The organism is Arthrobacter sp. NPDC055138 (assembly GCF_053607305.1).
Genome location: NZ_JBSGTH010000003.1, coordinates 419,708 through 534,559, shown reverse-complemented (window position 1 = coordinate 534,559; position 114,852 = coordinate 419,708). Strand labels below are relative to the sequence as shown.

The 114,852-nt window shown below is 66.7% G+C and carries 107 protein-coding genes and 1 tRNA gene (1 of these 108 running past the window's edge); 54 read left to right on the top strand and 54 right to left on the bottom strand.

The features are described 5' to 3' along the window. Window positions 1–18: the 5' end (the start) of a DUF3499 domain-containing protein gene (locus ACWF5H_RS10640; RefSeq protein WP_364647000.1), read on the bottom strand. Its footprint begins 372 nt before the window's first position; 18 of the gene's 390 nt are visible here — the first part of the coding sequence; it begins with the start codon at window positions 16–18; its stop codon lies beyond the left edge, outside the window. A gap of 167 nt (window positions 19–185) precedes the next feature. Between ACWF5H_RS10640 and ACWF5H_RS10635 the strand changes: the two genes are divergently transcribed. Next, window positions 186–671 (top strand): metallopeptidase family protein, encoded by a 486-nt coding sequence (locus tag ACWF5H_RS10635; protein WP_364646997.1) that lies wholly within the window; start codon window positions 186–188, stop codon window positions 669–671. A gap of 14 nt (window positions 672–685) precedes the next feature. On the opposite strand, the gene ACWF5H_RS10630 is transcribed toward ACWF5H_RS10635, so the two are convergent. The 3 genes from ACWF5H_RS10630 to ACWF5H_RS10620 are packed head-to-tail and all read right to left on the bottom strand — an operon-like array spanning window position 686 to window position 6,722. Then, complete coding sequence (locus tag ACWF5H_RS10630; protein WP_452036701.1) at window positions 686–2,767, bottom strand: DUF5719 family protein; 2,082 nt, start codon at window positions 2,765–2,767, stop codon at window positions 686–688. Then, on the bottom strand, window positions 2,764–6,273 hold the full coding sequence (locus ACWF5H_RS10625) for a glycosyltransferase family 2 protein (RefSeq protein WP_452036700.1): 3,510 nt from the start codon (window positions 6,271–6,273) through the stop codon (window positions 2,764–2,766). The genes ACWF5H_RS10630 and ACWF5H_RS10625 overlap by 4 nt, the downstream gene beginning before the upstream one ends. Next, window positions 6,177–6,722 carry a WhiB family transcriptional regulator gene (locus ACWF5H_RS10620; RefSeq protein ID WP_127511942.1) on the bottom strand — a complete coding sequence of 182 codons (546 nt, stop codon included), beginning with the start codon at window positions 6,720–6,722 and terminating at the stop codon, window positions 6,177–6,179. Before ACWF5H_RS10620 ends, ACWF5H_RS10625 begins: the two co-directional genes overlap by 97 nt. Before the next feature lie 287 nt (window positions 6,723–7,009). Here ACWF5H_RS10620 and ACWF5H_RS10615 point away from each other — a divergent pair, with 287 nt between their 5' ends. Then, on the top strand, window positions 7,010–7,702 hold the full coding sequence (locus tag ACWF5H_RS10615) for a TIGR03089 family protein (protein ID WP_452036699.1): 693 nt from the start codon (window positions 7,010–7,012) through the stop codon (window positions 7,700–7,702). Window positions 7,703–7,737: 35 nt separating this feature from the next. On the opposite strand, the gene ACWF5H_RS10610 is transcribed toward ACWF5H_RS10615, so the two are convergent. Then, window positions 7,738–8,310 (bottom strand): GtrA family protein, encoded by a 573-nt coding sequence (locus ACWF5H_RS10610; protein WP_452036698.1) that lies wholly within the window; start codon window positions 8,308–8,310, stop codon window positions 7,738–7,740. Window positions 8,311–8,506: 196 nt separating this feature from the next. Here ACWF5H_RS10610 and ACWF5H_RS10605 point away from each other — a divergent pair, with 196 nt between their 5' ends. The 5 genes from ACWF5H_RS10605 to ACWF5H_RS10585 all read left to right on the top strand — a co-directional run bounded on the left by ACWF5H_RS10605 (window position 8,507) and on the right by ACWF5H_RS10585 (window position 14,202). After that, a complete protein-coding gene (locus ACWF5H_RS10605) occupies window positions 8,507–9,631 on the top strand; it encodes a 5-(carboxyamino)imidazole ribonucleotide synthase (protein WP_452036741.1) in 1,125 nt (374 codons plus the stop codon). Further along, the gene (gene purE / locus ACWF5H_RS10600) at window positions 9,628–10,155 is read left to right on the top strand and encodes a 5-(carboxyamino)imidazole ribonucleotide mutase (RefSeq protein WP_364646985.1); all 528 of its coding nucleotides are present in this window, start codon (window positions 9,628–9,630) and stop codon (window positions 10,153–10,155) included. Before ACWF5H_RS10605 ends, purE begins: the two co-directional genes overlap by 4 nt. A gap of 3 nt (window positions 10,156–10,158) precedes the next feature. Next, window positions 10,159–11,772, top strand: coding sequence for an LCP family protein (locus ACWF5H_RS10595; RefSeq protein WP_452036697.1), 1,614 nt, complete (start codon window positions 10,159–10,161; stop codon window positions 11,770–11,772). Between the two features lie 118 nt (window positions 11,773–11,890). Then, complete coding sequence (gene manA, locus ACWF5H_RS10590) at window positions 11,891–13,168, top strand: mannose-6-phosphate isomerase, class I (RefSeq protein WP_452036696.1); 1,278 nt, start codon at window positions 11,891–11,893, stop codon at window positions 13,166–13,168. After that, window positions 13,165–14,202: a lipid II:glycine glycyltransferase FemX gene (locus ACWF5H_RS10585; protein ID WP_452036695.1), complete on the top strand. Its 1,038-nt coding sequence runs from the start codon at window positions 13,165–13,167 to the stop codon at window positions 14,200–14,202. Before manA ends, ACWF5H_RS10585 begins: the two co-directional genes overlap by 4 nt. A gap of 121 nt (window positions 14,203–14,323) precedes the next feature. Here the strand turns inward: ACWF5H_RS10585 and glpX are convergent, their stop codons facing one another. After that, window positions 14,324–15,313: a class II fructose-bisphosphatase gene (gene glpX / locus ACWF5H_RS10580; protein ID WP_136784558.1), complete on the bottom strand. Its 990-nt coding sequence runs from the start codon at window positions 15,311–15,313 to the stop codon at window positions 14,324–14,326. A gap of 245 nt (window positions 15,314–15,558) precedes the next feature. On the opposite strand from glpX, the gene ACWF5H_RS10575 reads away from it, so the two are divergent. The 7 genes from ACWF5H_RS10575 (at window position 15,559) to ACWF5H_RS10545 (ending at window position 22,850) form a co-directional block, all read left to right on the top strand. Then, entirely contained in the window at window positions 15,559–16,170 is a 612-nt protein-coding gene (locus tag ACWF5H_RS10575; RefSeq protein WP_452036694.1) for a DUF4245 domain-containing protein, read from the top strand. A gap of 62 nt (window positions 16,171–16,232) precedes the next feature. Then, window positions 16,233–16,847 carry a carbonic anhydrase gene (locus tag ACWF5H_RS10570; RefSeq protein WP_452036693.1) on the top strand — a complete coding sequence of 205 codons (615 nt, stop codon included), beginning with the start codon at window positions 16,233–16,235 and terminating at the stop codon, window positions 16,845–16,847. A gap of 117 nt (window positions 16,848–16,964) precedes the next feature. Continuing rightward, on the top strand, window positions 16,965–18,392 hold the full coding sequence (locus ACWF5H_RS10565) for a class II fumarate hydratase (protein WP_452036692.1): 1,428 nt from the start codon (window positions 16,965–16,967) through the stop codon (window positions 18,390–18,392). Window positions 18,393–18,551: 159 nt separating this feature from the next. Continuing rightward, complete coding sequence (locus ACWF5H_RS10560; RefSeq protein ID WP_452036690.1) at window positions 18,552–19,241, top strand: TetR/AcrR family transcriptional regulator; 690 nt, start codon at window positions 18,552–18,554, stop codon at window positions 19,239–19,241. A gap of 80 nt (window positions 19,242–19,321) precedes the next feature. Continuing rightward, window positions 19,322–21,034 (top strand): MDR family MFS transporter, encoded by a 1,713-nt coding sequence (locus tag ACWF5H_RS10555; protein WP_452036689.1) that lies wholly within the window; start codon window positions 19,322–19,324, stop codon window positions 21,032–21,034. Between the two features lie 232 nt (window positions 21,035–21,266). Further along, entirely contained in the window at window positions 21,267–22,577 is a 1,311-nt protein-coding gene (locus ACWF5H_RS10550; protein ID WP_452036687.1) for a S8 family serine peptidase, read from the top strand. A 42-nt stretch (window positions 22,578–22,619) separates the two neighbouring features. After that, window positions 22,620–22,850 carry a hypothetical protein gene (locus ACWF5H_RS10545; RefSeq protein WP_364646956.1) on the top strand — a complete coding sequence of 77 codons (231 nt, stop codon included), beginning with the start codon at window positions 22,620–22,622 and terminating at the stop codon, window positions 22,848–22,850. Between the two features lie 2 nt (window positions 22,851–22,852). On the opposite strand, the gene ACWF5H_RS10540 is transcribed toward ACWF5H_RS10545, so the two are convergent. Together ACWF5H_RS10540 and ACWF5H_RS10535 are read right to left on the bottom strand one after the other, a co-directional pair. Then, a complete protein-coding gene (locus ACWF5H_RS10540; protein WP_452036685.1) occupies window positions 22,853–23,323 on the bottom strand; it encodes an NUDIX hydrolase in 471 nt (156 codons plus the stop codon). A 17-nt stretch (window positions 23,324–23,340) separates the two neighbouring features. After that, window positions 23,341–23,847, bottom strand: a complete 507-nt coding sequence (locus tag ACWF5H_RS10535) for a prepilin peptidase (RefSeq protein ID WP_452036684.1) — start codon at window positions 23,845–23,847, stop codon at window positions 23,341–23,343. A 58-nt stretch (window positions 23,848–23,905) separates the two neighbouring features. Between ACWF5H_RS10535 and ACWF5H_RS10530 the strand changes: the two genes are divergently transcribed. The 4 genes from ACWF5H_RS10530 to ACWF5H_RS10515 all read left to right on the top strand — a co-directional run bounded on the left by ACWF5H_RS10530 (window position 23,906) and on the right by ACWF5H_RS10515 (window position 28,038). Further along, window positions 23,906–24,691, top strand: a complete 786-nt coding sequence (locus tag ACWF5H_RS10530) for a hypothetical protein (protein ID WP_452036683.1) — start codon at window positions 23,906–23,908, stop codon at window positions 24,689–24,691. A gap of 294 nt (window positions 24,692–24,985) precedes the next feature. Further along, window positions 24,986–25,933, top strand: a complete 948-nt coding sequence (locus tag ACWF5H_RS10525) for an AfsR/SARP family transcriptional regulator (protein WP_364646944.1) — start codon at window positions 24,986–24,988, stop codon at window positions 25,931–25,933. A 97-nt stretch (window positions 25,934–26,030) separates the two neighbouring features. After that, window positions 26,031–26,696, top strand: a complete 666-nt coding sequence (locus tag ACWF5H_RS10520) for a response regulator transcription factor (protein ID WP_364646941.1) — start codon at window positions 26,031–26,033, stop codon at window positions 26,694–26,696. Window positions 26,697–26,769: 73 nt separating this feature from the next. After that, a complete protein-coding gene (locus tag ACWF5H_RS10515) occupies window positions 26,770–28,038 on the top strand; it encodes a sensor histidine kinase (RefSeq protein ID WP_452036681.1) in 1,269 nt (422 codons plus the stop codon). Between the two features lie 90 nt (window positions 28,039–28,128). Here the strand turns inward: ACWF5H_RS10515 and ACWF5H_RS10510 are convergent, their stop codons facing one another. Then, window positions 28,129–29,526, bottom strand: coding sequence for a PhoH family protein (locus tag ACWF5H_RS10510; RefSeq protein WP_452036680.1), 1,398 nt, complete (start codon window positions 29,524–29,526; stop codon window positions 28,129–28,131). Window positions 29,527–29,795: 269 nt separating this feature from the next. Next, the gene (locus ACWF5H_RS10505; RefSeq protein WP_364646933.1) at window positions 29,796–30,557 is read right to left on the bottom strand and encodes an isoprenyl transferase; all 762 of its coding nucleotides are present in this window, start codon (window positions 30,555–30,557) and stop codon (window positions 29,796–29,798) included. A 123-nt stretch (window positions 30,558–30,680) separates the two neighbouring features. Between ACWF5H_RS10505 and trhA the strand changes: the two genes are divergently transcribed. After that, the gene (gene trhA / locus ACWF5H_RS10500; protein ID WP_452036679.1) at window positions 30,681–31,442 is read left to right on the top strand and encodes a PAQR family membrane homeostasis protein TrhA; all 762 of its coding nucleotides are present in this window, start codon (window positions 30,681–30,683) and stop codon (window positions 31,440–31,442) included. Between the two features lie 35 nt (window positions 31,443–31,477). On the opposite strand, the gene ACWF5H_RS10495 is transcribed toward trhA, so the two are convergent. The 3 genes from ACWF5H_RS10495 to mca form a co-directional block, all read right to left on the bottom strand. Next, window positions 31,478–33,646 carry a thioredoxin domain-containing protein gene (locus ACWF5H_RS10495; RefSeq protein WP_452036678.1) on the bottom strand — a complete coding sequence of 723 codons (2,169 nt, stop codon included), beginning with the start codon at window positions 33,644–33,646 and terminating at the stop codon, window positions 31,478–31,480. Between the two features lie 2 nt (window positions 33,647–33,648). After that, window positions 33,649–34,008 carry a hypothetical protein gene (locus tag ACWF5H_RS10490; RefSeq protein ID WP_452036676.1) on the bottom strand — a complete coding sequence of 120 codons (360 nt, stop codon included), beginning with the start codon at window positions 34,006–34,008 and terminating at the stop codon, window positions 33,649–33,651. Between the two features lie 61 nt (window positions 34,009–34,069). Then, complete coding sequence (gene mca / locus ACWF5H_RS10485; RefSeq protein WP_364646921.1) at window positions 34,070–34,984, bottom strand: mycothiol conjugate amidase Mca; 915 nt, start codon at window positions 34,982–34,984, stop codon at window positions 34,070–34,072. 50 nt (window positions 34,985–35,034) lie between these two features. On the opposite strand from mca, the gene ACWF5H_RS10480 reads away from it, so the two are divergent. Continuing rightward, window positions 35,035–35,481, top strand: coding sequence for a DUF4307 domain-containing protein (locus tag ACWF5H_RS10480; protein ID WP_452036674.1), 447 nt, complete (start codon window positions 35,035–35,037; stop codon window positions 35,479–35,481). A gap of 305 nt (window positions 35,482–35,786) precedes the next feature. After that, window positions 35,787–36,278 (top strand): transcription elongation factor GreA, encoded by a 492-nt coding sequence (gene greA, locus ACWF5H_RS10475; RefSeq protein WP_364646915.1) that lies wholly within the window; start codon window positions 35,787–35,789, stop codon window positions 36,276–36,278. A gap of 120 nt (window positions 36,279–36,398) precedes the next feature. Here greA and ACWF5H_RS10470 read toward each other — a convergent pair whose 3' ends face one another. From ACWF5H_RS10470 to ACWF5H_RS10450, 5 genes are all read right to left on the bottom strand, one after another. Continuing rightward, a complete protein-coding gene (locus tag ACWF5H_RS10470) occupies window positions 36,399–36,974 on the bottom strand; it encodes a rhomboid family intramembrane serine protease (protein WP_452036673.1) in 576 nt (191 codons plus the stop codon). Between the two features lie 3 nt (window positions 36,975–36,977). Further along, entirely contained in the window at window positions 36,978–38,216 is a 1,239-nt protein-coding gene (gene ilvA, locus ACWF5H_RS10465; protein WP_127511968.1) for a threonine ammonia-lyase, read from the bottom strand. Then, window positions 38,213–39,490, bottom strand: a complete 1,278-nt coding sequence (locus tag ACWF5H_RS10460) for an AI-2E family transporter (RefSeq protein WP_452036672.1) — start codon at window positions 39,488–39,490, stop codon at window positions 38,213–38,215. The genes ilvA and ACWF5H_RS10460 overlap by 4 nt, the downstream gene beginning before the upstream one ends. Window positions 39,491–39,527: 37 nt before the next feature. Continuing rightward, on the bottom strand, window positions 39,528–40,454 hold the full coding sequence (locus ACWF5H_RS10455) for an aldose 1-epimerase family protein (RefSeq protein WP_452036670.1): 927 nt from the start codon (window positions 40,452–40,454) through the stop codon (window positions 39,528–39,530). A gap of 87 nt (window positions 40,455–40,541) precedes the next feature. Continuing rightward, a complete protein-coding gene (locus ACWF5H_RS10450; RefSeq protein WP_452036669.1) occupies window positions 40,542–41,372 on the bottom strand; it encodes a Bax inhibitor-1/YccA family protein in 831 nt (276 codons plus the stop codon). A gap of 264 nt (window positions 41,373–41,636) precedes the next feature. On the opposite strand from ACWF5H_RS10450, the gene ACWF5H_RS10445 reads away from it, so the two are divergent. The 5 genes from ACWF5H_RS10445 (at window position 41,637) to ACWF5H_RS10425 (ending at window position 46,338) form a co-directional block, all read left to right on the top strand. Then, complete coding sequence (locus ACWF5H_RS10445) at window positions 41,637–41,933, top strand: GroES family chaperonin (protein ID WP_127512147.1); 297 nt, start codon at window positions 41,637–41,639, stop codon at window positions 41,931–41,933. Window positions 41,934–42,192: 259 nt separating this feature from the next. Then, complete coding sequence (locus tag ACWF5H_RS10440) at window positions 42,193–43,512, top strand: branched-chain amino acid ABC transporter permease (RefSeq protein ID WP_364646900.1); 1,320 nt, start codon at window positions 42,193–42,195, stop codon at window positions 43,510–43,512. Window positions 43,513–43,523: 11 nt separating this feature from the next. Beyond that, window positions 43,524–44,504 carry a branched-chain amino acid ABC transporter permease gene (locus ACWF5H_RS10435; protein ID WP_364646897.1) on the top strand — a complete coding sequence of 327 codons (981 nt, stop codon included), beginning with the start codon at window positions 43,524–43,526 and terminating at the stop codon, window positions 44,502–44,504. After that, window positions 44,501–45,571, top strand: a complete 1,071-nt coding sequence (locus tag ACWF5H_RS10430; RefSeq protein WP_452036668.1) for an ABC transporter ATP-binding protein — start codon at window positions 44,501–44,503, stop codon at window positions 45,569–45,571. Before ACWF5H_RS10435 ends, ACWF5H_RS10430 begins: the two co-directional genes overlap by 4 nt. After that, window positions 45,568–46,338 (top strand): ABC transporter ATP-binding protein, encoded by a 771-nt coding sequence (locus ACWF5H_RS10425; RefSeq protein ID WP_364646894.1) that lies wholly within the window; start codon window positions 45,568–45,570, stop codon window positions 46,336–46,338. Before ACWF5H_RS10430 ends, ACWF5H_RS10425 begins: the two co-directional genes overlap by 4 nt. A gap of 310 nt (window positions 46,339–46,648) precedes the next feature. Here ACWF5H_RS10425 and ACWF5H_RS10420 read toward each other — a convergent pair whose 3' ends face one another. The 20 genes from ACWF5H_RS10420 to ACWF5H_RS10325 form a co-directional block, all read right to left on the bottom strand. Then, entirely contained in the window at window positions 46,649–48,040 is a 1,392-nt protein-coding gene (locus tag ACWF5H_RS10420; protein WP_364646891.1) for an ABC transporter substrate-binding protein, read from the bottom strand. 143 nt (window positions 48,041–48,183) lie between these two features. Next, window positions 48,184–48,256: transfer RNA gene (locus ACWF5H_RS10415), tRNA-Leu, on the bottom strand. A 47-nt stretch (window positions 48,257–48,303) separates the two neighbouring features. Next, window positions 48,304–48,810: a GNAT family N-acetyltransferase gene (locus ACWF5H_RS10410; protein WP_452036667.1), complete on the bottom strand. Its 507-nt coding sequence runs from the start codon at window positions 48,808–48,810 to the stop codon at window positions 48,304–48,306. Window positions 48,811–48,898: 88 nt separating this feature from the next. Next, entirely contained in the window at window positions 48,899–50,347 is a 1,449-nt protein-coding gene (locus tag ACWF5H_RS10405; RefSeq protein ID WP_452036665.1) for an NAD(P)/FAD-dependent oxidoreductase, read from the bottom strand. Window positions 50,348–50,400: 53 nt separating this feature from the next. After that, window positions 50,401–51,825 carry a S8 family serine peptidase gene (locus tag ACWF5H_RS10400; protein ID WP_452036664.1) on the bottom strand — a complete coding sequence of 475 codons (1,425 nt, stop codon included), beginning with the start codon at window positions 51,823–51,825 and terminating at the stop codon, window positions 50,401–50,403. Window positions 51,826–51,847: 22 nt separating this feature from the next. After that, window positions 51,848–52,816, bottom strand: a complete 969-nt coding sequence (locus ACWF5H_RS10395) for a Ppx/GppA phosphatase family protein (RefSeq protein WP_452036662.1) — start codon at window positions 52,814–52,816, stop codon at window positions 51,848–51,850. After that, entirely contained in the window at window positions 52,816–53,520 is a 705-nt protein-coding gene (locus ACWF5H_RS10390; RefSeq protein WP_452036660.1) for a DUF501 domain-containing protein, read from the bottom strand. Before ACWF5H_RS10390 ends, ACWF5H_RS10395 begins: the two co-directional genes overlap by 1 nt. 65 nt (window positions 53,521–53,585) lie before the next feature. Then, on the bottom strand, window positions 53,586–54,344 hold the full coding sequence (locus tag ACWF5H_RS10385; RefSeq protein WP_452036659.1) for an FtsB family cell division protein: 759 nt from the start codon (window positions 54,342–54,344) through the stop codon (window positions 53,586–53,588). 87 nt (window positions 54,345–54,431) lie between these two features. After that, window positions 54,432–55,712, bottom strand: coding sequence for a phosphopyruvate hydratase (gene eno, locus ACWF5H_RS10380; protein WP_364646871.1), 1,281 nt, complete (start codon window positions 55,710–55,712; stop codon window positions 54,432–54,434). Window positions 55,713–55,802: 90 nt separating this feature from the next. Then, entirely contained in the window at window positions 55,803–56,579 is a 777-nt protein-coding gene (locus ACWF5H_RS10375; protein WP_452036658.1) for a MazG nucleotide pyrophosphohydrolase domain-containing protein, read from the bottom strand. 7 nt (window positions 56,580–56,586) lie between these two features. Beyond that, window positions 56,587–57,693: an adenosine deaminase gene (locus ACWF5H_RS10370; RefSeq protein WP_364647053.1), complete on the bottom strand. Its 1,107-nt coding sequence runs from the start codon at window positions 57,691–57,693 to the stop codon at window positions 56,587–56,589. Between the two features lie 131 nt (window positions 57,694–57,824). After that, entirely contained in the window at window positions 57,825–58,664 is an 840-nt protein-coding gene (locus ACWF5H_RS10365; RefSeq protein WP_452036657.1) for a DedA family protein, read from the bottom strand. Window positions 58,665–58,986: 322 nt separating this feature from the next. Then, window positions 58,987–60,273: a thymidine phosphorylase gene (locus tag ACWF5H_RS10360; RefSeq protein WP_452036656.1), complete on the bottom strand. Its 1,287-nt coding sequence runs from the start codon at window positions 60,271–60,273 to the stop codon at window positions 58,987–58,989. 32 nt (window positions 60,274–60,305) lie between these two features. Beyond that, window positions 60,306–60,710: a cytidine deaminase gene (locus tag ACWF5H_RS10355; RefSeq protein ID WP_452036654.1), complete on the bottom strand. Its 405-nt coding sequence runs from the start codon at window positions 60,708–60,710 to the stop codon at window positions 60,306–60,308. Between the two features lie 3 nt (window positions 60,711–60,713). Beyond that, on the bottom strand, window positions 60,714–62,003 hold the full coding sequence (locus tag ACWF5H_RS10350; protein ID WP_452036652.1) for an ABC transporter permease: 1,290 nt from the start codon (window positions 62,001–62,003) through the stop codon (window positions 60,714–60,716). After that, window positions 62,000–63,364 (bottom strand): ABC transporter permease, encoded by a 1,365-nt coding sequence (locus ACWF5H_RS10345; protein ID WP_452036650.1) that lies wholly within the window; start codon window positions 63,362–63,364, stop codon window positions 62,000–62,002. Before ACWF5H_RS10345 ends, ACWF5H_RS10350 begins: the two co-directional genes overlap by 4 nt. Then, window positions 63,361–64,926, bottom strand: coding sequence for an ABC transporter ATP-binding protein (locus ACWF5H_RS10340; protein ID WP_452036737.1), 1,566 nt, complete (start codon window positions 64,924–64,926; stop codon window positions 63,361–63,363). The genes ACWF5H_RS10345 and ACWF5H_RS10340 overlap by 4 nt, the downstream gene beginning before the upstream one ends. A 172-nt stretch (window positions 64,927–65,098) precedes the next feature. After that, on the bottom strand, window positions 65,099–66,214 hold the full coding sequence (locus ACWF5H_RS10335) for a BMP family lipoprotein (protein WP_452036648.1): 1,116 nt from the start codon (window positions 66,212–66,214) through the stop codon (window positions 65,099–65,101). A 193-nt stretch (window positions 66,215–66,407) separates the two neighbouring features. Continuing rightward, window positions 66,408–67,637, bottom strand: a complete 1,230-nt coding sequence (locus ACWF5H_RS10330) for an amidohydrolase (protein WP_452036646.1) — start codon at window positions 67,635–67,637, stop codon at window positions 66,408–66,410. Window positions 67,638–67,735: 98 nt separating this feature from the next. Further along, the gene (locus ACWF5H_RS10325) at window positions 67,736–68,836 is read right to left on the bottom strand and encodes a mannose-1-phosphate guanylyltransferase (RefSeq protein WP_452036645.1); all 1,101 of its coding nucleotides are present in this window, start codon (window positions 68,834–68,836) and stop codon (window positions 67,736–67,738) included. 371 nt (window positions 68,837–69,207) lie between these two features. Here ACWF5H_RS10325 and sdhC point away from each other — a divergent pair, with 371 nt between their 5' ends. The 4 genes from sdhC to ACWF5H_RS10305 all read left to right on the top strand — a co-directional run bounded on the left by sdhC (window position 69,208) and on the right by ACWF5H_RS10305 (window position 72,739). After that, complete coding sequence (gene sdhC / locus ACWF5H_RS10320; RefSeq protein ID WP_136784374.1) at window positions 69,208–69,603, top strand: succinate dehydrogenase, cytochrome b556 subunit; 396 nt, start codon at window positions 69,208–69,210, stop codon at window positions 69,601–69,603. Window positions 69,604–69,606: 3 nt separating this feature from the next. Continuing rightward, window positions 69,607–70,077 (top strand): succinate dehydrogenase hydrophobic membrane anchor subunit, encoded by a 471-nt coding sequence (locus tag ACWF5H_RS10315; protein WP_364646844.1) that lies wholly within the window; start codon window positions 69,607–69,609, stop codon window positions 70,075–70,077. 86 nt (window positions 70,078–70,163) lie between these two features. Next, window positions 70,164–71,951, top strand: coding sequence for a succinate dehydrogenase flavoprotein subunit (gene sdhA / locus ACWF5H_RS10310; RefSeq protein WP_452036644.1), 1,788 nt, complete (start codon window positions 70,164–70,166; stop codon window positions 71,949–71,951). Next, a complete protein-coding gene (locus ACWF5H_RS10305) occupies window positions 71,951–72,739 on the top strand; it encodes a succinate dehydrogenase iron-sulfur subunit (protein WP_364646838.1) in 789 nt (262 codons plus the stop codon). The genes sdhA and ACWF5H_RS10305 overlap by 1 nt, the downstream gene beginning before the upstream one ends. Window positions 72,740–72,886: 147 nt before the next feature. On the opposite strand, the gene ACWF5H_RS10300 is transcribed toward ACWF5H_RS10305, so the two are convergent. The 9 genes from ACWF5H_RS10300 to ACWF5H_RS10260 form a co-directional block, all read right to left on the bottom strand. After that, window positions 72,887–74,014: a YihY/virulence factor BrkB family protein gene (locus ACWF5H_RS10300; RefSeq protein ID WP_452036642.1), complete on the bottom strand. Its 1,128-nt coding sequence runs from the start codon at window positions 74,012–74,014 to the stop codon at window positions 72,887–72,889. Continuing rightward, window positions 73,986–74,585: a 2'-5' RNA ligase family protein gene (locus ACWF5H_RS10295; RefSeq protein ID WP_364646832.1), complete on the bottom strand. Its 600-nt coding sequence runs from the start codon at window positions 74,583–74,585 to the stop codon at window positions 73,986–73,988. Before ACWF5H_RS10295 ends, ACWF5H_RS10300 begins: the two co-directional genes overlap by 29 nt. Window positions 74,586–74,587: 2 nt before the next feature. Next, entirely contained in the window at window positions 74,588–75,634 is a 1,047-nt protein-coding gene (gene trpS / locus ACWF5H_RS10290; protein ID WP_452036736.1) for a tryptophan--tRNA ligase, read from the bottom strand. A gap of 47 nt (window positions 75,635–75,681) precedes the next feature. Further along, a complete protein-coding gene (locus tag ACWF5H_RS10285) occupies window positions 75,682–76,506 on the bottom strand; it encodes an exodeoxyribonuclease III (RefSeq protein ID WP_452036735.1) in 825 nt (274 codons plus the stop codon). Window positions 76,507–76,589: 83 nt separating this feature from the next. Next, window positions 76,590–77,120: a hypothetical protein gene (locus ACWF5H_RS10280; protein ID WP_364646829.1), complete on the bottom strand. Its 531-nt coding sequence runs from the start codon at window positions 77,118–77,120 to the stop codon at window positions 76,590–76,592. Between the two features lie 101 nt (window positions 77,121–77,221). Further along, a complete protein-coding gene (locus ACWF5H_RS10275) occupies window positions 77,222–78,055 on the bottom strand; it encodes an ABC transporter permease (protein WP_452036640.1) in 834 nt (277 codons plus the stop codon). Continuing rightward, window positions 78,052–78,933, bottom strand: a complete 882-nt coding sequence (locus tag ACWF5H_RS10270) for an ABC transporter permease (RefSeq protein ID WP_452036733.1) — start codon at window positions 78,931–78,933, stop codon at window positions 78,052–78,054. Before ACWF5H_RS10270 ends, ACWF5H_RS10275 begins: the two co-directional genes overlap by 4 nt. A gap of 148 nt (window positions 78,934–79,081) precedes the next feature. Then, on the bottom strand, window positions 79,082–80,047 hold the full coding sequence (locus ACWF5H_RS10265) for an ABC transporter ATP-binding protein (protein ID WP_241913355.1): 966 nt from the start codon (window positions 80,045–80,047) through the stop codon (window positions 79,082–79,084). 51 nt (window positions 80,048–80,098) lie between these two features. Continuing rightward, on the bottom strand, window positions 80,099–81,067 hold the full coding sequence (locus tag ACWF5H_RS10260; RefSeq protein WP_452036638.1) for a LysR family transcriptional regulator: 969 nt from the start codon (window positions 81,065–81,067) through the stop codon (window positions 80,099–80,101). A gap of 115 nt (window positions 81,068–81,182) precedes the next feature. On the opposite strand from ACWF5H_RS10260, the gene ACWF5H_RS10255 reads away from it, so the two are divergent. From ACWF5H_RS10255 to ACWF5H_RS10215, 9 genes are read left to right on the top strand one after another with little or no spacing between them, the layout of a single operon-like run. Continuing rightward, complete coding sequence (locus ACWF5H_RS10255; RefSeq protein WP_452036636.1) at window positions 81,183–82,061, top strand: FAD binding domain-containing protein; 879 nt, start codon at window positions 81,183–81,185, stop codon at window positions 82,059–82,061. Window positions 82,062–82,064: 3 nt separating this feature from the next. Continuing rightward, the gene (locus ACWF5H_RS10250; RefSeq protein ID WP_452036634.1) at window positions 82,065–82,583 is read left to right on the top strand and encodes a (2Fe-2S)-binding protein; all 519 of its coding nucleotides are present in this window, start codon (window positions 82,065–82,067) and stop codon (window positions 82,581–82,583) included. Next, on the top strand, window positions 82,580–85,006 hold the full coding sequence (locus ACWF5H_RS10245; protein WP_452036632.1) for an aerobic carbon-monoxide dehydrogenase large subunit: 2,427 nt from the start codon (window positions 82,580–82,582) through the stop codon (window positions 85,004–85,006). Before ACWF5H_RS10250 ends, ACWF5H_RS10245 begins: the two co-directional genes overlap by 4 nt. Before the next feature lies 1 nt (window position 85,007). Beyond that, window positions 85,008–86,042 (top strand): XdhC family protein, encoded by a 1,035-nt coding sequence (locus ACWF5H_RS10240; protein WP_452036630.1) that lies wholly within the window; start codon window positions 85,008–85,010, stop codon window positions 86,040–86,042. Beyond that, window positions 86,026–86,634: a nucleotidyltransferase family protein gene (locus ACWF5H_RS10235; protein ID WP_452036629.1), complete on the top strand. Its 609-nt coding sequence runs from the start codon at window positions 86,026–86,028 to the stop codon at window positions 86,632–86,634. The genes ACWF5H_RS10240 and ACWF5H_RS10235 overlap by 17 nt, the downstream gene beginning before the upstream one ends. Next, the gene (locus ACWF5H_RS10230) at window positions 86,631–87,563 is read left to right on the top strand and encodes an AAA family ATPase (RefSeq protein ID WP_452036627.1); all 933 of its coding nucleotides are present in this window, start codon (window positions 86,631–86,633) and stop codon (window positions 87,561–87,563) included. The genes ACWF5H_RS10235 and ACWF5H_RS10230 overlap by 4 nt, the downstream gene beginning before the upstream one ends. After that, on the top strand, window positions 87,556–88,839 hold the full coding sequence (locus ACWF5H_RS10225; protein ID WP_452036625.1) for a vWA domain-containing protein: 1,284 nt from the start codon (window positions 87,556–87,558) through the stop codon (window positions 88,837–88,839). The genes ACWF5H_RS10230 and ACWF5H_RS10225 overlap by 8 nt, the downstream gene beginning before the upstream one ends. Then, the gene (locus tag ACWF5H_RS10220; RefSeq protein WP_452036623.1) at window positions 88,839–89,708 is read left to right on the top strand and encodes an SRPBCC family protein; all 870 of its coding nucleotides are present in this window, start codon (window positions 88,839–88,841) and stop codon (window positions 89,706–89,708) included. The genes ACWF5H_RS10225 and ACWF5H_RS10220 overlap by 1 nt, the downstream gene beginning before the upstream one ends. 2 nt (window positions 89,709–89,710) lie before the next feature. Then, window positions 89,711–90,886, top strand: a complete 1,176-nt coding sequence (locus ACWF5H_RS10215) for an XdhC family protein (protein WP_452036621.1) — start codon at window positions 89,711–89,713, stop codon at window positions 90,884–90,886. Here the strand turns inward: ACWF5H_RS10215 and ACWF5H_RS10210 are convergent. After that, complete coding sequence (locus ACWF5H_RS10210; protein ID WP_452036620.1) at window positions 90,804–91,724, bottom strand: LysR substrate-binding domain-containing protein; 921 nt, start codon at window positions 91,722–91,724, stop codon at window positions 90,804–90,806. The genes ACWF5H_RS10215 and ACWF5H_RS10210 overlap by 83 nt on opposite strands. Window positions 91,725–91,907: 183 nt before the next feature. On the opposite strand from ACWF5H_RS10210, the gene ACWF5H_RS10205 reads away from it, so the two are divergent. From ACWF5H_RS10205 to ACWF5H_RS10190, 4 genes are all read left to right on the top strand, one after another. Then, window positions 91,908–93,101, top strand: coding sequence for a cytochrome P450 (locus ACWF5H_RS10205; RefSeq protein ID WP_452036618.1), 1,194 nt, complete (start codon window positions 91,908–91,910; stop codon window positions 93,099–93,101). Between the two features lie 61 nt (window positions 93,102–93,162). Continuing rightward, window positions 93,163–93,489 carry a 2Fe-2S iron-sulfur cluster-binding protein gene (locus tag ACWF5H_RS10200; protein ID WP_452036616.1) on the top strand — a complete coding sequence of 109 codons (327 nt, stop codon included), beginning with the start codon at window positions 93,163–93,165 and terminating at the stop codon, window positions 93,487–93,489. 137 nt (window positions 93,490–93,626) lie between these two features. After that, window positions 93,627–93,953 (top strand): 2Fe-2S iron-sulfur cluster-binding protein, encoded by a 327-nt coding sequence (locus tag ACWF5H_RS10195; RefSeq protein WP_452036614.1) that lies wholly within the window; start codon window positions 93,627–93,629, stop codon window positions 93,951–93,953. A 56-nt stretch (window positions 93,954–94,009) separates the two neighbouring features. Further along, a complete protein-coding gene (locus ACWF5H_RS10190) occupies window positions 94,010–95,299 on the top strand; it encodes an NAD(P)/FAD-dependent oxidoreductase (RefSeq protein ID WP_452036612.1) in 1,290 nt (429 codons plus the stop codon). 160 nt (window positions 95,300–95,459) lie between these two features. On the opposite strand, the gene ACWF5H_RS10185 is transcribed toward ACWF5H_RS10190, so the two are convergent. Next, entirely contained in the window at window positions 95,460–96,374 is a 915-nt protein-coding gene (locus ACWF5H_RS10185; RefSeq protein WP_452036610.1) for a LysR family transcriptional regulator, read from the bottom strand. 260 nt (window positions 96,375–96,634) lie between these two features. Here ACWF5H_RS10185 and ACWF5H_RS10180 point away from each other — a divergent pair, with 260 nt between their 5' ends. Beyond that, entirely contained in the window at window positions 96,635–98,035 is a 1,401-nt protein-coding gene (locus tag ACWF5H_RS10180; RefSeq protein WP_364646775.1) for an MFS transporter, read from the top strand. 291 nt (window positions 98,036–98,326) lie between these two features. Here the strand turns inward: ACWF5H_RS10180 and ACWF5H_RS10175 are convergent, their stop codons facing one another. The 4 genes from ACWF5H_RS10175 to ACWF5H_RS10160 form a co-directional block, all read right to left on the bottom strand. Beyond that, on the bottom strand, window positions 98,327–98,965 hold the full coding sequence (locus tag ACWF5H_RS10175) for an endonuclease domain-containing protein (protein ID WP_452036608.1): 639 nt from the start codon (window positions 98,963–98,965) through the stop codon (window positions 98,327–98,329). Window positions 98,966–99,666: 701 nt separating this feature from the next. Next, window positions 99,667–100,566, bottom strand: a complete 900-nt coding sequence (locus ACWF5H_RS10170; RefSeq protein ID WP_452036606.1) for a bifunctional methylenetetrahydrofolate dehydrogenase/methenyltetrahydrofolate cyclohydrolase — start codon at window positions 100,564–100,566, stop codon at window positions 99,667–99,669. Between the two features lies 1 nt (window position 100,567). After that, on the bottom strand, window positions 100,568–101,848 hold the full coding sequence (gene glyA, locus ACWF5H_RS10165; protein ID WP_452036605.1) for a serine hydroxymethyltransferase: 1,281 nt from the start codon (window positions 101,846–101,848) through the stop codon (window positions 100,568–100,570). A 246-nt stretch (window positions 101,849–102,094) separates the two neighbouring features. After that, on the bottom strand, window positions 102,095–103,189 hold the full coding sequence (locus ACWF5H_RS10160; protein WP_452036604.1) for a S1C family serine protease: 1,095 nt from the start codon (window positions 103,187–103,189) through the stop codon (window positions 102,095–102,097). Window positions 103,190–103,462: 273 nt separating this feature from the next. Here ACWF5H_RS10160 and ACWF5H_RS10155 point away from each other — a divergent pair, with 273 nt between their 5' ends. The 9 genes from ACWF5H_RS10155 to ACWF5H_RS10115 all read left to right on the top strand — a co-directional run bounded on the left by ACWF5H_RS10155 (window position 103,463) and on the right by ACWF5H_RS10115 (window position 112,660). Next, window positions 103,463–104,569, top strand: a complete 1,107-nt coding sequence (locus ACWF5H_RS10155) for an FAD-dependent oxidoreductase (protein ID WP_452036602.1) — start codon at window positions 103,463–103,465, stop codon at window positions 104,567–104,569. Window positions 104,570–104,574: 5 nt separating this feature from the next. Beyond that, window positions 104,575–105,435 (top strand): formyltetrahydrofolate deformylase, encoded by an 861-nt coding sequence (purU, locus tag ACWF5H_RS10150; RefSeq protein ID WP_452036601.1) that lies wholly within the window; start codon window positions 104,575–104,577, stop codon window positions 105,433–105,435. Window positions 105,436–105,539: 104 nt separating this feature from the next. Beyond that, on the top strand, window positions 105,540–106,151 hold the full coding sequence (locus ACWF5H_RS10145; RefSeq protein WP_452036600.1) for a class I SAM-dependent methyltransferase: 612 nt from the start codon (window positions 105,540–105,542) through the stop codon (window positions 106,149–106,151). A gap of 71 nt (window positions 106,152–106,222) precedes the next feature. Beyond that, a complete protein-coding gene (locus tag ACWF5H_RS10140; RefSeq protein WP_452036598.1) occupies window positions 106,223–106,756 on the top strand; it encodes a gamma carbonic anhydrase family protein in 534 nt (177 codons plus the stop codon). 105 nt (window positions 106,757–106,861) lie between these two features. Then, window positions 106,862–108,082 (top strand): ROK family transcriptional regulator, encoded by a 1,221-nt coding sequence (locus tag ACWF5H_RS10135; RefSeq protein WP_452036597.1) that lies wholly within the window; start codon window positions 106,862–106,864, stop codon window positions 108,080–108,082. Window positions 108,083–108,229: 147 nt separating this feature from the next. Then, a complete protein-coding gene (locus tag ACWF5H_RS10130) occupies window positions 108,230–109,510 on the top strand; it encodes an ABC transporter substrate-binding protein (protein ID WP_452036596.1) in 1,281 nt (426 codons plus the stop codon). Window positions 109,511–109,602: 92 nt separating this feature from the next. Continuing rightward, the gene (locus tag ACWF5H_RS10125; RefSeq protein ID WP_452036595.1) at window positions 109,603–110,508 is read left to right on the top strand and encodes a carbohydrate ABC transporter permease; all 906 of its coding nucleotides are present in this window, start codon (window positions 109,603–109,605) and stop codon (window positions 110,506–110,508) included. Then, window positions 110,508–111,392: a carbohydrate ABC transporter permease gene (locus tag ACWF5H_RS10120; RefSeq protein ID WP_452036594.1), complete on the top strand. Its 885-nt coding sequence runs from the start codon at window positions 110,508–110,510 to the stop codon at window positions 111,390–111,392. The genes ACWF5H_RS10125 and ACWF5H_RS10120 overlap by 1 nt, the downstream gene beginning before the upstream one ends. Window positions 111,393–111,469: 77 nt before the next feature. Beyond that, entirely contained in the window at window positions 111,470–112,660 is a 1,191-nt protein-coding gene (locus ACWF5H_RS10115) for a glycoside hydrolase family 26 protein (protein WP_452036593.1), read from the top strand. A 175-nt stretch (window positions 112,661–112,835) separates the two neighbouring features. Here the strand turns inward: ACWF5H_RS10115 and ACWF5H_RS10110 are convergent, their stop codons facing one another. Beyond that, window positions 112,836–113,492: a hypothetical protein gene (locus ACWF5H_RS10110; protein ID WP_452036592.1), complete on the bottom strand. Its 657-nt coding sequence runs from the start codon at window positions 113,490–113,492 to the stop codon at window positions 112,836–112,838. Window positions 113,493–113,650: 158 nt separating this feature from the next. On the opposite strand from ACWF5H_RS10110, the gene ACWF5H_RS10105 reads away from it, so the two are divergent. Further along, window positions 113,651–114,742, top strand: a complete 1,092-nt coding sequence (locus ACWF5H_RS10105; protein WP_452036591.1) for a Gfo/Idh/MocA family protein — start codon at window positions 113,651–113,653, stop codon at window positions 114,740–114,742. Window positions 114,743–114,852: the final 110 nt, after the last annotated feature.

The following is a 114,852-nucleotide window of genomic DNA, read 5'->3' as shown; positions in this document are numbered from 1 at the left end:
TTGACGAATGGATCCCACGAGAAAGAATCCTACTCTGGGCCGCTCGGCTTCCGGGCCACCGGCACGGGCAGGTGCGGAAAGATTAGGTCACAATCAGGCCTCTCGGGGCGCCGCCGCTCCGGGCGCTTCCGGCGCACCGCTGCCCGCCAGTGCCGAATTCTCGCCGTCGGGCTTAAAGTCGGTATATGGAACACGGACCATCACTGACTGTTTCGCTGGGTGGCGACGGCGGTGGCTGGCGCCGTCCGTTCAGCGCACGACGCCGAAACCGCCGGGGCCGCGGACTGCGCGGCGATCTGCTGCCCGCCCACCTGCCGGGTCACCTGACCAGGCCGGAGCAATTCGAGCAGTGGGTTTCCGAGTCCGCCGAGCGGCTGGAGTACTTCTGGGGCGAGCGGATTGAAGCAGCCCAATTCGTGGTCGAGGACATCCCACCGCATCTCGAGGAACTCTTGGCCCGAGGCCAAGCGTCGCCGCTGGGCAGCTTCACGCCGGCCGCTCCGGGCCGTCCGGCAGTGGTGACCGTCTTCCGGCATCCGGTGCAGATGGCAGCCCGGCTGCGGGCCGAACTGCCGGAGCTCATCCACGATGTGGTGGTGGAGCAGACCGCCCAGCTGCTGAACATGGCGCCCGAAGCCGTCGACCCGGGCTACGGCCGCACCCGCCCCTGACGGAGACGCTGGGGTCAGTACCCGATGTTGACCGGTACGGCGTTCTGCGCCTGCGTCCCGGCGGGCACCGGAAGGACCGCAACGTCGGCCGAGCCGCCGTTGGTCAGCGTCTGGGCACCGTAGACGGCTTCGCCCGACGCGCTGATTAACCACGCCGCAGGATCGGCGCCGTCGGCCTTGGGGTTCAGCGTCACGGTGGTTCCGGCGGGAACTTTGACCGTCCGTTTCTTCCCCAGTCCACCGTCCACGGCCACCGGGGTAATTTCCAGCTGGGCGTCACCGGACGGCGCACTGAAGGCCATCCGGGAGCTGACGCCGCCGGGGACGACTGCCAGGTGGTTGCCGCCGAGCCGGCCGGTGGCGGGCGCCCAGCCGAAGTCCACCGGCGCCCCTTCCTCGGTTGCCCTGCTGACTCGTGCGGCGGCCGCGATGGAGACATCCGAGCTGACTTCAACGGAATACGTGCCGCCCGGCAATGAATCGAGCGGAACTCTGGTGATGCTGCCGGCGGCCGCAGTGATGACGCCGCCGCCGGGGAGGCTGACCGGTCCGTCCGGGCCAATGACCCGCACTTCAAGGACAGCGTCGGTCACACCCGGTACCGCTACCTCCAGCGCCGGCGCGGCGTTCTGATAGCCGTCCTGTTCGCGGATCTTCCGCGCGAGCTTCTCATCCTGCACGGCGATCCCGGCAACCAGCTGGCGCGTCCCGGCGGGAGCGGATGCCTGCAGCAGTTCGACGCCACCGGGCGTCAGCTGGCGCAGAACGCTCTGTTGGATGAAGCCTGTCACCGGTCCGCCGGAGGACTGGACGCGCACGGCCAGTGATTCCTGGTTGGCGGCCAAACCAGCCAGCACGATGGAGCGGGATTCTCCCGGTGCCACCAGCAGCCCGCGGGTGCCGGCAGCCTGGATCTGTCCCTCGCCGGAGATCAATTCGAGGTTGACCGAGGACGGTGTCTGCGAACTGTTGTGCAGCTTCAGCACGGAGGTGGCACCCACGGTGGTGGAGGCGCCGAGCAGCCAGAAATCGTTGGATGGCGCCATGCAGTTGGCCGCGGCCAGGCCGCGCAGGTCGCCGTCGGAAGCCCGATAGGACATCGCTGCCCCGGCCAGCGCGGTGGTCTCCCCCACCGGGTCGGCCCGCAGCACGGTGGGAGCGGACAACTCCTGCCCGGACACCACGGATGCGACCACCTTGGTCTCGCCGGAGGACTCTTCCGTCGGTTCGGCGATGCGCTTGAGCGGAGTGTCCTCGCCGAGTTCAGCCAGCTCGCTGCCCGGGACATTGCCGCTCAGGTCGCTGAGCACCAGGGCCCGCGCCCTGGTCTGCGCCGTGGTGGAGACGGGGCTGAATTGCGGGTCGGTGGCCTCGGCAGCCGAGTCCAACAGCCGGAGCGGCTCCGGACAGGCTGCGGTGTAGTCGCCAGCCGGGACGGCGGCGGAAACAGGTGGAAGCTCGGTGGCGGCACTCGGCATGTCCGCCAAGCTGCCAGCGGCAACCGCCGCGCCGGTCAGCAGCACTATGCCTGCTCCGGCGATGGCGCCCAGGGTCCGCCGCCCTCCGTCCTGCCGCGCACCGGGGCCGGCGGCACCCTTGGACCTCACCTTCGGTTTGCCCGCAGCGGCGTCGCGGGTGCGGTCCCGCCGTTCGGCCCTCCGGGCGGCCTTGCGGTCGACCGGCTGCTCCGACTCGGCCGGGCGTATGGCCTCGGTCGGCTTGGTTGGCTCGGCCGGCTCGGCCGGCTTGCCTGGCTCGGCCGGCCCGGCAGCGGCCGTTTCAGCAGTCGCTAAGTCAGCCGACTGCGGAGGCGCTGCGTCCGCCGGCGGGGCAGCCTTGGTGGCAGCCAGATTGGCGGCCTCCGCTGCGGCTGGCTTGGACGACTCGGCAGCAGCCGTTTCGGCAGGCGCGGCGTCCGCCGGCTCGGCAGGCACAATTGCTTCCGGCCGGGCCGACTCAGCTGCGGCCGGTTGGGCCTCGGCAGCCGTTTCCTGGTGCGGTGTCATACCGCCTTCGGCTGCTCCGTCCGAGGCTGCCGCCCCGGTCTCTGCTCCTGTCGGATCCGGCTGGTTACCGCGGCCGCCTGTTTCGGTCATCGTTGCTGTCCTTTTCCGGCCAAGGCTGCCGTGGCGCCGTCGTCCGGGTCTTCGAAAGCTGCACGTTGTAGTTCGGCGGTGCTGGCATCGGCCCCGGTGGTTTTGATGTGGTCGATCCGGCGCGGCGTGAACCGCCGACGGGCCGGTATCGGGATGGCCAGCAAGACGGTCAGTCCAATAGCGAGCACCTGCAGGATACCGATCCACGGCGACCACGGGCTGGCGTAACCGATCTTCACGGTCCCTGCGGCGGCGGGGACCTCGAAGGCCTGCGCCCAGCCGTCCTCCGATGCCTCCAGCCGCTGGCCGTTCAGCGTGGCTGTCCAGCCCGGATCCTTCCTTTCGGCCAGGATCAGCTGTCGTCCGGACTCGCCGGCGGGAATCTCGCCTCCCGCCGCGGTCCAGTCGGACGGAACGGATTGAAGCAGCGTGCCGTTGGCATCAACCAAACGCACCCGCGCCGTCTGCGCCCCGGCCTCCGTGCCGTCGTCGGCAGTCGTCCCCACTACACGCCAGAGCCATCCGGCATCGGTGCGTCCCACGGAGGTCAGCCCGGGAACGGCGTCAATGCGCCCGGCCAGCAGTTCGGCCGCCGTGTCGGATTCCTGCAACACCACGAAGTCAACGCCCAGGCGCACCAGCGACTGCCGCGGATCCACCCCGGTGCCCGCCACGATGACGGCCACAGTATTGCGCAGTTCGGCGTCGGCATCATCGTCGGCACCCACTTCGGCCTCGAGCAGCGGACCGTCCAGCGTCCGTGCCGCATAAATGCTCGAGAGCTGATCGAGGGTAGTTCCGGCACCGTGCATCACTGCCGCGGTCACGGTACCGCCGGTCCCCGCGGTCAGTACGAGCGCGCGCGCCTGCTCCGGCCCGGTTCCTCGATCAGCGGCCGTGGCCGGGAGCGTGCGGTCGGCACCGGGCGCCACGGACATCTGCGTGCCGAAATCGGTCAGTGAACGGGCCTCGGTGGAGGCAGTGTAGCCGGTGAACTGGGGTACCAGCCAATGCGCCAGGCCCACCACCGGGCCCAGGCCCAGGAGTACGACGGCGGCCACCGCCACCGTGCGCCGCAGGCCGCTGCGCGACCGTCCCCACGAGTCCATTCCCAGCTGCATCCGGTTTCCGGCGATCAGTGCCGCGCCCAGCAGCAGGAACATTGCCACCGAGACGAAGGGACCGGTAAACGGTGTGACCACGGCACCGGGTGCCACCGCGGTGGCCAGCATGGACGAGCCGTAGGAAGCGGCCAGCGCCAGGAAGGCGCCGAGCCAGAGCAGTCGTGCGCGGGCGGCTCCGTCGCCCCCGATTGCGCCGGCCACTGCAAGCACGAGCATCGGCACGGCCGCGACCAGTGCGTAAACCAGCGCCCACGGCCCGTGGGCCAGGTCCTCCAACAGTCCGGCTCCGGCGAGCCCATCGGTGGGGCCGAAGGCCAGCGGGAAGCCCATCAGCTGCTGCCAGAGCGGGGCCGCGTCGAAGGCCATCGGCAGGCCTGGGTCGCTCAACAGCGCCCGCGGCTGGTTCAGTGCGGCAATGACCATGGGCAGGGCAAGCGCCAACGGCGGGACCAGCGACCACCACACGGTCTTGGCCCGGCGGCCCAAGGAGAGCACCAGGATGAGAACGAAGACAACGGCCACCGGCAGCAGCGCCGGCGCGGACGCAGTGATAGCAGCAAGGCAGAGCCCGGCCGCTGCCGCAGCGGTCCATGAAGGATTCCCATTGATTCCGGGCTTGTGCACGGTCTCGTGCGGCAGCAACGGGCGGTTGGCATCGACTCGCTGGACGGCCGAACCGGTGGCCCGCAACAGCCCCAGCACCGCCCACGGGATCAGCAAATGGGCAATCAGCGCGCCCAGGCGTCCAGTACCCAAGGCAACTTGGAACACTGGAACGCTGGCCCAGAAAATAGCGGCCCAGAAGCGCAGGCCGCGCCGCTGCGTGAGAGCCCCGGCAGCAAACCAGGCACCGGCAGCGGCCAGCGGCATGGACAGCATGACCAGCGTCAGGACGGCGGCAGATCCGTTCCCGAGCCCCAGCAATGCCAGGACTGCCAGCACGTAGCCGAAAGGGTCACCGTGCCCGGACATCCCCGAGCCGAGCGAGACCCACCAGCTGGAGGCGTTGTGCCAGATCTCGGCGACGGTCGCGGATACCGGCAGCAAGCCGCCGCCGACGAGTGCTGGTGCGCCGAAGAAGTCGAACATGCCCACCGCGGACACGATGGCCAGCGCGACGGCGGCAACCAGCAGTCCCGTACCGACCCAGTTCCGCGCGGGCGCCGCCAGCGCGGCGAAGTCGTCGGACCCGCCGGTGGGCTGGTCGCTGCTGCCGGCATCCGTGCCGGAACCGTCCCCCACCACGCCGGCGGCGAGTTCGGGGCGGAGGGACTCAGCCAGCGAACGGCGGTAGGACCAGACCTCGCGCTGCGGCACCATCAGCGGACGCACTATCCCCCGCGAGGTCCTGCGGGTCTTCGCCGCCTCCCGCCGGGAGGCAAAGTAGCCGACCGGGCGGAAAAGCGCGACCAGGGTTGCGCCGAGCTGCCGCAGACCGTGCATCGGGTCCTTGGCTACCACTGACGCTAAGAAGCTGTACAGCCCGCCCAGCAGGGCACCAATCCACAAGAACGGCACCTTCCACCACGCCGCGTGCTTCAGGCGCAAATAAATTTGTGCCTTGCGGGCCGCCTTGGCGGTGGTGTGGTCACTGGCCCGGGTGGCATGGCGGACGGCAGCGGTCGGCACCACCACCACCCGGTGGCCGGCCAGCCGGTTCCGCCAGCACAGGTCCAGGTCGTCGCCGGTCCCGGGCAGGGCGGAGTCAAACCCGCCCAGCTGGTCAAAGACGTCACGGCGCACCAGCATTCCGGCGGAATTGACGGCGAAGAAGTCGCTGCGCCCGTTGTACTGGCCCTGGTCCAGCTCATCCAGGTCGATCATGGTCAGCCGTTCGGCCCAGCGGCTCACGGTCAGGCCGACGTCGACCAGCCGGCGCGGGTTGTCCCAGTCCACCTGCTTGCAGCCGGCGATGGTGACCGACGGCGCCGTTTCCACGGCGAGCAGCAGTTCTTCCAGGGCGTCCGGTGCGGGCGCGGAGTCGTCGTGCAGCAGCCACAGCCACTCCTGCGCCGCAGGGTCATCTTCGGCGTGCTTGGGCAGCTCGGCCAGCCCCACCCGCACGGCAGCGCCGAAGCCGGCGCGGCCGGAAGCCGAGGCCACCGGGGCCCCGGCGGGCAGTTGGGCACGCAGCAGGTCCGCGGACGCGTCGGATGACCCGGTGTCGACGCCAAGATAGACATCGGCTGGCCGCGTCTGCTGAGTCAGCGCGGCCAGGGTTTGCGGTAGATAGGAAGCGCCGTTATGGGCAACAACAACGGCGGTGACGCGAACTTGCTGCTGAATTAGAGCGCTCTTTTCCGTAGCCGGCGGCGCTCGCGCTCCGACAGCCCTCCCCAGATGCCGAAACGCTCGTCGTTGGCCAGCGCGTACTCCAGGCACTGGGAGCGCACCGTGCACGCGCCACACACCTTTTTCGCGTCGCGGGTAGAGCCGCCCTTCTCGGGGAAGAACGCCTCCGGATCCGTCTGCGCGCAGAGAGCGTCGGCCTGCCAGCCGAGTTCGCCCTCATCCTCGTAGCCGGTGCCGAAGCCCGGCAAACCGATCCAGAGCGGCTTCTGCGCGGGTTCGGCCTCCGGTTCCCGCAGCAAGCGCGGAGCGGACAGCTCCAGCACATCTGCTTCGGGTTCCTCCGCCAACGCTTCGTGTGCCGCCAGGAACGCGGTAGCCGCGTCCTCAAGCGTCTGTTGGCTGGATTCGCGGAAGCGCTCTGCCGCCGCCGGATCAGCCGGATCCACATACCAATCAGCCGGTACGCCGCGCGATCCCTGCGATGCCGAAGCCTGTGCCTCTAGCTCTCGCCGGTGCGCAATACGTTCTGCCTGCCCCATCAGCCCTCCCGGTGTTGCTGTCCCAGCATGGTGCTAAGTTCGACTCCAGTGCTGGATCTCAGCGCCGAATACGAGAATGCTGTTACACGTTTAATACCTAATTACACGGGTGTAATCCGGTCCAAGTCAAGTGCCGGCGGGAATCTTAGAGACACGCGGGCCCAAATCCGGGCACGCCACGCGAAAATCTTGCCGTCGTGACACACGCCACACTCTCAACAGCTAACGAAACCCCGGCCGCCGCCGCATCACGACAGGCGTCCGCCGGCCGAAGCAGAAGGAACACCGTGAACCCTCCCGCCAGCATCAACGACCTGCTCGCCCGGCTCCGCCCCGACTCCTCCCCCTGTCTGGTCTGGTACGGACCGGCAGGAGAACGCGTCGAGTTGTCCGGCCGGGTCATGGACAACTGGGTGGCCAAGACCGCCAATCTGCTGGCCGAGGAGCTGGACGCCGGCGAAGGAACAACCGTGGGCGTTCGGATGGAGCCGCACTGGCGGTCGCTGGTCTGGGCACTCGCAGCGTGGCAGGCCGGCGCTACCGTCCGGCTGGACACGGCTGGACCTGCCCCGGACGTGCTGGTCTCGGCCGATCCCGGGCAGTTGACCGGAGACAGCATGCACCGGGTGCTGGTAGCCCCGGGGGCACTCCAGCTTCGGTGGCCGGGGGAATTGCCGGACGGCGTCCTGGACTACGCGGCGGAAGTCCGGTCCTATGCAGACGTTTATCTGGGGTTGGACACCCTGCCGGCCGGCGGCGTGGCCTTGGATTACGACGGCGGACACGTCACCTTCGGTCAGCTGCTCGGCCAGCCGGCGCCGGCCCGGATCCTGTTGGTGCCGGCACAGACCGCCTGGCCCGAGGTGCTGGGCGAGGCCCTGGCAACGTGGCAGGGCGGCGGCACTGTGGTCCTGGTGCACGCGGATGTGGAAGTGTCCCAGCGCTTGTTGGACAGTGAGCGGGTCAGCGCCCGGCTCTGAATGATGAACCGCAGGGGCGGCTAGGCCCGTGCCACCTAGCTCCTGGGGGTGCCGGATGCCTGCGGCCCGTCAACCTCTGGAGCCTCCGCCGGCAGCTTGGTCGCCACGTGCTGGCCATGGTGGCTTTCGAAGATTTCCCGGTCATCGGCGAACTCCGGCTCGGCGTCCAACTCCGCGTTGAACACCAGGAAGCGGTAGGCGAAGAACCGCATGACAGTAGCAAGGACGGTGCCGAAGATGCCGGCGAACAAAAGCATGGTGGGTTCGGTGATCTCCAGCGGGTACCGGGCGATCCATACGCAGCCTGCCGAAATGACCATGCCGATGACGTTGATCACGATGAACAACACGAGCTCGCGCAGCGCGTTCGCCTGGCGGCGGTGGCGGAAGGTCCAGTAGCGATTGGCCACCCAGGAAAACAGCGTCGCGACGGAAGCGGAAACAAACCGCGCCTTCACCACGCTGTCGTCCATCGGCCCGTTGATCAGCCACCAGTACACGCCGTTGTCCACGATGAAGGCGATCCCGCCGACGGTGCCGAACTTCGCTACTTCCCGCCAAAAAAGGGAGACTAGGCCGCTGATGCGCTCGGAAATAGTTCGATTCATGATCGAAGGAAGGGCCCTTTCATTCTGGCGCCGGAATCGCGCCGGCCAACGCATCATTGTATTGCCCCAGACTGGACGTTTCCTAGGACATCCCGGCGCGGGTGTGTGCAATGCAGTTCTGCCAGAGCCGGTTCGGTAACCTGACAAGGTGAGTTTTCCAGTAATCGGTGTAGTGGGCGGCGGCCAACTCGCCCGAATGATGGCCCCCTGTGCAGTAGAACTCGGCTTTGAACTGCGGGTTCTGGCCGAAGCCGACGATGTCTCGGCGGTCTCCGCCGTCGCCAAGGCGCCGGTCGGCGACTACCGGGACCTGCAGGCGCTGCGCGACTTCGCCCAAGGCCTGGACGTGCTGACGTTCGACCACGAGCACGTTCCGACTGAACACCTGCAGGCCCTGATTGCCGAGGGCGTGAACGTGCAGCCGCATCCTGACGCGCTGATCCATGCGCAGGACAAGCTGGTCATGCGTGAGGTGGTGGACAAGCTTGGGCTGCCGAATCCAGCCTGGGATTCCGTCTCCACAGTCGACGAGCTCGTGGCTTTCGGTGCGCTGACCGGCTGGCCGGTGGTACTCAAGACGCCGCGGGGAGGTTACGACGGCAAAGGCGTGCGGATCATCCAGGATGCCGCCGCGGCCGCAGACGCAGCGGACTGGTTTACCGGCGGCGCGCTGCTGGTCGAGGAGAAGGTCGATTTCAGCCGGGAGCTCTCGGCGCTGGTGGCCAGGACACCGTCCGGCGAGGCCCGGGCCTGGCCGGTGGTCCACACGATTCAAGTGGACGGGGTCTGCGACGAAGTCATCGCCCCGGCGCTGGATCTGCCGGACGAAGTCGCCGAGGCTGCCCAGCAGGCCGCGCTACAACTGGCCGACGAGCTCGGCGTAACCGGCGTCATGGCCGCCGAATTGTTCGCCACGCCCGGCCGCGGTGCCGGCTTCGTGATCAACGAACTGGCCATGCGCCCGCACAACACCGGTCACTGGACCCAGGACGGCTCCGTCACCAGCCAGTTCGAGCAGCATCTGCGGGCGGTCTTGGACCTGCCGCTGGGCGACACCGGGGTGCTCGGCGGCGTCGTCGTGATGAAGAACTACCTGGGTGGCGCGAATACGGATTTGTTCGCGGCCTACCCGCGCGCGCTGGCGGCCGAGCCTGCCGCCAAGGTCCATGGCTACGGCAAGTCGGTCCGCCCGGGCCGCAAGATCGGCCATGTTAACGTGGTGGGCCGGGACGCGTCCCAGGTGGAGGATTTGCGAAGGCGCGCGGACCGCGTTGCCTCGATCATCCGAGATGGTGTGGATCCCCAGGAAGGCAAGCCATGAGCCAACAGCCGATAGTCGGCGTCGTGATGGGTTCGGATTCCGACTGGCCCGTGATGGAAGCAGCCGCCCAGGCACTGGAGGAATTCGGCATCCCGTACGAGGCGGACGTCGTCTCGGCGCACCGGATGCCGGAAGACATGATCAGCTACGGCAGGGAAGCACATACCCGCGGCCTGCGCATCATCATCGCCGGCGCCGGCGGTGCCGCGCACCTGCCCGGCATGCTCGCCTCGGTGACGCCGCTTCCGGTGATCGGCGTACCGGTGCCGCTGAAGTATCTGGACGGCATGGACTCCCTGCTCTCCATCGTGCAGATGCCCGCCGGCGTTCCGGTGGCAACCGTGTCCGTCGGCGGAGCCCGCAATGCAGGGCTGCTGGCCGTGCGAATGCTGGCCGCCGGCGGCGATGCGCTGGCCGAACAACTGCAGCCCGCCCTGTTGGAGTTCGCCTCCGGCCTGCGGCAGGCCGCCTATGACAAGGGAGCCGCCCTGCGCGAGCGTGTCGCCGGCTCCGGCGGGGCCTAGCCGGTGAGTCCCCAGCCGACCACCCGGCCGTCCGGCGCGTCGGCCCGCGGAATAACGGATCCGGTCCGTTACCCGCAGCATGCCTCGGCGCCCGTGCGGACCAAACGCGCCTTCGTCCTGCTGCTGCTGACCTTGCTTATCCCGGGCAGCGCGCAACTGGTGGCCGGGGACCGAGCGCTGGGCCGGCGCGCACTGGCAGTGACACTCCTGGTCTGGGCGGCCATCCTGGCAGCGGGCGTCGTGGCCCTGGTGGACTGGCCGCTGCTGGTGAATCTCGCCACCGGCCGCTGGAGTTCGCTGGTGCTGGTGGTGGTGCTGGCCGCGCTGGCGCTGTTCTGGGCTTTCCTGTTCCTGAACACGCTGCGCATCATCAGGCCCAACCTGCTGGCCCCGGGCGCCAAGCCCGCGGTGGCGGTGGCATTGGCCGTCCTGATGGTGGTGACCAGCGGCAGCTTGGGCTACGCCGCCTATCTGCTCAACGTCAGCCGCAATGCCTTCGGCAACATCTTCGAAACCCGGCCGGCGTTCGACCCGGTCGACGGCCGCTACAACTTCTTGCTGATGGGCGGCGACGCCGGCGCGGGACGGGTCGGGCTGCGCCCGGACAGCATCCAGGTGGTCAGCGTGAACGCGGAGACCGGACACACCGTCATGTTCGGCATCCCGCGGAACTTCCAAAACGCCCCGTTCCCGGCCGACTCCCCCATGCACGAGGTCTACCCCGAGGGCTTCGACTGCGGCGACGAGTGCATCATCAACGCCCTGTACGTGGACGTGGAGCAAAACCACGCCGACCGCTACCCGGACGCCAAGAACCCCGGTGCCGAAGCCATGAAGGACGCCGTCAGCGGCATCCTGGGCATCGACATCCAGGCCTACGCACTGGTGGACATGGGTGGCTTCGAGGCCCTGGTGGACGCGATGGGCGGCATTACCGTTGACGCCGGCGGCTGGGTGCCGATCTCCAACAAGACCATTCCGGGAACCAATCAGCACTACCCGCCCAAGGGCTGGATCGCCCCGGGCGTCCAGAAGCTCGACGGCTTCCACGCGCTCTGGTACGCCCGCTCCCGCGAGTTCGCCACCGACTACGACCGCGTCCAGCGCCAGCAGTGCGTGATGTCGGCCATGGTCAACCAGCTGGACCCGGCCACCGTGCTGACCCGGTTCCAGCAGCTGGCCGAGGCCGGCGAGCAGGTCGTGGAAACAGACATCCCCAGTTCCCAGCTGGGCAGTTTCGTCTCGCTGGCGCTCAAGGCCAAGGACCAGAAGACGGACCGGCTGACCATTGGCCCGCCGGACTTCGGTACGGCGGCGGACAACTTCGTCACCTACCCGGACTTCTCCAAGATCCACCCGCGGGTTCAACAGTTGTTCACCCAGGAAACGGAGACTGACAAGAAGGCCTCCAAGAACGACGGCGGCGGCTCCGGCGGCGGGAAATCCTCCAGCGGAGGTGCCAAACAGCCGAAGAAGTCCACGCCGGAACCGGCGGACACACCGGAGGCAGCGGATCCCCAGATCACCGAGGAGTATCTCCAGCAGCTGGCCGAGATTGGCGACACCGCTACGATCGGCTCCCTGCTGGCCGACAACGGCAAGTGCTCGCTCCCCTGATCCTGGCGTTCCGGTGAGGCCGGGTCCTGCCGGGACGACTGACCGTTCTGGCTGACCGGGCCGGGCGGGTGTTCTGGCAGGATCATTTTTCACACACGGACCAGGAAGAGGCTTCAAGATGTACCGGTTGACCAATGTATTGCGCCCCTACGCGTGGGGTTCGACGACGGCGATCGCCGAGCTGTTCGGCCGCGAACCCTCCGGCGGCCCGGAAGCCGAACTCTGGATCGGCGCACATCCCGACTCCCCCTCCACGGTGCAGCTGGCCGACGGCGACCGGCCGCTGGACGAATTCATCAAGGAGAATCCGGGCGCCACGCTCGGCGAACCGGTGCTGGGCCTGTTTGGCGCCACACTGCCGTTCCTGACCAAGGTCCTGGCGGCCGATTCGGCCCTCTCGCTTCAGGTCCACCCCACACTGGAGCAGGCAAAGTCCGGATTCGCCGCGGAGAACGCGGCCGGCATCTCCTTCAACGACGCACAACGCAGCTACCGGGACGACAACCACAAGCCGGAGATGATCTTTGCGCTCAGCGATTTCCAGGCGCTGTGTGGTTTCCGTCCCCCGCGCGACGCGGCCCGGCTGCTGGCCGGCCTTCGGCCGAAGCTGGCGGAGGCCGGCGCCAGCCTAGACTTGCTGGACGAAGTGCTGCAGCTGCTGGACACCGCCGACGAGGAAGCGGCCCTGCGCGGCGCCTTCGTGGCCTTGGTCGACGGCGGGGACCGTTCCACCGGGCTGGCCGTGGACACGGCCCGCGTACTGGCGGCTGCGCCGGCTGGAAGCCTGGGCAACGAATACGCAGCGGCCGCGCGTCTGGCAGAACTCTATCCGGGCGATCCCGGGGCCTTGATCTCGCTGCTGCTCAACCTGGTCACCCTCTCCCCTGGCCAGGCGCTGTGCCTGCCGGCCGGGAACATCCATGCCTACCTGCAGGGCCTCGGCGTGGAGGTCATGGCCACCTCGGACAACGTGCTGCGCGGCGGCCTCACGCCCAAGTACATCAACGTGCCGGAGCTGGTGAAAATCACCGACTTCCGCCCCATCACCCCACCGTTCGTGGAACGGACCACCACCGATGCCGGCCAGGAACTGTATTGCCCGCCATTTGCCGAATTCCAGCTCCAGCGCATTGAACTGTCCGACGGCGGCAGCCCCGTTCCGCTGGCCCAGCACGGTCCCGCCATCGTACTGGCGGTCTCCGGAAGCGTGCTGCTGGACTCCCCGAGATCAGACCTGACGATCCGCCGCGGCGAGGCCGCCTTCATTCCCGCCGCCGAACAGCCGGTGAACGTCCATCCGGCCGGCGGATCCGGAGCCGGTGCCGTGCTTTTTGCGGTCACCACTTCGGGCAGCACACATGAATTCGACGAACAACGAACGGGAGCAACACTTTGACCGCTTCGATCCTCCAGTCCGAGCCGTGGGCCCGCTTCCAACGGAGCCTGGGCAAAGAGGTCTTTGAACGCAGCGGAGACGGCTGGGCCTATTTGGCCATCATGGAAAAGACGCCGCTGGGGCGCTTCCTGTACGTCCCCTACGGCCCCGCGGCCGCAGACCACGCGGCTTTGGTCCGCGCCCTGGCCGCCCTGCGTTCCCTAGCTGCCGAGCAACACGCCCACTACGTGCGGATCGAACCGGTGGGCACCGACCTCGGGCAACGGCCGCAGGCGGCGTTGCAGTCGCTGGGTCTGGTCAAGGCCCCGGTGGATGTCCAGCCGAAGCTGACCTGGATGCTGGACCTCAAGCAGCCTGAAGAGGAGTTGCTGGCCGGTATGCGCAGCACCAGCCGAAACCTCTACCGCAACATCCACAAGAAAGGCGTCACCTTCGACGTCTCCTCCGACCCCGAAGACATCGGTATCCTGCTGGGATTCCTGCACGACGTCTCCGAGCGCGCAGAGTTCAAGGCCCAGTCCGATGACTATCTGCGCGAGGCTGCCCGGAACCTGGTACCGGCCGGTGCGGCCAAAATCTTCACCGCACGCTTGGACGGCAAGCCGATCGCGGCAGCGCTCTCCTACGACACGGAGTCCACCCGGGTCTACGCGCACGCCGCTGCCGACGATGCCCACCGCAAGCTCAATGCAGGGATTCCGCTGGTGGTCACGATGATGATGGATGCCCGCGCCGCCGGCATCGAGCGCTTCGACATGTGGGGCGTCAGCCCGGAAGACGAGCCCGACCATCAATGGGCCGGGTTCTCACGGTTCAAACGATCCTTCGGCGGCTACGAGGTCAGCTACCCGGGCAGCTGGGACCTGCCGGTCAACCAGCTGATGTACCGGGCCTACCTGCTCACCCGGCGGGCCCGCGAGGCGGCCGGACCCGCGGTGCACAAGGCGCGCACCGCCGTGCTGCCGGCGGTGCAGAAGGCGGGCAACGCCGTCGTGCCGTCGCTTCGGAAGCTGCGGGCCAAGCTGCCGCGCTGAGCCGGCACGCGCTTTCCCCGTCAGCCATACCGGCAGGAAGCCGCAAAAACCCCGCACCGGCCTGGGCCGGTGCGGGGTTTTCGTTGTGCTGAGAGCCTCCGCGCTGCGCCGAGGCGGTCCGCTAGAGCTTCCGCTCGAAGCGGTCCCACTTGTATTCCTGGTGCTCGCCCTCGACAAACCGGATGGTGCCGGACTTCGAGCGCATCACGATCGACTGGGTCAGGACCTTGTGGTTCTTGTACCGGACGCCGCGCAGCAGGTCGCCGTCGGTGATGCCGGTGGCCACAAAGAAGCAGTTATCGCTGGTGACCAGGTCATCGGTGGTCAACACGCGGTCCAGATCGTGGCCGGCGTCAATGGCCTTCTGCTTTTCCTCGTCGCTGGTGGGCCAGAGCCGGCCCTGGATCACGCCGCCCAACGACTTGATGGCGCAGGCCGTGACGATGCCCTCCGGGGTGCCGCCGATGCCCATCAGGACGTCGACATCGGTGCCTTCACGGGCGGCTGCGATGCCGCCGGCAACGTCACCGTCCATGATGAACTTGGTGCGCGCACCGGCGGCGCGGATCTCCTCCACGTACGGCTTGTGCCGGTCGCGGTCCAGGATCATCACGTTGATCTGGTTGATCTTCTTGTTCTTGGCCTTGGCGATCAGGTGCAGGTTCTGTTTGATGGGCAGGCGCAGGTCCACCAGATCGGCCGCTTCGGGGCCGGTGACCAGCTTCTCCATGTAGAAAACGGCCGAAGGGTCGAACATGGTGCCGCGCTCGGAGACGGCCAGCACGGACAGCGCGTTGTTGATGCCCAGCGCCGTCAGCCGGGTGCCGTCGATCGGATCCACGGCGACGTCGCACTCGGCGCCGGTGCCGTCGCCGACCTTTTCGCCGTTGAACAGCATCGGGGCTTCGTCCTTTTCGCCCTCGCCGATGACCACCACGCCGTTGAAGCTGACGGTGGACAGGAACGCCCGCATGGCGTCCACGGCCGCGCCGTCGGCGCCGTTCTTGTCTCCGTAGCCCACCCAGTGGCCGCCGGCGATCGCCGCGGCTTCGGTGACGCGCACCAGTTCCAGGGCCAGGTTGCGGTCCGGCTCGTTGTCACCGACACGCATCGACGGCGGGAAGTTGGAAAAGGGATCAGCCTGGGCTTCGTGGGACACTTCGACCTCATCTTCGAGTAGCTCTTCAGACAACACCGGCTGTGGTGCCGTGGTGGATGAATCTGCGGGGCGGACATCTTCCATTGCTTTCGATCATAGTCGTCAGCTCCCGGGGAATCAGCGCGCTGGGGTCAGCGCCGGCCACGGAAGGGCTGCCCGTGTGCGCACGGAAGGCGGCAATCTGAGATCATGGAAGCGTGAGTGAAGTGCGTCCCGAGGAATCGACCGAATCGGCTGGATCGGCTGAATTGCCCGCCAAGCCTGTGCTGACGGCCAAGCAGGCCAACCGGGCGAAAGCACCGGTAGTCGGCATGTTGCTGGCCGTGGGTCTCACACTGGCCGTGCTGCTGCCGGTGATGTTCCTGAACCCTGGCAGCAAGCCCGATGTCTACAAACGTAATATTGACGTCCCCGGCGTCGCGCTCCAGGCCGAATCCACCGCCGGCTACCTCCCGCTCGCCGTGGATCTTCCGGAGGGCTGGACATCCAACTACGCCCGCTGGAACACCGGGGGCACGGCCCAGGTACCGGCATGGGAAGTCGGCTATCTCACCCCCGGCGAGCAGTACATCGGTCTAATCCAGACCGATAAGGCGAATCCCACCTGGATTGGCCAGGTCACCGATAACGCACCGGTCACCGGCGACCGCAGGGCCGGCGCCAGCTGGGAACTGCGCGATGCCGGCCAGGGCGAGCGCAGCCTGGTGCTGGAGCACGGCAAATCCACCGTCATTCTCAGCGGCACTGCCGAACTGGACGAATTCGATGTGCTCGCCACCGCCGTCGTCAAAGCGCTGGACAGCAAGTAACTAACGACCGCCAGGCGTCGCAAATGCGCGGTCAGGGCGGCGCAAAGCAGTAAGGTTGCTTCGTGCCCACCTCACTGACTCCCGCCCAGGCCTGGCAAAAACTTCTCGACGGCAATGCCCGCTTTGTTGCCGGCACGTCGGTCCACCCCAACCAGGACGCCGCCCGGCGCAGTTCGTTGGTCAGCGAACAGAATCCGTTCGCGATCATCTTCGGTTGTTCCGACTCGCGGCTGGCGGCCGAGATCATTTTCGATCTGGGTCTGGGCGATGCCTTCGTGGTCCGCACGGCGGGCCACGTCCTCGGCGACGCGGTGATCGGCTCGCTGGAATACGGCGTGGACGTGCTCAACGTCCCGCTGGTCGTGATCCTGGGCCATGACAGCTGCGGCGCGGTGACCGCCGCCAAGAACACCATAGACACCGGCGTGATGCCCCGCGGCGGCCTGCGCGACCTGGTGGAGCGGATTACGCCGTCGGTGCTGGCTGCCCGGCGTGCCGGAAACGACGACCTCAACGACATGGTGATCGAAAACGTGCGCCAATCCTCCGAACGCCTGCTGGACAGTTCGCGCGCCATTTCGGAAGCGGTCGACGCCGGCCGCACGGCCGTCGTCGGGGTGGCCTACCGGCTGGCCGACGGCCGCGCCGACCTGGTCGCCGGACACGGCGCGCTCTAGCCCGGCGCCGCCCGGCCGCCCGGGCGGCGCCGGGCCGACGTCGCACCGCCGTCGCACCGCCGTCAGCGGCGCAACACGATTCGGAACCGGTGGCACGGCGGGCCTAAGCTTGGAGCCATGACTTCTGCTGATTCTGCTGAATACCGCATCGAACACGACACCATGGGTGAGGTCCGGGTTCCGGTCAACGCCCTCTACCGTGCGCAGACCCAGCGCGCCGTCGAGAACTTCCCGATCTCCGGCAAGACGCTGGAGCGCGCCCACATCGAGGCCCTGGCCCGGATCAAGAAGGCTGCCGCCGCCGCCAACGCCGAACTGGGCGTGCTGGACGGCGAGCTGGCCAAGGCCATCGCCGACGCCGCCGATCAAGTAGCCACCGGCCAGTACGACGGCGATTTCCCGATCGACGTCTTCCAGACCGGCTCCGGCACCTCCTCGAACATGAACACCAACGAGGTTCTGGCCGAGCTCGCCACCCGCGCGCTGAGGGATGCCGGCAGCGACAAGACGGTCCACCCGAACGACCACGTCAACGCCTCGCAGTCCTCCAACGACGTCTTCCCGACCTCGGTGCACGTGGCGGCCACCTCCGCGCTGATCAACGAGCTGATTCCGGCGCTGGACTACCTGGCTGCTTCGCTGGAGCGCAAGGCTGAAGAGTTCAAGGACGTGGTGAAGTCCGGGCGCACCCACCTGATGGACGCCACCCCGGTCACCCTGGGCCAGGAGTTCGGCGGGTACGCCGCACAGGTTCGCTACGGCATCGAACGCATTGAAGCCTCGCTGCCGCGCGTGGCCGAGGTCCCGCTGGGCGGCACCGCCGTCGGCACCGGCATCAACACCCCCGCAGGCTTCCCGCAGCGCGTGATCGAGCTGCTGGCGGCCGATACCGGCCTGCCGCTGACCGAGGCCCGCAACCACTTCGAGGCGCAGGCCAACCGCGACGGCCTGATCGAGGCCTCCGGCCAGCTGCGCAACATCGCCTACGCGTTCATGAAGATCAACAACGACCTGCGCTGGATGGGCTCCGGCCCCAACACCGGCCTGGGCGAGATCGCCATCCCGGATCTGCAGCCGGGCTCCTCGATCATGCCGGGCAAGGTCAACCCGGTCATCTGCGAGGCAGCCATCATGGTGGCGGCCCAGGTGGTGGGCAATGACACCACCATCGCCCTTTCCTCCACCAACGGCGCCTTCGAGCTGAACGTGGGCATCCCGGTGATGGCCGCCAACCTGCTGGAGTCCATCCGCCTGCTGGCCAACACGTCCCGGGTCATGGCGGACAAGATGATCGACGGGCTGACCGCCAACGTGGAGCGGGCCCGCTTCCTGGCCGAAGCCTCCCCCTCGATCGTGACCCCGCTGAACAAGTACATCGGCTACGAAAACGCCGCCAAGATCGCCAAGCACTCGGTCAAGGAAGGCCTGACCGTGCGCGAGTCCGTCGTGGCCTTGGGCTTCCTGGAGCGCGGCGAACTGACCGAAGAGCAGCTGGATTCCGCCCTGGACGTGCTGTCCATGACGGTGCCGCCGCAGGCCAAGTAACACCGGCTCCCCCGCGGGCCACAGAGGGCGTTCCGGCTTCGGCCGGGACGCCCTTCGCTTTGCGTGTTTCGCCCCACGCCGCGGCGTCCCGCCGCCGGAGAACTGTGGCCCACGCCACTGCTTTTGCACTATCGCTTAGATAGTGCAAAAGTACACTCTGTGCGGAATGATGCAAACAATGACGGCGGTGGCTTGCGCGAGCGGAAGCGCGCCGCCACCCGTTCGGCCATCACCGCCTCGGCCCGGCTCCTGACCGCACGCAGCGGCGTCAGCGGGTTCACCGTCGAGGAGGTCTGCGAACGTGCGGGCATCTCCCGTCGCACCTTCTTCAATTACTTTCCGACCAAGGAAGATGCCATCCTGGGCTATCCCGGCGATGACATTCCCGAGGCCCTGGCGGAGGCATTCATCGCCGGCGGCGGGGGCACGACCGGCGGCGGGGGCACGGCGGGCGGCGCCCTCTCCGCATCCCTCTGGCCGGACTTCATTGAACTGGCCGTCGGGATGATGGAGTCCATGGCCATGACCCGCGCGGAAGTCATTGCCCTGAAGGATGCCATCACGGCCGAGCCGCGGCTGATGGAGAAAGCCATGCATGGTTCCAGCGCCGCAGAGCAGCACTACGTGGCAATGCTGGCGGAGCGGGAATCCTTGCCGGCTGATGACCCGAGGCTGCAGTTGGCCATCGGCGCGATGGCCAGTGTGGCCAAATACGCCGGGACTGTCTTTTTTGCGCCGGAAAACTCGCGCAGCTACCGCGATATCCTCACCTCCGCCATCGAGGCGCTGGCCGCCGTCGCGCCGCTGCGAGCGGCGGGCGGCCGGGCGACCGGTCCCCCGTCCACCTGACCACCAGCCGCCGCCACCGGGCCGCCCGGGTGGCCCGGTTCCTCAATCCGCCGTCCGCTACCGTCCCGAAGGACACTGCCATGACCACTACTGCCGCGCGGGCTTCCGAACCGCTGCTGCTGACCCAAAGGCGCATCTGGATTATTTTCTCGGCGCTAATTGCCGGAATGATGCTCGCCAGCCTCGACCAGACCATCGTCTCCACCGCGATGCCCACCATTGTGGGCCAGCTGGGCGGAGTGGAGCACCAAGCGTGGATCACCACCGCCTACCTGCTGGCCACCACCATTGTGATGCCGATCTACGGCAAGTTCGGTGACGTGCTGGGCCGCCGCAACCTCTTCCTCATCGCGATCGCGCTGTTTACCTTGGCCTCGATCGGCTGCGCGCTGGCCACTGACTTTTGGGGCTTTGTCCTCTTCCGTGCCTTCCAGGGCTTGGGCGGCGGTGGCTTGATGATCCTCTCGCAGGCGATTATTGCCGACATCGTGCCCGCCAACGAACGCGGCAAGTACATGGGCCCGCTGGGTGCGATCTTCGGGCTCTCCGCCGTCGCGGGCCCCCTGCTCGGCGGCTTCTTCGTGGACCACATGACGTGGCAGTGGGCCTTTTACATCAACATCCCGATTGGGTTGGCCGCCTTCGCCATCGCTTGGTTCGCCCTGACCCTGCCGTCCAAGAAAGCCACCCGGAAGATCGATCTTGCCGGTGTCGTGCTGCTGTCCATCGCCACCACCTGCCTGATCTTCTTCACCGATTTCGGCGGCGACACCGAACACGGCTGGACCGCCCCGGAAACCTGGGCATTCGGCGCCGGCCTGCTGCTGTCCGCCGCAGCCTTCGTCCGGGTTGAGGCACGTGCCGACGACCCCATCATCCCGCTGTCGCTCTTCCGCAACCCGGTCTTCGTCAATGCCACGGCCATCGGCTTCACACTGGGCATCGGCATGTTTGCGGCGATCGCTTTCGTACCGACGTTCCTGCAGATGTCCTCCGGCACCTCGGCCGCAGCGTCCGGGCTGCTGATGCTGCCCATGATGGTGGGCATGATGGGCACCTCGATCTGGTCGGGACTGGCCATCACCAAGAGCGGCAAGTACAAGGCATTCCCGGTTGCGGGTTCTGTCACCACCGCCGCCGCCCTGCTGGCGCTGACCACCCTGGCCGCCGATACGCCGATCTGGCTGATCTGCACCTATCTCTTCGTCTTCGGTGCCGGCTTGGGCCTGATCATGCAGGTGGTTGTGCTCGTGGTCCAGAACGCCGTAGCGCCTGACATGGTGGGGACCGCAACCAGCACCAACAACTACTTCCGCGAGGTCGGTGCGGCACTGGGTGTGGCGATCTTCGGAACGATCTTCACCAACAACCTTTCCGGGAAATTGACGGCGGTCTTTACCGACGCCGGCGCCTCCGCCGCCGATGCGGGAAACGCAACCGCAACCTTGGACCCGCAGGCCATGCAAGCTCTGCCGGAGCCGGTCCGGGACGGCATCGTGACCGCGTACGCCGACTCGCTAGCTCCGGTGTTTTGGTACCTCGTGCCGTTCATCGCTGCCGCCTTCCTGCTGGCACTGTTCCTCAAGCAAGTACCGCTCTCCGACGTGGCTGGCATGGTCGCCCGCGGCGAAGCGATCGGCGGCGAAGAGGCAGAACGGCTGGAAGCTGAACACCACGACCGGCGGCAGAGTATCCAATCGGAGCCAGGACCCGGCGCCGAACCGGAGCTGGCGGAGCGGGCACCGGCTACCGCCGGAGCCGCAGCGGAACCGCAACCGGAGGCCCGAAACTAAGCTTCCGGCATCGATCCCGCGGTGCGGTTTTCGGAGGGTCTCGACCGTCAGGACGGGGCCCTCCTGCTATTTTGGCCCTTACCGGGCTGAAACGATTGAAAACAGCTTGTGCTGTGGGCGGCTGGTATTAGGATGAGGCGCACACGTGCCCCTTGGGCGGCCGGTGGAGGCCGGATCTGCGACCGCCGCCTGGTCCATCCGGGGCATGCCGAGGACTGTCCAGGAGGTCTCCATGATTGGCGATTCGCAGACCCCGTCCCTGAGGACGGCCGACTACCCCTTACCGGACCAACCTAAAACCACTGGACGATTTATCGTCGTCTTCGCCGACCGCTCCGATGATTGTGCCGGAATCCTAGCCGAGGCAGCGGGCCTGACCCAGGTGACAGACAGCCGGGACTTTGGCACCCGCGGAGTAGACCCGGACACGGCCTCCGGCGCGGAGGCAACCCTGTTCGCCAACCTGGGGATCGCCGTCGTCGACGCGGCCCCGGACCAAATCGGTGCGCTCCAAGTGAGTTCCGCGGACAAACACCGGGTCCTGTCGGTCTCACCCGAACTCATCCACGATGTGCTGGGTTCGGCCGACGACTATGTTGCCGGCTACCGGGACGGCGTGGCTGACTTGGCCGGACGTCTCGCGGCCGGCCCGCACACCGGGCGGGACGGAGCGTCCACACCCGCGGATTTCGCCGACAACAACAACTTCACTTGGGGGCTGCAGGCGACGAGGGCCCTCTCCTCCCCCTATTCGGGACAAGGCGTGCGGGTCGCCGTGCTGGACACTGGCGTCGATGGCTCGCATCCGGATTTTGCCGGTCGCGGCATGACCAAGGCGTCCTTCGTCACCGGCGAGCCGCCCCAGGACGGGCACGGACACGGCACGCACTGCATCGGGATCGCCTGCGGCCCGAAAGTTCCCGGTACTGGTCCCCGCTACGGTGTTGCCCACGAAGCGGAGATCTTTGCCGGAAAGGTGCTGAGCAATGCCGGTTCCGGCACCGATGCCGGCATCCTGTCAGGGATCGACTGGGCAGTGGGCAACGGCTGCGCTGTGATTTCTTTGTCACTGGGCGCCGATGTGGCGCAGATCCACCCGCCCTACACAGCCGCCGGGAGCCGGGCGCTGGAACAAGGATCCCTGATCGTCGCCGCGGCGGGTAATAATGCGGACCGGCGGAAAGGCGAATTCGGATTCGTGGGTTCCCCGGCCAATAGCCCGTTCATCATGGCAGTGGCAGCCCTGGACCAAGCCCTCGACATCGCCTTCTTTTCGGCCCGCAGCCTGCCCCTGCGCGGTGGGCAGGTGGACTGCGCCGGTCCCGGCGTCCATGTCTACTCATCATGGCCCATGCCGAAACGCTACAACACCATCAGCGGAACAAGTATGGCGACGCCCCATGCTGCCGGCGTGGCGGCGTTGTGGGCGCAGGCTACCGGCCGGCGGGGCCTGGAACTGTGGGCCACTTTGGTCCAGGAAGCCGAGCGCCTGCCACTGCTTTCGGTCGATGTCGGCGCAGGGATGGTGCTTGCCCCGCAATAATCTCTTCCCCTGACGGGTCGCCGGAGTCATATCATGGGTGGTATGCAGATCACCGTGACGGTGCGCCATGACTATCTCTCCGATACCGGTCGGATCGCCGAGCAGTTGACGGCCGGAGGCATGCACGTGGAGAACGTGCTCTCCACCTTGGGCATGATCACCGGCTCGCTCCCGGAAGGACAGCGCGCTGCCCTTGCCGGGATCGAGGGAGTTGAATCCGTCGATGAAGACCGGCAGATAGTCCTACCGCCGCCCGACTCGGACGTCCAGTAGCGTCAGCGGATAAACTCCGGGATGCCCGTGGCCCGCAGCGCTGCCTCCATCCTGTCCCGATGGTAGTCGGTCAACTCCGGCAACTCGTCCAGTCCGAACCAGCCGACCTCGGCCGACTCGTCGTCGTTGACCCGGGCGTGCCCGCTGACGTACCGGCACCGGAAGTTCAGTGTCAGGAATTGGGCCCGGTCTCCGTTGACAAACTCCATCGGACCGCCCGAGTAGGCCTCCGCCAGCTGTTCAACCTCGGCGACGATGCCGGTCTCCTCGAAGACTTCGCGCACCACCCCCACGGCGGGTTGCTCCCCCGGGTCAAGAATTCCGGTAATCAGTGTCCAGCGGCCGTTGTCCGCACGGCGGCCCAGCAGCACCCGGTTTTGGTCGTCGAGCACCACGGCTGTGACCCCCGGCAACCAAAGCAGGTCGTGGCCAATTTTCTCTCGCAGCCGCAGGATGAAGTCGGGAGTTGGCATCATCCAAGCCTACGTCGTTACCTCGGCATCAGCAGCGCCACCCACGTTCCGGCAACCATGAACGGCCCGAACGGGATGTTGCTGCTCAGGGTGCCGCGCCGCAGCAGCACCAGCAACAGCCCGTACACCCCGCCGAGCAGGAACGCGGCGAACGTCCCCCATAGCAGGTACTCAAAACCCAGATATCCCAAGTACATTCCCAGCACACCGGCCAGTTTGACGTCGCCGAAGCCCATGCCCGCCGGATAGGCGAACCGGACCGTGAAGTAGAAGGCCCAAAGCAAGGCACCACCGGCCAGCACACGCCAGAAGACACCAGCATCATGGCCGGCAAGCGCGGCAGAGAGCAGCAGCACCGAGCAGACGGCGTAGGCCGGAAACACGATGCGGTTCGGCAACCGGTGCGTGCGAAGGTCGATCCAACTCAGGCCGGTCCCGACGACCAACAAATACCCGCCGGCGGCCAGCAGCAACCAGAAGGCCAGCGTATGGTCGGGCCACAGCAGCACCAATTCCTCGACCATGGACCCAACCTACTGCACGGCCGGCCGGCAAGCGTGACCCGGCGGCTACACTGTGGATATGAACGGCGGGAGCGTGCTGACAACCGGCGACGCCGCCGGCAATGCGGAAATCTTCAGGTGCCTTTGCCGGTCCTCTCCGTGGAAGTGGGACTCGCTGCGGTTCGAACTGCGAGCCGTCAACCCCGGCGCACCGGAGGGGGACCCGTCAGCCGGGATGCTGCGGGCCTGGACGCGCCGCCCGGGCGCCCTTCGGGTCGAATCGGCCGACGGCCAGCTGCTGTACAGCACCACCGGCATCAACGACTCCCGCGACGGCTTCTATGTCAGTGCGACACGCAAGTCCTGGCTGCTGCCGCCACATCTGGTCACCCCCGTCTTCAATGGCATCGACCTGGTCCGCCGCCGCCCCGAGGCCGCTTACGGAGAACCGGTCTTCGGCAACGGACGCTGGTCGGCAATGCTGGATCCGGTAGAGCTGGCCGGCAGCGCGCCGGTGGCCTATGAAGCTCCTTTCGCCAACCCGGTCGAGATCCATGAACTGACCGAAACCGAACACGGGGGCCGCCGAACGCTGGAGGCCATCGTCTCGCCCAACCTGACCTATCAGCCGTACGACGCCGGCCACCCGCTGCTGGAAGGCCGTACCCAGGTGCGGATCGACTGGCGCACGGGCATTTGTGTTTCCGCTGTCTCCTTGGAAGGGCCGCAGCAAGGACGCGGGCATTCGCTCACCATCCTGGGTGTGGATGAGTACATGCTCGATGACCTGTTCCTGGAGGTCAGCATGAACCTCACCGATGTGCGCGAGCACATTCCCTGGCCGGTCCGGCCCTATCCGGCCTGACAGCTTTGGCCCAGTGCCGGACCGGGCCCTGGCTTTGGGGGGATGAGGGCCAGGGCCCGGCGGTGTGAGCCCCGGCCGGTCTGCGGCTGCCGCGCAGGGCCTGCGTGCGCCGCGCCGCAGGCCTCAGGGTCACGGTTACAGAATCGCCGCGGGTCCTTGGGAAAACCCGGTGCTGGACAGACCCCCGCAAATTGGGGGTGTGGCACTCCCCCACTCGGGGCTGTCGCGTCGACTCCATGCCAGCACACTATGGTTGTGCACTCATTGGGGGGGTGCATCCAACGAGGGGGAATCGTGGAGCAATTGAGTGGACGGGCCATGCCCGTTTCGGTCCAAATGATCGGAAATTTGCGTATCTCGCGCGGAAATACAGTTCTGACGGCAGAGAAGCTCGGCGGACCAAAGCCGCGCCAAGTACTGGAGATCCTGCTATTGAATGTCGGCTCGCCGATGTCCAAAGACCGCTTGGTCGACATGTTGTGGAGCGGTCGGGCACCTGGCGAAGCGTTGGCCACCTTGGAAAGCTACGTCAGCATTCTGCGCCGAAATCTACAACCTGGCTGTGCAAAGTCCGGGCCGTTGCGCACCGCCAACGGCGGCTACATGATCGACCGGGAGTTGGTCGACGTCGATTTGTACCGGTTCCAACGCCTGCTTCGGGCCGCCGAGTTCGCCGCTCCGGCCACTGCTTATCCGCTGTTGACCGAAGCGCTCTCGCTTGCATCCGGGCCGTTGCTTGGTGATGAGCTCACTCCGGATTGGGCGGAGGAGGCGCGGCTGGATCACGCAGAGATGGTTTTACACGCGCAACTGATGGCGGCGGAGGCAGCCTTGGCTCTGGGGCGGCCCGATGAAGCGGTGCTTTGGGCGCAGCGCTGCGTTGCGGCCGCTCCGCTCAATGAAGCCGCTTGGGCAGCCCTCATCATCGGGTTGGAACGATGCGACCGGCACGCCGATGGCCTGCAGGCGTATGACCGGTGCCGGCGTCTGTTCAATGACGAACTGGGGTGTTCCCCCGGTCCTGCCTTGCAGGAGGTGTACGGCCGGCTGCTGTACGCCACGGCGGAGTCCGGCCTCTCCGAGGTGCTGGCAGCGCTGCTGGTACTCAACGAAAGGCTGGCGCCAACAACCACCCGCAAGCAGTTGGCCCATCGGATGGCCTCCGTTCCGGTCGAATCGCATTACGTGGCGGCCGGGGACATCGTCAAAACTTTCCTGACCAAGGCGCTCATGGCCAGCTGAGCTCACGATGCATGGACTGTGAAGGTATGTACAACCTTTCACAGTCCATGCATACTCTTAGTGGGGTCAAGTCCTTCGTGTCTTGAGTTGGGGAAATATGAGCTCTTTGGGGATTGAGCATGTACTCCGCGTTGCCGTGGTGGATGACCACACCACGTTCGCGGAGCTGTTGTCTGATGCGTTGGGCCGGGAACCGGACTTAGTCAATGTCGGCAATGCCGGCGGCGTCAACGACGCCGTTGCCCTGTGCCTGCGGTCCAGGCCCGATGTGGTGATCATGGACTACCACTTGCCCGACGGCGATGGGCTTGAGGCCGCCGAGCAGATCCTGGCGGATGCCCCGGATACGCGGATCATTCTGCTGACCGGCAACCCGTCGCCCGATGTGCTCGCCCGCGCCGCGGGATCGGGCCTGTGTGGATTTCTGCCCAAAGACGGGTCGCTATCCACCCTGCTGGAGACCATCCGGCATGCCAAGAGCGGCAGCATGGTGGTCTACCCGGCCATTCTCAGCCAGAAGCGCCGCGCACACGCCGCCAAACCGCCGGGTTCCCCGGCGCTGACCGAACGTGAGCGCCAGGTGCTGGCCCTGATGGCCGCCGGCCATGACGTTCGTACGAATGCGCGGACGCTGGGCATCTCCCAGCACACCTGCCGGGGCTATGTGAAGTCGATCCTGGCCAAGCTCGGCGCCCACTCCCAGCTTGAAGCCGTCGCCACGGCACAACGGCTGGAACTGCTGGGTGCCGGCCATGAGCGCTGACCTGAGTACCCGGATCCGGCGCAGGATCCTCCCCGTCGCACGGACGGAAGGCAGCGGAAGGAAAGGCTCGGAAATGCAGGCGGCTTTGCGGCGCTTTGCGCTCTCCGGGCTGGCGGCGTTGGTCATTGTGGCGGTTCCTGTGGTCGTGGTTGCCCGTTCCTTAGCGGTCGACCAAGCGCTGACACATGTTGCCGAGCGGACCAGGCTAATAGTTGAGCATGAATTTGCGCCGAAGGTGACGAATGCCATGCTGGCCGGTGATGCCGCTGCCGTGAGCGAGCTGGACGACGAAGTCGACCCGCTGGTCCGCGACGGTCACGTCATCCGGGTGAAGATCTGGGATATCGACGGGACGATCCTCTATTCGGATCTCGATGCGCTGGTCGGCCAGCAGTTCGACTTTCCGGACCGTTTGGAGGCCCAGTTGGAGAGCGGAGCTCCCGTCTCAATGTTGGGCATCCCGGGCCGGCCGGACAACATCTTCGAGGCGGACCTCGGTGAATTCGTCGAAGTCTATGTCAAGGCGACGGGCGGCAGCGGCAGCGAGTACATCTTCGAGTTGTACTACCCGCCGGACGAGATCAAGCGTATGGAGGACGAGATGCTCGGCATCCTGCCCGTCGTCCTGGTGGCGCTGGCGTTGCTGCAATTGCTCCAGCTTGCTCCGGCTATCCGGATGGCTCGCCGCCTGCAAAACGACGGCGAAGACCGCCGGCGGTTGCTCCAGCAATCCATCGCCGCCTCGGATCATGAACGGCAAAGGTTGGCCCGCGCCCTGCATGACGATGTGATCCAGGATCTGGCCGCGCTGGCCTACAGCCTGGAAGCCCGTGAACAGCAGCAGGCAAAGCCAGACCACGACTTCCAGACACTGGCGAAGAACATTGTTCAGGGCAGCATCCGCAGTCTGCGCCGGATCACGGTGGCACTGTATCCGCCCGATCTCTCGGCTGTGGGCCTGCCGCTGGCTCTTGATGGATTGGGCGATCTGGTCCGGAAGCGCGGAGCGGATTGGCAACTGGAGATGGATGCCTCCGCCCCGGCGGCCATCGTCCAACCTGCGTTGCTTTACCGCGTGGCACGGGAGGCCGTCACCAACGCCGCCAAGCATGCCCGCGCCCAATTGGTCCGGGTGTCGCTGACGGACTGGGGCGACGCGGTGTTACTGGAAATTGTCGACGACGGCGACGGTTTTAGTCCGGCCGATGCGCAACGCGACGGCCATCTCGGCCTCCGCATCCTGCGCGATACCGTGCACGATGCCGGCGGCACCTTGCTGATCGAATCCGCCCCGGGTGCAGGAACCCGGGTCGCGGTGACCCTCCCGTCCGTCGGCGCCTAGCCCCGTCACGGTTTGGCGGTGCCCTGGGCCGGGTTGCAAAGAAGCGGGCCGCCGTGCGGCGGCCCGCTTCCTCGGGTACTCAGAGGCCGTTTAGATCTCCGCCCCCTCCAACAGCTCGGTCACCAGTGCCGCGATCGGCGAGCGCTCGGACCGCGTCAGTGTCACGTGGCCAAAGAGCGGGTGTCCCTTGAGCGTTTCCACAACGGCCGCAATGCCGTCGTGCCGGCCCACCCGGAGGTTGTCCCGCTGGGCCACATCGTGGGTCAGGACTATCTTGGAGTTCTGGCCGATCCGGCTCATCACCGTGAGCAGGACGTTCTTCTCCAAGGACTGCGCTTCGTCCACGATCACGAATGAGTCATGCAGCGAACGGCCCCGGATGTGCGTCAGCGGCAGCACCTCCAGCATGCCGCGGTCCATGACTTCCTCGACCACCTCCGTGGAGACCAGCGCACCGAGGGTGTCGAACACCGCCTGCGCCCAAGGATTCATCTTGTCCGACTCGGAACCCGGCAGGTACCCCAGCTCCTGGCCGCCGACGGCATAAAGCGGCCGGAAGACCACGACCTTCCGGTGCTCGCGCCGCTCCAACACCGCTTCCAGTCCGGCGCAGAGCGCCAGCGCGGACTTCCCGGTTCCGGCCCGGCCACCCAGGGAGACAATCCCGACCTCCGGGTCCATCAGCAGGTCGATCGCCAGCCTTTGCTCTGCGGAACGCCCGTGCAGGCCGAACACGTCGCGGTCGCCCTTGACCAGACGTACCTGTTTGTCCGCGCCGACTCGGCCGAGCGCCGACCCCCGGCTGGACAGCAGCACCAACCCGGTGTTGGCCGGCATCTCCGCTGCCGCCGGGATGAATACCGGCTCGTGCCCGTACAGCGTGTTGACGTCGTCGTCGGCCACATCCAATTCGGCTACTCCGGTCCAGCCCGAATCCTTGACCAGCTCATTGCGGTACTCATCAGCTTGGAGCCCCATCGCGGACGCCTTCACCCGCATCGGCAAGTCCTTGGAGACTACCGTGACGTTGCGGCCCTCGTCGGCCAGGTTCTTGGCCACCGCCAGGATCCGGCTGTCATTGTCCCCGCCGCGGAACCCGGCCGGCAGCACGTCGGGCGAAATGTGGTTCAGTTCCACTCGCAGCGTGCCGCCCTCCGCGCCAAGCGGGATGGCGTGGTTCAGGCCGCCGTGCTCAACCCGCAGGTCGTCCAGCAACCGCAGTGCCTTGCGGGCAAAGTAGCCCAGTTCCGGATCATTGCGCTTGCCTTCAAGCTCGGTGATCACCACCACCGGCAGGATCACTTCGTGCTCGGCGAACCGCAGCAGGGCCCGAGGATCGGACAACAGCACGGAGGTGTCCAGGACATACGACGCACGGGCTGATTCCGGTTCCCCGGCGGAAACAGCGCGACCGGACGCGGTGGCAGCTGCGGGCTGCTCCCCGGGTCCGGTCGTGTCGGCTAGTCGCTGGTTCTGAGTGGCGGTCATGCTGGCTCCCGTCCGGAGCACGACGGCTCCGACTTTTCTGAAGCGGGGCGCGGACGGTAAGGCCACCAGGCCGGAACCGGCCTCCCCCGATGCAGCTTTCGCTGTGCGCATCAAACTGGTGGCCTCCCGATCAATCTGCGGGTTGCTGACTGATGGTTCCAAATTACGCTGATGTAATTCGCTAGCACAATAGCCGGGGCAAAGGCTTTTGGGCGAATTCTGGATGAACCGAACGACGCCGGTGCACCGCCTATTCCTTGCGGCCCGCCTTAGGCGCCGAAGCGGCGTTGCCTGCTGGCATAGTCACGCAACGCCCGCAGGAAGTCGAGGCGTCGGAAGTCCGGCCACAACGCCTCGCAAAAGTAATACTCGCTGTAGGCGCTCTGCCACATCAGGAAGCCGGACAGCCGCTGTTCGCCGGAGGTCCTGATGACCAGGTCGGGGTCCGGTTGGCCGCTGGTGTAAAGGTATCGGGAAATGTCGTCAACGGTCAGTGTCCCGGCGACCTCCGCCAGGCTCTTGCCATCGGCCTCGGCGTGGCGCAACAGACCTTTGACTGCGTCAACAATCTCCCGGCGTCCGCCATAGCCCACCGCCACGTTGACATGGACCCCCTCCACCGCAGCGGTCTGTTCCTCCAAGCTGCGGAGTTTGGCGGCGAGGTCGGCCGGGAGCGTCTCCAACGCACCGACGGGGTGGACACGCACATTCTTGCCCTCGCCCAACCGGTCGAGGGTATTGCCGATCACGCCGAGCAACTCTCGCAATTCGTCTTCCGACCGACCCATGTTGTCGGTGGACAGCATGTAGAGCGTGACCATTTTGATGCCCAGGTCGCCGCACCAGCCGAGGAACTCCAGGATCTTGTCCGCCCCGGCCTGATGTCCTTCCCTTGTTGGCGCTCCGGCCAGTTTGGCCCAACGCCGGTTGCCATCCACCACCACGCCGATGTGGCCCGGGATGCGGCCGGGAACCAGTGAACGCTGCAGGCGACGCTCATAGAGGCGGTAGAGGACGCCGGGAAGAGACACAGCACCCTGCCTTCCTGATCGCCCGTTCACGACTTCGAATTCTATCCTCCCGCTCGGCCGCTCCCGTACACACCTCGAGTTACCGACGAGTAACAAGAGAGGTGCTGCCGCTAGAATATGCGCATGAGTGAACACCGTGCTGTGCCCGGGACGTCAGGATATCGGCGCGATAACATCGGCTCAACCGCGCGGGCAGAGGCGACCGACGGGCCGGTCGAACGGGCCGTGGAGCAGGTCGCCGACGCACTCAATATCAAACCGAAGTTCCGCGGCTGGCTGCATGCCGGCGCCACTCCCCTGGCTCTGGCCGCCGGGATCGTCCTCGTCGCGCTCGCGCCCACCGCGGCCGGAAAATGGGCGTGCGCGGTCTACGCGGTGACCGGGCTGTTGCTCTTCGGCGTCAGCGCCGTCTACCACCGCGGCAACTGGAGCCCGCCGGTCAAGCTGCTGCTCAAGCGCCTGGACCATACCAACATCATGCTGGTCATCGCCGGCACCTACACGCCGCTGGCCTGGGCGCTGCTGGAACCGGCGAAGGCCACGCTGCTGCTCTGGCTGATCTGGGCCGGCGCCATCGCCGGCGTCGGTTTCCGGGTGCTCTGGCCGCACGCCCCGCGGTGGCTCTATGTCCCCATCTACTGCGCGCTGGGACTCGCGGCGTTGTTCTACTTGCCCGACTTCTTCGCTGCCAGCGTCCCTGCCGCGGTGCTGATCTGCGCGGGCGGCGCTTTCTACATCGCCGGCGCGGTGATTTACGGGATCAAGCGGCCGAACTTCTCGGCCACCTGGTTCGGTTTCCACGAACTCTTCCACGCCTTCACCGTGGTGGCGTTCGTGTGCCACTACATCGCCATCATGATCGCGGTGCTTGGCTCCGCTGGCTGACGCGCCGCCGCCGGCTTTCGGGAGCATTCCCCGCCTTAGTGTCCTGTGGCGCCGAGCTCTGCCAGCAGGGCAGCGGCCGTGGCCACCGGGCGGCGGCACACCATCCCGCGGCAGACATAGGCCAGCGCACCGTCCGCCGGGGCCGGCTTGTCCGCCAGCAGCGGGGCTGCCCCTTCCTGTTCTGCCTCCGCCGTATGGGCGACGACGATGCCCGGGCTGCCGCTGGCGCGCGCTGCCGCAATCAGGGCCGCGGCCGCCGCGGATTGTCCGGTGACCGCCAGCTCGACCGGACCCGCCGCGAGTGCCTGCGCAGCGGCCAGGCCCCACCCGGCGGCCCGTGGTGCGCGGGCGGCGATCCGGTTCAGATAACCGAGCAATCGGCCCGACAGTTCCCGGTGCCGTACGGACCCGCTGTAGGCCGCATAGGTTGCCAGCACCCCGGCGAACAGACCGGTGCCGCTGGGCGTGGCGCTCTCTAACGGGTCGGCCGGGGGGACGGCACCGGCGGCAGCGGAAACCTGTGCGGCAGGGACCGCTTGGTCGGTGAGCGTTCCCTCCCTCAGGAACACTGTCTCCGCCCGCAGCACCAGCCCTTCCGCGGCACGGTACCAGCGGCCTTCCCCGGTGGCTGCGTACAGTGAAAACAGTCCATCCGCACAGCCGGCGTAGTCCTCCAACAACCCTTCGAAGTGCTGCGCTGCGCCGTCGTGCGAAACGCGCGCCAGCCGGCCGCTGTCATCGAGATGCACGGACAGCAGGTAGTCGGCAGCGGCCACGGCGGCAGCGGTGAGGTCGGGGCGGCCCAACAGCTCTCCTGCTTCGGCCAGTCCTGCCACCGCCAGCCCATTCCAGCCGGCCACAACCTTTTCGTCCCGTGCCGGCTGCTCCCGCTGCTGCCGGGCTGCTAGCAGCGCGGGACGCAGTGCCTCCCAGCGTTGCCGTTCGTCCGGTTCCAACGGCCGCCCAGGATGCAGCGTGGATCGGGTGGCGGTGACGTTGCCCTGCTCTCCCACACTCATCACCGACGCCACCCAGCCGCCGTCGTCGGTTCCGAGCACCTCGCGCAGCTCCGCGGGCGACCACAAGTAGGTTGCGCCTTCGTGGTGAACGCCGTCGACGATGGTGTCCGCGTCCAGCGAGGACGCGATTCCGCCGTGGGGCAGCTGCAGCCGGTCCATCAACCACCCTGCGGTCCCTGCCGCGACCGCGCATCCCAGATCCCGTTCCGCCCCGGCGGGCGACTGCACCGCCCATTGGGCGTAGACCCGCAGCAATTGGACGTTGTCGTAGAGCATTTTTTCGAAGTGCGGCACCGACCACCGGCGGTCCACCGCATATCGGGCAAAGCCACCCTCGAGCTGGTCGTACAACGCCGACCCGGCCATGGCCAGCAACGTGCGGGCGGACAGGCCGGCGGCAAGCTGCGCCGATTCGGACCGGGACGCTCCGGCATGCCGGAGCAGGAAGTGCAGCACGGCCGACGGCGGGAATTTGGGCGCGCCGCCAAAACCGCCAAAGGCTGTGTCTTCCTGGCCCGACAGCACCTCGACGGCTTCTTCGAGGACCGCTTGGTGCCCCGTTCCCCGGGCTGCGCCGGTCGGGACCTGTACCGGCCCCCGCACCGACGCAGGACCGCCGGGCGGCAGCGGTGGGCCTCCGCCCGGCCCCATGGAGAGGTCGCCCAGCAGCCCGCGGTTCGCTTCCCCGGCTTGTGCCAGCGCCTGCGCCACCGACGCGGCGGTGGTCTCGACGGCCTCGCGGCGCCCATCCCAGGCTTCGTGCACGGCTTGCAGCACCTGACGGAACGACGGCTGGCCCGGCTGCGGCCGCGGCGGGAAGTACGTGCCGGCGTAAAAGGCCCTGCCGTCCGGCAGCGCGAACACGCTCATCGGCCAGCCGCCCTGTCCGGTCATCAGCTGGGTGGCGGACATGTAGACGTTGTCCACGTCAGGACGTTCTTCCCGGTCCACCTTGACCGGGATGAAGTGCTCGTTCAGGTACTCCGCGGTGGCCTGGTCCTCGAAGGATTCCCCCGCCATCACGTGGCACCAATGGCACGCCGCATAGCCTATCGAGACAAAAACAGGCACGTCTCGCAGACGTGCCTGTTCGAAAGCCTGGTCGCCGAACGGCCACCAGTCAACGGGGTTTCCGGCGTGCTGGCGCAGGTAGGCCGAGGCCTCGGAGCGCAGTCGGCCGGCCACAGTCAGTCGCCGCGGTCCGGGCGGCCCGAACCGCCGCCGGGCTCGTTCATTCCGCCGGCTGCCGGCGCCTCGCCCTCTGCAGGGTGTTCCGCCCCGCCTCCCGCGGCGCCTGCCTGACCGGATGATCCCGGACCAGTTTGCTGGGCGCCGGCGTTAACGTTTTCTTCCAGTTGCGAGCGGTAGCGGACCCGTCGGATGCGCCGGGTCATGTCCCAGACCAGGACAACCACCACGGCAGCCAGAGCAAAGGTGAAGAAGAAGCCCCACGGGCCGGGCGAAACCTGGTCCGCGTCGAGTCCGGGCCGGAGAGTGGGCTCGCCGGCACCGGCGGCGACGGCGGCAAGGATCTGGATCAGGGGCAAATTCAGTCTCTTTCTGGGTGCGTCCGGGACCCGAGGCCCCGGCGCTGGTTGGCTGCAGGCACTATCTTATGCCCGCAAAAAAATCCGTTTCGGGCACGCTGGTCTCCACCCGCGCATGGATCAGCGAGAAGTCCTCCCACGGCCAGACCGTCCGCTGCATCTCCTCCGAGACGGCAAAGAAGAATCCGGCCGGCTCCACCTGGGTCCTGTGCGAGAGCAGCGCCCGGTCGCGGTGGCGGAAAAAGTCGCCGCAATCAATCTGGGTGGTGGTGCGGTGGTTGGGCATCGGCGGCTGGTGGCCCTCGGCGTCGGCCTCCAGCCAGGCGGCGAGACGCGCGGCGTAGGGCGACTGCAGCCCTGCTTCCTCCAAGGCATAGTGGAGTGCGCGGAACCGCTCCGGGTTGAAGGCACGGTCATAGTAGAGCTTCAGCGGCTCCCAGGCGCTGCCCGCCTCCGGGTAGCGCTCGGGGTCGCCGGCGGCGTGGTAAGCCTCCACCGCCACCTTGTGGGCCATGATGTGGTCCGGGTGCGGGTAGCCGCCGTTCTCGTCGTAGCTGATCACAACATGAGGCCGAAAGTCGCGCACCAGTTTGACTAGAGGGGCTGCGGCCCGCTCCAGCGGCAGTGTGGCGAAGCTGCCGAACGGCAGCGGAGGCAGCGGGTCCCCCTCCGGCAAACCGGAATCAGCGAACCCCAACCAGCGCTGCTGGATACCGAGCTCGGCCGCGGCCTGTGCCATCTCCCGGCGACGGATCCCGGCAAGGTCCCGGTGCGCCTGGGGATCCGCGGCAGCCTCGGCGTTGAGGATGTCTCCGCGTTCACCGCCGGTGCAGGTGGCCACCATCACCTGGACGCCCTCGGCGGCGTAACGCGCCATGGACGCGGCGCCCTTGCTGGATTCGTCATCCGGATGGGCGTGGACCGCCAGCAAGCGCAGGCCGTCACTCTGCGCTGGCTGGGCTGCATCAAAGCTCACGTGGCTACTCCTGGGAAATCTGGCGTGGGCGGGAGGATAAACTTGAGGGCGTGAGCACCGCAGGCCCCCGTACTCCTCAGACTTCTTCCAGCTTAACTGTTTCCAACCGTTACGGCACACCGCGGCGGTCGTTGTCCCGCCGCACCAAACTTGCGCTGGCCGGCGGCGGCCTCGGAGTCGCCGTCGTCGTCGCGGGCTTTTTTGCCCTGGGCCAGGACGGGCCACAGGTGGAGAGCAAGGACGTCGGCTTCGCCGTGGCCGACGCCGGACACATGACGGTGGATTTCCAAGTCACCAAGGATCCGGAGGCCACCGTCCAGTGCGCCGTCCAGGCCCTGAGCGACAACTACGCCGTCGTCGGCTGGAAGGTGGCCACGATCGGCCCCGCCGACGCAACGGCTGCCGGAACCACAGCCCACCGCGTCCAGCTCAGGACTGAATCCCTGGCCGTCTCCGGCGGCGTGGACAGCTGCTGGGCCGCCGACGCCGACAACTGACGCAGCGGCCGTCGCTCGCCACGCCCCTCCAGTCCGTCTGCCCCGGGGTGCGGCTGCCCGTGGAACCGAGGGGAAAACGCCCTTTACCACCTTGTTATTGGGAAAAGCGGCGGCGGCTGACTACAATTGAGCAAATACATTCCGCCCCGCCTCACTGGTGAACTGGGATCATCCCAGAACAAGCTGATTCACCAACATGGCGGGGTCTTTGCATCAAGTGGCCGCCGGCATGGCGGCCTTTTGTGCAAAGTGCCACCGTGCCGGGTCCGCGTCCAGCGGCCCCGGCAGCAACTAAGGAGAACTACGTGTCCACTTCCAGCGCACCTGTCGCCTGGCTCACTCAGGAAGCCTACGACCGCCTGAAGGCTGAACTGGATCACCTTTCGGGCCCCGGCCGGGCAGAGATCGTCGACCGCATCGAACAGGCCCGCTCCGAGGGGGATCTCAAGGAGAACGGCGGCTACCACGCGGCCAAGGAAGAACAGGGCAAGGCCGAGGCCCGGATCCGCCAGCTCACCGATTTGCTGCGGAACGCCCACGTGGGCGAGGCGCCGGCAGATGACGGAATCGTGGAGCCGGGCATGGTCATCGAGGCAAAGGTCGCCGGCGACACCGAACGCTTCCTGCTCGGCAGCCGCGAGGTTGCCGGTGAAACCGATTTGGACGTATACAGCGAAAAGTCCCCGCTCGGCGCGGCCATCCACGGCAAGCGGGCCGGCGAGTCCGTCACCTACACCGCGCCGAACGGCAAAGAGATCGCGGTGGACATCATCTCGGCCACCCCTTACGCCGGCTAACCGAGAGCACAAAACAGACGCCGAAGGCGGGTTCCTGCGGGAACCCGCCTTCGGCGTCTGTCAGTGGCGTAAGTGTTTGGAGGGCCGGCAAGCCGGCGGTCGGCCTGGGAGCAGGAACGGTCAGCCGAGACCGGGCCTGCGGCGGCGCAGCAGGACGGCGGCAACCACGCCGCCGACTGCCCCGAAGAGGTGCGCCTGCCAGGAAATGCCAGGCATCGCCGTCGGCAAGACGCCCCACAGTACCGAGCCGTAGAAAATGAAGATGACCACGGCCAGCAGGATCTGCCGCCAACTGCGGTTGTAGAAGCCGCGAACCAGCAGGTAGGCCAGCAGCCCGAAGACCAGGCCCGAAGCGCCGATCGTCAGCCCTGCACCCGTCAGCCAGACCCCCAGCCCGGAAGCCACCCAGCTACAAGCCAGCACCACGGTAAACCGCCGGATCCCTTCCAGCAGCGTCAGGAACCCGAGCACCAGCAGCGGGAGCGTGTTGCTCAACAAGTGGCTGGTATCGGCGTGCAGTAGCGGGCCGAAGAGCACACCGTCGAGCCCATCGAGCCTTCGGGGCGCAATCCCCAGCAGCAGGCTGAAGTAGCCGCCGGCGATCAGGTTGGCCAGGAAGGCTACCCAGAGCAGCAACGCCAACGCCCCGGCTCCTGCCAAGGCCTGGGCGGGGCGCAGTGCACGGCTGCCGGCCACTGGTCAGTGGACGACGACGGGCTGGAAGCCCTCGGCGCGGAGGCTGCCGAGCACCAGTTCGCAGTGCTCGTGGCCCTTGGTCTCGATGTCGATGGTGATGGCGACGTCGCCCATGCTGATGGAGCCGCCGATCCGCGTATGGTCCACGCGGGTGACGTTGGCATCCGATTCAGCGATGATCCGGGAGATCTGGGCCAGTGAGCCGGGACGGTCGTCGAGCATGATCCGGACGGACATGAAACGTCCGGAGGCATACAGACCCCGCTGGATGACTTTCAGCATCAGCATGGGATCGATATTTCCGCCGGAGAGGATGACAGCCGTGGTGCCAGGATTCGGGATGACGCCTTCCATCAGCGCGGCCACGCCGACGGCGCCGGCGGGTTCGACCACCAGCTTGGACCGCTCGATCAGGAAGATCAGCGCCCGCGCCAGTGCGTCTTCGCTAACCGTGACCACGTCGTCGACCAGTTCCCGGATGATCGAAAACGGCAGCTGCCCCGGGCGGCCCACGGCAATACCGTCGGCCATGGTGGACACCTTCTGCAGCGGCACCAGCGCGTCAGCGGCCAGCGAGGGCGGATAGGCGGCAGCATTTTCCGCCTGCACCCCGATGACTTTGATCTCGCGGCCCAGCTCCTTGGCCCTTGCCTTGACCGCGGTGGCAACTCCGGCCAGCAGTCCGCCGCCGCCGACGCCCATGACGATGGTGTCCACGTTGGGGACCTGTTCCAGGATTTCCAGACCGAGCGTCCCCTGGCCGGCGATGATGTCCGGGCTGTCGAACGGATGGACGAACACCGCGCCGGTTTCTTCCGCATAGCGTTCGGCCTCGGCGAGTGCTTCGTCCACGTTGTGGCCGTGCAGGACCACTTCCGCACCATGGCCCCGCGTGGCCGCCAGCTTGGGCAGGGCAACACCCAGCGGCATGAAGATACGCGCCTTGATGCCCAGCCGGGCCGCAGCCACCGCCACGCCCTGGGCGTGGTTTCCCGCGGAGGCAGCCACAACGCCGCGTGCCTTCTCCTCGTCCGTCAGTCCCGCCATGCGCACGTAGGCGCCGCGGACTTTGAACGAACCGGCGCGCTGCAGGTTCTCGCATTTGAAGAACACATCGGAACCGACCATCCGACCCAGCGCGCGGGATTGTTCGATCGGCGTCTTCGCGATGACCCCGTCAAGGATTTTCCGGGCTGCCTGGACGTCATCAAGGGTGACGGGTAGTTGGGTGGTGGCTGTCACTTCTCGGACTCTTTTCTGCGCAGCTGAAGGCGGCGTCGGCGGATGGGTTCCTGTTCTGAGGTCTCTGGCGGGTTGCCCGGACCAGACGATGCCAACGCCGGTTCAGGAGCCAGGTAGGGCTCTTCCACCGGTGGAGGCGCCCCCAGTGCCGGGTCCGTTTCCCATCCCCGGGCGGCAATGTATTTGACAACGGAATTGAGGATCGCGAGCAGGGGAACGGCAAACAGCGCGCCGGCGATGCCGGCAACCATCGAGCCGCCTGCCACGGCGAGCACGACCGCCAACGGATGCAGCGACACGGCCTTGCCCATAACCAGTGGCTGCAGCACATGTCCCTCAAGCTGCTGCACGCCAAGCACAATGGCGAGCATAATGAGTGCATTGACCCAGCCGTTGGCCACCAGCGCAAGCAGAACGGCGACGAACCCGGTCACCAGCGCGCCGATGATCGGGATGAACGAGCCGAGGAATACCAGAACGCCGAGCGGCAGCGCCAGTGGCACACCGATGATGGCCGCGCCGGCGCCAATACCGACCGCGTCGACGAAGGCAACGAACATTTGGACCCGGATGTACTGGACCATGGAGGTCCAGCCCTTGCGGCCGGCACCGTTGCTCGCCGCCCGGGCCTTCTTGGGCAGCAGGCCAACCATGAAACGCCAGATCCGGTCGCCGTCGTAGAGGAAGAAGATCAGCGCGAAGATGGTCAGCAGCAGGCCGGTAAATAGGTGCCCGGCGGTGGACCCCACGCTGAGGGCACTGGAAAAGATCGCGCTGCTGTTGCTCTGCAGCTGCTGCAAGCCTTCGTTCAGGTAGGAATTGAGTTGTTCGTTGGTCAGCCGGAGCGGCCCATCGGTCAGCCAGCCTTGGACCTGGCTGATCCCTTGCAGCACCTGGTCCCACAGCTCGCTGAAGCCGATATAGAGCTGCCGGCCAACCAGGGAAAGAGCGCCGCCGATCAGCCCGAGGAATCCCAGGATGGTAATCGCCACGGCCAGGCTCTTGGGCACCTTGGCCTTACGCAGGAACCGGACCACGGGTGAAATCAAGGCGGTGATCAGCGCCGCGACCATCAGCGGGATGACCAGCAGCGAGACGAAACTGAGGAGCCAGACCAACAGCCCGCCGACAACCAGGATCAGGCCCACCCGCCACGCCCACGCCGCGCTGATCCGCAGCGCATAAGGCACGTCCTCGCGAACGTGGTGCCGGGCGTCGGTGCCGGCCGATCGTCCCGCCGGCAGGGGACGGTTTTCGAGGAAGGACCGGTTCATAAAGCCAATAGTTTCATATTGTCACCCAGACATGTGTTCAGTGAAGCCGCGCCGTAATCCCCCAGCTGCCGCCGAAAGCACCGCCGGGTTGCAGCCAGGCCAGTCCGGTACCGGAATTCAGGCTGTTCGCCGGAGCAGTCATGGGCTCTACCGCCACCGCGCACTCCCTGCCGGGATACTTTGACGTGACAAAAATATGCACGTACTGGAATGCGTCTGCCTGCCACAGCCCGACCGTCGAACCGCTATCCGAGGCCAGGGTGGTCATCACCCGTCCGCCGGGGCCGGCGGCCAGCCCGGTGTAGGCCTGGTCCATCGCCAGATCCGCCAGCCGGGCCCCCTGGCGAAGGTCGGTTGGCCCGTCTACCGGGGATTCCGAGGTCGGAATCATGGTCTGCGGATCTGCCGGGAAGAACCGTGCCGCGGGTACGGTCAGCGTCAACCGGTCGGCGGGTTCGTCTCCCAGGCGCAGGAACGGATGGGCGCCCAGCGCGACCGGTGCCGCCGCAGTGGACCGGTTTACTAGCTCCTGCCGCACGGTCAGGTCGCCGGCCTGGTCCAGGGAGTACTCGGCACTGTGGCTGAGCCGGAAGGGGTACCCGTGCTGTGGGAAGATCTCCGCCCGCAGCACGAGACTGGACTCGCTCCGTTCAACCAGCCGGTATCCGGTATTGCGGAGCAGCCCGTGGATGGCGTGGCCTCGGGCCGGCTCCGTGATGTCCAGTTGCTGGACGGCGCCGTCAAGCGTCCACCGGCCCTCGGCCACCCGATTGGGCCACGGAGCCAGCAAGATGCCGCAGGCCGAGGGCGGGATGCGACCTGCATCGTACGTCTCGGTCAGCTGCACGCCGTGCTTTTCGAAGAGCCGCAGGCCGCCTGCGAGCTCGGTGATCACGGCGCGTGATCCGGCGCGCCGCAGTTCAAATTGTTCTCCGGTCGCTGCTTGGCTGCGCTCGCGCGTCATGGCTTCTACGGTACCGGGTGTCCGTTAAACAACCGACCCCGGCACTGGGCCGGGGTCGGGCGGGAAGAAACTGCGGATCTAGCGGATCTACTCGTCGCCGCGCAGGATGGCCAGCAGGCGGAGGATCTCCACGTACAGCCAGATCAGGGTCACGGTCAGACCGAAGGCCGCCGTCCAGGAGTACTTGCGGTCCGCGCCCTGCTTGACGCCTTGCTCGATGGAGGTGAAGTCAACGATCAGCGAGAAGGCGGCCAGACCGATGGCGAACAGGCCGATGATGACACCCAGCGGGATGCCCATAAATTCGACCCCGCGCACGCCCCACTGGTTGTCCAGCACGCCGAACCACATCAGGCCTAGGTTCACCAGCGAGAACAGCGCGTAGCCGATCAGCGCGATCATGAAGAAGCGCATGGCCTTCGGGGTGGCGCGAACCTTGCCGCTCTTGAACAGGACCAAGGTAACGGCGAAGACGCACACGGTGCCGAGCACTGCCTGCGGGGCGACTCCTGCGTACATGCTCTCAATGAACATGGACAGCCCGCCGACAAACAGGCCCTCGGCGAAGGCATAGGCCAGGATCAGGCCCTTGGACGGTTCCTTCTTAAAGGCATTGACCAGGCCGAGCACCAAACCGGCGATCATCCCCGGGATCATCAGGATGGGGTACATCCAGCCGATGGCACCGCCAACGACCACCAGGGCCAGGCAAGCCAGCGTCTTCATGATGACGTCGTCGTAAGTCATCCGGCCGGTCTGGGCCGGACCGGCGGACGGCTGGTTATACAGGTCCTGCAGCTGCTGGCTGGTCAACTGCGTCTGGCCGGCCAGCACGGTCGAACCGGCTGCGGCAGATCCCGCGGGTGAACCGCGGAATGCCTTTGGGTTGTTGAAAACCGGATTTCCTCCGATTGCCATATTGTTGTCCTCCATCGTCAGGGGGCGAGCTATTGATTACACTATCAATCCCAACGAACGCCACGGCAGAAAATTCCATCACGCGTGGACGAGCTCTGGCGCGTACAGCCCTGCTGCCCTGCTGACCTGCCGCCGCCGCTGCTCTCCTCGGCCGCCACCCCTCCTCTGCTACGCGTGCGGGCCTGCGGGTAGACTGCTGCGGTGACTTCGCACAGTCCTTCCAACAAGCCTCGTTCCTCCGCACGGGACAAACTTCCGCTGCGGATGCTCCATGACCGCATCCTGGTGGCACCGGACCAGGACAGCAGCGAGCGCCGTTCATCCTCCGGAATCGTCATTCCGGCCACCGCAGTGATGGGCAAGCGGCTGGCGTGGGCCGAAGTCGTTGCCGCCGGCCCGCAGGTCCGCCAGGTCGCGGTCGGCGACCGGGTGCTCTTTGATCCGGAAGACCGCGCGGAAGTAGAGGTCAACGCTGCCGACTACACCCTGCTCCGCGAACGCGACATCCACGCCGTATCCCAGCCGGAGGAAGCGGACAGCAGCACCGGTCTCTACCTCTAGAGCGCGGCGGGTCGGGCGGCTCAACCGTAAGTTTGGACTCTCTTCCTGTAGCCAGCCTGCTCCGTGGCACACCAACGTTTTACCTTTGCTTAACAACTGCTTCACAGTTGTTACCTGATCGCGATAGAACCAACCTCCCCACTCCCTGTGCCGCAGGTAACATAAACGACACGTCAGTGATTCTTGTCACAGACTTGGTCAGTGCCTGCCGGTGATCCGGCGGACCACCCCCACTGTGGAGGTTCATATTTTGATAGCGATGCCGAAGCTCATTCGGCCATTGGGGACGCTACTCGCCTTGTTGGCGATCATCACGGGGATCTTGCTGTCCGCTCCCCCCTCACTGGCTTCGACCACCTCGCCAGCACCAACACCCGGAGCAACGACGGCGCCTGCGGAGCCCTCCCGCTACAAGATCAGCGGTGTCATGCGAAACGCCGACGGTCCGGTCGCGGGGGTGCGGATCACGGCGACAGGGGAAGGGTTCAGCGGCGAGGCGACCACCGGAGAAAACGGAACCTGGTCTATCGGTGTTCCGGTCCAGGGAACCTACCAAGTCGAAGTGGACGTCTCCACCTTCCCGGAGGGCGTGAAGCTGGCCCAGGGAACACCAAATCCGCGGGAAGTCACTTTCACCAACACCTCCAATGCCGCCGCCGTCTTTCCGCTTGGCGAAGGCATCGTGGTCCAGAGCGCCAGTTTCGGCGAGATTTTCGTCGAGCGTCTGATTGCAGGCTTGAGCTTTGGTCTGCTGCTGGCTTTGGCTTCGGTGGGCTTGTCGCTGATCTACGGCACCACCGGCCTGACCAACTTCGCCCATGGCGAGATGGTCACGCTCGGGGCAGTCGTGATGTTCGGCTTCTCTGTTGCGGGGCTTCCGATCTGGTTGGCACTGCTGCTGGGAGTCGTCTTCGGCGGTGCCTTCGGCTGGGTCCAGGACGCGTGGCTCTGGAAGCCGCTGCGGCGCCGCGGTACCGCGCTGATCCCCATGATGATCATCAGCATCGGACTGGCCCTGGCTGTGCGCTATACGATCTTGTTCAATTTCGGTGGCGCCACTCAACAGCTTCCCGGGGCCAGCAGCCCCATCCTGGAACTCGGTGCCATCTCCATCAGCCGCAACACGCTGCTCTCGCTGATTATCAGTCTGGTGGTGATCGTCCTGATCGCCATGCTGCTGCTCAAGACCCGTCTGGGCAAGGCTACCCGCGCCGTTGCCGACAATCCTGCGCTCGCGGCAGCCTCCGGCATCGATGTTGACCGCGTCATCAGGATTGTGTGGACAGTGGGCGGCATACTGGCGGCACTGGGCGGCATCCTTTGGGCCTATTACCGGCCCGGTGTCACCTTCAATATGGGCCAGCAGATCCTGCTGCTCGTCTTTGCCGGCGTCATTCTGGGCGGGCTGGGCACCGTGTTCGGAGCCCTGGTTGGCTCGGTCCTCGTCGGACTCTTCGTCGAACTGTCGACGCTCTGGCTCGTAGCAGACCTTAAGTACGTAGGCGCTCTGCTGATCATGATCGTCGTCCTTCTGTTCCGGCCACAGGGCATCCTTGGCCGTCGAGAGCGCGTGGGTTAGGAGGCTACACCATGGATTTCCTCAACATATTCGCCAACGCACTCGGCGAGATCGTCAGCCCGACGACGGCCGCCTATGCCCTGGCTTCCCTCGGTCTGGCAGTCCACTTCGGCTTTACCGGGCTGCTGAACTTCGGACAAGCCGGATTCATGGCCATTGGCGCTTACGGATTCGCCATCCCCACCCTCTTGTGGGACGTCCCGTTCGTTGTCGGCGTCTTGATTGCGGTCGTAGGATCGGTGATTTTTGCGCTGCTCTTGGGCATCCCTACGCTGCGGTTGCGGGCCGATTATTTGGCCATTGTCACGATTGCCGCCGCGGAGATCATCCGTTACGTGGTCACCACCAATGAACTGACCGAGATCACCGGTTCCGCCAACGGCCTGGCCGCGTTCGAGGGCGGGTTTTACGCCATGAACCCGTTCCCGCGGGGCACCTACAATTTCGGCCTGACCAGCATGAACGAGCGGGACGTTTGGATCCGGGTGGTTGCTTGGACCTTGGTTGCGCTCTGCTGTCTGCTGGTGTTCCTGCTGATGCGCAGCCCCTGGGGCCGGATCCTGAAGGGCATCCGCGAAGACGAGAACGCTGTGCGGTCTTTGGGCAAGAATGTCTACTCTTACAAGATGCAGTCCCTGATTTTCGGCGGCCTGTTGGGCACCTTTGCAGGCATGATCTTCACACTCCCCCGCGGAGCGGTCCAACCAGCCAACTATCAGACTGAGCTGACGTTCTTCCTCTGGACGTGCTTGCTACTGGGCGGCATGGCCACTGTTCTCGGCCCGGTCGTCGGCGCCATGATCTTTTGGGTGGTGCTCTCGCTGACCCAAGGGCTGCTCTACGGGGCCATCGAGGCGGGCTACATCACCTTCCTGACCACCACTCAGGCCGGGCAGTTGCGGTACATCCTGGTCGGCGTCGCTCTGATGCTGTTGATGATTTTCCGGCCGCAAGGCGTGCTGGGCAACAAGAAAGAGCTGGTATTCGCATGAGCGAACAAGACCGCATCCCGGGAGGAAGCGGCACCGCCGCCCCGGACCAGTCACCCGTGCCGAACGAGTACATGACCGACACACGTCCCATCGCTGCCGACGAGCCGGGGCCCGGCTGCCGCAAGCGCGATCCCATCCTCGTGGCCAAGAACGTCACGCGCCAATTCGGCGGCGTCAACGCCGTGGACGTGGAGTATCTGGAGATCCCCCGGCACCAGATCACGGCGCTGATCGGGCCAAACGGAGCCGGCAAGACCACCCTGTTCAACCTGCTCACCGGATTCGACATCCCGCAGTCCGGTGAGTGGTCCTTCGAAGGCCACTCGCTGGCAGGTGTGGCCTCCTACAAAGTGGCCAGGATGGGCATGGTCCGCACGTTCCAGTTGACCAAAGTCATGGGCAAGCTGACCGTCATTGAAAATATGCGGCTGGGTGCCACGGAGCAGTCCGGCGAGAACCTGTTCAAGGCCCTCTTCAAGAAAATCTGGGGGCCGCGGGAACAAGAAATTACCGAACAGGCCGAGGACCTGCTGGTCAAATTCAAGCTGGATGCCAAACGCGATGACTACGCAGCCTCGCTGTCCGGCGGCCAGCGCAAACTGCTGGAGATGGCCCGGGCCCTGATGGTCCGGCCCAAACTGGTCATGCTCGACGAGCCGATGGCCGGCGTGAACCCGGCCCTGACCCAGTCCCTCCTCGATCACGTCAAGAACCTCAAGGCCGAGGGCATGACCGTGCTGTTCGTCGAACACGACATGCATATGGTCCGCCACATCGCCGATTGGGTAGTGGTGATGGCCGAAGGCAGGATCGTGGCCGAAGGCCCGCCCGGCGTCGTCATGAAGGACCCCGCCGTGATTGATGCCTATCTCGGTGCCCACCACGACGTCGACCTCGGTGACGCGGAAGGGGTCGAAGCGCTGGCCGAGGAACTTGCCCAGGACGCGGAGTCGGTAGTGGGTACGGCTGACGAGGGGGTCCTGCGCAGCCACATCAGCGAGCACGATTCCAGCCGGGATGAGTCCCGCGAAGCCGATCAAGACCCGAACCGGAAGGACCAGGCATGAACGCGCACCGGGTGGAGCCAAGCCCGACCAACACAGCGGCGGGGGAAGCCGTGGTCGTCGTGAAGGACCTGGTGGCCGGCTATCTGCCCGGCGTCAACATCCTCAACGGCTGCAGCATCGAAGCCCGCCAAGGTGAATTGATTGGCATTATCGGGCCGAACGGCGCCGGCAAGTCAACACTGCTCAAGGCCATGTTCGGCTTGGTCAAAGTGCATTCCGGCACCGTTGTGGTCCGAGGCCAGGACCTGACCGGGCTGAAAGCCAATAAGCTCGTCAGCCGCGGCATCGGGTTTGTTCCGCAGACCAACAACGTCTTTTCCACGTTGACCATCGAAGAGAACATGGAAATGGGCATGTTCCAGCGGCCCAGGGACTTCAAGGAGCGCTTCGAGTTTGTCGCCGGCATCTTCCCCGACCTAGCCAAGCGGCGCGCGCAGCGGGCCGGCTCGCTCTCCGGCGGTGAACGCCAGATGGTGGCCATGGGCCGTGCCCTGATGATGAACCCGGCGGTGCTGCTCCTGGACGAGCCCTCGGCCGGACTCTCCCCGGTGAAGCAGGACGAGACGTTCCTGCGGGTTCACGAGATCAACCGGGCCGGTGTCTCGGTCATCATGGTGGAACAGAACGCACGCCGCTGCCTGCAGATCTGCGACCGTGGCTACGTTCTGGACCAAGGCAAGGACGCCTACACCGGCACCGGGCGCGAACTGCTCAAGGACCCGAAGGTTATCCAGCTCTATCTAGGCACTCTGGCGGACACTGCCTAAGCACCTCCAAGCGGCCACGACGACGGCGGCGCCTGCCCTTCGCGGGGTGGGCGCCGCCGTCGTTGGCCCTCCCCTGTGGCCAGGGCGCCGCCGTCGCTGGTCCTCCCCGGTGGCCAAGGCGCCGCCGTCGCTGGTCCTCCCCGGTGGCCAAGGCGCCGCCGTCGCTGGTCCTCCCCGGTGGCCAGGGCGCTGTGGTTGGTCCTGCGGCCTCCGAATGCTCTGGACGAGTCCGTAGAGCCTCCCACCACGGCAGAGGGCCCCAGCCGGTGGCTGGGACCCTCTGCATCGGTGCGAGTGGTGTGGAGCGGTCTTACAGCTGGCCGAACTCCTCCAGCTTCGGCTGCGGTACGTTGGTGTCGTCGTACTGGTAGATGCCGATGTAGGCCTCGGTCGGGTCACCGTTCTTGTCGAAGGTGATCGGCCCGGAGATGCCGTCGTAGTCGATGTCCTTACCGTCGCGCAGCAGCGTCACGCAACCGGCGAAGTCATAGCATTTCTCACCGCCTTCAGACACAGCCTGCATCTCCTTGGCGATGTCCTCGCCCTTGGTGCTGCCAGCTGCCTCGGAGGCCAGCGCCACGAGGTTCACCGCGTCGTAGGACTCGCCCGCGTACGAGAAGGAGTTCAGCTTGTCGTCGACTTTCGCCAATTGCGCCTGGAATTCGTCCTTGGCGAAGGTGCCGGGAATGGTGCCCTGCGCCCCCGCCATTGCACCGGGGTCAAGTTCCTTGCTCAGGTCCGAGGTGTTGCCGTCTACCAAGAACATCTGGTCGGCCTTGATGCCCTTGGACAGCAGCAACGGTGCAATCGACTTGATCTGGTCGAAAGTAATCAGCGCGATGGCGTCGGGCTTGGCGTTGACCACCGCATCAACCTGCGAGCTGAACTGCGAATCGCCCTCGTTGAACATTTCGGTTGCGACCACTTTGCCGCCGGAGCCTTCGAAGGCCTGCTTGACGTTGTCCGCCAGACCGGTGCCGTACGCGTCGTTCAGTACGATCATGCCGAGGGTCTGGGCACCGCAAGTCACCATGTAGTTGCCAAGGGTGCGTCCCTGCAGCACATCCGACGGGGCAGTGCGCCAGTACAGGCCCTTGTCATCCCACGTGGTGAAGTCCGGCGACGTATTCGCCGGAGAAATCTGCAGAACGCCCGCGCCGGTGATCTGGTTGATCACGGTGAAGGAAACGCCCGAGGAGGCCGCTCCCACGATGGCGTTGACCTTTTCACTGAGCAGGTCCGTCACCGACTGCGTTGCAATGTCAGTGGTGGTGTCCCCGGAGTCGCGCTGGACGGTTTCCACGTCCTTTCCAAGCACGCCGCCGGCTTCATTGATCTTGTCGACGGCCAGCTGGACACCGGCAATTTCCGGCGGGCCCAGGAAGGCCAACGTCCCGGTGGTCGGCAGCAGCGTGCCGACCTTCAGCGGCTGATCGGTGGAGCCCTTTGACTCGGGAACGTCCGCCGGGTTTCCGGTTGCACCGCCGGTGGGTCCCCCGTCCTCGCCGGGTCCGGGACACGTCAGGCCCGATGCGCCTGCCGGTGCGGATGAAGCTCCCCCGCCAGGCTCCGACGGCGTCGACGACCCACCGCCGCAGGCCGAGGCAAACAAGGCGATCCCCAATCCGAGCGCGGCCAACTTCCCCGCCCGCGCGGAGTTGCCGCCGGTGCCGAAAAGCACAGCGTTTCGTGTGGCAGTCATGTATGTTTTCCCCTCGATCGAAAGGTTTGTGAACCTTTGATGCGCTACCAGGTATTCCTGATTACAGAGAAAACTAGTCCAAATTGTTGTTGAAAATAAGCGTTTTGGGTTACATCCTTGTAACACTCGTCACACTGTTTAGGTACCCCCGGTGGGACTCGAACCCACACTGGACCGATTTTAAGTCGGTTGTCTCTGCCATTGGACTACGGGGGCGTGGCATTCCTGCACCTATCTAGGGTACTGGATGGGCCATCGGTGGTTCATAGGCGCCCGAACGGGTCGGCGTAGGTGAACGTACCCGTTGGCGGGAGTTCGGTCAGCGGCAGGGCCATGAAGTGGGCGCCCCACGCCGGATCCGGAGCTTTGATGCCGGCTTCACTGGCCGGCAGATACCCGAAACGCGGATAGTAATCGGTGCTTCCGAGCAGCAGGATGACGCTCTCCCCCGCACTCTCGGCCCGCCTCTGCGTTTCGGCCAGCAGGGCAGCTCCGATGCCCGAGCGCTGGCGGTCCGGCTCCACCGCGATCGGCCCCAGCCCCAGGGCCGGCGCACCGTCAATCCACCCGCGGGTACTGATCACCTGGCCGACGACGGTTCCATGGTCCTCGGCGACGAGGGAGAACTCCGGCAGGAAACCGTCGCAGTCGTAAAGTTCGGCCAGCAGCCGGCGTTCAACAGGTTCCGCAGCGCCATCCGCGGCGAAGGCCCGGGCCACCAGCCTGAGGACGGTGGGGCGATCCTCCGGTTGTTCTGTCCTGATCAGCATCAAGACATTCTATGCCGCAGCGTTTGCGCAGAACGCAGCAGGCCCGGATACCGCCGTGCGGTATCCGGGCCTGCTTTGTTTGTTGCGGTTAGCGGCCGGTGGACGCGAGTTCCTTTTCGGAGCCGGTGCCCTGGGCGTCCGTTGCCGGCTTGGGATCGGCGGCGGCCTGCGGGCGCGGCTGGGGTGAAGCAGCCTCACGGAACTGGCGGTACGGGGTCTGCAGATCGGCGAGGCGCGTGGTGTCGCGGCCCAGGAAGATGGTCCAGAACCAGTTCGAGATCACGCGGATCTTACGCTCCACTGTCGGCATGGCCAGTCCGTGGTAGCCCCGGTGTGCCATCCAGGCCGGCCAGCCCTTGAGCTTGATGCCCATGATCTTGGCGACGCCCTTGTTCAGGCCGAAGCCGGCGACGGCGCCCAGGTTCTTGTGCTTGTACTGCTTGACGCTGCCCACGCCCCAGCGGGCCGCGTAGATGTTTTTGGCAAGCCGCTTGGCCTGGCGGATGGCGTGCTGGGCGTTCGGGACACAGAAGCCACCCACCCCGCCGCCGGTCAGGTCCGGCACTGCTGCGACGTCGCCAGCGGTCCAAGCGCCGTCAATCGGGCCATCCTCGCCAACGATCTGCAGGGTGGCATCGGCCTTGATCCGGCCGCGTTCGTCCTGCGGGAAGCCAAAGCTGCGGGCCACCGGGTTCGCCTGCACGCCTGCAGTCCACAGCAGGGTGTCGGCTTCGAAGGTCTCGGCCGGAGTCTTGTCCGGCATGTTGATCAGTTCCAGCACGCCGCCCTCTGCCTTGGCCAGGGAGGTGTTGAGCATGACCTCGATGCCGCGTGAGCGCATGTGCTCGACGACCCACTCGGCCTGCTCTTCGGTGACCTCGGGCATGATCCGGCCCATCGCCTCGACCAGCACGAAACGCAGGTCTTCCTGGCGCAGCCGTCCGTTCTTCCTGACGGCAGCGCGGCCCAGGTCCTCGATTTCGGTCATCGCCTCAATGCCGGCGAAGCCGCCGCCCACGCCGACGAACGTCAGCGCGCGGGTCCGCTCCGCTCCCTCAGGCAGCTGGGAAGCGGTCTCGATCCGCTCCAGCACCTTGTTCCGCAGCTCCACGGCTTCTTCGATGGTCTTCAGGCCAATGCCGGCTTCTGCCAGCCCCGGGATCGGGAAGGTGCGGGTAACGGCACCGGCGGCAACGACGACGTCGCGGTAGTCCAGCTCGAAAGCCTCGCCCGCCGCGGGGGTGATCACGGCCTTCTTGGCAGCATGGTCGATGGAGGTGACTCTGCCGGTGATGAGTTCGGTGTCCTTCAGATGCTGGCGGTGGTTGACCACTGCATGCCGGGCTTCGATGCTGCCGGAGGCCACTTCGGGCAGGAACGGCTGGTAGGTCATGTACGGAAGCGGGTCCACCAAGGTAACGATGCCGCCGTGCCCCTTGACCTTCTTCTGGAGCTTCAGCGCAACGTAAAGACCAACGTAGCCGCCGCCGACTACAAGGACGCGCGGGCGATCGGACAGAGCAGGAGTGAGAGCCATGCGTTAAGTGTAGCGTCTTTTGTGAAAGTTTTCACGAAGTAGCCGGGAGCAAATCAGCGCTTGACCGGCTTCTGGTTCCCGCCCCGGATCGGCGGTATGAAGCCCGTGTCCGCATCCTCGATGGCCTGTTTTCCTGCCGCGGCCCGGCGCGCACGGATCGTCTGGACAGCGCCCAGAGTCAGCACGCCGGCAATCAGCGCACCGAACGAGAAGACGAGGACGGCTGGCAGTACCGAATTCTCGGTACGCGGTGGGACCGCCACCGGGGTGGTCGGTTCCGGAATGTCCGGGGCCACGGCCTTGGACTGCACCGGCGACTGCGATTCCGGCGCAGCGACAGCACCGCGGCGGTGCACGGTGATCCACTGGGCAATCGAGCCGAGCGGGTTGGCTGATACCTCGGGAACTTCGGCGTTCAGCGCCGCTTCGGCGTCCAGTACGCCGTAGCCGTAGATCGGGTCATGACCGGGAACGCCGGAGTCCTTGGCCGTGGTGATGATGCGGTTGATGACCTGGGCCGCGCTCATGTCCGGATACTTGGAGCGGATCAGCGCGGCGACTCCGGAGACCAGCGGGGTGGCACCGGAGGTACCGGACCAGTCGGCATAGAGGCCGCCGGGCAATCCACCCACCAGGTTTTCGGCCGGTGCCGCAACGCCAATGACGATGCTCTGGGCCGAGGCCTCCTGGCTGGCCTCACCGTCGCGGTTTAGTCCGGCCACGGTCAGGACCCCGGGAATGGTGGCGGGAGCACCGGACTGCTCGGTCCCGCCGGCGCGGTTTCCGGCGGCGGCCACCACCACGACGTCGTGCTGCTCGGCATACAGGAACGCGGCGTCCCAGCTCTCCGGCCAGGAGGTGCTGGAACTGGTCAGCGACATATTGATGACCTGCGCGCCGTTGTCCACGGCCCAGCGGACGGCCGCGGGGATCTGCTCGTCCACTCCGACGCCGGAAGGGTTCGGCGTCCCGAGCCAGGTGGAGGCCGTCAGGATCTGCGCCTTGGGAGCCACCCCGATCACGCCATCGGTACCGGCCCCGATTCCCTTGTCCTTGGTCTTGGACTCGTCATCCTTCTTCTTGTCGTCCTTCTTGTCTTTGTCCGGGGCATGCCCGCGCCCGGCCAGCAACGTCGCCACCAGGGTGCCGTGCTCGGGCGTTTGTCCGATGCCGCGCTGGCCGTCGGGATCGCCCGACCCGGAGGCATCGGTGCCGCCCACCACGGCCCCTTTGAGGTCCGGATGGGTGCCGTCAACGCCGCTGTCGATCACCGCGACTTTCACGCCTTCGCCCTGCGATTCGTCCCAGGCGGCGCGGATCCCGTAGGAATCCAGCCAGTATTCCTTGTCCCTGGTGGAGTCGGCATGGGCGGGTCCTGCCAGCATCAGCGAGCCAAGCACCGCAAGGGCCGAGCCCAGCGAAATGGCCTTCGCGGCGGACGAGCGCCTGCCGGGCCGTTCACTCTCGCGGTGGCGCATCGGTGTCCCTTCGGTAAGCAGTCTAGGTCCCTGGGGCTGGGTGGGTGGGCAGCCGGGTGGCGGCACTCAGGGCGATTCCATCAAGAATATCGTGTTCGCTGGCCGTTGCGCCGTCCACGCGTCCAGCGGTCAGTTCGGACAGCCGCCGTGACACGGTGCGCCAGATCAGCGCGCCGGCGCCAATGACGTCCACCCGCCCGGTGTGCATATAGGGCAGCGCCGCACGCTGCTGCCGGGTCATCTCCAGCAAGGACGTGCAGGCAGCATCCAGTCGGTCGCCCTCCACACGTGCCCCGTGGATCGCCTCGGGACGGTACTGGTCCAGTTGCAGGGCGTGTGCGGTGATCGTGGTGACGGACCCGGCCACCCCTACCAACCGGTCAACGTCGGCCAGCGGCACGTCGTCCAGCACGCGAGCCAGATGCTGCTCGGCGTCGGCCACTGCTTCGGCAATTTCCGCCGCGGTGGGCGGGTCCGAGCGCAGGTGCCGTTCGGTGAAACGGACGCAGCCCATATCCGTGCTGAGCGCGGCCAGCACGCCGTCCGCGGTGCCCAGCACGAACTCCGTGCTGCCACCGCCGAGGTCCACCACCAGCACCTTCTCTCCCGGCGCCGGGGCCAGGACACTGGCGGCACCGGTGAATGACAGCTCGGCCTCTTCGCGGCCGCTGATCACTTCCGGTTCCACGCCGAGCCGGTCGCGGATGCCGTCCACAAAAACCTGCCGGTTGGCCGCATCGCGGGTGGCGGAGGTGGCAACGAAACGCAGGCTTTCGACCCCGTGGCTGCGCAGTTGCACGGCGTATTCTTCGGCCGCCGCGAACGTCCGCTCGAGCGCTTCGGGAGCCAGCGCGCCGGTGGCGTCGACCCCCTGCCCCAGCCGCACGATTTTCATCTCCCGGACCACGTCGCTCAGCCCGCCGTCCTGCACCTCGGCAATCAGCAGGCGGATCGAGTTGGTTCCGCAATCGATGGCTCCGACGCGTGCCACTAGGACTCCACTCCCCCGGCTGCGCCGGGCGTTTGGGGATCGACGGCGTCGGCGCCGCCGGAGGATTCCTTGCCGCCGGACCGCCTGGCCTTCTTGGCAGCCAGCTCGTCGGCGGTTAGGCCTTGGGTCCGGGTATGGCGGCTCAGATCACGCGCGGGCGCGGCCCCGTCAACGTCCCAGGCGCCGGCGCAATAACAACGGTCCGCGGTCCACCATTCGGCGATGCCCTCTAGCGCTTCGTCGCCCAGCGGGTTGACGCCCGTACCCGCGGCCAGCGAATGGCCGACCAGGACGTGCAGGCACTTGACCCGGGTGGGCATTCCGCCGGCCGAGACGCCCGCGATCTCTGGCACCTCCCCGATGCCGGAGCGGCGGCCCACCTCGTTCCGAGCGGCCAGGTACTCCTCATGGGCGCGCCGGTAGGCTGCGGCCAGCTCGGGATCGCTCTCGAGCCGCGCTGTCATTTCCGTCATCACCCCCGCCGCCTCCAGCCGGGACACCGCGGAGGTGATGACCGGGTGGGTCAGGTAGTACGTGGTGGGGAACGGGATGCCGTTGCCCAGCCGCGGCGCCGTGGTGGCGACGAGCGGGTTTCCGCAGACGCATCTCGCGCCGATTTCCACTACATCGCGGACCGGCCTGCCGAGCTGACGGCTCAACGTGTCGAGGTCTTCGGGGGTGGGTGTGCGCTGAGCGGCGTTCATGGCTCAGTCCTTCCTGGTGCTGCGGTTTCGTTTGCAGCGTGGCGTGTGTTCCGGCTGCCGGGATGTTAGTCAGCGGCGGGCGCGTCCGTGGCGGCCCGGGTCATCGAATTCCACAATGCGTCGACCCACGGCAAGTCCTCCGGCGCGGTTGCGGATGCGTGTTCGTCCGACTCGCCCAGTCCTTCCGCGCCGGTGACCATGTACCGCTTCTCCCCCGGCATTACATAGAATATGCGATCCCGCGCCTGCTGTTTGATGTAGGCGGGGTCGTCCCAGCGGGCCAGCTCCTTGGTCAACTGCTGATGGGAGTCTTTCTTGGCGGCGATGTCCGCCTGCAGGGCGGCCAGTTCTGCCCGCTGCTCAATGAAAACCCGGACCGACGGAGCCAGCAGCACCGTGATGGACACCAAGACCACCGCCAGCGCCAGCAGCCGGCCGGAGAATGCTTTGGCAGGGACCGGGACGGCGTCGGCAGCCGCTTCCCGGGCCGGTTGCCGATGTTCCCGCTGCGCGGGCGTGTCAGGCTGCCTGATCCCCTCGGACAGCTGCCGGCGCTCGGCGGCGCGGGCTTCCGACGGCGCCGGCCTGGGCTTGGCCGGTGGTTTCGGCTTCCGGCGGTGGCCCGCCTCGGGTGTGCTCGCGTGGCCGGCCTCGGTCCGGGCCGCGGCCGGCGGCGCCGGGCGGCCGAAGTCGGCCCGGATGACCTTCCCGGTGTCCGGTTCCTGGCGGTCGGTGTCCTTGTCATCCCCCTGGCCGCTGCCCTGCGCGGGCCCGCCGCCGGCCGGACGGCCGGGCCGCGGCATGTTGGGGCGTCGGGTGGACATTGAGGCTCCTCACCATGGTTGTCTCGCGGGGCCGGCGTCGGCTGACGGCCGAGCCCCGCTTAAGACATTACCGAGGGTTGGGCCGAACTACGCCGTGAAACGCGGGAAAGCGCTGCGACCCGCGTAGCGTGCCGCGTCGTCGAGCTCTTCCTCGATTCGCAGCAGCTGGTTGTACTTCGCCACACGCTCCGAACGGGCCGGGGCGCCGGTCTTGATCTGGCCGGCATTGGTGGCCACGGCGATGTCGGCGATGGTGGTGTCCTCGGTCTCGCCGGAGCGGTGCGAGGTGATGGTGGTGTAGCCATTGCGCTGGGCCAGGGCCACGGCCTCCAGGGTTTCGGTCAGCGACCCGATCTGGTTGACCTTGACCAGCAGCGAGTTGGCGGTCTTCGCGTCGATGCCCTGCTGCAGTCGCTCCGGGTTGGTGACGAACAGGTCGTCGCCCACCAGCTGCACCTTGTCGCCGAGCTCGGCCGTCAACGTTGCCCAGCCGTCCCAGTCGGATTCGTCCAGCGGATCCTCGATGGACACCAGCGGGAAGTCCGCCACCAGCTGGCCGTAGTAGGCACTCATTTCCGCTGCCGTCAGGGACTTGCCCTCGAACTGGTAGGCGCCGTCGCGGTAGAACTCGGAGGACGCCACGTCCAGGGCCAGCGCAATGTCCTTGCCCGGTGTGTAGCCGGCCCGGGTGATCGCCTCGGTGATCAGGTCCAGGGCCGCCCGGTTGCTGGGCAGGTTCGGGGCGAATCCGCCCTCGTCGCCCAGCCCGGTGGAGAGGCCTTTCTCCTTCAGCACGGCCTTGAGGCTGTGGTAGACCTCCACACCCCAGCGCAGGCCCTCGGAGAACGTAGCGGCGCCCAGCGGCACCACCATGAATTCCTGGATGTCCACGTCAGAGTCGGCGTGCGAACCGCCATTGAGGATGTTCATCAGCGGCACCGGCAGCACGTGGGCGTTCGGTCCGCCCAGGTACTTGTACAGCGGGAGGTTGGCGGATTCGGCGGCTGCCGATGCCACGGCCAGCGAGACGCCCAGGATCGAGTTGGCGCCCAGATCGGATTTGTTGGACGTGCCGTCCAGGTCCAGCATGGTCTGGTCGATCAGCCGCTGGTCGGTGGCGTCGAGGCCCACCAGTGCCGGCTGGATGGTGTCCAGCACCGCGCCGACGGCTTGGCTGACGCCCTTGCCCAGGTAGCGGCCCTTCTCGCCATCGCGGCGTTCGACGGCCTCGAAAGCACCGGTGGAGGCGCCAGACGGAACTGCAGCGCGGCCCATCGAGCCGTCGGACAGCAGCACCTCAACTTCAACGGTGGGGTTGCCGCGGGAATCTAGGATTTCGCGCGCGTGGATGGCATCGATCAGCGCCATGGGGTAGCTCCTGTTCGTTGGAACGAAAGATGGAATGTCTGCAGGCCCGGCACCGGCCGGCCGCAAGGTCCGGCTTAAGACTAATCGAGATCACGCCGTGGAGTTTTCTTCCGTTACGCGCTGCTGGAATCGCCGGACCGCGGAACGGAGCGCCTGCTCCGGGTCCACGCCGGCTTCTGCGGCGCGGTGGACGACGGCGAACAGCGCCTCGCCGACCTCGGCTTCCGTCAGGCCCTGCCCGCCTCCGGGCGGCCAACTGCCGTGCTGCGCCGCGGCGCCGCGGCCGTCGCCGCCGGGCTCAGCCCGTTCCACGGAGCCGGCCCGGCGCGCCCGGTCGAGGGATTTCGCCGCCAGGGTCAGCGCTGGCAGCGATGTCGGAACGCCGTCGAACGGCGTGGTCCGCTCCGGCTTCTCCGCCGCCTTCACCGCGTCATAACTGGACACGATCTCGGCGACGGAGTCCGGAAACGTCTCCTGCAGGGACCCGTCCGGCCGGAACACGTGCCGGTTCCGCCGGATGAGTTTAGTGGTCAGCGCGGCGGCCACGGCGTCGAAATCGAAGTGCCCGCGCTCTTCCTGCAACCGCGCATGCAGCAGGACATGGAAGAGCACGTCGGCCAGCTCGCCCCTGAGCTCTGCCACATCGGCTTGACCGGTGTGCCCCGTTTCGATCGCCTCGGCCAGCTCGTGTGCCTCCTCGACCAGGTACTCGACCAGGGATTCGTGGGTCAGCGCGGCCGTCCACAAGCAGTGTTCGCGCAACTGCGCCACGACCTCGAGCAGCCGGGGAACGGCCCACCCCTGGCCGGGCTCCGCCGTCGTGCTTTCGCGCCGTCCCGGTGCTGGCGGCCGACCGCCCTGCGGCATGGTCCCGTTAGTCCAGCTGGCTGCGGAAGCCCTCGCCGATGTACTCGACGAGCGCCTCACGCTCTTCCAGCGGCAGGAAGGCGGCTTCCGCCGCGTTGAGCGTGATCTCCAGCAGGTCGTCCAGATCGTAGTCGAAGGTTTCCACCAGCAACTCGTACTCGTCCGAGAGCGTGACGCCGCTCATCAGCCGGTTGTCCGTGTTGATCGTGACCTTGAACCCGGTCTGGTAGAGCAGGTCGAACGGATGGGCTTCAATGCCTTCGCCGAACACGGCGATGGCGCCAGTCTGCAGGTTGGACGACGGGCTGCACTCCAACGGGATGCCGCGGTCGCGGACCCACGCGGCAACCCGGCCCAGGGTGACCATACCGACTTCTTCGCCGTCTTCCTCGTCCGGGCCGAAGTCCACCTGGATGTCCTCGGCGATCCGTACCCCGTGGCCAAGCCGCAGTGCACGGCCGCTGACCAGCGCATCGGCGATGCTGTCCACACCGGCCGCCTCGCCGGCGTGCACGGTGACCGGGAACTGGTGCTCGGCCAGGTAGGTGAATGCGTCCTTGAAGCGGGAGGCCGGGAAACCGTCCTCGGCGCCGGCAATGTCGAATCCGACGGCGCCCCGGTCCCGGTGCCGGATGGCAAGTTCGGCGATCTCCTGGGAGCGGTCGGCGTGCCGCATTGCGGTGATCAGCTGGCCCACCTGGATGGGCCGGCCGCTGGCCTCGACGGCGTCGACACCCGCTTCAAGCCCGGCCTGGACGGCTTCGACGGCTTCGTCCAGGGTCAGGCCCTTGGCCAGGTGCTGCTCCGGCGCCCAGCGGACCTCTCCGTAGACCACGCCGTCGTCGGCCAGGTCTTCGACGAATTCCTGTGCCACGCGGAACAGGCCTTCCTTGGTCTGCATCACGGCGACGGTGTGATCGAAGGTTTCCAGGTAGCGGACCAGCGAGCCGGAGTCCGCCGATTCCCGGAACCACTCGCCCAGTGCCACCGGGTCGGTGGAGGGCAGCTCGTGGCCCACGGCGGCTGCCAGCTCGATGATGGTGGCGGGGCGCAGGCCGCCGTCCAGATGGTCGTGCAGTGATACCTTCGGCAGGCTGCGGATGTCGATGTCCATATCGGCTGCGGTGTCTTCGGAGTAATCAGGCTCAGTCACACGCACCACCTTACGCGAGCACGCCGCCTGCCTGAACCGGATCGGCTTCCGCCGGCCGGCTCAACCGGCCATTGCCTCCATCGGATGGTGTCTCAATCGTCCAATGCGGCCGTGGAGCGGTTGCGCGAGGGCACGGCGACGGGCGCATAGGGCTCGAAGCGCACCGTGCGCGAACCGGATTCCGGCGGTTGGTCGCCGGGATGGCGCCGTCCCTGCATTGGGGCGCCGGAACTCCCGGCTGCGCCGCGATCGTATGCGGCCTGCCGGCCGGCTCCCGCCGGCTCCGCACTGCTGTGCGCGGCCGTGGCTGCCGCACGCAGCCGAGCGGCCCGGCGGCCGGCAAGCTTGATGCCATGGTCCAGCGCCAGGCCCAGCAACAGTGCCAGCACGATGGCCAGGCCCGCGGCCAGCAAGGTGTGGTCATGGAACCACTGTCCCGCCAACGCCCCAATGCCCACCGAGTACAAGGCCCATGAGAAGCCGGCCACCACCGAGAACAGGACGAACTTGCGGTGCTGGTAGCCGGTGGCTCCGGCGGTCATGTTGACCGCGACGCGACCCACCGGAATGTAACGCGCGCCAAGGATCAGCAGGGCGCCGCGCCGGTCCAGTTCCCGGCGGGCCCAGGCGAAGGCGGCGGCCACGCGTGGCCGCTGCATCCAGCGGAAGCGGTCAGCGCCGATGCTGCGGCCAATCAGATAGGCGATGTTGTCGCCGGCAATGGCGCCCACCGCTGCGACCACAACGACCAGCCAGATGTTGGGCGCTCCGGCGGATACGGCGATGGCAGCCAGCGCGACGACGACCGATTCGCTCGGAACGGGCGGAAAGATGCCATCGATAAGGCAGAGAGCCAAGAGTAGTGGGTAGATCCACCATTGTGCTGCCGCGTCGATGATGAAGACGCTGAGCGCGTCCATAAAAGTCTGCACGAGGTGTTCCTGTCCGCTGGATGTCTAAGTCCAACGATGCCATGCCGCATTTGGTGCCGCTATCGGGTAAATCCCTGACCGGGCCCCCAACGGTCAATGCCGCAGACCCTGCAGTGCGCCGGAGCTTCCCCAGAGCTCCGGCCGCAGACATCATCGTAGCCGGGTGCTGGTGGGCCGGGAAGAGGTTTATCCAGCGAATCTATAAACGGCCATCCCCAGTTGTTTTCAGCTGGGGGCGCTTCAACGCCTGTCCTGGTCCTGCCGGCGCGAGGCTGCCGGCGTCAGGGTATTCCCCGAACCGGCAGCCGACGAGGTGCCGCGGTCAGGAAATCCGGTCAATGATCAGCCGGCGGTCCGGCCGGCTTCCCTCCGGGGCAATGACGACGGCGTCGCGCAACGCCTCCTTGGCCCGGTCGAACCTCTCGGGGGTGTCGGTCAGCAGCGTCATGAGCGGTTCGCCGGCCCGGACCATGGCGCCGGGCTTGGCATGCAGCCGCACTCCGGCACCGGCCTGCACGGCGTCCTCCTTGCGGGCGCGTCCGGCTCCCAGCCGCCAGGCCGCCACCCCCACGGACAGGGCGTCCAACTGGACCAGCACGCCGTCTGCCGGTGCGTAGACAACCTCGGATTCCCGGGCCACCGGCAAGGCGGCGTCGGGGTCACCGCCCTGAGCGCGGATCATCGACTTCCAGACGTCCATGGCACGGCCGTCCCGCAGTGCTGCCGCCGGGTCGGCGTCGGCCACGCCGGCCGCCTGCAGCATTTCTTCGGCCAGCTTGACCGTCAACTCCACCACGTCCTCGGGGCCGCCACCGGCGAGCACTTCCACCGATTCTTCGACTTCAATGGCGTTGCCCGCGGTGAGCCCCAGCGGGGTGCTCATGTCCGTGAGCAGGGCCACTGTGTTCACGCCGGCGTCCTTACCCAGGACGACCATGGTTTCGGCCAGTTCGCGGGCGTTGCGCTCATCCTTCATGAAGGCGCCGCTGCCGACCTTCACATCCAGCACCAGCGCTCCGGTGCCTTCGGCGATCTTCTTGCTCATGATTGAGGAGGCAATCAGCGGGATCGCTTCCACCGTGCCGGTCACATCCCGCAGCGCGTAGAGCTTCTTGTCCGCGGGGGCAAGCCCGGAACCGGCCGCGCAGATCACCGCGCCGACGTCCGCCAGCTGCTTCATCATTTCGTCATTGGTCAGCAGCGCCCGCCAGCCCGGGATTGATTCGAGCTTGTCCAAGGTGCCGCCGGTGTGGCCGAGCCCGCGCCCGGACAGCTGCGGCACGGCGACGCCGAAAACCGCCACCAACGGGGCCAGCGGGAGGGTGATCTTGTCTCCCACTCCACCGGTCGAGTGTTTATCCGCTGTCGCCCTGCCGAGGGAGGCGAAGTCCATCCGCTCGCCGGAGGCGATCATCGCCGTCGTCCAGTGCGAGATTTCCTCCCGGTCCATGCCGTTGAGCAGGATGGCCATGTTCAGCGCGGACATTTGCTCGTCGGCGATGGCCCCGCGGGTGTAGGCGTCGATGGTCCAGGCGATCTGCTCCGGGCTCAGCGTTCCCTTGTCGCGCTTGGTCCGGATGATGTCCACTGCGTCGAAAGTTTCGGTCATACCCTGTTCCTCACTTGATCCGTTCCGGCTTATCAGGCCAGGTGCTGCGGGCCGAAGGCGTCCGGCAGCACGTCGTCCATGGTCTTGACTCCGGCCGGCGTCATCAGCAGCATGCCCGGCGCCCGAAACTCGTACAACAACTGCCGGCACCGCCCGCATGGCATCAGCGCCTTGCCGTCCCGGTCCACGCAACTGAAGGCCGCCAGTTTCCCGCCGCCTGTCATGTTCAGCTGGCTGACCAGCGAACATTCAGCGCACAAGGTCAGCCCATAGGACGCGTTCTCCACGTTGCAGCCGGAAACAATCCGCCCGTCGTCGGTCAGTGCGGCCGCGCCGACGGGAAACCCTGAATACGGCACGTAGGCCCGCCGCATGGCGTCCGCCGCGGCGCGCTGGAGCGCGTCCCAGTCCACCCGCCGGTCCGTCGTCGGTTCCATCCCCTACCCCTTGATGTACGGCACGCCGCTGGCGGCCGGCGGCCGGGCACGGCCCACCAGCCCGGCGACCGCGAAGATCGTCACCACGTACGGCAGCATGGCCAGGAACTGGTTCGGCACGGTGGAGCCGAGGGCACTGAGCACGTACTGCAGGTTTGTGGCAAACCCGAACAGCAGGGCGGCGAAGAAGGCTCCGAGCGGATTCCAGCGGCCGAAGATCAGCGCTGCCAGGGCAATGTAGCCCTGCCCCGCCGTCATGTCCCGGCCGAAACTGGACACGAGGACCAGGGTGAAGAAGGCGCCGCCGAAACCGGCGACGACGCCGGCCAGCAGGACGTTCGTGAACCGCATCCGGTTGACTTTCACCCCCAGCGTGTCCGCGGCCTTCGGGTGCTCGCCGACCGCGCGGGTCCGAAGGCCCCATTTGGTGTGGAACAGGCCAACGTAGATGACGGCCAGGGCGATATACATCAAGTAGCCGACCACCGACTGCTCAAACAGAATGGGGCCGATGACCGGAATGTCGGACAGCACCGGGATGCTGATGATCGGCAGGCGCGGCGGCGAGTTCCATCTGGCCGGATCCGAGGAAAGGACGGTGGAGAACAGGAATCCGGTCAGGCCTGACACCAGCACATTGAGCACCACGCCGACAATCACCTGGTTGACGATGTACTTGATGCTGAACAGCGCCAGCACCGCCGACACCAGGACGCCGCCGATGGCCGCTGCAGCCAGGCCAACGAAGGCGTTGCCGGAGAGCGATCCGGCAACCGCGGCAGAGAACGCACCGAAGAGCAGCTGCCCTTCGATGGCGATGTTGACCACGCCGGATCGTTCGCACAGCACGCCGGAAAGGGACCCGAAGATCAGCGGCACGGCCAACGTGAAGGAACCGGCCAGCAGCCCGTAGAGGGCGACGTTCGGCGTGCGGGCGCTGCCCACCACCCAGGTCAGGAAAGCGACAATGAAGAGGACGGCAAAAACGGCCACCAGCCAGCCGGGCACCTTGCGGCCGGACCGGACCAGCTGGAACGACCAGACGGCGGCGGCGAGCATCAGGATGGCGGTGACCCAGCCGGTGACAACTGCCGACAGGACGATGTCCGGCAGCACCAGGGCGTCGTTGGTAGCCGAGAGCCGGAAGGTGACGGAGTTGTCCGGTGCGCCGACGGCGAAGACCACGAGTGCCAGGACGGAAAGCACGGCCAGGATGACCGGGGTCTTCCAGTTCCGCACGATGTCAGTGGGGGCTGCGCCCTGTTGCGGTTCGGTGGCAGTAGCCGTGCTCATGCTGCACCTCCGGTGCTTGCGGTCTTGCGGGGTTTCGCCGTCAACCGGCCCGGCTCAGGCAGGCGGAAGATTGCCCGGACCAGCGGCGGAGCGGCGATGAACAGGACAATCAGCGACTGGACCACCAGCACAATGTCGATCGCGGTGCCGGTGTTGGTCTGCATGGTGACGCCCCCGGCACGGAAGGCACCGAACAGCACGCCGGCCGCAAACGTCCCCCACGGCGTCGAGCGCCCCAATAGTGCGACGGTGATGGCATCGAAGCCGAAGCTGGCCGCCACACCGGCAGTCAACACCTGTTCGGTGCCCGCCACCTGGGCGGTGCCGGCCAGTCCGGCCAGCGCGCCGGCGAGCACCATGACCACCACGTAGCCCTTGGTAACGCTGATGCCCGCCGTCCGGGCGGCATGCGGGTTGGAGCCCACGGCGCGCAACTCGAAGCCGATCGTCGAGCGGTTGAGCAGCCACCAGGCAAAGAACGTAGCGATGATGGCCACGATGAAGCCCCAGTGCAGCCGGAAGGCGTCGCCAAAGAGCGGCGGATACATCGCAGTCTCGTCCAGCTGGGGGCTGATTGGGTTGGTGGAACCCGGGCGCTGGAAGGCCGGAATGGTCAGCAGGTACAGCACCAAGTTGATGGCCACATAGTTGAGCATGATCGACACGATCACCTCATGGGCGCCGGTCTTGGCCTTCAACAAGCCGACCAGACCGCCCCAGAGTGCGCCGCCCACAATGCCGGCCACGATGACCAGCAGCAGATGCAGGCCCACTGGCAGGTGCCAGCTGAAACCGACCCAAGCGGCCAGGGTGGCGCCGATGATGATCTGGCCTTGGGCGCCGATGTTGAACAGCCCGGCGCGGAAGGCCAACGCCACGCCCAGGCCGGCGCAGATCAGCGGGGCGGCCACGGTCAGCGTCTGGGTCAGCGGGTAGATCATCCGGGTGAAGGTCGCCCCGTCGGAATTGAAGACCGACCCTTGGAAGAGGGCAATGTAGGCCCCCGATGCAGCCGTCCAGGCCGCACCCAGCATGTCCTGCGGCTTGGCAAAGAAGTAGCTGGAGGTCCTGGCCACTTCTTCATTGGTCAGCGCGATCAGGATGCCGCCTGCGACCAACGCCAGCACGACGGCGAGGACCGACACCAGGGCGTTGCCCGTGACGATCCGCTGCATCACGCTTTGCTGCTCGCGCAGCTGCGGGTGCAGGCTCTCCTCTGTCGCCGGAACCGCGGGCGGCGGCTGCGTGCCATCGCCGAGTTCGGCGGCCGCTAGGAGCCGCTGCTCCTCGCCGTCGACCGCTGACTTGCTACCATGTTCAGGCCGCTTTCTGGTCTGCTTGCCGGGCTCATCCGCGCTCATTCTTCGCCTCCTTCGACATCCGTCTGCTGTGCTTCGGCCTGCGCCTGCTGTGCTTGGGCTTCTTCTGCATTCATCCCGGCCATCATCAGGCCCAGTTCGCCGCGCGAAGTGCCTGCCGGGACGATTCCCATCAGCCGTCCCTGGTAGAGCACGGCGATTCTGTCGGCCAACTCCAGCACTTCGTCCAACTCGGTGGACACGATCAGGACCGGCGTGCCGACGTCGCGCTCGGCGACGATCCGCTTGTGCAGGAATTCAATCGATCCCACGTCGACGCCACGGGTAGGCTGCGAGGCGATGAAGAGCTTCAAGGGCCTGGACAGCTCCCGTGCCATCACCACCTTCTGCTGGTTTCCGCCGGACAGTGTGCCCGCTGCGGCTTCCGCCGACTGCGTGCGGACATCAAACTCCGCGATGTATTGTTCGGCGTTTTGGGCAATCAAGCCCGGCTTCATGGCCAGGCCGCGAGCAAAGGGCGGCCGGTCATAACGGTTGAGGATGAGGTTTTCCGCCACGGAGAAGGTACCAACCAGGCCTTCGACGCTGCGGTCTTCCGGTACAAAGCCGACCCCAGCTCCGATGATGTCCTTGACCCGTTTGCCAACGAGCTCGCGGCCCTCCAGCCGGATGGAGCCCGACACATGGTCTTGCAGACCCAGGATGGCCTCGGTCAGTTCGGTTTGCCCGTTGCCCTGCACACCGGCCACCGCCATGATCTCGCCCCGGGCAATGCCAAAGCTGATGCCGTCCACCATGCGCTGGCCGGTGGGCGAGAGCACTGTGAGGTCGGAGACCGTGAACGTTTCTTCCCCAGGCTGCGCCGCTTCTTTGTTCAGGGTGAGGCTGACCGCCCGGCCCACCATCATCTCCGCCAATTCCGTGGTGGATGCCGACGCCGGGGCGTCGCCGACCACCTTGCCGCGGCGGATCACCGTGATGATGTCGGAAACGGCTTTGACCTCGCGCAGCTTGTGCGAGATGAAGACGATCGCTTTGCCGTCGGCCTTGAGCTGGCCCATGATGCCGAGCAGTTCGTCGGTTTCCTTGGGCGTGAGGACAGCGGTCGGCTCATCCAGGATCAGCACTTCGGCGTCACGGAGCAAGGCCTTGATGATTTCCACCCGCTGCTGCACGCCGACGGGCAGGTCCTCGATCACTGCATCCGGGTCCACTTGGAATCCGTATTGGTCCGAAATCTCCCGGATCCGGGCCCGCGTGTCGTCAAGGTTCAGCATGCCGCCGGCTTTGGTGGCCTCGTTGCCCAGCGCCACGTTCTCCGCGACGGTGAAGACCGGGACCAGCATAAAGTGCTGGTGCACCATGCCGATGCCGGCCGCCATGGCATCGCCGGGGCCGTTGAAAATCACCGGCTTGTCATCCACTAGGATCTGGCCCTCGGTCGGCTCGTAGAGCCCGTAGAGGACGTTCATCAGCGTCGACTTCCCGGCCCCGTTTTCACCGAGCAGGCTGTGCACCTGGCCCGGCTGGACCACAAGGTCAATGTGATCGTTGGCGACTAGGGAACCGAACCGTTTGGTGATTCCTTTGAGCTCGAGCTTCAAACCCCAACCCACCTGTTCTTTGTCCGTAGGTACGACGGTCCTCATCCGGCATGGTTTCGAGCGCTGGCCGCCCTTAAGCTGTGCCTAGCCTAAACCGATTCGGCCGCTGACAGCACGAACCGCCGCTCTCGGCACCGATGTCCGGCACCGAGAACGGCGGTCCGCTTCACGCTTACTGCTGCGGGCTGGCCTTCGATTCGACCTTGATCTCGCCGGAGATGATCGATTCCTTGATGGTGTCCAGTTCCGACTTGGTCTCGTCGGAAACGGCAGCATCGAGATCGTGGAACGGAGCAAGTGCCACGCCGCCGTTTTCCAGGGTCCCGACATAGGGGGTGCTGTCGAAGTTGCCCTCGGTGTCGGTCTTGATGACGTCTTCGACGGCGTTGCCCATCAACTTCATCACGGAGGTGAGGATGAATTCCTCTGCCTTGCCAGCGGTCTCGTAGCCGTCCGAGTCGACCCAGACCACCTTGGCGTCCTTGCCGTCCGCGTTGGCCTCGATCACGCCGTCCAGGGTGCCCAAGCCAACCGGCCCGGCCACCGGCATGATGATGTCGGCGCCTTCGTTGATGAAGTTCAGGGTATTGGTCTTGCCCTTGCCCTGATCCTCGAAGTTGCCCACGAAGGTGCCGTTCTGGGACTTCTTGTCCCAGCCCAGCAGTTCGACGTTGGCGTCCTTCTGCTTGTTGTAGTAGTCGACGCCGTCGGCGAATCCGTCCATGAAGATGGTGACGGTGGGGATGTTCATTCCGCCGTAGGTGGCCACCTTGCCGGTCTCGCTGGTTGCCGCCGCAGCGTAGCCCGCCAGGAAGGCCGCCTGTGCCGTGTCGTAGATGATCGGCTTGACGTTATCGGTGAACTCCGGATCGCTGTAGTCAACGATCGCGAAGTTGGTGTCGGGGTTGTCTGCCGCTGCTTCCTTGGTCACGTCGCCGAGCAGGAAGCCGACGGTGAGGATGAGGTTACAGTCGGCCTGCACCATGGCGTCCACGTTCGGGCCGAAATCAGTCTCGGCCTGGGATTCCGCCTCGCTGATTTTGATGCCCAGGTCCTTCTCGGCCATCTTCAGGCCTTCATAGCTGGACTGGTTGAACGAACGGTCGTCGAATCCACCGGAGTCGGAGACGATGCAGCCCCGGTAGTCGGTGGCTTGCGCTGCCGGGCTGCCGCTGCCGCCCTCTTCGGCCGGCGGGGCACCGCAACCGCTCAGGACCAGTGCGGACGCGCCGAGCACTGCGGCGGAGAGGCCGGTGCCGCGCTTGATGTTGCGCAGTGAAGTCTTCAATTATCCTCCATAAAAGAAAGTCTGCCCACGCCGCAGTTCAATGGTCGCTTCACAAGAAGTGCGGCGCATGCCTTGTACTCCGCGTGGCACAACACCTGGCCTGCAGGTGCACAGTTGATGAACCTACAGTAGTGCGCCGACGGGCGGCGGGCGACGAAATAGGGATGGGCTCGCCGGGATTGTTGAAAAGTTGTTACTTTTGGGTAGCTCCGGCGGCGACGTCCCGGTGGCGCCTGGCAGCCAAGGTCGCCGCCTTCGCCATCACGCGGACGCCCACGCCGATGGCGTGCTCGTCCGGGATGTAGTCGCCGCGATGCAGATCAAAGGTTTCGCCCCCGGGGGTTCGGGTCCCCAGCCGCATCATGGCGCCGGGAACTTCCTGCGTCATCCAGGCAAAGTCCTCGCCGCCCATCGACTGCGGGGTCAACGTCACTGCGTCCTCGCCCAGCTCGCTCCGCGCCGCGGCTTCAATCAGCGTGGTCTCCCGCTCGGTGTTGATGACCGGAGGGACGCCGCGGATGTGTTCCAGCTTCACGTCCACGCCGAACGGGGCCGCCACCTGGTTCACCACCTCATCCACCAGTTCCCCAGCTGCCTGCCATGCTTCGCCGTCCAGGCAGCGCATGGTGCCGGCCATGTAGCCGACTGCCGGAATGGCGTTGGGGGCTGCCCCGGCCTGGATCTGGCCCCAGACCAGCGAGACCGCACTGCGAACGTCGATCCGCCGGTTGATGACGGCCGGAACGCTGACGGCAATTTCGGCCAGCGCGAACACCAGGTCCTCGGTCAGATGGGGGCGCGAGGTATGCCCGCCGCGGCCGTTGAGCTGAATCCGAATGGTGTCGGAGGCGGAGGTGATGGCGCCAATCCGGGTGCCGACCAATCCGACGTCGATCCGCGGGTCGCAATGCAGCGCCAGGATGCGGGGCAGGCCGTTCAGGACGCCCTGCTCAATGACGGCCAGCGCGCCGCCGGGCATGGTTTCCTCGGCCGGCTGGAAAATCACCCGGACGCGGGCGGGCAACTCGCCTTCTACGTCGAGTTTGCGCAGGACCAGGGCCACGCCGAGCATCACCGTGGTGTGGATATCGTGTCCGCAGGCGTGGCTGATGCCGGTATTGACCGAGGCGTAGTCCAGGCCGGTTTCCTCCAGGATCGGCAGCGCGTCAATGTCCGCGCGCAGGCCGATGGCCAGCGGCCCTTCGCCAATATCCACGAACAGCCCGGTACCGTCCAGCAGTTGCGGTTCCAGACCCGCGGCAGTCAACCGCGCCGCGAGCTTCTCCGTGGTGAGGAATTCCTTGTGCGACAACTCGGGATGCTGGTGCAGGTCCCGCCGGAAGTGCCTCAGTTCATCCAGCAGTGGCGATGCCCAGACGCCGATATTGAGATTGGCCGTCGGAGTTTCTGAAATCTTCTGCACACTTGCACTCTAGCGACTTGCGCGCCCGCCCACTGAGGATGTGCGCCGGACACTGGCGATTCTTCGTAACTTTCGCAGGCTGCCCCGCGCCCGTTCCGTTACAGGACGTCGGTATCGCCGCTGGCTTTGAGGTGTTCCACTGCCGACTTCACCTTCTGCGCGTGTTCCTTGGTGGTCACCAGCAGCGCATCCGGGGTGTCGACCACGACGACGTCGTCGATGCCGATCAGCGCAATCACCCGCTTGGTATCGGACACCACGACGCCGGTGGCGGACTCCGCGAAGACCCGCGCCCCCTCGCCGAGCACCGTCAGCCCGGATGTTTCGCTGGCGGTGTTCAGCCGCCCGATGGCGGCGAAGTCACCCACGTCGTCCCAGGAGAAAGTTCCGGGGATCATCGCCACGTCGCCCGCGGCCGCCGCAGGCTCGGCCACCGCGTAGTCGATGGCGGTCTTGGGCAGGCCGGGCCACACCCTGCGCATCACCGCGCCGCGCTCTGGGGTGTCCCAGGCCTGGGCAATCTCCGTCAAGCCGGCAAAAAGTTCGGGTTCGTTGGTCTCCAGGTGCTTGAGCAGCACGTCCACCGGCGCCACGAACATGCCCGCGTTCCACGAATACTCCCCGGTGGCCAGGTAGCCGCGCGCCACCTGCTCGTCTGGCTTCTCCACGAACTCGGCCACCGCATGGGCGTTCGGAGCGCCGGGCACCTGCAACGCCCCGGCTGAGCGGATGTAACCGAATCCGGTGGCCGGGTGGGTCGGGGTGATCCCAATCGTGACAATGTAACCTTCGGCCGCGGTGTGCACTGCCTCGCGTACCGCCTGCTGGAAGTCTTCCACCGGGGTGATCACCTGGTCGGCGGCGAACGAGCCCATGATGATCCGCGGATCGCGGCGGTGCAGGATCGCGGCAGCCAGGCCGATGGCAGCCGCCGAGTCCTTCGGTTCCGGCTCCAGCACCAGATTGGAGTCCTCCAGCTCCGGCAACTGTGCGCAGACCGCCTGGCGGTGCAGCTTGCCGGTGACTACCAGCGTCCGCCCGTGGCACAACGGCTCCAACCGCGCATAGGTAGCCCGGATCAGTGTTGATCCGGAACCGGTCAGATCATGCAGGAATTTCGGTGCGGCCGCCCGAGAGAGCGGCCACAGCCGCGTCCCGGTACCGCCGGCCGGGATCACCGCATAGAAACGATCCAGCACGGCATCATCAGCCGCAACCCGGCCAGCTCTTTGAGTCTTCACTCTCTCCACGGTAATCCCCCGAAATGGCGGGCGCCTCCAACCCGGGGCTGATTTCCGCCGCGGTGGGCGGTGGATGAGCACCGGCCGGATCCGAAATCCCTAATTAGGGCATGTTTTAGTTGCGTATAAGGGCCGGAAATCCGCGGAATGCCGCGGCGAGGCCGACATTTCACGTTTTGCTGTTAAAAAGGTCACACCGGCCGGTTCCTAAATTGAATAAGCCCTCAGCGAAGCCTAGATTAGTGTTGAGCTACAGAGCGCTCTCGCACCGGCGTCAACTCTTGCGTGGAAGCCACGCTGCGCCTCTGCGATGCAGGGAGGGTAATTCAGTGTCGAAGACACCAGCAGGGACCTTATACCGCGGCCGTGAAGGCATGTGGTCTTGGGTAGGACACCGCATCACGGGCGTCTCAATCTTTTTCTTTCTCTTGGTACACGTACTTGACACCGCGTTGGTCCGGGTGTCGCCCGGCGCCTATGACGCTGTCATGGCCACGTACAAGAACCCGATCATGGCCGTCTTGGAAGCCGGGCTCGTAGCAGCCATCGTCTTCCACGCCTTCAACGGGCTGCGGATCATCCTTATTGATTTCTGGAAGAAGGGCCCGAAGAACCAGGCCAAGCTTCTGTGGGGCGTCGTGGGCCTCGCGGTCATCGTCATGATTCCGTTCCTCATCCGCCACCTCACGCTCGCTTTCACGTTCGCCTTCAACGGGGGTCACTAACTCATGTCGGTCAACTCTGAAATCCAGGCCCCCCGCAGCGCGCGCATTGCTCCCGAGTACACCCGCAACAAGGGGCGCAAGGGCAACTTCGAGATGTACGCCTGGCTGTTCATGCGGCTCTCCGGCCTCATCTTGGTTGTACTCGTTTTCGGCCACTTGTTCGTCAACCTGATGCTCGGCGACGGCGTCCACGCCATTAACTTCGGCTTCGTGGCCGGCAAATGGGCCGACCCGTTCTGGCAGGTCTGGGACCTGGCCATGCTGTGGCTGGCCATGCTGCACGGCACCAACGGCGTCCGCACCATCATTGAGGACTACGCGGAGAAGGACAGCACCCGCTTCTGGTTCAAGATGGTGCTGTACGTGGCCTCGGCCGTCATCATCGTGCTCGGCACCCTGGTGATCTTCACCTTTGATCCGTGCCCGGCCAACGCCAGCGCCGAGCTGCTGCCGTCCTTCTGCCCGGCACCGTAACCGGGCCCGCGTAGAACGCGGTCCCGCTGCCTCGCCGCGGGTTGTCAGCGGCGACAAACTTCAGTTCAACAGAAAGAGCATCCAGTATGCAGGTCCATAAGTACGACGTCGTCATTGTCGGTGCAGGTGGCGCCGGAATGCGCGCGGCGATCGAATCCGGCCAGCGCGCGCACACGGCAGTACTGACCAAGCTGTACCCCACGCGTTCCCACACCGGCGCGGCCCAGGGCGGCATGTGTGCCGCACTGGCCAACGTCGAAGAGGACAACTGGGAGTGGCACACCTTTGACACCGTCAAGGGCGGCGACTATCTGGTGGACCAGGACGCCGCCGAAGTCATGGCCAAGGAAGCCATCGACGCCGTGCTGGACCTGGAGAAGATGGGCCTGCCGTTCAACCGCACGCCCGAAGGCAAGATTGACCAGCGCCGCTTCGGCGGGCACACCCGCGACCACGGCAAGGCGCCTGTGCGCCGCGCCTGCTACGCCGCGGACCGTACCGGCCACATGATCTTGCAGACCCTGTACCAAAACTGCGTCAAGCACAACGTGGAGTTCTACAACGAGTACTACGTGCTGGACCTGCTGATGGTGGAGGAAGACGCCGTCCGCGAAGACGGCACGCCGTACAAGCAGAAGCGCGCAGCCGGCGTCGTCAGCTATGACCTGGCCTCCGGCGAGATCCACGTCTTCCAGGCAAAGTCGATAATCTTCGCCTCCGGCGGCGTGGGCAAGGTCTTCAAGACCACGTCCAACGCACACACCCTCACCGGTGACGGCATGGGCATCGCCTTCCGCCGCGGCCTGCCGCTGGAGGACATGGAGTTTGTCCAGTTCCACCCGACCGGCCTGGCCGGCCTGGGCATCCTGCTCTCCGAGGCCGCACGCGGCGAAGGCGGAATCCTCCGCAACGCGGATGGCGAACGCTTCATGGAGCGCTATGCCCCCACCATCAAGGACCTGGCACCGCGCGACATCGTGGCCCGTTCCATGGCTCTTGAAGTCCGCGAAGGCCGCGGCTGCGGTCCGAACAAGGACTACGTGCTGCTGGACTTGACCCACCTGGAACCGGCACACATCGACGCCAAGCTGCCGGACATCACCGAGTTTGCCCGCACGTACCTCGGCGTCGAGCCCTACACCGAGCCAGTGCCGGTCTTCCCCACCGCGCACTACGCCATGGGCGGCATTCCGACCAACATCAAGGGCGAAGTCCTGCAGGACAACGACACGGTGGTTCCCGGCTTGTACGCCGCCGGCGAGGTTGCCTGTGTCTCCGTGCACGGCTCCAACCGCTTGGGCACCAACTCCCTGCTGGACATCAACGTCTTTGGCAAGCGCTCAGGCATCAACGCCGCCGAGTACGCCAAGACCGCCGACTTCGTCGAGCTGCCGGAGAACGCCGAAACGTACACGGTCGAGATGATCGAGACCGTGCGCACCGCCAACGGCACGGAGCGGGTGGCCCAGATCCGCAAGGAACTGCAGGACACCATGGACGCCAACGTGCAGGTGTTCCGCGACGAGGCATCGCTGACCGAGGCACTGAACGTGATCGCATCGCTGCGTGAGCGCTACAAGAACATCAGTGTCCAGGACAAGGGCAAGCGCTTCAACCTGGACCTGCTGGAGGCCGTGGAACTCGGCTTCCTGCTGGATATGGCCCAGGTGATGACCGTGGCGGCACTGCACCGCACGGAGTCCCGCGGCGGCCACTTCCGTGAGGACTTCCCGGAGCGCGACGATGAGAACTTCATGTTGCACTCCATGTCCTACCTGGATCCCGAAGCTGTCACCGATCAGACAGCCGGCATCCGCATGGATACCAAACCCGTGGTATTCACGCGCTACGAACCGATGGTGAGGAAGTACTAATGACCACCCCGACCGAAATTCCTGAAGGCCCCTCAAAGGTCGAGTTGGCTCCCGGTGTCGGCGGCGGCGGGGAAATCCCCAGCTTCGACATCACCCTGAAGGTTCGCCGCTACGATCCCGAGGTTTCCGAGGAAGCCCGCTGGGACGAATTCAAGCTCACCATGTACGGGACCGACCGTGTCCTCGATGCCCTGCACAAGGTCAAGTGGGAGCACGACGGTTCGGTTTCCTTCCGCCGCTCCTGCGCACACGGCGTCTGCGGTTCCGATGCGATGCGCATCAACGGCCGCAACCGCCTGGCCTGCAAGACCCTGCTGAAGGACCTGGATACGTCCAAGCCCATCCTGGTGGAGCCGATCAAGGGCCTGCCGGTGGAGAAGGACCTGATCGTGGACATGGAGCCGTTCTTCCAGTCCTACCGCGAGATCATGCCCTTCCTGATCAACGGCGGCCATGAGCCGACCCGCGAGCGGCTGCAGTCGCAGGAGGACCGCGAGCGGTTCGACGACACCACCAAGTGCATCCTCTGCGCAGCCTGCACTTCCTCGTGCCCGGTGTTCTGGACCGACGGCCAGTACTTCGGCCCGGCCGCGATCGTGAACGCACACCGCTTCATCTTCGACTCGCGCGATGATGCCGGCGACATGCGCCTGGAGATCCTCAACGACAAGGAAGGCGTGTGGCGCTGCCGCACCACCTTCAACTGCACCGAGGCATGCCCGCGCGGCATCCAGGTGACCAAGGCCATCGCCGAGGTCAAGCAGGCCGTCCTGAGCCGCTCCATCTAGCGTCGTAGGACAGTCCGACCGGGATTCCCGGGGAGACTGCAGCCGGTGGCGCCGATTCCGCAAAGGAATCGGCGCCACCGGCGTTTAAGGCTTGCGCGGTACGAGTCCGATGCCGCTCGAACGTGCCTGCTGGTAGCGGGGCCGCGGTCAGACGATGGCGGCCCCGTTGTTCCGCCGGCTCCCCTTCCTCAGCTTCCGGCTGCGCAGGCGCCACGCTCGCCGCCGCAACGAGCGGTTGCCCGGGCCGCCGGCCAGCGCATGCCTGGCCACCGCGTCCGCCTTACCGATGGCACCCCACGCAGTGGCCACCATGTAGAGCTGGCTGAGCAGGTAGAACCAGACGAACAGGCCAAGAACGACGGCGAACGGGGCCAGCAGCCGGTTGTTGCCTACATTGGCCAAGAGCACCGAGGAGAAGTACCTGAGCACGGTACTGCCGGCGCCGGCGATCAGGGCGCACTGCAACATGATCGGGCGCGGCATCCGGATGCCCGACGCGACGCGGAACAGGATCACTGCCACCGCCATGTCCAGCAGCAGCATGATCACAATGCCGCCGATGCGTGTCAGCGGAACTGCAGCACCGCCGTCGAAGTGAAGCCAATCGACGATCAGGCCCAGGGCCGTATTGGCAATGACGGCGAGGGCCGACGTCAGGATCAGCGCCACGGCCAGGATCAGCAGCGTTCCCAAGTCCTTGAGCTTGACCAGGACGATGTTGGTTTTCAGCGGCGGCAGGTCGAAGATGCCGCGCATTCCCGTGCGCAGCCCGGCGATCCACCCGAGCGAGGTCCAGATCAACACCGCCGTCGAAATGACCAAGCTGACGCCGAAGGCCCCGCCCTGCGAGAACAGCTGCTCCGGGGTGACCAGTCCCCCACCCTTTTCACCGGTGGTGTTGATCAGTCCCGGCGTGGTCTCATCGACCACCCGGATGATGGCCAGCTGCAATTCACGGTTGCCGGATACCACCAGGCCGAGAATGGAGAACCCGGCAAGCAGCATCGCCGCCACGGAGAAGAACAAGTTGTAGGCGCAGCCGGCGGCCAATAGCGGCCCATGCCTTAGTCCGTAGAGATTGAAGACCCGCATCAGACGCCAGGAGTTCAGTTGCGCCAGCCGGTACTGGGCGCTGGCCAGCAGGCCCTTCCACCGGCCGCCTTCGCGCCTGGCGCGGCCCGCGTCCCGCCGCAGCCTTAACGCGGCAAGGACCATTTGCTGCCGTTGCAGCGGGTCCGGCCTTCCCTCAGCCTTCTCCTGCGGATTCGGCGCCAAAGGTCAACTCTTCCCGTAGTTTCCACACACCCGTCGCATCGTGCTCGTAGAGGCCCATGCTACTGACGAGGAAGGCGGCGTCATAACCGGCGAGCTTGCTCTCGGCCGAATCCATGCTGGCTTCGCTGACATCGTGGGCCACCGTCACATGCGGGTGGAAGCCGAACTCCAGTTCGCGCTCCAGCGGCCCCGACTGCAGCTTCCGGTGCAGTTCAACGCAGTCGTCGAAACCGTCCCGTATGCCCAGATACACCACGGGCGAGACCGGACGGAAGCTGCCGGTTCCGCACATGGCCAACCTGAAGGGGGCCTGCTGGCGGGCGACCGAGCGGACGTGGTCGGTGGCCTCGTCCCAGTCGTGCACCGGGGTGGTGGTGATCAGCGTGATGTGCGGCGGTATCACCGCGGCCAGCGGGTCACCGAAGGACGCCCGCCAGCCGCGCAACTCGCTGGCCATGGGCTCGGGGATCCCGATGACCACTCCCACGCTCCCGACCGCGGGCCGGGCACCCGGGCCAGAACCGCCGTCGTGCTCCACACGGGCGATGCTGTCCTGGTCCTGCTGGCTCATGGCTAGCGTCCGCCTCCGGCGGGTAGGAAGCCTACTTTGCTGTACACATCAGCGAGTGTAGCCGATGCGATTGAACGGGCTTTCTGGGCCCCGCGGGCCAGCAGCCGGTCGAGTTCGGCCGGGTCGTTCAGCAGTTCCTGGGCGCGGGCCTGCACCGGCGCAAGCGTCTCGACCACGACGTCGGCCAAATCCACCTTCAGGTGCCCGTACATCTTGCCCTGGTACTCCTGCTCCAGTTGGGCGACGCTCTTGCCGGTGAGCGTGGAGTAGATGGTCAGCAGGTTGGAGATGCCCGGCTTGGCCTCGCGGTCGAAGCGGATCTCGGTGCCGTCGTCGGTGACGGCCGACTTGATCTTCTTGGCAGCCTGCTTGGGGTTGTCCAGGATGTTGATCAGGCCGGCGGGCGATTCCGCCGACTTGGACATCTTTGCGGTGGGGTGCTGCAGATCGTAGATCTTCGCCCCCTCCTTGGGGATGACAGCTTCCGGCACCACGAACGTCTCGCCGAAACGGTGGTTGAACCGCTGGGCCAGGTTCCGCGCCAGTTCCAAGTGCTGGCGCTGGTCCTCCCCCACCGGCACCCCGTACGGGCGGTAGAGCAGGATGTCCGCTGCCATCAGCACCGGGTAGGCGAAAAGGCCCACGGTGGCGGCGTCGGTGCCGTTCTTCTGGGTCTTGTCCTTGAACTGGGTCATCCGGGACGCCTCGCCGAAGCCGGTCACGCAGTTGAGCACCCAGGCCAGCTCGGCATGCTCGGGGACGTGCGACTGGACGAACAGCGCGGTGCGCTCAATGTCGATGCCGCCGGCAATGTACTGCGCGCAGGTGACCCGGGTGCGCTGGGCCAGGTCCTTCGGATCGTAGTCCACCGTAATGGCGTGAAGGTCCGGGATGAAGAAGAAGGTTTCGTACTCGTCCTGCAGTTTCACCCAGTTGACCAGCGCACCCAGATAGTTGCCCAGATGCAGCGAGTCGGCCGACGGTTGCATGCCGGAGAGCAGCCGGGGGCGGACAGCCCGGGGAGGCGCCGCCTGGCCGTTGTCCGCCATCGCGGTGTGGGTCGGTTCTGTGGTTCCTGTGCTCATCGGGATGCTTTCTAGAACTGGTAGTCGACGACCAGCGGGGCATGGTCGCTGAAGCGGGCGTCGTAGGTGGCAGCGCGGTCGACCACGGCCGCGGTGGCCAGGTTGGCCAGCGAGGGGGTGGCCACCTGGTAGTCAATCCGCCAGCCGGAATCGTTGTCGAAGGCCTGGCCGCGCCAGGACCACCAGGTGTACGGGCCGCTGACGTCGCCGGCCAGCGAGCGGTGCACGTCGCGCCAGCCGATCTCCTCACCGAAGAACCGGTCGAAGTAGGCCCGCTCCTCGGGCAGGAATCCGGCCCGCTTGACGTTGCCCTTCCAGTTCTTGATGTCCAGTTCGGTGTGCCCCACGTTCAGGTCGCCGACCACCAGGGCGTAGTCCCGCTCGGCCTTCAGCTGCGGCAGCCGGTGGGTCATGGTGTCCAGGAAGCGGTACTTGTCCACCTGCTTGGGGGTGTCCACCTCGCCCGAATGGACGTAGGCGCTGACCACAGTCAGCGTCTTCTCGCCGTCGATGCCCTCGACGGCGAAGTCGGCCTCCACCCACCGGCCGGAGGACAGAAAGTACTCGTCGCCAATGTGGCTGCGGGTGGCCGTCGGCGCAACACGGGAGGCGATGGCGACGCCGGCGCGGCCCTTGGCTTCCGCTTCGGCGTGCAGGATGTGCCAGTCGCTGCCCAGCAACTCATGCACGATGGCGTCGGGCGCCCGCACTTCCTGCAGGCAGAGGATGTCCACGTCCCGGGCGGCCAGCCAATCGGCCATGCCGCGCTTGTAAGCGGCGCGGATGCCGTTGACGTTGACGCTGGCAATCCGCAGCGTCTTGCCGGCTTGAATCAGTCCGGCTGCTGCGTCGCGGGAAGTGGTCGATGCGGTGGAAACGGTTGCCAAAGTCACCCGACTACCTTACCCAACCCTTTCGTTCAGCTGACAACCGTGCCGCTGACCGTGCCACCGTCCTCTTCCTTGTGGATCATGCCGCGGCCGTTGTGGGCGGTGATCTCCACCGTTTCCAAGGCGCGGTCCACCATGCCCTCGTCCTTGCCGCGGTAGTCGCGGATCACCTTGGCCTGGACCTGGATGATCTTGAAGCTGTGGTCCAGCTTTTCGTCCCGCACGGCGTTGGCGCGCGAGATTTCTTCATCGATGACGGCGGTGCCGCCACCGGGAGCAGGGTTCACGCGGCCGGCGTAGTCCGCCTGCACGCTGGCCAGCTTCTCCTTGGCCTTGCGGGTGGCGCCGCGGACGCTGAAGACCACAAACGCGGCCAGGACCAGCCAAGCCAGCGAGACGGCGACGACGATCCAGCCGATGACATCGTTTTCGTTGGCGGCGAAGACGACCGCCACCAGGAAGACCAGCACCAGCACGGCCAGGCTGATGTTGCCGGCTTTGAGCGGCATCTGCCGGGCGGCGGACGAAACAGAAGAAGACTCGGGGCCAAGAGATCGCATGGGCCTATTCTCTCAAATCCGCGCGCCCGCGTGCGCCGACTCCGCCCACAGCGTGACGCGCCGGCTGCCACATGCCGCCCGGGTGCCTGCTCCCGCCCCTCTCAGTTCAGGAAGAGCTTGCGCAGGCGTCCGGTGCTCAGGATCAGTCCCAGCACGATCATGACCAGGAAATACAGCAGATGGATCAGGATGGCGCCGGTGAAGATGCCGGCACTGAGCTGGCGCAGCATTTCCACTCCGTGCCAGAGCGGCAGGGCCTGGATCAGCCACTGGATCGGTTCGGGGTAGACGCTGAGCGGATAGAACGTCGCGGAGAACAGGAACATCGGCAGCATGATGAAGGTGATCCAGTCCATCTGCTGGAAGGTCTTCATATAGCTGGTGATCGCCATGCCGAACGACGCGAAGCCGAAAGCCACCACCACGGCGGCGGGAATCATCAACAGCGCCCACGGGGAGGTGATCAAGCCCATTGCGCCCATCACCGCGGTGAATCCTGTGGCATAGAGCGCACCGCGCAACAGGGCCAGCAGGATCTCGCCCAGCGCCACGTCCAGCGGCCCCAGCGAGGTGTACAGCATCCCCTCGTAGAGCTTGGCGAAATGCAGCTTGAAAAAGACGTTCCAAGTGGAGTCGTACACGGCACCGTTCATCGCAGAGACGGCCAGCAGTGCCGGGGCGATGTAGTTCGCATAGCCGATTTCCGCCCCGCCGGGGCCGGTGACGGTGCCGATCAGCGAACCTAGGCCAATGCCCATGGCCACCAGGTACAGGACCGGCTCCACGAAGCCGCTGACCATGATGGCCCAGTTGGTGCCCCAGGTGGCCTTCACGCCACGGGAGAAGACCGCGCGGACATTGCCCGCGTAGAGCGAGCCGAGCGGACGGCGGGACGGTTCCAGCCGCAGCGGCTGCGAAGCGATGTGCTGGCTCATTTGCCCAGCCTCCTGATGTAGACGCGGCGCGCGAAGATCCAGCCCACCACGCAGAGGACGGCCAGGTAGGCCACGTGCAGAACGGTCAGCCAAACGGGTTCCGCGTAGCCGTAGCTGAGCACCCTGCCAAGCTCCGTGGAGTGCCACAGCGGGGAAATCCAGCCGATCCAACGGACCAGCAGCGGCATCGCCTCCAACGGAAAGAAGGTGCCGGAGAAGAGGAACAGCGGCATCACGATGAACCGCTGCACCAGGGCGAACTGGCCGCGATCCTCTTCGATGCTGGCCGAGTACGCCATCAGCGGCAGTCCGAAGGACATCCCGGCCAACGCCGCGGTAAAGATCATCACCCAGCCGGTCGGTTCAGCCACCGCACCGAACAGGACCAGGCACAGAAAGTAGAGCCCGGTGGTCAGCAGCAACCGGGCCAACACCCCCATGGAATGCCCGTTGACCAGTTGCTGGCTCTGCAACGGAGAGGCGTTCGGGCCGTAGTAGGTCTTGCGCCATTTGAAGCCGGAGATGACCGAGTAGGTGTTCTCTTCGCTGGCCACCATGATCGCGGCGGTGGCCAGCAGCGCCGGGGCCACGAACACCAGGTACGGCACCGCCTGGCCGTTGCCGGCGTCGAGCGACACGTTGGTATTGGCGTCCACGAGCGTGGCCAGCCCCACGCCCATCGCGAAAAGGTAGACCAGCGGCGTGCCGACAGCCGTCATCAGCACCGTCCAGCCGTAGCCGCGCAACTGCCGCAGCCAGTGCTCCATGTAGTAGAAGGACCCGAAATTGCGGGCCCGTTCGGCCGACTGCAGCGGTGAGAGCGGCGAGCGCAGACCGGTCACGGGACGGGTGAGGGCGTCGACTTCGCGCAGGGTCAGCTGCGCCTGGACGCGGGCTTCCACCGACCCTGCGGCGGCAGCGGGATCGGGTTCGGGCGCCACCGTTTGGCCGGCGGCGGCAGACTCGGCCGAGGCTAGCGAGGCTGCTTCCGCCTCCTGCCCGCCGGGTACCTGCGAAGGCTGTTGCTCAGTCAATGAGGCTCCTGCCGGTCAGCCGGAGGAAGACATCCTCCAGGCTGGAGCGCCGCACCAGCGAGGTGATCGGGCGAAGCCCGCGGTTCGACACCTGCTCAAGCGCCGCCTCGCCGTCGTCGGCATAAATGAGAATTCGGTCGGGCAGCGTTTCAAGCCGCTCCCCGATGCCTCCCAGCTCCGGCGCCACGGTGGTATTCCGCTCGGAACCGAACCGAAGTTCCAGCACCTCGCGGGTGGAATGCTCGCGGATCAGTGCCGACGGCGAACCTTCCGCCATGATCTTGCCCTTGTCGACCACGATCAGGCGGTCACACAGCTGTTCCGCCTCATCCATGTAGTGGGTGGTCAGGATCAGGGTGACCCCCGCTTCCTTGAGCCGGAAGAGCCGGTCCCAGAGAATGTGGCGGGCCTGCGGGTCGAGGCCGGTGGTGGGCTCGTCCAGCAGCAGCACCTTCGGATCGTTCATCAGCGAACGGGCAATGGTCAGGCGCCGCTTCATGCCGCCGGAGAGGGCGTCCACCTTGGCCTTGGCCTTGTCCGTCAGCTGCGCGAATTCCAGCAGTTCGTCGGCCTTGGGCCGCAGGTAGGAGTACGGCAGCCCGAAGTAGCGGCCGTAGACGATCAGGTTGTCGCGGACCTTCAGTTCCTCGTCGAGGTTGTCCTGCTGCGGCACCACGCCCAGATGCGCCCGCACTTCCGGCCCGTGTTGGTCCGGATCGAGGCCCATGATGCTCAGCTCGCCGGAGGTCCGCTGCGAGACGCCGCCGATCATTCGCATGGTGGTGGACTTGCCCGCACCGTTCGGACCGAGCAGCCCGAAGGACTCCCCCGGCTGGACGTCGAATGAGATGCCGTCGACGGCGTTGAAATCGCCGTAGGTCTTCACCACATTCCGGGCGGTGATGACGGCGGCGGGCGCCTGCTGCGGCAGCCGGTGTGAAAGAGATGTTTGAGGCACTGCTATAGCCTAGATCACATCACTGATTGAGGAAAGCCAATCGGGGTCATGTCAGCTCCATAGGGCCACGTGCACTTTGGAGCCGCGCCGGGCCAGGCCGCGGGGCCCTCCCGGCGCCACCATGGCCGCGGTGGCCTGCGCTGTGCCGGCGATGCGCTGCAGCGTCCGGGCAGCGGCCGTGGCCCGGCCATGGTCCAGAGTGCTGGCCCACCACAGTCCGGGCAGCGGGGTGCCCGCTGCGGGCAGCCGTGCCAGCAGGCCGCCGGCCAGTTCCGGCCGGACGATGTGTTCGAGCGCCAGCATGATGCCCTCGCCGGACCGGACGGCGGCCAAGGCGCTGGTCTCGCTGGACATCTCGATGGTCTCCGGCGGCCCGGAGAGGGGTCCCAGCCAGCGCTGCAGGTCCAGTCCATCCAGGCCGGCCGGCCCGGTGAACCAGCGATGGTCCGGCAACTGCTCGGCCAGGGGCGTTCCCTCCAACCGGGCCACCGGGTGGTCGGGCGACGACACCAGCACACGCTGGTAGCGCAGGAACGGAACCACCTCCAGCGCGGGGTGCTGCGGCGGCTGCGGCCGGGATCCCAAAGCTATGTCGTAGGCGTGGTTGGCCAGCAAGGCCGCCATATCCGCGGCCGGTTCCACCACCACGTCCACCCTGGCCCCGGGCACCCGCTTGGTGTAGTAATCCACCAGCCGGCCGGCTGCGTGCTCGGCAAAATCCGCTGTGGCCAGTACCCGCAGGCTGCCGGACGCGGCCTCGGCCTGGGCCACCTCGCGGCGCACGTGATCGGCCAGCCCCACGATTTCCTGGGCATGAGCCGCGAGCGCGCGGCCACCAGGTGTCAAGGCGATGCCGCCGCCGGCCCGGACGAACAGCGGATCGCCCAGATCCTGGCGCAGCGCGGCCAACGCGGCTGAGACCGCCGGCTCGCTGACCTCCAACTCCGCGGCAGCGGCCCGCAGCGAACCCAGCCGTGCCACCAAGGCAAAGGCCTTGAGCTGGTTCAAAGTCATGGACATCGCAGGTCATAACCTTTCGCTTATGAGGATCTTGACACCCCTTGGGGCAAGGAGCAACATGTGCCTCATGGGGGGCCCTCAACGGTGAGGGTGACGTGTCTTTGAGGGGTAGACCATGCAGATTCCTGCTCCATTCGACTATGTGCGCGCCAGCGACGTGGACGACGCGCTGGCGCTGCTCGAACGGCACGGGCCGGAGTCCCGGCTGGTGGCCGGCGGGCACAGCCTGCTGCCGATGATGAAACTCCGGCTGGCCCGGCCTGAGTGGCTGATCGACATCAACGGCTTGGCCGAACTGGACTTCATGATGCGCGAAGGCAACGTGTTCAGGGTCGGAGCCCTGACCCGCCACACCTCGCTCCTTGAGTCACCCGAGGTCGCCCGCTTGTTCCCGATCGTGACCGATGCCGAGCGGGTGATTGCCGATCCGGTGGTGCGCAACCGGGGCACCATCGGCGGATCGCTCTGCCAGGCGGACCCGGCCGAAGATCTCTCCACCGTCTGCGATGTACTCCGCGCCGAGGCGGTGATCCGCGGTCCGGCCGGCGAGCGCGTCGTCTCCATGGATGAGTTCCACCGCGGCCCGTACGAGACCGCCGTGAGTCAGAACGAACTCCTGTTCGAACTCCGTTTCCCCATCCGCGCCAGATCAAGCAGTGCCTACGAAAAGGTCGAGCGCCGGGTGGGCGACTGGGCCACCGCCTCGGCCGGGGCCGCAGTGTCGCTGGCAGCCGACGGCACCATCGACGAGTCCTCGGTGGGGCTCACCGCGGTGGGCTTGGACGGCACGGTGGACGGGATCGGCGACCTGCTGGCCGGCCGGCGGCCGGACGACGACCTCTTCGCCGAGGCGGGCCGGATTGCCGCCGCCGCGTGCGAGCCGGTCGCCGACCAGCGCGGCGGAGTCGAGTACAAGCGGCATCTGGCCGACGAGCTGACCCGCCGGGTGCTTCGCCGCGCCTGCGCGCGCGCATCGGAAGAACAGGAAGGCTGAACCATGCAGATCAGCATGAGCGTCAACGGCAACGAAGTGACCCGCGACATCGAACCGCGCGTGCTCCTGGTCCATTTCATCCGCGAAGAACTCGGCCTGACCGGAACCCATTGGGGCTGCGACACCAGTAACTGCGGCACCTGCGTGGTGTTGATGGACGGGCAGCCGGTGAAGTCCTGCACCGTGCTGGCGGCGATGGCGGACGGGCATGAGATCCGTACCGTGGAAGGGCTCGCCAGCGACGGCGGCCTGGATCCGGTCCAGCAAGGATTCATGGAGGAGCACGGGCTGCAGTGCGGCTTCTGCACCCCCGGAATGATGCTCACCGCCCGCGCCCTGCTGGATAAGAACCCGTATCCGGACGACGGCGAAATCCGGCAGGCGATCTCCGGCCAGATCTGCCGCTGCACCGGCTACGCCACCATCGTCCGCTCAATCCAATGGGCAGCGGATCATCCAGGCGGCAAGGCTGCCGCGGTGGACGCAGCTGGTCCCAGTGAAACTGAAGAGGTGACGGCATGACCACCATCCAGGAGCGGCTGGCGTCCCAGGGCCCGTCAGACGGTGCCCGGCCGGGCAATCCGGCCGCGGGCGACAAGGACCGGCCGATCGGATTCGGCCGCATCCAGCGGAAGGAAGACCCGCGGTTCATCCGCGGCAAGGGCCGCTACGTCGACGACATTGTGCTGCCGGGCATGCTGCACGGCGCCATCCTGCGCGCCCCGGTGGCGCACGCCCGGCTGGTCTCGATGGACACGTCCGAGGCGCTGGCACACCCGAAGGTCAAGGCAGTCATTACCGGCAAGGATCTGGAGGCCCTGAATCTCGCCTGGGCGCCCACACTGTCCGCGGACGTGCAGGCCGTGCTGGTGACGGACAAGGTCCGGTTCCAGGGCCAGGAAGTCGCGTTCGTGGTCGCCGAGGACCGCTACGCCGCCCGTGACGCGCTGGAACTGATCGACGTCGAATATGACATCCTGCCGCCGGTCATCGACGCCCGGAAAGCGCTCGACGCCGATGCGCCCGTCATCCGCGACGATCTGGCCGGCCGCACCGACAACCACATTTTCGATTGGGAGATCGGCGATGCGGACGAGACCGAGGCAGTGTTCGCCGCGGCCGACGTCGTCGTCGCCCAGGACATGGTCTACCCGCGGGTTCATCCGGCCCCGATGGAAACCTGCGGGGCGGTGGCGGATTTCGATCCGATCGACGGCGGCCTGACCCTGTACGAGACCACCCAGGCGCCGCATGCGCACCGCACCCTGTATGCGATGGTGGCCGGCATTCCCGAGCACAAGATCCGCGTGGTATCGCCGGACATCGGCGGCGGGTTCGGCAACAAGGTGGGCATCTATCCGGGCTACGTCCTCGCCGTCGTCGGGTCCATCGTGACCGGCAAACCGGTCAAGTGGGTGGAGGACCGCTCGGAGAACCTGATGTCAACCTCCTTCGCGCGGGACTACCTGATGCGCGGGGAAATTGCCGCCACCAGGGACGGCAAGATCCTGGCGCTGCGGACCAATGTGCTGGCCGACCACGGCGCGTTCAACGCCACCGCCCAGCCCACCAAGACCCCGGCCGGCTTCTTCAGCATCTTCACCGGCAGCTACGACCTGCAGGCGGCGTACTGCAAGGTCACTGGCGTCTACACCAACAAGGCACCGGGCGGCGTCGCCTACGCCTGTTCCTTCCGGGTCACCGAGGCCGCGTACCTGGTGGAACGCATGGTGGACGTGCTGGCCCGCAAACTGAAGATGGATCCGGCCGAACTGCGGCTGAAAAACTTCATCCGGCCCGAGCAGTTCCCCTACGCCAACAAGACCGGCTGGGAGTACGACTCGGGAAATTACGAACCGGCCATGCGGCTGTCCATGAAGCTTGCCGGCTACGAGGATCTGCGCCGCGAGCAGGCCGAGAAGCGCGAGCGCGGCGAACTGATGGGCATCGGAATCTCCTTCTTCACCGAGACCGTCGGTGCCGGCCCGCGCAAGCACTTCGACATTGTTGGCCTGGGCATGGCCGACGGCGCCGAACTGCGGGTCCACCCCACCGGCAAGGCGGTGGTCCGGCTGTCGGTGCAATCGCAGGGGCAAGGCCACGAGACCACCTTCGCGCAGATCGTGGCCGAGGAGCTGGGCATCCCGCCGGAGGACATCGATGTGGTGCATGGCGACACCGACCAGACGCCGTTTGGCCTGGGCACTTACGGCAGCCGCTCCACGCCGGTGAGCGGCGGTGCGGTGGCGCTGGTGGCCCGCAAAGTCAGGGACAAGGCGAAGTTGATCGCGGCAGCGATGCTCGAAACCCGTCCCGAGGACCTGGAATGGGAGAAGGGCCGCTGGTTTGTGAAGGGCGACCCCGGCGCGGGCAAGACGATGGCGGAAATCGCCCTGGGCGCCCACGGCACGGTGGCCCTGCCCGAAGGAATCGACGGCAACCTAGACGCAGTGGTTACGTACGATCCGCCGAACCTGACTTTTCCGTTCGGCGCCTACATCTGCGTGGTCGATGTGGACCCCGGCACCGGCCACGTGAAAGTCCGCCGCTTCATTGCGGTCGACGACTGTGGCACCCGGATCAACCCGATGATCATTGAGGGACAGATCCACGGTGGCCTGACCGACGGCGTCGGGATGGCGCTGATGGAAATCATCGAATTCGACGAGGACGGCAACTGCCTGGGCGGCTCCTTCATGGACTATCTGATCCCGACGGCGATGGAGGTTCCGGACTGGGAGACCGGTTTCACGGTCACGCCGTCGCCGCACCATCCCATCGGTGCGAAGGGCATCGGCGAATCCGCCACGGTAGGGTCGCCGCCGGCCATCGTCAACGCCGTCGTCGATGCGCTGGCGCCGTTTGGCATCACGCATATGGACATGCCGTGCACCCCCGCCCGCGTCTGGGAGGCCATGCAGGGCCGGCCGAGACCCCCGGTGTGACATGCCGCAGCGTGAGATGACCCTGGCCGCTAGGGCGGAGGAACTGAGCAGGCGGCGGGAACCTTTCGTCCGTGCCACCGTGGTCCGCGCCCAGCATCCGACCAGCGCCCGCGCGGGCGATACCGCGCTGGTGCTGGCCGGTGGCACCATCGAGGGGTTCGTGGGCGGGAACTGCGTGGAAGCTTCCGTGCGCGACTACGGCCTGCGGACCTTGGCCTCCGGCGAGCCGCTGCTGCTGCGGGTGATGCCGGGCGAGCCGGTCCGGAACCAGGAGGAGGGTGCGGTCACCGTGGCGAATCCATGCCTGAGCGGCGGCTCGGTGGAAATCTTCCTGCAGCCGCAGCTGCCGGCACCACGGATAGTGGTGGTCGGCGCCAGCCCGATAGCGCAGGCACTGGCCGCCCTGGGGTCGGTGCTGGGCTACGAGCCGGAGCTGGTGTCCGGCAGCGCGGCGGAACCCCGGCCGGATGATGCGGCGCTCATCGTCGCCTCGCACGGCCGGGAGGAAGAAGCTGCCCTCACCGCGGCGCTGAAGGCCTCCGTCCCCTACGTGGCGCTGGTGGCCAGCGAACGCCGCGGCAACGACGTGCTCGCATCGCTGGACGTGGACGAGGAACTTCGGTCCCGGGTGCACTGCCCGGCCGGGCTGGCGCTGGGCGCCCGCACACCGGAAGAAACGGCCCTGGCCATCCTGGCGGAACTGGTCTCCGAACGTTCTGAGGCGGCCGCCGACGTGCGGCCGACAACCGTGCCGGACGGCGCCACGCCCACGGCAGCGGCGGACGGCGACGAGCTGGCGTCGGATTCTGGCCCTGCGGAACCTGGTCCGGGGGAATCTGGCCCTGCGGAACCTGGTCCGGGGAAATCTGGCTCGGCGGAGCCAGCCACCGCGCTGGACCCGGTCTGCGGCATGACGGTTCCGGCCATACACGCCACCCTGCATGTGGAACACGCCGGCAGCACCGTTTACTTCTGCTCCGCCGGCTGCCGGGCCACATTCCTCAAGGATCCGGAGCACTATGCCGTCATCTCCTGAACACCGGAACGCCGCCCTGGTGCTCGCCGCCGGAGGATCCCGCAGGCTCGGCAGGCCCAAGCAGCTGCTGCCATACGGCAACGGCGTGCTGCTCGATGCCGTGCTCGGAACAGCCCGCGAGGCAGGATTCGACCAGATCGTCCTGGCGCTGGGCGGAGCCGCCGAGGCGGTTCGCCGGTCCGTGGATACCAGCGGCTGCGACGTGGTGGACAACCAGGCCTACGCCGACGGCTGCTCGTCCTCGATTGCGGCGGCCATCCCGGCATTGCACCCGCAGACCGAAGCCGTGGTGCTGTTGCTGGGCGACCAGCCAGGAGTAACAGCGGCCACGGTGCACACACTGCTGGCCGCCCGGGGCGACGCGCCGCTGGCGGTGTGCCAGTATGACGACGGCGTGGGCCATCCGTTCGCGTTCCACCGCTCGCTGTTCCCGCTGCTGGCCCGGCTGCACGGCGACAAGGCGGTGTGGAAGCTGCTGGAGCAACGGGCCGCCGACGTCGTCGAGGTCGCCATCCCTGGTCCCATCCCGTTGGACGTGGACACCGAGGACGATTACCGGCAGCTCCTGGCAGCGCTGCGGAGCATGCGATGACGTCGGCGGCGCGGACGGACGCGCAGGACGGCAGCCAGGCGGACGTGCGGGACCGCGTTCCTGACGTGGAAGCGCTGATCGCGGCGCTGGACGCGGTGGACTACGTGGCCGATACCGGCCTGGCCACCGCCCTGTTCTTGGCCCTGCGGCTCCCGCAGCCGATCCTGCTCGAAGGCGAAGCCGGGGTGGGCAAGACCGAAGCCGCCAAGGCGCTGGCCCAGGTGCTGGACACTCCCCTGTACCGGCTGCAGTGCTACGAGGGCATCGACGCCGGCGAGGCGTTGTACGAGTGGAACCACCAGCGCCAACTGCTGGGCATCCGGCTGGCAGAAGTACAGCACAGTGAACTGGCCGAAACAGACCTCTTCGCCGAGAAATACCTGCTGCGCCGCCCGCTGCTGCAGGCCATCGAGCACCCGGGACCGCGCCCGGCCGTACTGCTGTTGGACGAGATCGACCGCGCGGATGCCGAGTTTGAAGCGTTCACCTTCGAGCTGCTCGCCGAAGCGGCTGTCAGCGTCCCCGAACTTGGGACCATCCGCGCCGCGCATCCGCCGATCATCGTGCTGACCTCCAACCGGACCCGCGACCTGCATGACGCGCTTACCCGCCGCTGCCTGTACCACTGGATCGACTATCCGGCCCCGGAAAGGATCGCCGAGATTGTGCGGCGCCGGGTCCCGTCCAGCACCGAATCCATCGCGCTGCAGGCGGCCGCTGCCATCGCACGGCTGCGGACCCTGGACATGGTCAAGCCTCCGGGCATCGCCGAGGCCATCGATTGGGTGTCAGCGCTCAGCCTGCTGGGGGCGGATCGGCTGGACGCGGCGAGCGCCGAACGGACCTGGGGCTCGGTGCTCAAGAACCGGGATGATCTTGAGCTCATCGCCGCCCGGGGCGGCGCGTGGTTGGTGGGCAGCCATGACTGAGCGTGGCATCAGCGGCGTGGTGCATCCCGCGGACATGGCGGCTTTTTGTGCAGGCCTCACGTCGGCGCTGCGCCGCGCCGGGATGCCCACCTCGCCGGACCGCGCCGGCCGGCTGGCCGAAGCGCTGCGTCTGCTGCCGCCGGCCGATCGGACCACGTTGTACTGGGCCTGCCGTGTGGTGCTGGTCTCCGACCGCGAGCAGCTGCCGGTTTTCGACGCCGTGTTCGCGGTGCTCTTCGGCGGCGCCGCCGGCCTGATACCGGATCCGGCTGAACACCGCGGCGATCCGAACCACCCGCCGTGGTCGGGCCAAGGCGCCACGGAGCGGCCCACCGGCACCGACAGCCCGTCCGACCACCGACCGGCGCCCGACGCGGCCCTCCCACCGGGCATGTTCCCGGGCAGGGACGGTGCCGGTTCCGGTGAGGGGCAGCTGCGCGAATCGGTGCTGTTGATGGCGTCGGGGCAGGAGCGGCTGCACCAAACGTCCTTTGCGGAGCTGACCGAGGAAGAGACCGCCGTCGTGCGGCAACTGGTCCGCCGGATAGTGCTCTCCACTCCTGTCCGGGACAGCCGGCGGACCCGCCGATCGGCCCGCAGCAGTTCCCGGCTGGATATCCGCCGCACCGCCCGGACCGCCCGCCGCAACGGCCCCGATGCCACCCGCTTGGTCTTTGCGCAGCGGCGGCCCAAGCCCCGCCGGCTGGTGCTGCTCTGCGATGTCTCCGGTTCCATGGAGTCCTACACGCGGGTCTTCCTCTCGCTGCTGCAGGGCGCGGCGGCGGGAGCCCGGGCGGAAGCCTTCGTCTTTTCCACCCGCCTGACCCGGCTCACCCGGCAGCTGGCTGTGCGCGACCCGGACACCGCGCTGGCCCGCGCCGCCGTCGAGGTCCGTGACTGGGCCGGCGGCACGCGTCTTGCCGAAAGCCTGCACCGGTTCATCGACGACTACGGCCGCCAAGGCATGGCCCGCGGCGCCGTGGTGGTGGTCATGTCTGACGGCTGGGCGCAAGACGATCCCGCCCAGGTCGCCGCGCAGATGCAGCGGCTGCGCCGGCTGGCGTATCGAATCATCTGGATCAATCCCCGTAAGGTGGCGGTAGATTACCAACCGCTGGCGGGCGGCATGGCGGCCGCCCTGCCTTACTGCGACGCGTTCGTCAGCGGCCACAGCTACACCGCCTTGTCGGAGGTGGCCGCGGTCATCCGCTCCGACCGCAGCCAGGGCCCCGGCCCCCGGGCCACCAACCAGTTCACCAGGCAAAGGACACGGTAATGCAGCTTGAGCGCACGTTCTCCGTCACCGCACCGATCGGGACGGTTTGGGAAACCCTGATGGACTTCGAACGGGTGGCCGGCTGCATCCCCGGAGCGCAGATTCTGGAAAAGACCTCCGAGGACGAGTACCAGGTGGCCATGAAGGTGAAGCTGGGGCCGGTGACCATGCAGTACAAGGGCACCTTGCATGTGGTGGAGCGCGACGCCGACGCCCGGCGGGCAACGCTGCAGGGGAAAGCGCGCGAGGCACGGGGACAGGGCGCCGCAGAGGCGACGGTGACCATGCAGCTGTCCGAATCCGGAACTGCCACCGAGGCCAGCGTCAACGCCGACCTGACGTTGTCCGGCAAGGCGGCGGCCATGGGCAAGAGCGTGATCGGCAGCGTCACCGACCAGATGCTGGCCGTATTCACCAAGAACCTGCAGGAAATGATCAAGACGCAGGACACCAAGACGCCCGACGCCGGTGCCGAGGCGGCGCCCGCTTCGGCCGAACCGGCGTCCGCCGCATCCCCATCCGCCACATCGTCATCTGCCACGTCTGCGGTCAAGGAGTCTGCGCCCAGGGAGTCTGCACCCTCGGCCCCGCCGCCGGCTGCCGGGACACAGCGCGGGTCCGCGGCCGAGACGCAGCCGGCCGCACCACCGTCGTCCTCCTCCCCCGCCCCTGCATCGGCGTCGGCCGGACGGCAGGGCGAGAGCAGCCTGGACGGGCTCGCCATGGCCAGGCAAGTGCTCGCGGACCAGCTGCGCAGCCCCGGCAAGGTGCTGGGCCTGGTGTTGGTTGCGGCGGCGTTGGCTCACCTTGCCGGCCGCCGGTCGGGGCGCCGGCAAGCGGTGGCATTGCTGCGGTCCGGAGGCGTGTAACCGTGCGGGACGTGTTGGCAAAGCTGCTGCCCGGCTGGCAGGCAGGCGAAACGGCGGGCCTGGCCACGGTGGTCCGCACCTTCAAGTCAGCGCCGCGTCCGCCGGGCGCGTCCATGGCGGTTACCTCCGGCGGGGAGGCCATCGGCTCCGTCTCCGGCGGCTGTGTGGAAGGCGCGGTGTACGAGCTGGCCACCGAGGTGGCCGCGAGCGGCCAGCCCGCGCTGGTGCGCTACGGCATCAGCGACGACGAGGCGTTCTCGGTGGGACTGACCTGCGGCGGAATCCTCGACGTCTTCGTGGAGCCGCTCTCCCGCGGGACCTTTCCCGGGCTCGACGAGGTTGCGGCCGACATCGCCGCTTCCCGCCCGGTGGGCATCGCCACGGTGATTGAGCACCCGGATCCGGCGTGGCTGGGGCGGCATCTGATCGTCCGTCCGGACGGCTTCGACGGCGATCTGGGAACAGAGCGCGTCAACCACGCCGTCGCGGACGACACCCTGGGGCTGCTGGCCGCTGGCCGGAACTCCACGCTGACCTATGGGCCCGACGGGCACCGGCGCGGCGAGGGGATGCGGATCTTTTTCGGCAGCTTCGCGCCACGGCCCCGAATGCTGGTCTTCGGCGCCATCGACTTCGCCGCGGCCCTGGCCCGGATGGGAACCTTCCTGGGCTACCAGGTCACCGTCTGCGATGCCCGGCCGGTCTTCGCCACCCGCGCGCGCTTCCCGGAGGCGGACGAGGTGGTGGTGCAGTGGCCGCACCGGTATCTGACCGAGCAGCTGCAGCAGGACCTGCTGGATGAGCGCACCGTCATTTGCGTGCTGACCCACGACCCCAAGTTCGATGTGCCGCTGCTGGAAGTTGCCCTGCGCGGGGGCAAAGCTGCCTACGTGGGCGCGATGGGCTCACGGCGCACGCACGACGACCGCCTGCAGCGGCTGCGCGAAGCGGGCCTCACCAGCGAGGAACTGTCCCGCTTGCACAGCCCGGTGGGACTGGATCTGGGGGCACGTACCCCGGAGGAAACCGCGGTGTCCATCGCGGCCGAAATCATCGCCCGGCAATGGGGCGGCGGCGGCCAACCACTGGGCGAACTCAGTGACCGGATCCACCACGACGAGGCGCATGAGCCTCCACCGCAAACCGCACCATCTCTGCAGCCCGGTCGGTCAGCCTGATCCCCTCGGGCCAGACGATCTTCACGTCCACCGGGCGGACCGCTGGCTCGATCGGCAGCGCCGTGAAGGGTCTGCCCTCATACGTGGCGTCGCCGGCCGGGCGCTGCACCAGTACCGAGTAGCCGATGCCGCGCCCCACCAGCGAACGGGTCAGCTCGAAATCCGTGGTCCGGTACCGGATCCGGGGCACCACCGAGGCGTCCCGGAACACCGCCATGGTGTGATGGCTGCTGGGCGGGGCGTCCAGCAGGATCATCGGCTCCTCGGCGAGCTCGGCCAGCGCCACTGTTTCCCGGCTGGCCAACCGGTGGCCGGCGGGCAACAGCGCGTAGGCCTGCATGCTGTCCAGCTGCACCGACTCCAGCCCGGGCCGCAGGTCCATGTCATACACGATGGCCAGGTCCAGTTCGCCCGCCACCAGCTTGTCCTGGACTGCGTCCTGGGTTCCTTCGACGAAGTCCAACTGCACTTTCGGGTGCTCGGCGGCGAAGAATTCAAGCAGCCCGGGGAGAATGGTCGGCGCCAAGGTCAGGTAGCAGCCAACCACCAGCGGGCCCGCCAGTTCTCCCCCGCCGCTGCTGGTGCTGAGTTCCAGTTCCTCGGCTTCGCGCAGGAAGGCCGCCGCCCGCGCATGCAGCTGCCGGCCCGCCGGGGTCAGGCTGACTCCATGGGCCTTGCGCCGGACGGTCAACTGCGTGCCGAAGATCCGCTCGAGCTCTTTCACCGCCGCTGCCACCGCGGTCTGCGAGACATGCAGTTCGTCCGCTGCGGCGGCAATGGTGCCGGCGTCGGCCACCGCGACGAAGTACGCCAGCTGCCGCAGCGTGTACCGGACCACGAAGACCTCCTGACGCCAGCATGCTTCCAAAGTTTTTCGGTGGATAATTCCGCAAAATATGAACTTTACCGGCGGATATGTCTGCTGTCACACTCATTCGAGACACGCCTCACGCCGCGACGGTGAGAGGTAAGCCGGAATCCGGGATGCAGGTCCCGGCCGCTACTCGCCAGGAGACCGAGCATGACCACCGCAGCTACCGCCGCCCACCCGGTTCCCACCGCGGATTGGGTCACCATCCCGGACCTCTACCGGAACCCGTATCCGATCTACCAGAAGATGCGCGCCGAGTCCCCGGTGCACTGGGTGCCCGCGGTCAACCGGTACATGGTCACCAGCTACCAGGCCTGCCATGTGATCGAGCAGGACCAGGAACGCTTTTCCGCCGACGAGACCAACTCGCTGATGAAGCGGGCCATGGGGCACTCGATGCTGCGCAAGGACGACCCGGAACATGATGTGGACCGGAAGTCCTACGGAAACGTGCTGCGGCCCAAGGCGATCAAGGAACATTGGAACGCCATTTTCCAGACCAACAGCGACAAGTATCTGGCGCAGCTGAAGGCGGCGGGATCGGGCGCCGACTTCATCTGGGACTACGCCGCCCCCTACGCCGCGGAAAACCTGCGCCTGATCATGGGCTTCCACAACGCCAGCCAGGAAGACATGCAGCGGTGGTCGCAGACCATGATCGACGGCACCGGCAACTACGCCGACGATCCCGAGGTCTGGGCCAAGTCGGAACAGTCCTACAACGAAGTCGACGACGCGATCGACGAGATCCTGCCCTACCTGCGCAAGAACCCAGACTCCAGCCTGCTCTCCGGCATGACGTCGATGCCGATCCCGCTCGAAGCCATCCGGGCGAACATGAAGATGACCATCGGCGGTGGGCTGAACGAACCGCGCGACGTCCTGGGCACCACGGTGTGGGCGTTGTTGGCCAACCCGGAGCAGCTGGCCCAGGTGCTGGCCGATGAGACGCTGTACGCCCGGGCGTTCGAAGAATCAGTGCGCTGGGTGGCCCCCATCGGCATGTACCCGCGGGAGACTACCGCCGAGACAGTGCTCGAAGGCGTGCAGCTGCCGGCTGGCGCCCGGCTCGGCATCGTGGTGGGCGCTGCCAACCGCGATCCGGCGGTCTTCGAGGATCCGGAGTCGTTCAATATCAACCGGGAGAAGAAGCCGCATCTGGCCTTCGGCGGCGGCAACCACTTCTGTGCCGGCGCCTGGGTGGCCCGGGCCTCGGTGGCACAGATCGCCATGCCGCAGGTCTTCCGCGAACTGCCGAACCTCCGCTTGGACCCGGACAACGCGCCGGTAGACGCCGGCTGGGTCTTCCGCGGCATGACCAAAATGCCGGTGCTCTGGGGCTAAGGCCCGGCGCTTCTGCCCCTCCCCTCCCCAACCTCCCCGCCTACAGCAAGGACAATTCCCCATGGCAAAGATCAGCTTCCACCACTCCGACGGCAACGTTGATGTCCTGGACGTGGACCCCGGCACCTCGCTGATGCGGGCCGCGGTCACCAACGGCGTGGCCGGCATCGTCGGCGAATGCGGCGGCCAGGCCATGTGCGCCACGTGCCACGTCTACGTTCGGCCGGAGTACCTCGACGGGCTGCCGGAAATCGGCGACGACGAAGAGGAAATGCTCGACTGCACCGCTGGTCCGCGGGACGAGACGCGCAGCCGGCTGGGCTGCCAGGTTGTAGTCGGCGATGGGCTGGAGCAGATCGAAGTGGACGTCCCCGACGACCAGATCTGAACCCTGCGGGCCCGGCGGGCGCCGGCTGACGTGAGCGACCCGCAACCTAAGCTGGCCAAATCCGCCACCGCTACCGCCAACCGTCGCGCCATGCTGCACCTACGATCAAGGTTCAGACCCAAACAAGGAGAAGAATCTTGGCGAAGATCACCTACCACCAGGCCGACGGGAACGTCGATAGCCTGGACGCCGAGGCCGGCATGACAGTCATGATGACAGCGGTGATCAACGGTGTTGACGGAATCATCGGCGAATGCGGTGGGCAGGCCATCTGCGCCACCTGCCACGTTTACGTCCGGGACGAATACCTCGACGGCCTGCCCGCCATCAGCGCCGCCGAAGAAGAAATGCTTGAAACCACCGCTTCTCCCCGCGATCCGGCCCGCAGCCGTCTTGGCTGCCAGCTCACGGCCGGAGACCACTTCGATGACATCGAAGTCGACATTCCCGACGAACAGAGCTGACCCGGCCGCCGCGGCCGGCCGGCCCGCCCCTTACCGAAAGGCCCTCCATGAACGCGATGAGTACTCCTGAGAACGTGGTTGTTGTTGGCAACGGCCAGGCCGGCATCCAGTTGGTGGATTCGCTGCGCAAGGAAGGCTGCACCGGTGCGATCACGCTGCTCGGAGAGGAAACGCACCACCCGTACCAGCGCCCGCCGCTGTCCAAGGACTACCTCGCCGCCGGCAAGGACCCGGTCCCGCTGCCGCTGCGCCCGGAAAAGTTCTTTACTACCAACGACGTCGATGCCCGCCTCGGTGTGCACGTCACCTCCATCGACCGCGCGGCCAAGACCGTCACCCTCGACGACGGCAGCACGCTGGCCTATTCGACCCTGGCGTTGGCCACCGGCGCCGCCAACCGTGAACTCACCGTGCCCGGTGCCGACCTGGCCGGCATCCACGGCCTGCGCACCCTCACCGATGCCCAGGCCCTGCATGCCCGCCTCGACACGGTGCGCTCCGTCGTCGTGATCGGGGCCGGTTTCATCGGCCTGGAGTTCGCCGCCGCCACCCGCGCCCGCGGCCTGGACGTCACCGTCCTCGAGTACGCCGACCGGCCGATGGGACGCGCCCTGACCCCGGTGATGAGCGGCTTCTTCGCCGACGCCCACCAACGCCTCGGTGTGAGGCTGCGTCTGGGCGAGGGCATCTCCTCTTTCGACGGCAACGACGCCGGGCACGTCACTGCCGCGGTGTCCACCACCGGGGACCGCTACCCGGCGGACCTGGTCCTGGTCGGCGTCGGCGTCACCCCGCGCACCGAGCTCGCCGAAGCCGCCGGCCTGGAAGTGCAGAACGGCATCGTGGTGGACGGCAACCTGCGCACCTCCGACCCAAACATCTACGCCCTCGGCGACTGCGCCTCCTTCCCCAACACCCACGCCGGCGCCCGCACCCGGCTCGAATCCGTGCAGAACGCCACCGACCAGGCCCGCCACGCCGCCGCCGCCATCCTCCGCTCCCATTCCGGGAAGGCCGAGACCGGCTCCGGCGCCGGCGGCGAGTCCAATGGCTACGCCGACCTGCCCTGGTTCTGGTCCAACCAAGGACCACTGCGCCTGCAGATCGCCGGTCTGGTAGCCCCTGGCGACCAGACCGTGCTCCGCGGCAACCCCGCGGACGAGAAGTTCTCCGTCTTCTGCTTCCGCAACGGCACCCTGGCCGCCGTCGAATCCGTCAACCAGCCCGCCGACCACATGGCCGCCCGCCGCCTGCTCGCCGCCGGACGCACCCTCACCCCCGAACAAGCCGCCGACCCGGACTTCGACCTCAAGGCCTACTCCAAACAGCAACCCGCCACGGTGTAACGCGGCGGCGGAACGTAGGTCTAGCGCGGACGCGGGCGGCGCGGTTTCGCGCGGGCACAACATCGGCACGGTTTAGCGCGAACTCGGGCGAGGCACGGCCCAGCCCTGCCGCGGAGCCGGCTCGGTCTTGTCCGACGCGGGAGCCTCGCGCGGGAGTGCGTCACTCGGGCCCACTACCTCTGAGCGCCCTCACCGCATGGCCCAGCACTGCCTCCGCCCGCGGGCTGAGGACCATGGTCTCCGGCCAAATGGCACACATCGTGGTTGGGGATACCGGCGGCGATAACGGGCGGACCGCCACGTCCCTGCCTTCAACGGTCACGGCCGGAGCTTCCGGCCGTGACATCAGCAGCGCGTAGCCCAGCCCCCTACCGACCAAGGCCTGCACCAGCACCACTTGGGGCATCGAGGACACGATGCGCGGGCGAAGTCCCCGGTCCGCGAAGACCCGGTAGGTATTGGCGGTGCTGGGACTCGATTCGTACATGATCAGTGGTTCGTCGGCCAGATCGGCCAGATCCACCGTTGGCCGGGCGGCCAGCGGATGCTCCGGGGGCAGCACTGCCTGCAGCTCAGTCCGGTAGATGGTGCGTTGGTGATAACCGGCCGGGAGTTCCATGTCGTAAACCATGGCCAGATCCAACTGGCCGGCATCCAGCGCAGGGAGCAGCTCGTCATGCGAACCGACCGTCACCTCCACGCTGATTCCCGGGTATTGTTCCGGCAGCTGATCGAGCACCGCAGGCAGGACTGTGCTGGCAAAGCTCGCGAAGCAGCCCAGCCGCACCGGCCCCTTGAGCTCGCCGGCGGCACCCGCCAGGTCGTTGATGAGCGCATCAGCATCCCGCAGCAGCAGTCGGGCACGTTGGGCAAAGAACTGCCCGGAAGGGGTCAGCTGTAGGCCACGCGCTTTCCGCCGAACGCAGAGCTGTTCACCGGCGGCACGCTCCAGCGCCGTGATGGCTTGCGAGAGCGCGGACTCGGAGATACTCAGGCTCGCTGCCGCTGAGCCCAACGTCGGATGATCCGGCAGCGCCGCAAAGAGCTCGAGCTGCCGCAGCGTGAAGTCAGCCATTGTTCTTCAGTCCGATCAAAGATGTTCATCTGTTTTCTGAAGTTTACTGATAGAAGTAGTGCGTGTCACAATGAGTGATAAGTTCAATAGTTGCGCTCATCACAGATGGAGGACCCCATCGGCAACGGCGCGACGAACCGTTCACGATCGGTTCCCAACAGCGGAAACGATCGGCGGCGAGCCACCGGCGTCGTCGTTCCTCTTCCCCTTGCACCATCACCATGCCGATCTCCTCGGTGTGACCGTTCCTGAAGGACATCATGAGCACTGCAGTTTCAGGGCGCTCGACTGCCGCGAACCAGCGTCGCGTCGCGTTTGCCACCATCGTCGGCACCACCATTGAGTGGTACGACTTCTTCATCTACGCCACCGCGGCTGGCCTCGTGTTCGCGGAACTTTTCTTCAAACCCGCGGGTGATTCCATCGGCCTGCTGCTGGCGTTCGCGTCCGTCGGCATCAGCTTCCTCTTCCGCCCGCTGGGTGCCTTCCTGGCCGGCCACTACGGCGACAAGATTGGCCGCCGCGCCATGCTGGTGCTGACGCTGATCCTGATGGGCGGCGCCACTACCCTGATCGGCTTCCTGCCCACCTACGCGACGGCGGGCGTGCTCGCGCCGATCCTGCTGCTGCTGCTGCGCATCCTGCAGGGCATGTCCGCGGGCGGCGAATGGGGCGGCGCTGTGCTGATGGCTGTTGAGCATGCGCCCCGGAACAAGCGTGGCCTCGCCGGTTCCTACCCGCAAATCGGCGTGCCGCTGGGCATGCTGCTGGCCTCGGGCGTGATGGCCCTGATGACCGGCGTGATCTCCCCCGGCCAGGCATTCATCGAGTGGGGCTGGCGCGTACCGTTCCTGCTGAGCGTCGTTCTGATTGTGGTCGGCTACATTGTCCGCAAGACCGTCGAGGAAAGCCCGGTCTTCCAGGAGATTGCCGAGGCCAAGCAGCAGCGCAGCGTTCCAGTGGTTGAACTCTTCAAGAAGCACTGGCTGCTGGTCATCCTGGCCGCCATGGTCTTCGCGGGCAATAACGCGGCGGGCTACATGACCACCGGCGGCTACATCACCAACTACGCCACCAACCCGGACGGACCCATCGGGCTGGACCGCACCCCGGTGCTGCTGGCCATCACCGCGGCCGCCGCCGTCTGGCTGGTCTTCACGCTCGTGGGCGGCATCCTCTCCGACGCGATCGGCCGCAAGAAGACCTACCTGATCGGCTACGCAGCGCTAGCGCTGACCGTCTTCCCGCTGTTCTGGCTGGTCAACACCGGCAGCATCTGGATGCTCCTGCTGGCTCTGGTCCTCTTCAGCGTCGGCCTCGGCCTGACCTACGGACCGCAGTCGTCCTGGTACAGCGAGATCTTCCCCGCCTCCATCCGGTTCTCCGGGGTTTCGATCTCCTACGCCCTCGGCGCGATCATTGGCGGCGCCTTTGCCCCCACGATCGCCGCCGCGCTGGTGCAGGCCACCGGCACCACCACCTCGGTCTCGGTCTACCTGCTGGTCATGATCGTGATCTCCGTGATCGGCGTGTCGCTCCTCCGCGACCGCAAGGGTATCGACCTGAGCATCAAGAACCAGGCCGAGCAGGAAGTCGGAGCCACCATCATGGACAAGCGCCGCGGCGTCTCCACCGACGACGCCGTCAAGGTGGGCGTCTGAGCAGACGTGCTGCGCTGACTCAGCGCCGCTAGTCAACAGGCTGGCTGCGCTGATCCAGCGCCGCTAATCAACTCATCAGGCGGGTGCCTGGCCGGAAGCAATTCCGGCCGGGCACCCGCTCTTTTTGTCCGGTCTTCAGTTCGTTCTGCCATCCGTGCCTTTACCTGTCAGCGTCCGCTGGCCGCGCCCGGCTGTCCCTCACGGATTCGCGTCTGCTGCTGGCTGCACGCCGTCATTGTCGCGGCAGTGATCCGGGGCCCGGTCACCTACCGGCAGTTATCGGTGGCCTGGTCAGGCGGCGTCCTCTTGGCGCCATCCGCGTGCACGGAGCGCCACCGCGATTTTCTCGACCGCCCGTCTGGCGCCGTTGGCCATGTGCCGCTTGGAGATGCGCACTTCGTCCCAGTCGGCTGCCCGCGCGCGTTCTTCCCGCTCAATGTCACGGGCGATCTGGCCCGAATCGCTGTGACCCTCGCCGTCGTACTCAATCGCGATGCGGTACTCGGGCAGCGACAGGTCAGGGCCATGCAGGGCGTTTCCGTCGCGGTCGATAATGGGTCTGTTGACCTCGGGTTCCGGAAACCCGGCGCGGAGCATGGCCAGCCGCAGCCTGGTTTCCGGCGGGGAGTCCGCTCCCACACGCGCGAGCGCCAGCGCCTCGAGGGCGTTTCGCCGACCGCTCTTTCCCGGGTGCAGGAACAACAACGCGTGAAGTTCGTCCTTGGTAGCGAACGGCTCGAGCCGGCCATCGAATTCCGGCCGAGGAATGCGCAGCAGGTGGTCCGCAATCACCACCAGGTCGTCCAGATCCAGCCCTGCCGCCAGGTCCAGCCACGTGCGGGCACGGGTAGTAAGGAAAACCCCGTCCACAACGGTGACCTCTCCGGGCAGGATGCGCGAACGGTGGCCCATCACCCCGGCCCGCTGCATGCGACCGCCGCCGCTAGGGCGTGAGATGTGGACTCGCCGGTCATATCGGCGGCGTTCAGGTTCGGGAAAGTCCCACAGGCGTGCAGCAGTGTCATGCGACGCCGCGCAGCTGCCACTGATCCTGGTCAGGGGCCTGACCCGCGCCGCTAAGTCGGGCTCAGCCTCCCGGTACATTCGTACCCCGCGGCTGATGCGAACCAGCCGCGTGCTGTCAAGCTGCGTCCTGGTCAGTCCAGCCCTGAAAGCGTCCTCAAACGTGAAGGCTGAGTTTTGCAGGTGCACAGGCAGTCGAGGAGGCCGCCCGCGCATTCTCCCCGCTGGCTGATCAGTGCTCCGCACCGGCTCTGCCCCTCCGGCTGCTGGCGCATCTTCGTCGCCGTTGGACTCGTAGGACATACCGCATTATCTGCAACGGTTGCCGGAGGCGCTGGAGTTCTCCACAGGTTGCCGCATCCGGTGGAGAGAAAACGGGATAACCGGCAGCGTTTTATCGGCGTTTCTCTCCACCGGATGCTGGGAGATCCACCAGCGCCGGCCCCTGGCCGCGCCGTCCAGCCATGCAGAAGGGCCGCACCCGCGGTTTCCGGCGGGTGCGGCCCTTCTCGGCGCTTAGAGTGCCGGCGGCTCGGCGCTCAGTTCCGGCGGGCGCGGTTCTTCTCGGCGCTTAGAGTTCCGGCGGCTGAGCGCTCAGAGCCGGCGGCTTAGCTTGCCTGGCGTTCGGCGGCTTCCACCACGTTGGCCAGCAGCATCGCGCGGGTCATCGGGCCGACGCCGCCGGGGTTGGGCGAGAGCCAGCTGGCCACGTTGCGGGCCCCGGGCTCCACATCGCCGGTGACCCGGGCCTTGCCGTCTTCGTCCTCGACCCGGCTCACACCCACGTCCAGCACCACGGCACCCGGCTTGAGGTCGGCAGCCTTGATCATGTGCGGCATGCCTGCGGCGGCAATGACGACGTCGGCCTCGCGCAGCTCCGCGGCCAGGTCCAGGGTTCCGGTATGGGCCAGGACCACCGTGGCGTTGATCGTCTTGCGGGTCAGCAGCAGCCCGAGCGGGCGGCCCACGGTGACGCCGCGGCCCACCACCAGCACGCGCTTGCCGGCCAGTTCGATGTCGTGGCGGAGCAGCAATTCCACGCAGCCGTGCGGGGTGCAAGGCAGCGGCGAGTCCAGCGGCTCGCCCACGTTGAGCACCAACCGGCCCAGGTTCATCGGGTGCAGCCCGTCGGCGTCCTTGGCCGGATCGATCTTCTCCAGGATGCGGTTGGTGTCGATGTGCTTGGGCAGTGGCAACTGCACAATGTAGCCGGTGCAGGCCGGATCCGCGTTCAGCTCGTCGAGGACTGCTTCCAGTTCCTCCTGCGAGATGGTGTCCGGCAGGTCGCGGCGGATGGACTCGATGCCCACCTCGGCGCAGTCCTTGTGCTTGCCGCCCACATACCACTTGCTGCCCGGGTCATCCCCGACCAGGACGGTGCCCAGACCGGGCACAATGCCCTTGGCCTTGAGCGCCGAGACCCGCTCGGTGAGTTCGCTCTTGATTTGCGCGGCGGTGGCTTTGCCGTCCAGCACGCGCGACGTCGGCGGGGTTGAGTACAGGTTCATATCACCACTCCTCGTGGCCCGGGTAGAGCGGGAAGTCGTCGGCCAGTTTCTTGACGCGGGCGCGCAGCGCGGCAACGTCCGCCCCGCCCTTGAGCGCGGTGGCGATGATGTCGGCAACCTCGGTGAATTCGGTGGAGCCGAAGCCGCGGGTGGCCAGCGCCGGGGTGCCGATCCGCAGGCCGGAGGTGACCATCGGCGGGCGCGGATCGAACGGCACGGCGTTGCGGTTGACCGTGATGCCGGCCTCGTGCAGCAGGTCTTCGGCCTGCTTGCCGTCCAGATCGGAGTTGCGCAGGTCCACCAGGACCAGGTGCACGTCGGTGCCGCCGGTCAGCACCGAGACGCCGGCCTCGGCCACGTCCGCGGCGGTCAGGCGTTCGGCCAGGATCCGGGCGCCTTCCAGCACGCGTTCCTGGCGCACTTTGAATTCCTCGCCGGCGGCAATCTTGAAAGCCACGGCCTTGGCCGCCACCACATGCATCAGCGGGCCGCCCTGCTGGCCCGGGAACACAGCGGAGTTGACCTTCTTGGCAAAGGCCTGCTTGCCCAGGATCACGCCGGAGCGCGGGCCGGCCAGGGTCTTGTGCACCGTGGAGGTGACCAGGTCCGAGTGCGGCACCGGGTTCGGATGCAGGCCGGCCGCGACCAGCCCGGCGAAATGCGCCATGTCGGTCCAGAAGTAGGCTCCGACCTCGTCGGCGATGGAGCGGAAGGCTTCGAAGTCCAGCTGCCGCGGGTAGGCGGACCAGCCGGCCACGATCACATTCGGGCGCTCGGCCAGTGCCTGTTCGCGGACCTTGTCCATGTCCACCCGGAACGTCTGCGGGTCTACTTCGTAGGCGGCCACTTGGTAGAGCTTGCCGGAGAAGTTCAGCTTCATGCCGTGCGTCAGGTGTCCGCCGTGCGCCAGCGACAGGCCCATCATCTTGTCGCCTGGCTGGATGAGGGCGGAGAGGGCGGCAGCGTTGGCCTGGGCACCGGCGTGCGGCTGCACGTTGGCGAATTCCGCGCCGAAGAGCGACTTGGCCCGCTCAATCGCCAGGTTCTCGGCGACGTCCACGTGCTCACAGCCGCCGTAGTAGCGGCGTCCCGGGTAACCCTCGGCGTATTTGTTGGTCAGGACCGAGCCTTGGACTTCGAGCACCGAACGCGGTGCGAAGTTCTCGGAGGCGATCATTTCAAGGGTGTCGCGCTGGCGGCCGAGTTCGGCATCGATCACAGCGGCGATTTCAGGATCAACCTGGGACAACGGCAGATCGGTCACAGAGGGCGTGGAAGTCACGGGGAGAATCTCCTGGGTGGTGGGCTTATCTCACTGCTACAGGCCAGATTACCGGGTGCAAGTACCGCACGCATGACGCGTTACCAGCCCCGGACACACTCCGGCCCAAACGTGACCTTACGTCCCAGGCGTGCGATCCGTGGTCTGCATCTGCAGGAGCGGCAACCGAGGTATCCCGTCCCTGCTGCCGCTTCCTGGTGGTGTCCCACCTAACGCCAGTCGCGGCGAGCCAATCGTAACAGCCGGTCAACCCGCCGGCCGGTCGGAAAGCGTGACCTTCACCGTGCTGGTGTCGCTGCCGCGGCGGATTTCCACGGTGACCACATCGCCCGGATCGTGCTTCCGCAGGACGGCCAGCAGGTCCTCGGCCGTTTCCAGGTCCTCTCCGTCCACACTCACCAGCACGTCTCCGGGCTGGATTCCCGCTTTGTCGGCCGGGCCGCCGTTGGTCACATTGAGCGCCACCACGCCGCCGGCCTGCGGCATCCCCAGCTGCTGTGCGATCTCCGGCGTGATGGTGGCAGGAGCCAGCCCCATGAAAGCGTGTGTGGCGGCACCGTTTTTGAGCAGTTCCCCGGCAACTTCCTCAGCGGTTGCGGCGGGAATGGCGAAGCCCAGCGACACCGCACCGGCTTCCGGCGGAATGTAGGCCTCGCTGATACCCACCAGCTGGCCCCGCGCATTGACGACGGCGCCGCCCGAGTTGCCGGGGCTGATTGCGGCGTCGGTCTGGATTAAGTCCACCAGCGCCAGGCTGGACGAGGATGAGCCGGGGATGGAACGGTGCAGGCCGGAGATGATGCCGGCCGTGGCAGTATTCTCGAAGCCCAGCGGCGAACCGATCACCACCGCCAGTTCGCCGATCCTCGGCAGTCCCGGCGCGAACGTGACGGCCGGGAGCCCGTCGCGCCCGGTCCGCACCAATGCCAGATCGGACACCGCGTCGGTCGCCAGCACCTGCCCGGTGCTGCGCTGTCCATCGGCAAAGGCCACTTCGACCTTGGTGCTGTCGCCGACCACATGTTCGTTGGTCAGGATCAGCCCGTCTTTGGAATAGACCACGCCGCTGCCCAAGCCGCCCTTGGTGAAAATGGTGACTACGGACGGCTGCACGCGCTGCACGATGTCCGGAATGCCGCCGGCAGCCTGCGCTCCCCCGGTTTGCCCGCCCTCGCCGCCCTGCGTCTGGGTGGCTCCACCGCTTGTAGCCGGCCCTGGACTGCCGCCGCCGGTGCAGCCGGCCAAGGCTACGACTACTGCGACGGCCAGCATGACCCGCATGGGTCTGCTGCGCAGCGGGTTTCGACGTTCCAGATGCGTCATGGCACGGCCCTCCGTCATCGCTGCTGCCACCCTAGCGCCATCGGGGCCGGGAGAAAACGGTTTCGCGGCATCAGGGACGGGCACCGGAGACGGCCCGGCTCCCGCCGCCCGCCGCGTACTCGGCCGCCAGTTCGCCGCGGCACGCCTTACCTCGCCCCGCGCGCACCCCGCCCGGCCCGGCGAGGCGCGGCGAGGCGCGGCCCGGCCCGGCCCGGCCCGGCCCGGAATACCCTGCCGCCCGCCGCCGTTACAGCCCATAGAAGTTGAAGTGTCAACAATCGAAGGAGCACCGTGGCGGACCAGGCAACAGGCAGCGGCCATCAGCTACAGACCGTGGTGATCGGCGCAGGCCAGGCCGGTTTGAGCGCCGCCTACCAGTTGAGCCGCCGCGGACTGGTTCCCGAACGCGATTTTGTGGTCCTGGATGCCAATGACGGCCCGGGCGGCGCCTGGCGCCACCGCTGGCCCTCGCTGACCTTTGACGCCGCGCACGGGCTGCACGACCTCCCCGGCCTGCCGCTGGGGGTTCCGGATCCGCATGAGCCGTCCTCCGCCGTCGTCCGCCGTTACTACAGTGCCTACGAGCAGCAGTTCCAGCTGCCCGTACACCGCCCCGTCCGTGTCACTTCAATTGACGACGACGGCGACCTCCTGCGGGTACGCAGCGACACCGGCGGCGAGTGGCTGGCACGCACGGTGATCAGCGGCACCGGGACCTGGGACAAGCCGTACTGGCCGCACTACCCCGGGCAGGAAACCTTCCGCGGACGCCAGTTGCACACCCGGGAATTCTGGTCGGCAGACCAGTTCAGCGGGCAGCGCGTGCTGGTGGTCGGCGGCGGCACTTCCGCGCTGCAGTTCCTGCTGCAGCTGGATGCCGCCGGGGGCCACACCCTCTGGTCCACGCGCCGCGCGCCGGACTTCACCGCCACCCCGTTCGACAAGGAGTGGGGCGTTGATGTGGAGCGCCGGGTCAACGAGCGCACCCGTGCCGGTCTGCCCACCCTCAGCGTGGTTGCCGCCACCGGCCTGCCGCTGACCGAGACGTACCAACAGGGCATTGACGCCGGCATCCTCGTCTCCCGCGGGAAGCTGGAGCGCATCACCGAACACGGCGTCGAATTCGCCGACGGCTCCACCGAAGACGTGGATGTGATCCTCTGGGCCACCGGCTTCCGGCCGTCGCTGGACCACCTGGTGCCGTTGCGGCTGCGCGAACCCGGCGGCGGCATCATGATGGCCGAGGACGGCGTCTCGGTGCTGAAGGAGCCGCGCCTTTTCCTGGTCGGCTACGGGGCGTCCGCGTCCACGGTGGGCGCCACCCGCGCCGGCCGCGCTGCCGCCGTCGCGGCCACCAGGCGCCTTGCCGCCGAAGACGAACGGCAGCCGGTAGCCTAGGACTCGTGACTGACGCCGCCAATCCCACCGCTTACACCCTCACGCTCTCCTGCCCGGACCGCCCCGGCATAGTGCATGCCGTTGCCGGCGCGCTGGTGCAGGCCGGAGGAAACATCACCGAATCGCAGCAGTATGAGAGCACGCAGTCGGGACGCTTCTTCATGCGGGTGGCGGTGGCGACCCACCAGTCCTACACAGGACTCCACGAACGGCTGCAGCCGGTGGCGCAGGAGTTCGGCATGACCTGGAAGCTGCGCCGCGAGGGCGTCAAGATGCGCACGCTGCTGATGGCGTCGAAGTCGGCCCACTGCCTCAACCACTTGTTGTTCCTGCAGCGCTCCGGCACACTGCCGATCGAAATCCCGGCCATCGTCTCCAACCACCCGGATCTGGCCGATCTCGCCGCGTTCTACGGCATCCCCTTCCACCACATTCCCGTCACGCCGGACACCAAGCCGCAGGCCGAGCAGGCCCTGCTGGACCTGGCCGCCGAGCACGACGTGGAGCTGGTGGTCCTGGCCCGCTACATGCAGGTGCTCAGCAACGAACTCTGCACCGAACTGGCCGGCAAGGCGATCAACATCCACCATTCCTTCCTGCCCAGCTTCAAGGGCGCCAAGCCGTACCACCAAGCGCATGCCCGCGGCGTGAAGCTCATCGGCGCCACCGCGCACTATGTCACCGCGGACCTGGACGAGGGTCCGATCATCGACCAGGAGGTCATCCCGGTCCGCCACTCCCACACCGCCGAGCAGTTCGTGGCGCTGGGCCGCGACGTCGAAGCCCGCACGCTGGCCCGCGCGGTGCAGTGGCATGCCGAACACCGCGTACTGCTGGACGGTAACCGCACCGTCGTCTTCAACTAGTCCGGCACCCGCCCGGGGCGTACCGTCGCTAGTCCGGCATCCGCTGACCACGACGGCGGCGCCCGCCCCTGTGCCGCGGCCCGCCTGGCGCGTACTCTCGACGGATGGGCAACCACGAGCCGGAGCTGAAGGCGTTTTATGACCGCCAAGCCCCCGCCCGCGACCGCCGCGCTCGGGATCCGAAGCGGGACGCTGCCAGGCAGACGTTCATCGCGTCCCTCGTCGCGGTGCACCGGCACAGCGTGTTGGAGATCGGCTGCGGCACCGGCGCGGACGGGCTGGCGTTCAAGGCTGCGGGGATCCACTACACCGGCATCGATCTGTCCGAGGAAAACGTCCGGATCGCCCGTGCCAAGCATTTGGAGGCGGTGGTCGGCTCGGTCCGCGAGTTGCCGTTCGCCAGCGGCACGTTTTCGGCCGGCTGGACCATGAGCACGCTGCTGCATATTCCAGACCGGGATCTGCCTGATGTTTTGGCCGAGACGATGCGCGTCCTGGCCGAGGGAGCTCCGCTGGCGGTCGGGCTCTGGTCCGGCGACGACGAGGAGGTCAACGTTGTCGACGACGAAATCCAGCAGGACCGTTTCTTCAGCCGGCGCCGCGACGACACCGTCCGCCGGCTCTTCGGTGAGCACGGACTGGTCTCCGGCTTCACCACGTGGGACCGGCCGGGAACCGACCGGCACTACCAGTTCTTCGTCGTCACCAAGCCTTGACGGGGCGGCTACCGGCGCGGCACGTCCGTCACGAACCCGCTGAAGCGCCGCGCACTGGCTAGGCTGGTGCCATGGCCCACATCATCACCATCGCCGGCATGCTGCCGGCCGTCGACCTGTCCGCCTTTGTTGCGCCCACGGCCACGCTCAGCGGGGACGTGGCCCTGGCCGCCGACTCCAGCGCGTTCTACGGCGTGAGCGTGCGCGGTGACACCGCTCCGATCCGGGTCGGCGAACGCAGCAACCTGCAGGACAACGTGGTCCTGCACGCCGACCCCGGTTTCCCCTGCACGGTAGGCGCCGGCGTCAGCGTCGGCCACGCCGCAGTGGTCCACGGATGCACCGTTGAGGACAACTGCCTGATCGGCATGAGCGCAACCATCATGAACGGCGCCGTAGTGGGCGAAGGCTCGCTGGTGGCAGCCGGCGCCGTCGTGCTTGAGGGCATGCAGATTCCACCGCGCTCCCTCGTTGCAGGCGTCCCCGCCAAGGTCCGCCGCGAGCTGACCGAGGAAGAGTACCAATCCGTCCTCGACAACGCCGCCCGCTACGTGGAGCTCGCTGCCCTGCACCGCGATGCGATCGACGACGCCAGCGAGCAGTAGGAGCATTACCCCGGCGGGCATCCAACGACGGTGCCGGCGTCGCATTCAGGGCGAGATTGCGTTAACTTCTTGACTACAAGTCGCAGCTGACGCACTCTTTTGAGTATGTCAGCCGATCCGCCGTCCACGCTCGATGCCTCGTCGCGCTCCGTTCCGCGCGACCCACAGCTCAGGCCCGGCTCCCAGGGCGCTTTGCGCCGGCGGAACAGCCAGCGGATCCTGCAGTCGCTGATGGCCCGCGGTCCGCTGACGCAGGCGGAGCTGTCCCGGCAGACCGGGCTATCCACCGCCACCGTGTCCAACATCGTCAAGGCCATGGCCGAAGACGGATTGATCAGCACCGAGCCGACCACCAGTTCGGGCCGCCGGGCCTTGTCGGTCCGGATCGACGGCCGCGGCGCCGTCGCGGTCGGAGTGGATTTCGGCCGGCGGCACGTGCAGGTTGTGCTGGTGAGCCTGGACCACCGAGTGCTGGCCGCTGACGCCGTCGAGCTGCCGCTCGGCCACGACGCCGAGCAGGGCATCGACGCCGCAGCCCGGCTGGTCCAACGGTTGCTGGATGAACAATCGGTATCCCCCGGGGCGGTGCTCGGCGTCGGTGCCGGAATCCCGGGACCGATCGATCGCCGCACCGGCACCGTGATCCACGGCGCCATCCTGCCCGAATGGGTGGGCATCAACCTGCTGGCCCGGCTGCAGGAACGGTTCGGCGCGGACGTTTTCGTCGACAATGACGCAAATCTGGGCGCACTCGCGCAGGTCAGCTGGGGCCCATACCAGCACGCCCAGAATCTGGTGTTCCTGAAAATTGGATCGGGCATCGGTGCAGGCCTGGTCCTCAACGGCGAACTGTATTACGGCCACATCGGGGTCACGGGCGAGATCGGCCACGCCACCGTGGCCGAACACGGAGTCATCTGCCGCTGCGGCAACCGCGGCTGCCTGGAGACCGTCGCGTCCACGTCCACCATGATTGATTTGCTCAGCCACGGCCGCAACGCACCGATTGGCACGGAGGATATTGTCCGGATTGCCCTCGACGGCGACCCGGCCGCCCTTCGGGTGATAGACGATGCGGGCCTGGCCGTGGGGCGTGCACTGGCCAATGTCTGCAACCTGCTCAACCCCGAATTCATCGTCGTCGGGGGCCCGCTCACCGGCCTCGGCGGCATCCTGCTGGACCCGGTGCGGCGAGGGCTACTGCGCCACGTGGTCCCCGTCGTCGGTGAATCTACCGAACTGGCGATGTCCACCCTGGGCAGCCGCGCAGAGGCCTTGGGAGCCGCCACGCTGGTGCTCCAACAGGCCGAACTGCCCTTCGTCTGAGCCTGCCGCCGACCGACAGTTGGGTAACGCTTTGCGTTCAACTCTTGACGACAAGCCCTGTGACGGAGTTAACTTCCTTCAAGCCACACATCCGTGTGCGGGTCATGCAGACCCCGTGGCCACAGACTGTTGATTGATGGAGGCGTTATGCGACGCATAGCTATGCTCGCCAGCGTTGCGGCTGCAGGTTTGCTCCTGTCCGCTTGCGGTGGTGGAAGCGCGGTTGAGGATGCCAATCCCTCAGAAGCGTCGGGTTCGGTGGGAGTCTTCACCTGGTGGGCGGACGGTTCCGAGAAGGTCGGGCTGGATGCACTGGTGGACATCTTCTCCGAGCAGTACCCGGACCTGAAGTTCGACAACCTTGCCGTCGCCGGCGGCGCCGGCAGCCAGGCCAAGAGCGTCCTGGCCGCCAACCTGAAGTCGGGCAATCCACCGGATTCGTTCCAGGCCCATGCAGGCGCCGAGCTGCAGGACTACATCGCCGCCGACCAGCTCGAGGACCTCACCTCGTTCTACGAAGAAGCCAAGCTGAACGAGGCCTTCCCGAAGGACCTGTTGGACCGCCTCACCGTCGACGGAAAGATCTACTCCGTCCCGTCGAACATCCACCGGGCCAACGTGGTGTGGGCCAACGTGGACGTGCTCGAGAAGGCCGGCCTTGACCCGGCCAAGCCGGCGGCCGATCTGGACGCCTGGTTTGCGGACATGGACAAGATCAAGGAGTCCGGGGTCACCCCGCTGGCCGTAGCCGGCACGTGGACCCAGGTACAGCTGTTCGAGAACATCCTGCTGGCTACCCTGGGTGCCGAAGGCTACAACGGGCTCTGGGACGGCACCACCGATTGGGCCGGCGCAGACGTCACCAAGGCCATCGAGAACTACAAGAAGGCGCTCAGCTACACCAACTCGGACCGGGATACCCTCAGCGACTGGGGTCCGGCCACGCAGTTGGTGGAGGACGGAGCAGCCGCCTACAACGTGATGGGCGACTGGGCCGAAGCCAAGTTCTCGCAGGACGGCAAGAAGCCCGGCGAGGACTACGTCTACTTCCCGACCCCCGGGACCGACGGCGTCTTCGACTTCCTGGCCGATTCGTTCACACTGCCCAAGGGCGCTCCGAATCCCGATGGATCGAAGGCGTGGCTGACCACCATCTCCAGTGTTGACGGCCAGCAGGCCTTCAACGCGGCGAAGGGCTCCATCCCGGCCCGCACGGACGTGCCGGCCGACAAGTTCGGCGAGTACCAGAAGAGCGCCATCGAGGACTTCTCGTCCGACACGATCGTGTCCTCGCTGGCCCACGGAGCCGCAGTGCCCGTGGCCTGGCTGAACGAGCTGAGCACCGCGGTGAGCAAGTTCGGCGGCCCGCAGGATGTTGCGGCGCTGCAGGACTCCGCAGCATCCATCGCCAAGAAGTTCCAGCAGTAACCAGGACACCCCCGGATGGGCGGGCGCGGCTGAACCTCCGCGCCCGCCCTTCCACGTCCCACCCGGTGTGCCGGCGGCACAAGGAGGATTCGATGTTCAAGAAAGTCAAGACCTGGGGCCCGGCGCTAGCCCTGATCTCCCCCACCCTCGTCCTGCTGGCCGTCTTTGTCTACGCGCTGATTGCGGAGAACGTCCGCATCTCGATGACGAACCAGCATACTGCCCGGCCGTCGTCGGACTTTGTCGGCTTGGAGAACTACTTCCGGCTGTTCGGGGACGCAGATTTCCAGCACGCGCTGCGCAACCTGCTCCTGCTCACCGTGGTGTTCCTGGCCGGCACGCTGATCTTCGGTTTCCTCTGGGCATGGATCCTGGAGCGGCCCGCTTTCGGCGAGGGATTCTTCCGCTCGGTCTACCTCTTCCCGATGGCCGTGTCCTTCATCGCCTCCGGCGTGGTGTGGCGCTGGCTGCTTTCCAGCCTGCAGACCGACCAGTCCGGAGGTGAGCGCACCACCGGACTGAACCGGCTGCTGGACAGCGTGGGACTCGGCTTCCTACAGAACAGCTGGTGGTCGGACCCCAACTGGGGCATCGCCGCGATCGCCGTACCCGCCATCTGGCAGCTCTCCGGCTACGTGATGGCCCTGTTCCTGGCCGGCTTCCGCGGCATCCCGGAAGAACTGCGCGAGGCCGCGCGGATCGATGGCTGCAGCGAATGGAAGCTCTACCGGCACGTCATCTTCCCGCAGTTGAGCCCGGTAATGCTTTCGGCCGTGATCATCATCGGCCACATGTCGTTGAAGTTGTTCGACCTGATCCGCGCCATCGTTCCGGATGCCAACACGTACGACATCCAGGTGCCGGCCACCATGATGTGGGTCAAGTACATCGGCAGCGACTACGCCGATTCGGCGGCCATCGGCACCATCATGCTGGTGCTCGTGGCGCTGGTGGTTATTCCGTACCTCGTCTACACCTCGCGGCAGGAGAAACGCTGATGACCACCGCAACCGTCCCGCCGCCCGTCGAGGTCGCCAGGCCCCGTCCGCCGGCGCCGCGCACCGGCCGGCAGCGAATGAACCGGACGCTTAAATACGCCATCCTGCTGCTGTTCGTGTTCGTGGTGCTGATTCCGGCCTACGTCCTGTTCATCACCAGCTTCAAGGGCCCGTCCGACGCCGATCCCTCCACCGCGTGGCTCTTGCCCACTACGTGGGAAACCGCGGGCTGGGCCAAGGCCTGGGACACCCTGGCACCGGCGCTGGGCCGCACCTTCGCCATGGTGATTCCGGCGTCGATCATCTCAGCCTTCCTCGGCTCGATGAACGGCTTCGTGCTCTCGCGCTGGCGATTCCCGTACGCCAACGTCGTCTTTACGCTGATCCTGTTCGGCATGTTCATCCCGTACCAGGCCGTGATGATCCCACTGACGCAGTTGATGCAGGGCCTCGGGGTACCCAACGGCATTCCCTCGCTGCTGGTGCTGCACATCGTCTACGGCCTGCCCATCTGCACGCTGATTTTCCGCAACTACTACGAGTCGGTTCCGGGCGAGCTGATCGAAGCCGCGCGAATGGACGGCGCGGGCCTGCTGCGCACCTACGCCTCGGTGATCCTGCCGATCTCCACCCCGGGCTTCGTGGTGGTGCTGATCTGGCAGTTCACCTCCGCGTGGAACGACTACCTGTTTGCAGCGTTCTTCTCCTCCGGTTCCAACGGCCCGGTGACCATCGCGCTGAGCTTCCTGGCCGGCGGGCAGCTGACCGACTACGCCGCCTCGATGGCCGGCGCGCTGATCGCCTCCCTGCCCACGTTGCTGGTCTACATCATCCTGGGCAAGTACTTCGTCGGCGGTTTGATGAGCGGTTCGGTCAAGGGCTGACTCCGGCGCTTGAGAGTGTGGTGTGTTTGGGCCGGGGCTAAACCGCCGGCGGCGGTTCATGCCGAAGAATGGGGAGCGTGACTTTGAACCGGGCGTGGCAGACGGCCGCCTCTTCTGTGCTGCTGCTCCTGGGACTTTCCGCCTGTTCCGCAGACCCCGCCCCATCCGCCGCCGCACCGTCTGTTGCCGTGTGCGTTGCCCGCGACGGTGCATCCTTGGCCCCGGAGTCCGGCGTGCTGGCCGGCGTGAACCTGGACTGGGACCAAGAGACACTGCAGGAATACGGCAAAAACCTGGGCCGCAGTCCGGCCGTGGTGGTCAGCTTCGCCTCCTTCCCGTTGGGCACCGATGCCGAGGCAAACCTGGAAGCAGCGTTTGAACAGGTCCGGGCCGAGGGCGGGATTCTGCTCCTGACCCTCGAGCCGCGGGCCGGACTGGCAGCGGTGACCTCCCAGGTCACGGATGACCTCGCCACCACTCTTGACCGTTACAACAGGGCAGGCGTGCCCGTGATCGTCCGCTTCGCCCACGAGATGAACGGTTCCTGGTACGAATGGGGCCAGCAGCCGGACGCGTACAAGGCAGCGTTCCGCCGGGTGGCGGAGTCCATCCACCGCCTTGCCCCGGGCAGCGCCACGATGTGGGCACCCAACTATGGCGGCGGTTATCCCTTCGCCGGCGGACAGCACCAGGCCGGGCCGCAGAGCCGGGACTTCCTGGACCTGGACACCAACAAGGACGGGACCATCACCGGCGATGACGATCCGTACGCCCCGTACTATCCGGGCGATGAGGCCGTTGACTGGGTGGGGATGTCGCTCTACCACTGGGGCAACACCTACCCCTGGGGTGCCAACGTTGTGCCGGAGAAAGGAAAATTCCTGCAGCAGCTGACCGGGACGTATACCGGCGCCGGCGGCAACGACCTGGCCGTGCCGGATTTTTACGCCGAGTACGGCGCGGAACGCGGCAAGCCGGTGGCCGTTCCCGAAACGGCGGCGTTGAGCATTCCCGGCACGGGCGGCGCCAAAGAACTGGCGATCAAGCAGGCCTGGTGGCGTCAACTGTTCGATCCTCGCATCCCGGCGGATTACCCGCAGCTCAAGATGGTCAATTGGTTTGAATGGAACAAGCACGAGGTAGAGGTCGACGCCGTGGTGGACTGGCGCTCCATCGGCACCTCCCCCGTTGCCGAAGCTTTCACCGCGGACCTACCGGAGTGGTTCTGGTTCGCCGACCAGCCGCAGCCTTGCGTGCCCGGATCGTGAGCCCATCCACGCTCCGCTGACTGCTGGTTTCCAAAAGGGCACCGGGCGCGGCCGCACTGATCGGATTCGTGGACCACCGACGGTTATTCCTCGCGGCCGCCGCCGGCTGCCTGCTGAGTATCCTGCCGCTGCTCAGCAAGGCCGGCCGACGGACGGCGTATGAACCGGCTTCCGCTTAGATGTTGTGGCTGCCGCCTTCGCCGCGGCGAGGGTCGTCATTGCGCGGGTCGTCATTGCGAGGGTCATCGGCATTCCGGGTGTCATCGGTATACCGCGTCTTGTCGATGTGGCGGCCGGCTTCGTCGCCTTCTGCCGGGTAGGCATCCCCCTCGCGGGCGGTGTCCGTGCCCGGGTCCGTGCCGCGGGTCGTATCGGTGCCTGCCGGACGGCCGGTGCCGGCGTCGCCGTGCTGGGCGCCGTCGTCGTGGTGGCGGTCCGACCTGCTGGCACGGTCCTTGGTATTGATGTCCGGGTCCAGGTCGTCGGCCTTGCGCAGCGTCTCCTCGCTCTCGCGCCGGATTCCCTGCGCGTCCTGCTGCCGCCGCTCGGCGTCCTGGCGCAGGCGCTCGGCCTCAATTTTGGCCCGCTCCGCCTCCGCGTCCGCGCGCTGGGCCTCGGCCTGCGCCTGCATCGCGTCTGCCTCACGCTCCCGTGCCTCCACCGACGACGCCTGCGCGCCCTGCCGCATCTCCGCTGCCTGCCGGCGGTGCTCTTCCTGCTCTTCGAGCTTGCGCTGCGTGCTCCGCTTCCGAGCAAAGAAGACGATGACTCCGATGATGATCAGGAGTACAACTATCGCGACGATGATGCCGACAATCATTCCGGTATCCATGTGCTGCTCCTCCTCGTAGTGTCGGAAATACTGAGCCTGCTTACTTTGTACCATCCATAGGTCCGCACCGGTAGGGCACAGCTGCCGCGCGGGAGCGATGGGACAAAGGTTGAGCGTCCCCATGGACGTCCCAACCAGTAGGCGGCCAAGATGGAGCCATGACACAACTTCCCCGCATCGCGCCGCCGCCCTGCCTCGCGCCCGGCTCGCCCGGCCCGCTCCAGGCCACCGGCCGTCCGCTGCGCTGGGGCGTGGTGTCTACCGGAGCCATCGCCACCCTGGTCAGCGAAGACCTCGCCCGGTTGGCCGACGCCGTGCTGCAAGCCGTCAGCTCGCGCAACCATGCCAACGCCGCGGCCTTCCGGCGGCGCTTCGGCTTCGCCACTGCCTATTTCGACGGCGATGCCGGCGCCGGCTATGATCAGCTCTTCGCCGACCCGGAGGTGGACGTGGTTTACGTGGCCACGCCGCACGGCCAGCACTACGGGATCGCCCGGCGCGCCTTGGAAGCCGGCAAGCACGTGCTGTGTGAAAAGTCGCTGACCATCAATGCGCGGGAAGCCCTGGAGCTGACCGAGCTGGCGGCCGACCGCGGGCTGTTCCTGATGGAAGCGGTCTGGACGCGGTTCCTGCCCATCATCAACCGCGCTTGGGAGATCCTGGCCTCCGGCGAGCTCGGCGAGGTCCGCTGGGTGCAGGCCGACCTCGGGTTTCCTGCCGTCTATGACCCGGCAGCCCGGCTCTGGAACCCCGCCGCCGGCGGCGGTGCGCTGCTGGACCTGGGCGTCTATCCGCTGACCTGGGCGCTGGGATCGCTGGGCTTCCCGCAGACGGTCTCCGCCACCGGTCTGGTCAACGACGACGGCGTGGACGCCCAGAACGCCATGACGCTCAGCTACGGCTCGGGCGCGCAGGCGCAGTTGGCTTGTTCGCTGCAGGCGGCCTCGCCGCGCACGGCAACGGTGGCCTGCACCGGCGGCTGGCTGCGGAGCAACGCGCCGCTGCACCACCCCACCGAGCTGACCATCGAGCCGCATCTGGGCGAGGCACGGGTGGAAACCTTCCCGAAGGTCGGCCACGGCTACGTTTTTGAACTGCGGGAGGTCACCCGCTGCATCCAGGCCGGCCTGCAGCAGAGCCCCACCATGCCGTGGGCGGACACCGTGGACACCATGCGGCTTTTCGACGGCGTGCGCGCCCAGCTGGGCGTGAGCTACGCCAATGACCGAGCCGTCCAGGTCACGGACTGAGCTGCTGAAGCACGACGGCGGGGGGGGGGACCCTTCCCGGGAGGGGGGGGCGGCCCCATCCGTTTTTTGGGTGCTGATTCCTGCGCACGCCCCCCTCTCCCGTTTCCCCG

Coding starts and splice junctions, on each gene's coding strand:
- ACWF5H_RS10435 (WP_364646897.1), top strand. CDS start 43,524: ATGGATTTCCTCAACATATTCGCCAACGCACTCGGCGAGATCGTCAGC.
- ACWF5H_RS10420 (WP_364646891.1), bottom strand. CDS start 48,040: ATGACTGCCACACGAAACGCTGTGCTTTTCGGCACCGGCGGCAACTCC.
- ACWF5H_RS10280 (WP_364646829.1), bottom strand. CDS start 77,120: ATGCGATCTCTTGGCCCCGAGTCTTCTTCTGTTTCGTCCGCCGCCCGG.
- ACWF5H_RS10200 (WP_452036616.1), top strand. CDS start 93,163: ATGGCAAAGATCAGCTTCCACCACTCCGACGGCAACGTTGATGTCCTG.
- ACWF5H_RS10430 (WP_452036668.1), top strand. CDS start 44,501: ATGAGCGAACAAGACCGCATCCCGGGAGGAAGCGGCACCGCCGCCCCG.
- ACWF5H_RS10545 (WP_364646956.1), top strand. CDS start 22,620: ATGCAGATCACCGTGACGGTGCGCCATGACTATCTCTCCGATACCGGT.
- ACWF5H_RS10370 (WP_364647053.1), bottom strand. CDS start 57,693: ATGGACATCGACATCCGCAGCCTGCCGAAGGTATCACTGCACGACCAT.
- ACWF5H_RS10260 (WP_452036638.1), bottom strand. CDS start 81,067: ATGTCCATGACTTTGAACCAGCTCAAGGCCTTTGCCTTGGTGGCACGG.
- ACWF5H_RS10145 (WP_452036600.1), top strand. CDS start 105,540: ATGGGCAACCACGAGCCGGAGCTGAAGGCGTTTTATGACCGCCAAGCC.
- ACWF5H_RS10390 (WP_452036660.1), bottom strand. CDS start 53,520: ATGAACGCCGCTCAGCGCACACCCACCCCCGAAGACCTCGACACGTTG.
- ACWF5H_RS10405 (WP_452036665.1), bottom strand. CDS start 50,347: ATGGCTCTCACTCCTGCTCTGTCCGATCGCCCGCGCGTCCTTGTAGTC.
- ACWF5H_RS10550 (WP_452036687.1), top strand. CDS start 21,267: ATGATTGGCGATTCGCAGACCCCGTCCCTGAGGACGGCCGACTACCCC.
- ACWF5H_RS10105 (WP_452036591.1), top strand. CDS start 113,651: ATGACACAACTTCCCCGCATCGCGCCGCCGCCCTGCCTCGCGCCCGGC.
- ACWF5H_RS10130 (WP_452036596.1), top strand. CDS start 108,230: ATGCGACGCATAGCTATGCTCGCCAGCGTTGCGGCTGCAGGTTTGCTC.
- ACWF5H_RS10620 (WP_127511942.1), bottom strand. CDS start 6,722: ATGGGGCAGGCAGAACGTATTGCGCACCGGCGAGAGCTAGAGGCACAG.
- ACWF5H_RS10440 (WP_364646900.1), top strand. CDS start 42,193: ATGCCGAAGCTCATTCGGCCATTGGGGACGCTACTCGCCTTGTTGGCG.
- ACWF5H_RS10235 (WP_452036629.1), top strand. CDS start 86,026: ATGCCGTCATCTCCTGAACACCGGAACGCCGCCCTGGTGCTCGCCGCC.
- trpS (WP_452036736.1), bottom strand. CDS start 75,634: ATGGCGGACAACGGCCAGGCGGCGCCTCCCCGGGCTGTCCGCCCCCGG.
- ACWF5H_RS10515 (WP_452036681.1), top strand. CDS start 26,770: ATGCAGGCGGCTTTGCGGCGCTTTGCGCTCTCCGGGCTGGCGGCGTTG.
- ACWF5H_RS10205 (WP_452036618.1), top strand. CDS start 91,908: ATGACCACCGCAGCTACCGCCGCCCACCCGGTTCCCACCGCGGATTGG.
- ACWF5H_RS10305 (WP_364646838.1), top strand. CDS start 71,951: ATGACCACCCCGACCGAAATTCCTGAAGGCCCCTCAAAGGTCGAGTTG.
- ACWF5H_RS10125 (WP_452036595.1), top strand. CDS start 109,603: ATGTTCAAGAAAGTCAAGACCTGGGGCCCGGCGCTAGCCCTGATCTCC.
- ACWF5H_RS10180 (WP_364646775.1), top strand. CDS start 96,635: ATGAGCACTGCAGTTTCAGGGCGCTCGACTGCCGCGAACCAGCGTCGC.
- ACWF5H_RS10190 (WP_452036612.1), top strand. CDS start 94,010: ATGAGTACTCCTGAGAACGTGGTTGTTGTTGGCAACGGCCAGGCCGGC.
- ACWF5H_RS10510 (WP_452036680.1), bottom strand. CDS start 29,526: ATGACCGCCACTCAGAACCAGCGACTAGCCGACACGACCGGACCCGGG.
- ACWF5H_RS10315 (WP_364646844.1), top strand. CDS start 69,607: ATGTCGGTCAACTCTGAAATCCAGGCCCCCCGCAGCGCGCGCATTGCT.
- ACWF5H_RS10630 (WP_452036701.1), bottom strand. CDS start 2,767: ATGACCGAAACAGGCGGCCGCGGTAACCAGCCGGATCCGACAGGAGCA.
- ACWF5H_RS10375 (WP_452036658.1), bottom strand. CDS start 56,579: ATGCCGCAGGGCGGTCGGCCGCCAGCACCGGGACGGCGCGAAAGCACG.
- ACWF5H_RS10535 (WP_452036684.1), bottom strand. CDS start 23,847: ATGGTCGAGGAATTGGTGCTGCTGTGGCCCGACCATACGCTGGCCTTC.
- ACWF5H_RS10220 (WP_452036623.1), top strand. CDS start 88,839: ATGCAGCTTGAGCGCACGTTCTCCGTCACCGCACCGATCGGGACGGTT.
- ACWF5H_RS10120 (WP_452036594.1), top strand. CDS start 110,508: ATGACCACCGCAACCGTCCCGCCGCCCGTCGAGGTCGCCAGGCCCCGT.
- sdhA (WP_452036644.1), top strand. CDS start 70,164: ATGCAGGTCCATAAGTACGACGTCGTCATTGTCGGTGCAGGTGGCGCC.
- ACWF5H_RS10360 (WP_452036656.1), bottom strand. CDS start 60,273: ATGACCGAAACTTTCGACGCAGTGGACATCATCCGGACCAAGCGCGAC.
- ACWF5H_RS10240 (WP_452036630.1), top strand. CDS start 85,008: ATGCCGCAGCGTGAGATGACCCTGGCCGCTAGGGCGGAGGAACTGAGC.
- manA (WP_452036696.1), top strand. CDS start 11,891: ATGTACCGGTTGACCAATGTATTGCGCCCCTACGCGTGGGGTTCGACG.
- ACWF5H_RS10350 (WP_452036652.1), bottom strand. CDS start 62,003: ATGAGCACGGCTACTGCCACCGAACCGCAACAGGGCGCAGCCCCCACT.
- ACWF5H_RS10255 (WP_452036636.1), top strand. CDS start 81,183: ATGCAGATTCCTGCTCCATTCGACTATGTGCGCGCCAGCGACGTGGAC.
- ACWF5H_RS10135 (WP_452036597.1), top strand. CDS start 106,862: ATGTCAGCCGATCCGCCGTCCACGCTCGATGCCTCGTCGCGCTCCGTT.
- ACWF5H_RS10385 (WP_452036659.1), bottom strand. CDS start 54,344: ATGTCCACCCGACGCCCCAACATGCCGCGGCCCGGCCGTCCGGCCGGC.
- ACWF5H_RS10355 (WP_452036654.1), bottom strand. CDS start 60,710: ATGGAACCGACGACGGACCGGCGGGTGGACTGGGACGCGCTCCAGCGC.
- ACWF5H_RS10275 (WP_452036640.1), bottom strand. CDS start 78,055: ATGAGCCAGCACATCGCTTCGCAGCCGCTGCGGCTGGAACCGTCCCGC.
- ACWF5H_RS10445 (WP_127512147.1), top strand. CDS start 41,637: ATGCTCCATGACCGCATCCTGGTGGCACCGGACCAGGACAGCAGCGAG.
- ACWF5H_RS10635 (WP_364646997.1), top strand. CDS start 186: ATGGAACACGGACCATCACTGACTGTTTCGCTGGGTGGCGACGGCGGT.
- ACWF5H_RS10450 (WP_452036669.1), bottom strand. CDS start 41,372: ATGGCAATCGGAGGAAATCCGGTTTTCAACAACCCAAAGGCATTCCGC.
- ACWF5H_RS10425 (WP_364646894.1), top strand. CDS start 45,568: ATGAACGCGCACCGGGTGGAGCCAAGCCCGACCAACACAGCGGCGGGG.
- ACWF5H_RS10225 (WP_452036625.1), top strand. CDS start 87,556: ATGACTGAGCGTGGCATCAGCGGCGTGGTGCATCCCGCGGACATGGCG.
- ACWF5H_RS10460 (WP_452036672.1), bottom strand. CDS start 39,490: ATGAACCGGTCCTTCCTCGAAAACCGTCCCCTGCCGGCGGGACGATCG.
- ACWF5H_RS10245 (WP_452036632.1), top strand. CDS start 82,580: ATGACCACCATCCAGGAGCGGCTGGCGTCCCAGGGCCCGTCAGACGGT.
- ACWF5H_RS10250 (WP_452036634.1), top strand. CDS start 82,065: ATGCAGATCAGCATGAGCGTCAACGGCAACGAAGTGACCCGCGACATC.
- ACWF5H_RS10140 (WP_452036598.1), top strand. CDS start 106,223: ATGGCCCACATCATCACCATCGCCGGCATGCTGCCGGCCGTCGACCTG.
- eno (WP_364646871.1), bottom strand. CDS start 55,712: ATGGCGCTGATCGATGCCATCCACGCGCGCGAAATCCTAGATTCCCGC.
- ACWF5H_RS10455 (WP_452036670.1), bottom strand. CDS start 40,454: ATGACGCGCGAGCGCAGCCAAGCAGCGACCGGAGAACAATTTGAACTG.
- ACWF5H_RS10605 (WP_452036741.1), top strand. CDS start 8,507: ATGATGGCCCCCTGTGCAGTAGAACTCGGCTTTGAACTGCGGGTTCTG.
- ACWF5H_RS10185 (WP_452036610.1), bottom strand. CDS start 96,374: ATGGCTGACTTCACGCTGCGGCAGCTCGAGCTCTTTGCGGCGCTGCCG.
- ACWF5H_RS10110 (WP_452036592.1), bottom strand. CDS start 113,492: ATGGATACCGGAATGATTGTCGGCATCATCGTCGCGATAGTTGTACTC.
- purE (WP_364646985.1), top strand. CDS start 9,628: ATGAGCCAACAGCCGATAGTCGGCGTCGTGATGGGTTCGGATTCCGAC.
- ACWF5H_RS10170 (WP_452036606.1), bottom strand. CDS start 100,566: ATGAACCTGTACTCAACCCCGCCGACGTCGCGCGTGCTGGACGGCAAA.
- ACWF5H_RS10565 (WP_452036692.1), top strand. CDS start 16,965: ATGACTTCTGCTGATTCTGCTGAATACCGCATCGAACACGACACCATG.
- ACWF5H_RS10160 (WP_452036604.1), bottom strand. CDS start 103,189: ATGACGGAGGGCCGTGCCATGACGCATCTGGAACGTCGAAACCCGCTG.
- ACWF5H_RS10610 (WP_452036698.1), bottom strand. CDS start 8,310: ATGAATCGAACTATTTCCGAGCGCATCAGCGGCCTAGTCTCCCTTTTT.
- glpX (WP_136784558.1), bottom strand. CDS start 15,313: ATGCGTGTCGGTGACAACGAGCCGGACCGCAACCTGGCCCTGGAACTG.
- ACWF5H_RS10175 (WP_452036608.1), bottom strand. CDS start 98,965: ATGCAGCGGGCCGGGGTGATGGGCCACCGTTCGCGCATCCTGCCCGGA.
- ACWF5H_RS10410 (WP_452036667.1), bottom strand. CDS start 48,810: ATGCTGATCAGGACAGAACAACCGGAGGATCGCCCCACCGTCCTCAGG.
- ACWF5H_RS10345 (WP_452036650.1), bottom strand. CDS start 63,364: ATGAGCGCGGATGAGCCCGGCAAGCAGACCAGAAAGCGGCCTGAACAT.
- ACWF5H_RS10400 (WP_452036664.1), bottom strand. CDS start 51,825: ATGCGCCACCGCGAGAGTGAACGGCCCGGCAGGCGCTCGTCCGCCGCG.
- ACWF5H_RS10295 (WP_364646832.1), bottom strand. CDS start 74,585: ATGAGCCAGCAGGACCAGGACAGCATCGCCCGTGTGGAGCACGACGGC.
- ACWF5H_RS10520 (WP_364646941.1), top strand. CDS start 26,031: ATGAGCTCTTTGGGGATTGAGCATGTACTCCGCGTTGCCGTGGTGGAT.
- ACWF5H_RS10540 (WP_452036685.1), bottom strand. CDS start 23,323: ATGCCAACTCCCGACTTCATCCTGCGGCTGCGAGAGAAAATTGGCCAC.
- ACWF5H_RS10555 (WP_452036689.1), top strand. CDS start 19,322: ATGACCACTACTGCCGCGCGGGCTTCCGAACCGCTGCTGCTGACCCAA.
- ACWF5H_RS10530 (WP_452036683.1), top strand. CDS start 23,906: ATGAACGGCGGGAGCGTGCTGACAACCGGCGACGCCGCCGGCAATGCG.
- ACWF5H_RS10230 (WP_452036627.1), top strand. CDS start 86,631: ATGACGTCGGCGGCGCGGACGGACGCGCAGGACGGCAGCCAGGCGGAC.
- trhA (WP_452036679.1), top strand. CDS start 30,681: ATGAGTGAACACCGTGCTGTGCCCGGGACGTCAGGATATCGGCGCGAT.